The following is a 115,343-nucleotide window of genomic DNA, read 5'->3' as shown; positions in this document are numbered from 1 at the left end:
CGTTTGCATGAATTTTTGAACGAAGTGTTGCAACAAGTACAACAAGGAGAACGTCTACAACAATTCCGCAATGAACTAGAGCAAACGTTACTCAAAGACTTGCAATCTCAAGCAGACACACAAGAAAATCTATTCTTTTCAGAACAACGTCATTATGACTCATTAGAAGGTCAGATCAAAGACGGTCATCCGTACCATCCATGTTACAAGTCTCGAATCGGGTTTACGTTAGAAGATAATGCTCACTACGGCCCTGAATTTCAACAATCGCTATATCCGATCTGGTTAGCAGTATCCAAAGAATACAGTCGGGTGGCTTTTTCAACGAGCGTGAATGACTACAACGCCTTTATACAAGAATCATTAGGACAAGAGCAATGGGAACAGTTTGAACAGACATTACAGCAGCAACAGTTGAATATCAATGATTATGATGTAATTCCGGTTCATCCCTGGCAGTGGAAAAACAAAATTGTATCTGCTTTTTACCGCGAACTAGCCAGTCAACAGATAGTTCCGCTTGGACAAGGGCATGATGCTTATTATGCACAGCAATCTATTCGCACACTTGGCAATCAGACTAGACCGGAAGCCCCTTATCTCAAAATGGCACTGAGTATTACTAACACATCAACAGCACGTATTTTGGCAGGGCATACAGTGCTTAATGGTTCGCTTATCACCGATTGGTTAACCCAGTTGATTCAACAAAATGAAACAGCACGGCAACTTGGATTTGTAGTATTACGTGAACGAGCAGGAATCACTTTTAATTATGAGAAATTGCCAGAATATCGACAAGCACAGACGTATGGTTCTTTGGGAACGATCTGGCGTGAAAGTCTGCATACGTATTTGAAAGAAGGCGAAGATGGGGTTCCTTTTAACGGATTATGTTATGTGCAATCGAATGGAGTTCCTTTGATTGATCTCTGGATACAGCAATATGGTATAGAACAATGGACGTACGCCATGCTACAAGCAACAGTCACTCCGATTATTCATATGTTATATGCACATGGCATAGGGATGGAATCACACGGGCAAAATATTATTTTAATTCATCGACAAGGATTGCCTGTACGGATTGCACTCAAAGATTTTCATGATGGTGTGCGCTTTTCTATGGCTCATCTGACCGAGCCTGAATTATGCCCTGATCTGACACCAGAACCGGAGAGTCATGCGAAGATTAACCGTAATTCATTTATCAAAACAGATCGTCCTGAAGATGTACGTGATTTCTCTTATGATGCTTTCTTTTTTATTGCGGCAACAGAAATGTGTATGTTTTTGGAACAGCATTACCAATTACCAGAAGAATCATTCTGGAAAATGACAGCTGATATTATTCACGATTATCAGCGTAATCACCCACAACATCAAACGCGATTTGATTGTTTTGATTTGTTCGCTGAGACCGTACTGATTGAAGAGTTAACGAAACGTAGATTATTTGGAGATGGCGAGCTTCGTTTCAAAAATGGTCTCAATCCGTTATATGCTTACCGCTATTCAACATGTTAACTACCAATCGGTTACGTCAACAATTAGCGCAAAAGCAGACTGTATTTGGATTAATCGCTTCTGTTCCTGCACCGATCATGATAGAAGTGATTGCTTATGCCGGTTTTGACTTTGTGATTATCGATCTGGAGCATGTCATGATTAATCCTGAAACGGTGGAGCATATGATTCGAGCTGCAGAACAGTCAGGTATCACCCCTCTGGTACGTATTGCAGATATTAATGCCAAAGACATTCTGCGTGTATTAGATAGCGGAGCAATGGGAATTGTGATTCCGCAAGTGGAACATAAACAGCAGATTGAAGCTGTAATTCAAGCGGCGAAATATTTTCCTATCGGACAGCGCAGTATGAATAGTGGACGACCGGGCATTTTTGGTAGAGACAATCTAGTGGACTATATGGAACGTGCCAATCAAGAAATTATGATTATACCGATGATTGAGACAGTTCAAGGAGTGAAGCAGATTGATGACATTTTGAGTGTAGAAGGAATCGATATGATTCTTGAAGGAGCGGCTGATCTATCCCAATCGTATGGTGTACCCTGGCAGACAGAACACACCAGTGTTCGTCAAGCATTGGATCATGTTCAGCAAGTCGCGACTTCCAGACAGATTCCATATTGCGCTATTCCTCGTCAAAAAGACCAGTATGAGCACTGGCAGAATAAAGGTGTGCATGCTTTTGTTTTAGGAGATGAACGTGGGATTGCTTTTCGAGCATTACAGAGCAAGCTCACTCAATTCTCTGCTACGACTAGAGATAAATAACAATCTCATAAATAAGTAAACTTTTCCTGTCTATGTCTATGTCTATGTCTATGTCTATGTCTATGTCTATGTCTATGTCTATGTCTATGTCTATGTCTAATATCTAGTAAACGAAGGAGGGCTCATGTTGAATCCCAATGCTATCCCATCACTTTTTCCAACTAAAAAGCAAATATCGACTCCTATTATAGATCAAGTTCATCAGATAATCGAAGCTGAAAAAGTGAATCGCGCTCCGCATGTGATCTCGCGAAAACCTGTATGTGCTTTTATTTATGATCTGGATACATTACGTCAACGTACACAGAGTAAAGTAGAAGATATGCCAGCAAGGACTCATTTATTTTATGCAGTCAAAGCAAATCCTGATCCACGTATCATTACAGCCTTAGCACCAATTGTAGACGGTTTTGAAACAGCATCGATCGGTGAAGTGCAGACGATTCGGCTGATTGATCCTGATGTTAATATTATTTTCGGCGGCCCTGGTAAAAAAGATAGCGAAATTGAGCAAGCGATCGATCATCATGTGATGCTAATTCATGCAGAAAGTGTACATGAAATTCGTAGAATCGCATGGATTGCCGAGCAAAAAAACCAAACAGTGCGCATTTTACTACGTGTAAATGTAAGAAAAAATATTCCTACAGGAACAGTTACGATGGGTGGTAAGCCAACTCAATTCGGTATTGATGAAGCGCAGATAGAAGAAGCGATCCAATGCGTGCAGTCGTTGCCACAACTGACGTTAGCTGGATTTCATATGCACTCCGTATCCAATAATCTAGATGCACAGCACCATGTGGAATTGGTAAAAATGTATATTCAATTGGTCAGTCAATGGGTTAGTCAATACCAGCTATCGATTCAATATCTGAATGCAGGTGGAGGGTTTGGCATTTGTTATACAGAGCCAGAGATTCATTTTGAATGGGATATCTTTATCAAAGGGCTTAATAATATCTGGAATGAGCAGGTATTACCAGGGGTAGAACTTATTTTTGAACCGGGTCGGTATGTGGTTGCTCATGCAGGATATTACGCGTCAGAAGTGATAGATCTGAAATGTAATCATCACAAACATTATGCTATTTTGCGCGGAGGAACTCATCATTTTCGGTTGCCTGTCTCGTGGGGACATAACCAACCTTTTCAACTCATCGCTATCGAGCAGTGGGATTATCCTTTTGAACGTCCACGCCAAGAGCAGATCACAATCACACTAGCAGGAGAATTATGTACACCCAAAGATATACTTGCTCAAGATGTGCAAGTCGAGCAGATTGCTGTAGGAGATATTGTTTTATTTTCGATTGCAGGAGCGTACGCCTGGACGATCTCTCATCATGATTTTTTAAGTCATCCTCATCCAGATATGATCTATATCGATAACCATATAGGAGGTTACGAATCACTATGAATTGGAACGAAGTCTTAGAACCGTTAACTAACGACAATAATCAATCTATTGATCTACAGTCTTTATCTTCAACTCATAATCATACCTCTACCGAGCAGACAGAACGACAAGTGAAGCGAAGTGTAGCGTCAGAGCAGATTATGCAAGATTTGATTAATACATTACTTGCCGAAAAGATCTGGTCAGATGATCAATTACAATTGCTATCTACAGCAGAATTGAAGCGTCAAATTATTGCATTAGCGCCAGATCTATCTACAGTACAGCAAGCAGAAGCATTAACAGCAATCACTACGATCACAGATACCAAGCAATTGGCAAATTGCTCATGGTATTACTGGAATATTCAGTCGTCTTCAGATGATCTATCTGTATCGTCTGCTTCATCGCAGGTACTAGATACATCTTCATATATTGTTATATTTCCAGTAAAAGCAGCGATTGTTCAACCGTATCGTTATGTACCAGCTAATACGACTATGTATACGTATACTAACGCTATCGATTCATCTTCCAAGATGATCAATACAGATCAGGCTAACACTCATGTCTATGCAGTTCGTTATACAAATAAGCTCTCAGCAGATCATCAACCGTCAGTATTGCAGATCATCGCCTTAACACCGACCCAATTTATGAAGATTGTTAATGATCAATGCTTTACCGCTACGTATCGAGAGCAACCCGGTGTAGAGCGCTTTGTGCAGTTATTAGAAGAGACGATTCAACAGACTAGCTGGTCTTTAGAACATCCTTTATCGCAAACACAGGTATTGAATCTGTCAGCAAATGAATTTTTCCAGCATATGGAGCGCTATGCTTCGTTAAGAGATCGACCTTTTCATCCCGTATCCAAAGCCAAAGTGGGATTAAATGAACATGATTATCGTCAATATAGTGCAGAGTTCGCTCAACCGATTACGTTAAGTTGGGTGGCTATCAAGCGTCATGTTGTGATGGAAGGCGAAGCTCTGGTGGGTAGAACTGTTGTAGATTATCAACTGTATGATTATCGTCAAAATAGTTCATTATCTAATCATCTGTCTGAACCGATGACCGATCTATTATCAATCGATCAACAACAGCAAGTGATACAAGCGATGAATCAGCGAGGATTAGATCAAGCAGAATATATAGCAATGCCTGTTCATCCCTGGCAGTTGCAGTATAATTTACCTCAATATTTAGCAACAGCACAGCAACAAGGAGATTGGATCGATCTTCAGCTTTCAATGGGTCTATTTGAAGTGACTTCATCGGTACGTTCGTTATCACCTACAGATCATCGTCCGCATTATCTCAAATTACCGCTTAGTGTATTTTCATTAGGTGCTTCTCGTTATTTGCCGGCTGTCAAATTGATAAACGGACAGCGCGGACAATCAATGCTAGAACAAGCACTGGATCGTGATCCTATATTGAGAGAACAATTATTTCTCTGCGATGAAAATCGCTGGTGGGCATATATGCCTGAAGCAGGAAGTCTATTTGATGATGAACCCAGACATCTAGCAGCGATGGTACGTACTTATCCTGCTTCATTGATTACAGGAGAGCAAGGAGAGCGACTATTACCGATGTCAGCATTATCTGTAGTTATACCTGTATCGATCAATGCTCCGCGTGAAGGACACTTTTTCGATGAATGGATACGTGCACGTCATCTGCAAATGACACCAGAATCGGTATGTACATTATTTGGCGAAGTCTGCCAGACTTTTTTCCAGATCAATCTGCGTTTATTCCGTCTAGGATTAATGCCCGAGCTACATGGACAGAATAGCGTATTAGTCTGGCAAAATGGGTACATCAAGCAGATGCTTTTACGAGATCATGATTCGGTACGATTGCATCTACCCTGGCTTCACAAGCAAGGCATTGCTGATCCTCAGTATATGATTCGTCCGGGTTACTCTAATAGTCTGTATAATGATACACCAGCAGAATTATTATTTTATTTACAGACTTTGGGGATTCAAGTGAATTTGTATGCGATTATTGATGCGTTATGTACAGTGTATGATATAGAAGAGAGCGTTCTATGGACAGTGTTACGAGATCAATTGATCGAGCAGTTGAATGATATTCCTTTTGATGCAGAAGTAAGACAGGAAATCGATCGTGTATTGTTCCACAACAAAGAATGGCCTCTCAAATTGCTAGTCAAACCTTTATTAGAACAAGCAGGTGTACCCGGCAGTATGCCATCCGGTCAAAGTACAATCCAGAATCCATTTGCACAACTCTAATCCAAATACTCATTTGCTACAACAATTTACTTTTTCGTCCAAATCTATATAATGAGAATAGTTCTCAGAAATATGATAATTATTCTCAATCTATATAGAAAGGCGACGAGCAATGAGTAAGCTATTAGATCAGTATCGACAATTTCCTTCCTATATCTATAAATTACAGACTGTGCAATATGCGGATCAAGTGTTACCACGCTACGACGCTATATTGCATAGTCTTTTACTATTTAAAGAAGCCAAAGGGCAGATTATTATTAACGGTAATCGTTATGATCTCCATCAGCAAAAAGTATTTCTGGTACCTCCACATGCTTCGCTCAAAATCATGATCGAGAGCGATACTCGTACCGAATATTATATTCTTTCTTTTCATGTATTACAGCCTGATGTACAGGGTAGCTTCGTGCCAATTGAATTGCTTGGATTGTATGAACTTCATGTTGCTCACTTTCGCTGGTTTGTTGATCGAGTGCGTGAAATTCAAGAAAAGCATGATCAAGAGAATCTATGGGATCAGATGAAAGCGAATATTATTTTTCAAGAATTGTTAATTCATTTGTTCAAAGAAGATGCTCAAGAACAGAAGCCTGATATGAATCAAGCTATCGCCGCTACACTGGATCATATGGAACAGCATTATGCGACATCTATTACTCGCAATCAATTAGCCGAGATTGCAGGCATGAGTGCAGATTATTATTCGCGTGCCTTCAAAAAAGTAGTCGGTAAAAGCCCGATGGAGCATCTAACAGAACTTCGCATTAATCAATCGAAAGAAGTGCTATTGCTTTCAAATGATTCTTTTCGTTCGGTAGCTCAGCAAGTAGGGTTTAGTGATGAATTTTATTTTAGCCGCAAATTCAAAGCAGTAACCGGTCGTTCACCCAAATCGTATATTCATAATATTCGTTATTCCAATAAAATTGCTTCGCTCAAACACTTATTAACCGGTCATCTGGTAGCGCTTGGCATAGAGCCGTATGCAGCCGTAATCAATAATGCTTATCCTGTGACAACCCAATTCGAGCATACGATTCCGATCGGAGATAACAAGCCTGATCTAGAGAAGTTAATGAATGCTCAACCAGATCTGATAGTAACCTGTGAATTTCGAGATTTTGAAAAGTCGCAAAAAGAAAAAATGTATGAGCAGATTGCGCCTACGATCACGTTGCCTTTTTTTGAAGACTGGCGTGTTCATTTTCAGACGATTGCCCGCATTGTAGGTAAAGATCAAGAAGCTCAAGTCTGGTTAGAACAATATGCAGATATTGCTCAATTATTACGCCAACAATTGAAAAATACATTCGGTTCACGTTCATTGCTGATTCTTGGTGTAGGAGACAGCAAAATCTGTATCTATGGCAAGCGTAATCTAGGAGCTGTATTGTACAACGATTTAGGATTTACGATGCCTGCCGGAGTTGAAAATATCGCGCATTACTATGAAATTCAACCCGAGGAATTAATAAATTACGATGCAGATTGTATATTAATCACACCGTTTCAACATGACGGTACAGTAGGTATGCAGGCTGGCATAGAGCAGGGAATTTTCCGTTTGTGTGCTGATCCACTGTGGCAACAACTCAAAGCTGTACAGCAAGATTCGGTCTACGAAATGTATACTACTCAACATATGCATACCTGTTATAACTCTTTTTCACACTTGATGTTATTAGAGAAAGTACGTCAATTGTTTTTGGATAAAAACGACAAATGACGGATTATTCCAAGTACTAGACTGAATTGTCCATGTTAAAGGAAAAGACGTTCACTATAATTAATAATGAGAATCAATATCAATTGTAGTGAGCAGAAAGGGAGAATACAGACCATGTTGAAAAGGAAATCGTTTAAAAGTATACATATGTTGTGCATCATGATGACAATCGTAATTATTCTTGCAGGTTGTGGTGCGAATAACAATAAAAACGCAGTTGATCCAACAGCGCAAGCGGTAGGCGAAAATGCTAGCGCAGAATCAGGAGTGCGTACGATTCAGCATGAAATGGGAACGACAGAAATCAAAGGAACACCAAAACGGATTGTGACATTATATCAAGGAGCAACCGATGTGCTAGTGGCCTATGGTGTAAAACCTGTAGGTGTAGTCGAAGCGCATACAGGAGAACCTGCTTATGATTATTTGAAAAAAGATCTGGCAGGCGTACCTACAGTCGGACTTGAAACGCAGCCGAATCTGGAAGAAATTTATAATCTAAAGCCAGATCTTATTATCGGTTCCAAATTCCGTAACGAAGCTACGTATGCTCAGTTATCCGAAATTGCTCCAACCGTTATGGTAGATCAAGTCTATGATTGGAAAAAAACAGTTGATCTTGTCGGTCAAGTCTTAAATGAACAAGACAAAGGCAAACAACTACTGCAAGCATGGGAAGATCGTGTAGCTGATTTCAAAAAGCAAATGGGAGATCGGTTGCCTATTCAAGCTTCTATCGTGAATTTCCGCGCGGATCATGCTCGTATTTATTATATGGGTTATGCAGGGTTGATCTTAAAAGAACTTGGATTCACCCGTCCTGCATCACAAGAACAAGAAGAATGGGGTATCAAAGTCAACTCCAAAGAAAGTATTCCTGATATGGATGCAGATGTGATCTTTGTATTCGATTCGGGTACAGACAAAGCCGCTATCGAAAAAAACTATCAACAATGGACAAGTCATCCGTTATGGAAAAACTTAAAAGCTTACAAAAACAATCAAATCTATAAAGTAAATGAAGTCAATTGGAATCTAGCAGGTGGTTATATTTCAGCAGGCCTGATGTTAGACGAATTGTACGATATCTACAAACTAGACAAGCCTCAAACCAAGTGATTGTAATTTGCTAGGATATATATTCAATCATTCAATATGATGACTATGTATGGTCAGACGGATAAAGAATTTATTCATTTTTTATATGATAAAGGAGGAGAACAGGTATTTTTTATTACCTGCTCCTCCTTTTATCACATTTATTGTTATGAGTATATGTAGTCGTCTAACTATAATCATTTAACAAAATGGAATAACGAAAGAGTGAATGTCTATTGGTTTTATTCAAAAGTAATACAGCCAAATGGTGTGGCTTAATCATTACGTTACTATTATGTATGATTGTTCTGGCAATCAGTCCAATGCTAGGACGAACTTTTGTACCACTACACGAAGTGTTTGCGGCAATATTTCATTACAATCCTGACTCGATAGCAGATGTTGTCGTCTATACCGAGCGATTACCGCGTGCCATTATCGGAATTGTAGTAGGAGCCAGTCTAGCAGTTGCAGGTGCATTAATGCAAGCATTAACACGTAATCCATTAGCTTCACCTAGTACATTTGGGATTAACGCAGGAGCGATCTTTTTTGTCGTGATCGCTAGTCTATTATTTTCGATAACCGAAATGACGCAACTGATGTGGTTTGCTTTTGCAGGGGCATTGGTAGCGGCTGTGATCGTCTATGGATTGGGGTCGATAGGACGAGACGGATTAACACCGATTAAGATTGTGCTAGCAGGATCAGCGATTCTGGCTTTATTTACTTCATTTACACAGGCGATGCTTGTATTGAATGAAACAGGTATGCAAAATGTATTATTCTGGTTAGCTGGAGCGATTGGTGGACGTACATTGGCGATGTTACAACCTGTGCTTCCGTTACTTACAATTGCAGGTGTGACTGCATTAGGTATGGGACGAGCGATCAATTTATTTGTTACCGGTGAAGAGATTGCTAAAGGTATGGGTCAACGTGTGCTGTTACTCAAACTGGTGATTGGCTTGATCATTGTTATTCTTGCAGGTGGTTCGGTAGCTATAGTAGGTGCTGTAGGATTTGTAGGGTTATTTATTCCTCATATTGCACGTGCACTTGTCGGAGCCGATTACCGCTGGATTATTCCTTTTTCCGGTGCTTTGGGAGGTTTGTTGTTAATGACAGCCGATCTAATTGCACGATTAGTGATTATACCGGCAGAGATTCCATTAGGTGTAATGACAGCATTTATCGGCGTACCGTTCTTTATCTGTATCGCTCGCAAAGGAGTGACATGGAAATGAACAAACATAGATATTGGATATTACGCAGTCGTTCTGCGAGATTTCATATGCAATTAGAAAAAAGGTCAGTTCGTACTTTGGCGATATTAACAGCGTTTGTTATTATTATTGGCATTATAGGTGTAGGGATCGGAGAGACATGGATACATCCGTGGGAAGTGATCAGAGCGATATTTGGTCACAGTTCAGGTAACTATGATTTTGTATTGTATCGATTACGCTTACCGCGTGCTGTGGTAGGCTTGCTTGCAGGAGCAGCATTAGGCATGTCCGGTGCTATTTTACAAGGAATGATTCGTAATCCGTTAGCTTCACCGGATATTATCGGCATTACAGGCGGAGCATCGGTTGCGGCTGTTTTATTTCTTTCATATGGGAATAGTCTATTTCATTTAAGTATCGATTGGTTGCCGGTTGCGGCTATTGTAGGAGCACTACTTGTATCCGGGTTGATCTATCTGTTGTCCTGGAAAAATGGAGTCACACCGATGCGATTAGTATTGATCGGGATTGGTATATCGGCAGGAATGAGTGCAATGACGACTTTTATGTTAGTGGTCAGTTCTTCATTTACCGCAAGCAAAGTATATATCTGGTTAACAGGTAGTGTGTATGGCGCTACATGGAGTGGAGTCTATTCGATTTTGCCTGTATGTATAGTAGCGATTCCGCTACTTTTATACTTTGCTCGAAGTCTTAATTCGCAAGAATTGGGCGATGATGTAGCACTAGGTCTGGGTGTACAGGTACAGAAGCATCGCTTGATGTTGTTACTGCTAAGCGTTATTTTGGCGGGAAGTGCTGTTGCTGTTGTCGGAGCGGTCGGCTTTGTCGGCTTAATCGCACCACATATTGCGCGCAGATGGGTAGGTCGTACTTTTGGTAGTGTTGCACTTGCCTCGGGCTTGCTTGGAGCCTTACTTGTATTTGTAGCCGATGTGATCGCTCGAACAGCTTTTTATCCTATCGATATTCCAGCAGGTATATTTACAGCGGCGATTGGAGCTCCTTTTTTTATCTATTTGTTGTATCAACATCGGAATCGGTTTTGAAAAAAAATCTTATATACTGACATGTATATATTGAGCATATAAGGAGGAACAGATGATAGATCAAATCGAAGCGCACAATCTAACGATCACGTATGGAGCAGATCCTATTATCCAAAATCTGAATTTGCATATTCCTAAAGGTGAAATTACTGTTTTGATCGGAAGCAATGGTTGTGGCAAATCGACCATTTTGCGTACATTAGCCCGTTTACTCAAACCGAGCAATGGATCGATACTGCTAGCGGGAGAAGAGATTGCTCATATTTCTACCAAAGAAATCGCCCGCCGGATGTCTATTTTACCGCAAGGCCCGAATGCTCCTGAAGGATTAACCGTAGAACAATTAGTGAAGCAAGGACGATATCCACATCAGAGCTGGCTCAAACAATGGTCTATTCAAGATGAACAAGCTGTTCAACGAGCATTGGAATTAACACATATGGTAGAGCTAGCAGATCGAGCAGTGGATTCATTATCGGGTGGACAACGTCAACGTGCATGGATAGCGATGACACTAGCACAAGGAACAGATACTTTATTGTTAGATGAACCAACAACGTATCTTGATATGACCCACCAAGTTGAAATTTTGGATTTGTTATTTGATTTGAATGAGCGTGAAGGGCGCACGATCGTAATGGTACTACATGATCTCAATCTGGCTTGCAGGTATGCTCATCATATGATTGCTGTACACAATCGAGGGATTTACGCACAAGGAACACCGGAAGAGATTATGACTGTAGACAATGTACAATCGGTTTTTGAAATGCGTTGTCAGATTGCGCGCGATCCTTTATTTGGGACACCTATGCTTATACCTTACGGAAAGGGGAGAGTTCTGCATGAATCGCTCTCTGTCTAATCTTACTACCTGGGAATCACATGAATGGGAGTATCTGAATCAAGAATTAAGATTAACCAATCAGATAGCAGAAGATAATGAGTACAATGTCACTTCTTCTGTATTGTTAGACCCTCGGCAATGTGCCGCCTATTTGGATCGGTTACAACCGTTGTATCGTTCATCTTCACGAGCACTCACAGCGTCGATGTTTTCTAAGCGATATGCTTTTATGATGGTATGCCCTATATTGTATGCAATGAGTATGTATCGCAAAACATTTTCACTGACTATCGATAACTGTCAGCTCGAATCTGCTTATTTCCAATTACCTACTCGCAAAACATGGATGCCTAATCTATTGTTACGTGATCCAAGTGTCTATCAACTTCAATCTGCTGATGTAACCAATAATGAAGTGTACGCACAACAGCGAGAAGAGATTGTACGTCGTGTATTTGCACAACATCTGCAACCTATTTTACAAAATATATCGCAAGTATCTTCACTTTCTCGAACAATTCTGTGGGAAAATATAGCGATCTATGTATATGTACTATACGAAAATCGGTTATTGAAAGAAGCAAATGAAGAACAGCGTCAACACATACAACAGGATCTTCATTATCTGACTCAACAAGCACCGAATGATTGCTTTGGAGAAAGACGCAATCCACTGGCACAATTTTATACGAAAAAGCGTGCAGTTCCTCGTTCAGAGCAACCGCAACGTGTACGCAAAACGTGCTGTGCTCATTACGAGTTGCCGGCTCCATCTGATTATTGTCCAACCTGTCCCAAAATTTGCAAATATGAAAATGTATAGATGTAATGGCGAAAGGAGTACAGCAGATGTTGCGTATTGAACCACGCGTCCAGGGGGTTACAGCAGAGTTAATCACACTCTACAGTCAGCTTCAGCCTTCTACATTAGGTCATCTAACAGACTTTGGGTTTTTACGAGGAATACAGCCTCTTTTTCGTCCGATTCGACTGCTCGGCAATGCGGTGACTGTACGTATTCCTCATCTTGATTCCACAGCGATTCGACATGCGTTACAACAGGTGATGCCTGGCGATGTGATTGTAGTAGATATGTCAGGGGATGATTTTCGAGCATGTTGGGGAGAATTTCGTACCTATGTAGCGATGAAAAAAGAAGTAGCAGGTGTAGTCATCTCTGGTTGTGCCACCGATGTAAAAGTCATTCGAGCATTGAATTTTCCGGTATTTGCGACAGGAACCAGTGCATTAACTACTCGAAGCTTGGATATGGAAGGGGAAGTAAATACACCGATTAGTGTATGTGGTGTAACGGTGCAACCAGGAGACTTGATTATTGGCGATGATGACGGAGTATTTGCTATTCATCCTGATCATGCACAGATACTAGGGGAAAAAGCTTTGGCAAAGCAACAACAAGAAGAGCTCAATCGCATCAAATACGGATATGATCTTATACAGCCATACCCATTACCCGAAATATAATAACTTTATATAAAAAGACATAAACAAATATAAAAAGATGATGAAAATCTTTATTTATGTTTATTTATGTCTTTTTTTGTTGACTTATACTTTAAGTAGAGGTAATATAATATTATAAATAAAGTGATTATTTTCACAAAGTATAATATATATGATTGTGTACGTATCATCCTAACCCATATTGAATAGGAGAGATGTAACATGGATAGCTTAACAGCAACTCAACCCGTCAAAGCAGGGATGCATATTCCTTTTGTACGCGAAATGGCAGAAACGACCTATAATATGTGGAAATTCGGTTGGGATGAACGTAATGGTGGAAATGTAAGCTGTATACTTGATGAAGAACAAGTCTCGCCCTATATAGATATTCAGCATGTACATTATACGATTCAGCCTGCATTTCCTGTACATGAATTAGCAGGTAAATATTTTATCGTTACAGGATCAGGCAAATATTTTAAAAATGTAATAGATGATCCTGAAGCAAATTTAGGTCTTTTGCGTGTAGCTGACAGTGGAGAACAGTTAGAAGTATTATGGGGCTTCAAAAATGGTGCTGTACCGACAAGTGAACTGGCTTCTCATTTTATGAGTCATATCGAACGGTTAAAAGTCGATCCTCTGCACCGGGTGGTGATACACAATCACGCAACAAATGTAATAGCAATGAGTTTTGTACATGATCTTGACGAAAATCAATTTACCAAAGCATTATGGGGAATGTGTACCGAATGTATTGTAGTTTTTCCAGATGGAATTGGAGTCATTCCCTGGATGGTACCAGGGTCTAACGAAATCGGTCAAGCAACTGCGCAGAAGATGATAGATCATCATGCAGTATTATGGCCTCATCATGGTATATTTGGAACAGGGCACTCAATAGATGAAGCTTTTGGACTTATCGAAACGATCGAAAAAGCAGCACAAATTTATATGTTGACTGCTCATCATTGTATTCGTCAGAAAATAACAGATCAACAATTAGCCGAGCTGGCAACAGCTTTTGGCGTGACTCCGCGTACAGGAATTTTACAAATTCAAACATCATAATAAATCGCTATAATTCTTTTTACAAAAGTAGATCATTAATATAATGTTCTACTTTTTTTATATTTAAATTAGGACTTTAGATTCATAAAAAGGCTTCAAAATAGAAAAAAATGAATAAATTTTGAATTTTTTTACGAAAAATAGCGAAAAATAAAAAATAATCATACTTTATTAACAATTATTATGTAAAATAGGTTTAAAATCATTACTTTTAGTTTATATTTATATGATAAAAGACTCATTTTATTTTAGTCTAAAGAACTAATGAAGAACGAATATAGAAACGTGGCGAAAGAGGCAGAAAAATGAATACGATTTTGGAAACAACGATACCCGTCCACTGGCTATATGTTTTTATAGCCGCCTTAGCTTCTATGGTAGGTTGTGCTGTCATAGTTATTGGTTCTGCGTGGTCTAGCCCTTCGTTGCGTAATCAATATATGAAAAAAAGACAGCGTATGATAGCTCTTGTTGGTGCTTTGGCTTTTAGTACTTCTCATATTTTAATCCCTATATCAATGAATGTTCCGATCACTATGAAATATTATGGATTTCATCTTGTCTTTACGATTATTGGTTGTTATGGAGCTGTATTTGCAGCTTCGCGGTATGCTTTTTCTTCATGGCGTGGATCAATGCAATTTTTTATGACCAGTCTTACGGTAGCAGTTATGATTTTAGTGTTTGATTATGCAAATACATTATATCTATTTCGAGGATTTTTGATCTGGCAACCTGAACTTATTCTGATGACAGTTCCTATCGCTATTTCTATTTGTTTGGCAGTGATGCGCTTGTTTTCGCTATCCAGTCGTAACCAGCAACATGGTCTACGTTCGCCTACGCTGATTTTTGGCACGATCACTTCAGGAATAGGATTGTCAGGTATTCCTTTGCTTTGTGCGTATTCTGTACTATCTTTTGATCAAATGGGATTGACAGAGAAATCCTATCTTATTCCTTATATTTTTATGATTTTTGTAGCTACTTGTCTATATGCGATACCAGATAGTTTTATTTTTATACGTGAACAAAAAGAAAATCGGGAAATGATTCAGCGAGAACAGTATTATAGTTCTTTATATGAGCAGAATCCAGATAGTGTGATTGAGTTTGATATCAATGGTGTGATTACCGGGATTAATCGCCGCGCACAGAAAATGTCGAGTGAACTAGGCAAGACGTTGATTGGAGTGCGTGCTACAGACTTGCTAGAAGGAGAGCAGAAGATTCTTGCTCAAGAGCATCTTGAATTGGTATTAAGCGGTCACTCAAGTACGATCGATCTGGAATTAAGCTATCAAAAAAATCGCACACTATCGATAGCGTTAACGTCTATTCCTATTTTTGTACATGGCAAAATCGAAGGTGCTTATACAATCGTCAAAAATATTACCAAACGCAAAAGAGATCAAGAAACGATCCGTCATCTAGCATATCATGACGAATTGACAGGACTGGCTAATCGCCGTTCTTTTGAAACTAGACTATCTATGTATACGATGGTAGATAATCATCATTCACCTTTTACGTTATTCTTTATCGATCTGGATCGGTTCAAACGGATTAACGACTTATTCGGACATGCGTTTGGAGATGCTGTTATTCGTCATTCTGGTCTTGTGCTGAAAAGTTGCTTGCCTAAAGACAGCTTTGTCGCTCGTATGGGTGGAGACGAATTTACAGTGATTATCCCGGGCTTATCCGATATTGAAGAGATCAAAAAAATAGCTACCAAAGTCGTCGAAAGATTTGTACAACCTTTTCATATTGAAAAACATGCAGTAAAACTATCTGCTTCTATCGGTATTGCTCGTTTCCCGGAAGATGGAGCATCCGCAGGTGTATTGACTCAGCGTGCAGATACAGCGATGTATACAGCCAAAGAAAATGGTAGTTCTCAGTATCAGTTCTATGACGCTGTATCCGATCAAAGCAGTCTAGAACAGATTATGCTTGAGAATGATCTAGAACAAGCAATCGATAATAACCAGTTGAAATTAGTCTATCAACCCAAATTCGATATTCGTACAGGTCTTATTATTGGATATGAAGCTCTTGTTCGCTGGTATCATCCGATTTTGGGAGAGATTCCACCGCTTTCGTTTATCCCGTTAGCAGAAAAGTCAGGAATGATTATTGCTTTAGAACAATGGGTGTTACGTACCGCTTGTTTGCAAAGTAAAAAATGGCAGTGTGAAGGTTATGATGCAGTTCCCATTGCTGTTAACGTGTCTCCGATTCACTTAATGAAACCTGATATTTACGAGACTATTATCAAAACGTTAAAAGAACTAGATTTCGATCCAACCTTATTAGAAATTGAGATTACAGAAAGTGCGATGATGCATAATGAAGAGCATGTAATCGATATTCTTAGTAAATTAAAACAATCCGGTATTTCGGTATCAATGGATGATTTTGGTACAGGATATAGCTCACTTAGTTATTTGCATAATTTGCCAATCGGCTGTCTCAAAATCGACCGATCTTTTATACGCAAAATTACAGTAGATAAAGACAGTCGCGCGATTGCTGAAATGATTATCTCGATGGCGAAGCAATTAGGATTGAAGATTATTGCTGAAGGTGTAGAGACAGAAGAACAAGTAGCTTTACTGAAAGAGTGGAAATGTTACAACGTACAAGGATTCTATTATAGTCGTCCTCTTGCGCCAGAAAATGCAATTCATAGTCGTGTGTCGTAACTGAAAGCATGAGCAGGGATTGACACCGTTTTCAGATCATGATAACGTAAAGGCAAGGCTTGTTACCGGTAATGCGGGCAAAACCACATTAGGATACAGTATTGTATTCCTTTTGTTGTTTTGCCCTTTTTCGTGTTCTCACATGAAAGATAGTCGAAGAAGTAGGTGACTGAATATGATTATTAAGCAAATTTTTAATAACAATATTGTAAGTACACTTGATGATAATCATCAAGAATTATTAGTCCTCGGCCGGGGTATTGGCTTTAACTCTCATGTAGGTGATCCGATCCATCAGAATCAGATTGAGAAGATTTTTCGCTTACAAGATGCAACTATCTATGAGAAATTCAAAGCAACTGTAATGCAGGTTCCGATTGAAATTTTGCAAGTGACTGATGATATTGTCAGTCTGGCACGCACACAATTAAATAAAAAGATCAGCGATGGTATTTACGTTTCATTATCCGATCATATTCATTTTGCCACAGAACGTATTCAGAAAAATATGATTGTTCGTAATCCGCTATCATGGGAAGTACAACATTTCTACAAAGCAGAATATGATGTAGCCAAAGAAGCTTTGACACTGCTTAAAGAACGATTAAATATAGAATTTCCCAAAGAAGAAATTTGCAATATTGCTTTGCACTTTATCAATGCTGAAGTGAATGATTCGATGAATGATGTTACTCACTTGATGCAATTGCTTCAGGAAATTATGAATATTATTAAGTACCATTTCAGTATCGAATATGATGAAGATAGTATCAGTTATTTCCGCTTTATTACGCATCTCAAATACTTCTGTCAGCGCGTTATCACTCATGCTAGTTATGATGATGCAGAAGAGTATCTGTATGAGGTCGTGAAAAAGAATTATCAGGAAAGCTTTAACTGTATTCGCAAAATCAAAACATTTATTCTTAAAAACTACGGTTATACGATGACCCACTCTGAGCAATTGTATCTTACATTGCATGTAGAGCGTTTGGTCAAAAATAAACCAGTACAATAAAATAACCAAGGCTTGTTACTGCTCTGGCAGGCAATACCTGAATGATTAGACCTATCTACGATAAGTCTGTTCGTTCAGGTTTTTTTATTGGCAAAATCACACCCGTACAAGGGTATAGGAGAAGATGAGCTTATGAGCAATCTAGAAACTGCCAAACAAATCGTCGAAGCGGTAGGAGGAACAGACAATATTAATTCGGTATTTCATTGTATTACACGCCTGCGGTTCGATCTGAAAGACAACAGTAAAGTGAATCAAACGGCTTTGAAATCGATCGACAAAGTGATGGGCACCAATATATCAGGTGATCAATTTCAAGTGATTGTCGGTAACGATGTTCCTAAAGTATTCGATAGCCTGGTACAACAATATCCCACTTTGCAAAATAGCGAGAATACGACTCAAAGTGAAGAAAGCAAAGATTCTTCAAGGAAAAAGAAAAATGTGATTTCCAGTATTTTTGATGTGATTTCAGGTGTATTTGCACCGATTTTACCAGCGATTGCAGGAGCAGGTTTACTTAAAGGATTGATCGCTTTACTGGTATCCTTAGGATGGATGTCCGCAGGTACAGATACGTATCGTATTATTTCAGCTATCGGCGATGGAGTGTTTTACTTCTTGCCGATCTTGTTAGCGGTCAGTGCTGCTCGTAAATTTGGAGCGAATCCTTATGTTGCTGTCGCTGTAGGAGCATCGTTGTTATATCCAGATATGGGAGCGTTATTATCGTCTGGTAATGGAGTGAACTTTATCGGTATTCCTGTTACAGCCGTAAGTTATGCTTCGTCTGTTATTCCTATTTTATTATCGATCTGGTTGATGTCGTATGTAGAAAAGTATGTAGATCGTTATATGCCTTCTTCTCTTAAATTGTTATTTGTACCGCTGATTACATTGTTGGTGGTTGTACCGATTACTCTTATTTTGATTGGCCCTTTAGGTACGTTTATCGGCGATGGATTGTCCGGTGTGATCAACTGGTTGATTGCTAAAGGTGGAATTTTTGCAGGTATACTTATCGGTGGAACGATGTCGCTATTAGTGATGACCGGTATGCATTACGCGCTTGTACCTGTTATTATTAGCAATCTGGCGAAGTTCGGTGTCGATAAATTTTTGCCGATTACCTATATCGCTAATATGGGACAAGCAGGAGCTACCTTCGGTGTATTTTTCCGGGCAAAAGATAAAAAGTTGAAATCATTAGCATTGTCTACAGGATTAACCGCGCTGATGGGTGTAACCGAACCTGCGATTTACGGTGTCAATATTACGTATAAAAAGCCATTTCTTGCAGGATTGATCGGTAGTGCAGCAGGGGGAGCAATTGCTTTAGGATTTGGAGCGAACGCTTATGTACTGGCTGGTAATGGTGGTATTCCTGGATTACCTGCATTGGTTGGCCCTACATTTGTATACTCTTTACTCAGTATGGTAGTTGCTTTTATCGTAGCAGTCATTGTCTCTTATATTCTAGGAATCAAAGAAAATGTAGTGAATCCAGCACAGCAAGAAGTAATACCTTCTACACCTGTAGAATCGGAAAGTATAGCTACTCCTGCACCAGTTACTTTAGCATCTGAGCAGATTATGTCTCCGATGAATGGACAAGCGATTGCATTGCAAGAGGTCAACGATCCTACATTTGCAGATGAAATGATGGGTAAAGGAATTGCTTTTGTACCATCTGAAGGTATTTTGGCATCGCCGGTGACTGGTACAGTGCTTAACGTATTCAAAACCAAACATGCAATGGTGATACGTAGCGAGCATGGAGCAGAGATTCTGATTCATGTAGGTATCAATACCGTCAAACTGCGTGGAGAGTATTTTGAAACTCATGTCAAAACAGGCGATCAAGTGAATGTAGGCGATCTATTGCTTACATTTGAACTGGATAAAATTGCTGAACAATATGATATTACAACAGCGATGGTTGTGACCAATACTACTGATTATCAACAGATCGAACCGATTCAGACAGGCGATATTCAGATCAATCAAGCGGTTTTACAACTAAAACTATAATTCATCATGATGTAATATTTCATTCTAAAATCATAAACATTTTAATATAAAGGAGCTACTTATATGACAACAGAACACATTTTTCCAAAAGATTTTCTATGGGGCGGAGCGATTGCAGCCAATCAAGCAGAAGGAGCTTTTAATGTGGATGGCAAAGGATTATCTACCGCAGATATGGTCTCGTACACCAAAACGAAAAATTACAGCGATATTGCTTCATTAATGCATCGTTCTAGTGAATCGATAGACCAAGCGTTGCAACATCGAACAGCCGAAGGATACCCGAAGCGTTACGGGATCGACTTTTATCATCATTATAAAGAAGATATTGCCCTATTTGCTGAAATGGGTTTTAAAGTATTTCGTTTATCGATTGCATGGACACGTATTTTCCCGAATGGTGATGATGCACAGCCTAATGAAAAAGGGCTACAGCATTATGAAGATTTGTTCAAAGAATTACGCAAATACAATATTGAACCTCTAGTGACTCTTTCTCATTATGAAATGCCGATGAATTTGGTATTAAAATACGGTAGTTGGAAAAATCGTGCGGTAATTGGATTTTTTGAAAAATACGCAGAAACAGTGATGACCCGCTACAAAGATTTAGTCAAATACTGGCTTACATTTAACGAGATTAATACGACGATTATTGAACCTTTTACCGGAGCAGGCATTATTACAGACCGAGAAGAGAACCCGCAACAAGCGGCATATCAAGCATTGCATCACCAATTTGTAGCGAGTAGTCTAGTGACCAAGCGTGCTAAAGAAATCAATCCTGACTTTCAGATTGGCTGTATGTTAGCCCGGATGTTACATTATCCTGCGACTTCCAAGCCAGCCGATATGATTCAGTGTCAATTCGATAATCAAATGAATCTCATGTATACCGATGTGCAGGTACGAGGAAGCTATCCACCGATCACCAAGCGCTTTTTCGCTGAAAATGAGATTGAGATTCAGATGGAAGCGGAAGACGAAGCTATTTTGAAAAAGTACACTGTCGATTTTATCTCATTCAGTTATTATATGACACTGATCTCTACCGTTACACCAGAAGACTATGGAGTAACTGGAGGAAATCTATTCAGTACTGTCAAAAACCCATATCTAGAAGTAACCGAATGGGGATGGCAACTCGATCCTGAAGGTCTGCGTTATGCGCTCAAAGAAATGTATGATCGTTATCAAGTGCCTTTATTTGTAGTGGAAAATGGACTGGGCGCATCGGATGTACTGGAAGCAGATGGGAGCATTATAGACGATTACCGGATTGAATATTTTAGACAACATCTTGGTCAATTGAGAGAAGCGATTAAAGATGGAGTAGATGTGATGGGTTATACTAGCTGGGGCGCTATCGATATTATTAGTGCTTCTACCTCTGAAATGTCTAAACGTTATGGATTTATCTATGTCGATCAAGACAATGAAGGTCAGGGAACACTGCAACGTTTTAAAAAGAAAAGTTTTGATTGGTACAAAAAAGTGATTGCTAGTAATGGTGAAGATTTGAGCTAATAGGTTGATGCTAACAATCTCTACATGATGTATTTGCTAGACTGTGTATTTCAATAAAAAAAGCTAAGTTCTGTATATCATAGAACTTAGCTTTTTTAGGTTAGATATTATATAAAAGTACAGATTATATGATAGAGCAGAATAAACGGTATAAAGTTTGTTCACAAGTAAGAGTAGCTATCTTATTGTGAAGCTGTTTTGGTAGCTGTTTTCTCGCGGAAAACAAAAAACAAAGCGACAAACATTAAGATCACTCCGATAAGACGCTTGATTCCAAAATGGATCGTTGCACTTTCAAACCAACCAAAGTGATCAATAGCCATACTTGCTACCAATTGACCAACAATCACAGAAATAACCGCAGCCGTTACACCAATCTTAGGAACAGCTAATACCATTAATGAAAGATAGACAACACCGAAAATCGCACAAAGCAATTGCCATTTAGGAACTTCATGGATATTCAAAATATTACCTTGTCCAAAGAAATTAACAATAATGGTCAAGAAAATAGCACCTGTAAAAAAGGTGAAAAAAGCACTCTCTATCGTTCCGATCTTATTACCAAGTGTACCATTGATCGCAGATTGGATACCTAATCCGATACCTGCTAGTAAAGGAATAATTAACATAGCTATATTCATAATATTGACCTCCTACAAGACTAAGAAAAACGATACAGTAAGCAACACAACAGCTACCAATCGATTGACATTAAATTTGATTTTGGGTGAGCCTAGAAGTCCGAAATGTTCGATAATAATACTAATCACAATTTGTCCAATAATAACAGCGGTAATCGATATACCTACACCGATCAAAGTTACACTTATTACAAGTAAAGCAAGATAAACAACGCCTAACAGACCACCAAGCAGATTCCATTTGGGAACGGTAAATATCGCTCCCAAGTTTCCTTTACCGAAGAATAAAGTAACCAAAAAGGTAGCCATAGCCCCGATAATAAAAATGTAATACGTACTTTCTAATTCTCCAACGTGTTCACCTAGCGCACCACCGATAGCAGCCTCTATACTTAGCGACATACCGGCAACAATAGCAGCTAGATAAATCAATATTTTACGCACATGATTCACTCCTTTTATATAAATATCTCGAATAATCGATATATCTTCAAAAAAAGAAACTAGCTTTGTTCAAATTTCTTCGTTTAAGAACTTAGCTATTTTCTTAATTGTATCTTCATTACGACGATAATACGTCCATTGTCCATAACGTACAGCTTCAAGAAGACCCGCTTTTTGCATAATAGATAAATAATGTGAAACTGTTGACTGAGATAAATTCACCTTATCGTGGATATCGCCTACGCATACGCCACCTTTGATACTTACCTCCTTAGGCAGATGCGCTTGTTGCTGGGGAAAGTTTTTCTCAGGTTCTCTCAACCATTTCAAAATATTTAAACGCGTCTCATTAGAAAGAGCTTTAAAAATATCGATTTCTGTCATACAGGCTATTATATCGAATAATAGCGATATGTCAAATTAGATCTTTTCTGTTAGGATAAATAGAATTATGACTTTTGATATTAGAACCTGGTCTTAAGACGTGGTATACTATGCAGAAGTGGAAACACTTATATTATGATTGAATAAAGGAGATTACTCATTTGGATTATCAAAAATGGATTGCACCCGAACAATATAATCTGACGTCAGAAATGGAACGTCATGATGCTGATAAGATTGCTTTAAAATGGTTAAACGAACATGATGATTATGCAGAGATCACTTACGGAGATTTGTTGAAAAAGGCAAATCGTCTGGCAAATGGATTGGTGAAGCTAGGGCTTCAAAAAGGGGATCGCGTGTTGGTCATGGTACCAAGACAGATTATTGCTTATGTGATCTATCTGGCTTGTCTAAAAAGTGGGCTGGTCATTATACCGTCTTCAGAAATGTTGCGTGCAAAAGACTTGGCATATCGTCTGGATCATTCTCAAGCCAAAGCGGTTATTGCTTGGTCTGATGTAATGGGCGAAGTAGACAAAATTCAAGATGAATTGCCATCATGGAAGTATCGTATCGCTGTTTCTAATGAAGCAGTTACTTTATCCGAGAACTGGATTGGATTAGATTCACTATTAGATGGACAAGCAGAGGAATTTGCAGCAGTCGATACCCGTCGAGATGATATGGCGATTCTAGCCTATACTTCAGGAACAACAGGCAACCCTAAAGGTGTAGTCCATACGCATGGCTGGGCATACGCTCACCTTCGTATTACTTCACCCTGGCTTGATATCCGCGATAGTGATACAGTGTGGGCAACCGCAGCACCTGGCTGGCAGAAGTGGATCTGGAGTCCTTTCTTATCTGTTTTAGGAAATGGGGCAACAGGCTTCGTCTATAACGGATCATTCCATCCTAAGCGTTATTTGCATTTGCTACATGATTACAATGTCCAAGTACTTTGCTGTACACCAACAGAATATCGGATTATGGCGAAAATCGAAGGATTAGATGAATATCAATTGCCTAACTTGCGTAGTGCTGTTTCGGCGGGTGAGCCATTGAATCAAGAAGTAATTCATACCTTTAAGCGTCATTTCGATATTACTATTCGTGATGGTTATGGACAGACAGAAAGTACACTATTGATCGGTAATCTGATTGATACCGAAATTCGTTTAGGTTCTATGGGGAAATCAATGTCTCCTGGATTAGTCGAAGTGGTAAATGAAGAAGGTATTCCTGTACCGGCAGGACAGGTAGGAGATATTGCTGTTCGACTGGATATGCCTGCTTTATTCCAGACGTACTATCTGAATCCAGAACGCAAGCAGGTTAACGTTCATGGCGATTACTTTGTGACTGGAGATCGTGCATGGAAAGATGAAGATGGCTATTTCTGGTTTGAAGGACGGGGCGACGATATTATTATTAGCTCTGGATATACGATAGGGCCTTTTGAAGTAGAAGAAGCATTAATGAAGCATGCAGCAGTCAAAGAATGTGCAGCCGTAGCCAGTCCTGATGAAGTTCGCGGTCATGTGGTTAAAGCATTTATTGTGTTACAAGATGGGGTAGAAGGCACTCCAGAATTAATAAAAGAATTACAAACTCATGTGAAAGAGTGGACAGCACCATACAAATATCCACGCAAAATAGAGTTTGTGACCGATCTTCCAAAAACCAATTCTGGCAAAATTCGCAGAATAGAATTAAGAGAACAAGAGAAAAAGAACAACAGTCTTTAAAAAATAGAGAAAAAGAAATAAATATACGCAAAAGCAACGAAAATGGCTGAATATGAGCTATTTTTGTTGCTTTTTCTTTTTTTGTGAATGAATGAGCAATAAGAATTAATTTATTCTTTTCTAAAAATAACCGCTTCAAAAAATGACTTTAATAAATATTTCAACATATGAAAAATTCACAATAATAAAATCAAAAGTGGGATCGCATCATACTCAAGTATGCATACATCAGGTGCTCAGTCGAAAAAAAGAAAAACACACTCAGATCACATATACAACAACAAAATAGTCAACTATAAACCAGATCAGAAGCAGACTGACACTACTTCTGATCTATAAGAATAGCTAGTTTACGAGCAGTATCAAATTCAGGTAAAGCTATATTAACAAGAATTTGCATATCAGGAGAATCTAATGATTGAAAAGAAATATGTTCAAAAGCAAGTTCTTTCACAAGAGGATGAAGAATAATTTTACGACCTTCTGGAGCATCTAATACTTCATGCAATTCCCATAATTCTCGAAAAGGTTCACTTACTTTTTTTAAATTTATAACAAAGTCCGTGTACCACGGATCTTCAATAAAGCGAGCGTATTTTGCACGAAATTGAGCGACAAGACGAAGCGCATGTTCTTTCCATTGTGATCCTTTCAGAGCAATGAATTCACTAGAAGTAAAGGTGCGCCAAACCAGATTTCGATCCTGTTCGTTCAAATAGCTATAGTCTCCATACACCACTGAAAAAGCTTTATTCCAAGATAAAACATTTAACTTTGCATCAATAGCGCAAGCAGGGGCATGACCTAGTTGATCTAAAAAACGTTGTACAGTATCGCTAACTTGAAATTGAGGTGGATGTATATGAGGCGGTAATTGACAATGCGCTAACAAAAAAAGATGTTTACGTTCAAAATCATCTAGTTGTAAAGCACGAGCTATACTTTCTAGCACTTGAATAGAGACTTGTATATCTCGACCCTGTTCTAAATACGTATACCAATCTACACTTACTCCAGCGAGCATAGCAACTTCAGCACGACGTAACCCTGGAGTTCGTCTACGTCCATTTTCTGGTAGTCCAACATGTGCAGGTAATATTCGAGCACGACGATTTTTTAGAAAATCTCCTAATTCCGATTGACGATCGACTTCTAACATAGCGACCTCCTACAAAGCTTATTTATAAATCTATGTATAGATTAGACAGGGACAATTAATCCTAGGATAAACGCCTATCTATATCATAGAATTCTTTCATTATACACTAGGAGCAAGCAAAGGAGAGGATTACAACATGGATATGATTTTAAATAAAGTGGTATTAATTACTGGAGCAAGTAGTGGAATTGGAGAAGAGACAGCACGTGTATTATGTAAAGCTGGAGCGTGTGTGGTTCTCGGAGCAAGACGAACAGAACGTTTACAAAAGGTAGTACAAGAGTTAAAAGAAGCAGGTGGACAAGCAGAATATTGTACGTTAGATGTCACCAACCTAAAGCAGATGCATGAATTTGTAGCTTTTGCCCAGCAAAAATTCGGACGTGTAGATGTGTTAATCAATAATGCTGGAGTGATGCCATTATCTCCGCTTCATAGTTACAAGGTTGAAGAATGGAATCAAATGATTGATGTTAATATCCGGGGTGTTCTACATGGAATTGCCTCAGGATTACCTGTTATGGAAAAGCAACAGACAGGGCATTTTATTAATATCGCTTCTGTAGGAGCATATCAAGTAAGTCCAACAGCAGCAGTATATTGCGCTACCAAGTTTGCAGTACGAGCAATCACAGAAGGATTACGTCAGGAATCAAGTGGACATATTCAAGTAACTCTTATATCTCCCGGTGTTACTGAATCTGAATTAGCTGATCATATATCGGATGAGCAAGCTCGCGCTGAAATGAAGGAATATCGCCGTATTTCTATACCAGCTAGCGCTATTGCTAATGCTATCTTATATGCAGTTCAACAACCGCAAGAAGTTGATATCAATGAAATCATTATCAGACCCACTGCGACTTCATAACCTGGACTAAATAAAGGTAGTACAATCTTATACATTCAAATATTTAAAAAGCCACTTCAAAATAGGAGGTGGCTTTTATTTAAATGTATGATACAAAACGCATGATTATTATACATATTTTTACTTATTTAGAAAATAAAATTATGAATCCGTACTATTATCATAAAAGTTATTCAAAGATCACTTTTATCACTAATCTTTTTGTCTAAAATGTTCGATATTTAAGATATAACGTTATCGTGCGTTAAGTTGGAGGATAAGACTATGTTTATTTTTTTGATTAGTGTCATTAGTTTATTTATACCTTTTTTATTTCTTACTACTTTAGCGATCAATGTAATTTTAAGAAACCCTAACCATCCTTTGCATCGATTAACGATGATGGTTATGTTTACATTGGGATTGATATTTTTAAGCGATTTTCTTATGCATACATTAGAATTCCGATACGGACAATTAGCCTTTTATTTTCTAGGATATAATCTTTCATTTTTGGCGATGACCTTGCTTATTTATTTTTTTGCACATTTAAGTCACTTGCGTATTCCTAGATATCGGGTTCATATAATGGCTTGTATTCCGCTAGTGGGTATTCCTTTACTTAATGTGTATCCGTATCTTTTTAATATTATGATTACCCAGAGTAAATATTGGAGAGTAGAAGATCGTTCGCTTTCGTTTGATATAATGTTTATTATTATTGCTCTTTATAGTTTGACAACTCTTATTACATTTGTCGTACTTACTTATCGAAAAATGAATGGTTCTTTATTATATCAGCGTGAGAAACGTATGATGGGTACTATTATGAAAGGTAGTATTATAGCGTCTATATGGTTGGTAATAACTTTTGTGTATACTTCTTTTTACAGAGAAATACCATATTTCCCGATTGCAAGTCTACCCGCATATTCAGGGTTAATCTTAGCAGTTACGCTTCATATTGCGATGCGCAAGTATAACTTTTTGGCAGCAGCAGAACGTCGATACAAACTTTTATTTACATTATCTAGTAGCGGTATCGCTTTGATGAATCGAAATGGAATTGCGGTTGAAGCCAATCCTGCTTTTCGCTTATTAGCTGCTGTCGATGAATCCGAAGGTGAAATCGATATTTTTACCCTTATTCAACATGAAGATAAACATAATTGTCGGGAACGATTGAAAAAGGCATTTGAGAATCGTACGATCTTGCAGAGCCATCAAGTACAAATACGTAACTTAACAGGCATGACCTACATTGTTGAAGTGAATAATGATTTTTTAGAGATTGATGGAGAGTTATATTGTTATCTATTGGTGCGTGATATTACAGCGCAACAATTGAATGAAGCACAATTGATCGAATTGGCTTATAATGATCCGTTGACTGGGCTTTCTAATCGGTTTCAATTTAATCGCAAATTGTGGATGGCTGTTGATAAAGCAAATGAATACGGCACTAAAGTAGTTGTCATGCAAATTGATCTGGATCATTTCAAATGGATCAATGATACGATGGGTCACTCTGCTGGAGATATTTTGTTACGGCATGTCGCTCAGCTTTTACAAGAAAATGTACCTCCTCATGCTGTAGTAGCTCGTATGGGTGGGGATGAATTCTCTATTATGATTGAACTCGCTTCAGGAGAAGGGGAGCAATTAGCAATCGATATTGCGAACCAGATTATACATGCTTTTGAACAACAGGTGGTTATCGTAGGTAAATATTATAGAGTTTCTTGTAGTATCGGTATTAGTATCTCTCCTGATGATGGAGAAGATTCTGAAACGTTGCTACGACATGCAGATACAGCGATGTATGTCGCCAAACGTTCCGGTCGAAATCAATATCATATATTTACTAAACAGCTCAAAAGATTAGCTGAAAAGCATCTACTACTACAACAAGGATTAGAAAATGCACTGAGTCTTGGAGAATTTTCTCTAGTGTACCAACCTCAAGTTGATAGTCGTACTCAACAAGTATTTGGAGTAGAAGCGTTGTTGCGATGGAGTTCGCCCGATCTGGGAATTGTCTCACCGGTAGATTTTATTCCGATTGCAGAACAAAATGGAACTATTCGTCAAATTGGAGAATGGGTGATGAAAGAGGCTGCTTATCAAGCCGCAGCATGGATCAAAGCAGGGCATACCGATTTACAAATATCTGTTAATGTGTCTGCTAGTCAATTAAGTGATCCTAACTTTGCGAAAAAAGTAGAGTCTATTCTTAAAGAAACAGGATTACCGCCTCATCTGCTTTGTCTGGAGTTTACAGAAAGTGAAGCTATTCGAGAAGAAGAACAAATCTTAAAAGTATGCAAATCGATTGTAGATATGGGTGTTGTTTTGGCGGTCGATGATTTTGGTACAGGATATTCTTCATTACGAACGATTACACGCTTTCCTTTCCAATTTATCAAAATTGATCGTTCATTGATCTATGATATTGGAACCAATCCACGAAATGTGGCAGTCGTGCGCTCTGTTATCGAATTAGCTCAGCAATTAAATATGAATGTGATTGCCGAAGGAGCAGAGATGGGAGAGCAAGTAGAAATGTTATCTCAATTGGGGTGTTTTCAAATTCAAGGATATTATTATGGCAAACCAATGAAAGCTAGAGATATCGAACGTAAGTTATATCTTGATTTGGAAGAAAATACTCGTATCGATCAAGCATTATAAGTATAGCAAAGCAGTTCTCCTGTAATAAGGATGAACTGCTTTTTAGCTTATTTTGATATACATAGATATCTACTAACCAAAAGGTTTTGATTTTTTGGAGTTGAACATATATGCTACGATTAGACTGAAATATAACATCTCAAGCAACATCTCATATCATACTATTGAAAAAGGATGGATAAGGAGGAATACGGTTGACATTGCAGCAGCTACGGTATGCTATCGAAATTGCTAACTGCGGTTCGATGAATGAAGCAGCCAAACGTCTTTTTATTTCTCAACCGAGCCTTTCCAACGCGATTAAAGAACTTGAAAATGAGTTAGGGATTACTATCTTTGATCGTACCAATCGAGGAATCAGTATTTCTATCGATGGAATGGAGTTTCTCGGTTATGCACGTCAGATCATAGAACAAACAGAACTGATCGAAAACCGCTATCATGGTAAAAATCGTACCCAAATTCACTTTTCGGTATCTACACAGCATTATGCGTTTGTTGTAGATGCGTTTGTCAAATTGATGAAGCAAAGTGATGTGAATGAATACAGTTTTCATTTACGAGAAACACAGACGTATCCGATTATTGAAGATGTGCGTTCTCTGCGTAGTGATATCGGTATTCTGTATATTAATGAGCGTAACTTCAAAGTGATGAATAAGCTTTTTAGTGATGGCAATCTCAAATTCACGCCTTTATTTAATACGAGTCCACATGTTCTGATTCGTAGCAGGCATCCCTTAGCAAATAAAGAAACAGTCAAGATGGAGGAATTGCTTGGTTTTCCATATATTACGTTTGAACAAGGAGTTAACAATTCATTACACTTCTCTGAAGAAATGTTAAGTATTCGAAGCAATGAAAAAAGTATTAAAGTGAGTGACCGGGCGACATTGTCTAATTTATTATTGGGAACAGACGGATATACGATAGGGACAGGTATTCTCGTATCTGAACTCAATGGACACCAGTTAATCTCTGTACCTGTCGAAACCAATGAGACAGTAACGATTGGTTGGATTGCTCATAAAGATCGACAACCTAGTGAAATCACAGCTCAATATATCGAACTACTTAACGATATGATTTCTCAGAACTTGCTTGATCTGAATCAGTTCTTATTATGATTACACTTATACAGGAGGATTCTATGCTTAATCCAGTCAGCGGTACCAAACGAAACAAGCCTCCTTTTCGCTATGATATTGTTGGAAGCTTTCTAAGACCGGACGATCTGAAAGATGCTCGTCTCCAATATGAACAAGGTGAAATAACTACCGAGCAATTATCAGTGATTGAATATGAAGAGATTGCTCAATTGGTCGAAAAACAAAAAGCTTTGGGGTTACAGGTGATTACAGATGGAGAATTTCATCGTTCCTGGTGGCATTTAGACTTTTTTCTAGGTATTCAAGGAACTCAGAAAATTTATCTCAATCAGGGCACAGGCGGACAAGATAGCAAAACACGTACAGAAAGTTTCCAGATCGTAGATAAAATTGCTTTTGCTGATCATCCTATGCTAGCGCATTTTCGTGAATTACAACAATTAGCTGGAGATCATATTGCTAAAATGACGATTCCTTCGCCGGCGTTATTTCATTTTGTAGAGCATTATAATGGTAATGATGTGTATTCGGATCAAGAAGAGTTATTTGCTGATATTATCAGTGTATATCAACAAGCGATTCAAGCTTTTTATGATGCAGGTTGTCGTTATTTACAATTAGATGACACCACATGGGGAACGCTGTGTAGTGGCAGACATCGGGTACATTTGCGTAGTCGAGGACTCGATCCTGATCAATTAGCAGAAGATTATGTACGCTTAATCAACGAAAGTATAGCTCATCGCCCGGACGATATGGTAATTGCACTTCATGTATGTCGGGGTAATCTTCGTTCTACCTGGTTTGCGGCAGGGGGATATGAACCGATCGCCGAGACTCTTTTTGCACATGCGCAAGTAGATGCATTTTTTCTAGAATACGATAATGAACGTTCTGGAGGATTTGAACCTTTACGCTTTATCCAAGATCAGTTCGTTGTACTCGGTCTGGTCACAACAAAGCATGGAGGACTAGAAAGCAAAGAAATGCTCAAAACACGAATAGCTGAAGCCGCTCAAGTGGTCAATCTTAACCAGCTTTGTCTAAGTACCCAGTGTGGATTCGCTTCGACAGAAGAAGGCAATATGTTAACAGAAGAAGAACAGTGGGATAAGATTCGTCTGGTGATCGAGACAGCCAATGAAGTATGGACACAGCCCGAATCTTAATCCAATTGGAAAGAAAATAATCGTTTTAGAAAATCGTAGGATACGGATACTATGATCAGCTATTTAGCTATAACGAAAAAGGACTTGCTCTGATCAACCGAGCAAGTCCTTTTTTTATAGATATCGTGCTTTTATTCATCTTCTATAATATATCCCTGTCCAAGTGATTTACTTTCAAAACCAGCCATATGACGACCTTGATATCGAATCGGCTGATGTCCGGCGATTATAATCATATTTTGTGTATCAGACATTCTTTCAGCAGGTAGAGCAAAACATTCTATATAAGTATACACTTCATACAGTGTAGTCGATATCGAATTGATGATCATATCATGATTAGCTTTACCAATCAGATTAATAATCAAATATCCTTTATCATGTAACTTGGTAGCAGTTAACTGAAAAAACGTTCTAGATATTAAATGTTGAGGAGTCCCTTCTGTCGTAAAAGCGTCTAAAATAATATAGTCATACTGGTGATTATTTTCGGCAGACAACAATAGTCTTCCGTCTCCGATCTGGACATTATCGAGTGTATAATGAAAATAAGTCTGGCTTAACTCAAGTACCAACGGATCAATCTCTGCAATACGAAAAGACTTATTCGGATAGTGGCTAGCAATCGTTCCTATTCCATGTCCAATAACGAATACATCTTGAAACTCTGAATTGTTAAGCTCCATTAGATGAATCATAGCACGCGGATATTCAAATAGTATCCGTTCAGGATGATGAAGATCGATTGCACCTTGTATATCTTCGTTAGCAAATTGAAGAATCCGAAACGATCCTTTTTCATTATAAAATTCATTCGTTTCATATACAGAAAGTTGTGCTTGATTATGAAATAATAGATGCAAAATACCATACCCCTTACTGAATTAAGTGATCCAATCTGTTGTGGAAAAAGGATAAATAACCATTACATTATTATAACAAATGAAGCGTTATGGTTCATTATACATATAGTTGGTGAATCATAGAATAGAACATTATCATATTATAAAAAATACACTTTTGGAGGATTACCATCATGGCTAAAATTGCTGTAGAAAAACCATTTGACGATATTAAAGAAGTATTGGAAGGAAAAGGGCATCAAGTTGATCTAGTAAATAGTGATCAAGAATTAAAAGGATATGACGTTGGTGTTGTTCGTGTACAAAATGACGGCGATACAGGATTGTATGATTTCCCGATCGTTAGTGTAGAAGGTTCATCTATCGATGAAGTAGTTGCACAAGTAGAGCGTTATATTGAATTATCTAAATAATTGCTACATTTGATAGATTTTATAACTAACTGATCCTTGTTTAAAGGGTCAGTTTTTTTGTTCGCTTTTACGTAATATTGACACGTACAATCGTTTGTCTTATATTGTTAACTAACGCATTAAACTCATCTTTTTTTCATAATATACAAATAAATGGATATATAAAATAATGAATTTGATGTATCAATTATTAAGTTTACATCAAATGTTAAATCGCTTTAAGTTACCCATTTTACACAAAAAGACATTTACTTAACAGGCGAATTATTTTATCTTTAATTATAGCCAATCTTTTGATGATATCTAATCGTTGTTTCGGCACGTTACATAAAATCAAAAGAAAATATGTAAAAAATTTCGTAGTGTACATAACAGTAGGCGACCTGGGAGAGCTATGTCTTCGAGGCCATTTTTGTCTCAAAATCAACCCAATCAACCAGTATAGACGGGAGGTAGCAGATGGATAAAAAAAATGTATTGATGTTTTCCGGTCAAGGTTCTCAATATTATCAAATGGGAAAAAAGTTATTTGACCAAGATCAGCAGTATCGTCAGATTATGCTTGATTTGGACAAAATAGCGATAGATATGATTGGTATTTCGATTGTACATACGATTTACAATAATGAATTTCGGAATAGTCATCAATTCACACGCACTTTGCTATCGCATCCCGCTATTTTTATGGTTGAATATGCACTAGCACAAGTATTAATCACACGCGGTATCAAAGTAGATTATGTATTGGGTAGTAGTCTTGGTGAATTTGCAGCAGCTACGGTTGCAGGTGTATTCGATGCTCAGACCGCTCTCACATGTGTGATTCAGCAAGCCAAATGTTTTGAAAAATATAGTGAGACTGGATCTATGTTAACTATTTTGTCTTCTGTTTCTATCTATGATCAATTACCACAAATACAATATTGTACACTGGTGTCCGTCAGCTATGATGGGCATTTTGTTATTTCTGGGTCTGTAGAGAAGCTAGCAGCTATTCAGACATATCTTGCTGAACATTCGATTGCTTGCCAGTTACTTCCTGTATCGTTTGCTTTTCATTCTTCTGCTATTGATGCAGCGGAGCAAGCTTATACAACTTTTCTGAAAAATATATCGTTTCAAAAGCCTATATTGCCTTATTTATCGTGTATGCAGGGAGGTCTGGTAAACGTTATTCAACCAGATCACTTTTGGCAAGTAGCAAGAAAACCTATTTTATTTCAACAAACTGTTCAACAGATTGAATCTTTGGGTTCGCATCACTATATCGACAACAGTCCAGGTGGAACATTATCCGCTCTGGTAAAACGAAATCTAAATACGAATTCGATCTCCTCTACATCGGCTATACTGGGGCCTGCTGTGAATGAGATCGTAAATATAGAGCGTTTATTACATCAAGTGAAGCCAGAGCAACATTCAATATCTTATTCATCTATCCCATCTCAAGCACAACAATCTGTACCTTTTCAATCACAAGGAGGAGAACAGCGTATGAGAGCATATGTATTTCCAGGGCAGGGTTCACAGTTTAAAGGTATGGGCAAAGAATATTTTGCTGAATTTCCCGATTTGGTTGCTCAAGCTAATCAAATCCTTGGCTATTCGATTGAAGAACTTTGTCTGATCGATGCTCACAAACAACTCGGAGAGACAGCTTTTACTCAACCTGCACTATATGTTGTCAATGCACTTATGTATTACAGCATAATCAAAAACAATAACATTCCTGATTACGTAGCTGGACATAGTCTAGGGGAATTCAATGCTTTATTGGCAGCAGGTGTATTTGATTTTGCAACAGGATTAAAAATCGTACAATATCGCGGCGCACTGATGGGAGAAGCAAGCGGTGGCGCTATGGCAGCTATTGTCGGCTTAGATCAACGTACGATCGAACAAATTTTGAAAGAGCATAGGCTCCATACTATTGATATAGCAAATCTGAATACTCCATCACAGATTGTTATCTCGGGCCCCAAAGATGATCTAATACAAGCACAAACTATATTTGAACAACAAGGTGCTACCAATTATGTGATGCTCAAAGTCAGTGCAGCGTTTCACTCCAGATACATGGAAAATGTAAAACAGAAATTTGCGGAATATCTGAATCGATTTGATTTCAATACACCTGCTATTCCTGTGATTTCAAATGTACATGCTAGACCATATTTATCCCATAATCTACATGAATGTATGGTTCAACAAATCACTTCATCGGTACAGTGGACAGATAGTATACGTTATCTGATGGGAAAAGAAGTGAAAGACATTATCCAAGTAGGACCCGGAAAAGCAGTGACTAATATGGTAGCAGCTATTCAGCGTGATGCCAGCCCATTAGTGATCGAAGAAGCAACAGTAGAGCAACCACAACCAGTGCCTGTATCCGTACCAAAATTACCAACAGCACATCGTTACGATGCTTCTACGCTAGGTTGCAATGAATTTAAAAAAGAATACAATCTCAAACTTGCTTATATTGCCGGTGGAATGTATGGCGGAATCGCATCTGTGCCTCTAGTGAGTAAATTGGCTAGCTTTGGTTGCCTTGCTTTTTTAGGAACCGGTGGGTTATCACTAGCGCGGATTGAAGCTGACATTGTTGCTATGCGCCAAACTCTTCAGCATGGAGAGTCGTATGGAGTTAACTTTTTACATAATCAAGTTCAACCCGATCTGGAACAGCAATTGGTTGAACTTTTGTTAAAACATCAAGTCAATATCATAGAAGCCAAAGGATTTTTAACGATCACACCAGCGCTTGTGTACTACCGAGTATCTGGTTTATCACTTGATGCTAATGGCGAAATAAAAACAGCGCATCGTATCATTGCCAAATGTTCACGTCCAGAAATTGCGACTTTGTTTATGAGTCCACCACCTCAACACCTATTAGATCAATTGATACAAAGTGGACAAATTACAACAGAACAAGCCCATTTCGCCAAACACATTCCGATGGCAGACGATATCTGTGCAGAAGCAGATTCAGGTGGTTATACCGATAGTGCGGTCATGATGACGTTATTACCATCATTGTTAAGTCTTAGAGCAGCTATCATGAAGCAATACTCTTATCGTCGAAAAATAAGAATAGGTGCTGCGGGAGGGATCGGTACACCAGAAGCAGCGGCAGCGGTATTCGTGATGGGAGCCGATTTTATTTTGACAGGATCTATTAATCAGTGCACTGTCGAAGCGGGAACCAGTACAGCGGTCAAAGAATTGCTTCAGCATATCAATGTTCAAGATACAGAATATGCACCTGCTGGAGATATGTTTGAATTAGGAGCTAAAGTACAGGTACTCAAAAAAGGATTGTACTTCCCGGCACGTGCAAATAAATTATACGAATTGTATCGCCAGTATAACGCGATCGAAGAAATAGATGATAAAACGAAAACAAGGTTGCAAGAACAATATTTCAAAAAGAGCTTTACTGCGATTTATGCTGATGTGCAACAAACGTATAGTACACAAGAGATTGAACGTGCTGAACGTAATCCCAAAGCCAAAATGGCTTTGTTATTTAAATGGTACTTTACGTATTCTACAGAATTGGCTTTACGTGGTGATCGTGAATCGAAAGTCGATTATCAAGTATATTGCGGGCCAGCATTAGGTGCTTTTAATCAGTGGGTACAAGGTACTCTGCTTGAGCACTGGCAACAAAGGCATGTAGACCAAATAGCAGATAAGTTAATGAACGAGACTGCCGATTTATTAAATCATCGCTTGCTTCATAGCTTTTAAATACAACCTATTCTAGCGCGAAGGAGCCAAATGAATGCAGATAAATACAGATGTATTGATTGTCGGTGGTGGAATTGCAGGTGTATCGTTAGCTCTAGCTATGGGCAAAAAAGGTCATGATGTCACTCTAGTGGAACGGTTAAAACAATTTAAGCCTATTCCTAAAGGCGACTTTCTACAGCCGGTGACGATAGAGTTATTAAAAGGATTGGATGTTCTTCCTGAAATTCGTAAACATTGTGCGTTGGTAACCAAAGTTCATTATGGAACGGTAGGGGGAATACGCTGCTTTTCAGGGGATTACAGCACAATGGATATTCCTATACAATATGCTCTCAATGGAGACCATCATAATATTCATGAAGCTATATTTAATGCTGCAACCGCTCTTCCTAATGTTCATTTCTATGCTGGAGTCAATGCTCAACAGCTATTGTACGATAATGGCAAAGTAATTGGGCTAGAAGCAACAACCGACGGAGAAACAATGCGTATTCATAGCAAAGTGGTCGTAGGATCAGATGGAATTAAGTCGAAGATTCGAGAACAATTAGGGCTCAAACATCATCTATACCCTTACGAAGAGAAAAAGGCTAAAATGTTTGCTTTTACTTTTCATATGGATGAAGAGCCACCAGCAGAAGCAAGCTTCTTTTTTGGAAGTGGTGTAAGCTGTGGAGTATTTCCATTACCTCATAAGCGTACTCGTGTGTACCTCGCGCTTCGTAAAGAGCTGTGGCAAAGTATCAAAGATGATGGAATCGATGCGCTACGTCAATTGCTGTTATCGCTTTGTCCGCATCTTGAGCAAGAATTAACACAGATCGCCGATTTCAAGCAAGTACAGTCGATACCGGCGTTTTACTTGGATACAGATAAATGGGCTGTAGATGGCGCTGTGCTTTTGGGCGATGCTTGTCACGCATTAAGTCCTGCACTTGGACAAGGAATGAATCTAGCGATTCAAGGTGCTATGGAACTTAGTGAAACGTTGACTCAAGCATTAGCAACAGCAAATTATTCTGAATCGATGTTGCGTTCTTATGAAAAGAAAAGACGTAAATATGTAAAATTAATTCAGCAAAATAGTACAGCTCATACCTTCTGCTGGTTTGTTAAAAATAGTTCTTTTATCAAATTACGTAATGCTGCTTTTCGCCGTATGGGTCACTGTCCTAATCTTCTAGAAGCCCAAATGCTAACCACATCGGGCTATAGTGATAAGTCGCCATCGTTTTCCTATTTGCTTCGTTTTGCAGGTATTATGAAACCTTAATTTGACGGAGGTGAAGAGTAATGGAATCGAAAAGAGTCGATATCGCTATTGTAGGAATATCTTGTCGTTTTCCCGGTGCGAATGGATATGAGGAATTTTGGAACAATCTTGAAGCAGGTGTAAATTCGATTCAAGAAATCCCTGCGGATCGTTGGAATATTCAAGACTATTACTCTGCCGATGTACTAAAAGCAGGCAAAACCAATAGTAAATGGTGCGGAGCGATAGATGATGTGTATGATTTTGATCATCGCTTCTTCAATATTTCACCACGTGAAGCCAACAATATGGATCCACAACAGCGATTATTGTTAGAAGAAACATGGCATTGTATCGAAGACTCAGGGATTCCGTTATCTCTTTTGCAACAACAAGTCACTTCTGTCTATGCAGGTATTATGGCGGCTGATTATTTACAAGAAATGAGCAGTCTTGATCAGCAAGATATAGATAGTTATGCCTGCTTGGGTACATACGAAAATCTGTTAACCAACCGAATATCATACATTTTGAATTTAAAAGGGATCAGTATGCCCATTAATGCGGCTTGTGCTTCATCACTGGTGGCTGTCCATGAAGCTAGACGTGCATTGATTCATCATGATTGTGATTATGCTGTCGCTTCGGCTGTTAATTTGAATTTACATCCTATGAAATACGTTTCTTTTGCTCAATCTCGAATGCTCAGTTCGGATGGACAATGCAAAACATTTGATCAACAAGCGAATGGATATGTGCCTGGCGATGGGGTAGCTGTATTGTTGTTACAACGACTAGATCAAGCGATCGAAGACGGGAATCATATTTACGGAGTGATCCGGGGATCGGCTGTGAATCATGTCGGTAAAAGTGTTTCTTTGACAGCTCCCAAAATGGAAGCACAACAACAAGTGATTGAAGCAGCTTATCAATCTGCCGGTGTAAAAGCATCAACTATCAATTATATCGAAGCGCATGGTACAGGGACATCATTAGGCGATCCTATTGAAATTGAAGCATTGACTCAAGCTTTTCGCACAGACACTTCCAATAATACATTTTGCCAGATTGGTTCGGTCAAAACGAATATTGGACATTTGGAAAGTGCAGCCGGAATGGCTGGAATGATTAAAGTGTTAATGATGATGAAGCACCAAAAGATACCACCTTCTCTAAATATCCAAACACTGAATCCTATTATCGATTTTGACTCTACTCCATTTCAAGTCACTACAAAATGTAGTGTATGGGAGCGAATGAATCCAGATCAACCTTTACGCGCAGGCATAAGTTCGTTTGGCTTCGGCGGGGTTAATTCTCATATTTTGTTAGAAGAATATATACCTGTTGTGAAGGATGGAGTCGTAGAACTATCACCTGATACACCGATTACTCAATATATTGTATTATCTGCCAAAACTATTCAAAGCCTTGAGCAATCTATTGAACAATGGAAAAAGTGGATCGAGAATATAGCAGGAAATGAGTATTCGTTCCAAGATATATGTAGAACACTTTTACATGGTAGAGAATCTTTTACTTATCGAGTAGGTAGTATTGTATCTTCTATCAGTGATATCAAAAAATGGTTACAAACTGCATCTGCTCATATCATCAAAGCTGATATACCACATTGGAGCTTAGATACAACAGGTCTATCGTGGAGAGGTTATGCTGATATTAGATCAAGTTCGATCTATGGTTCTCTCTATAAGCAAAAACAAGAAGAAATAGTAAGCCTTCTTCAACAGGTCACCAAAGACCATAATAAAATCGAAGGCTATTATCAAGATATATGGCTGGATAAAGATATCGAATTGTATACATTTATAAGCGGATATAGTTATGCTTGTACGTTAATCGAATTAAGTACATTACCAGAAACAGTGACAGCATGTGGAAAAGGAACATGGATTGGTCTGGCAATAAGTCAAGTTTTACCTATTACAACGATTATAAATCTGTTACTTCACCAAGAAAATAAAGAAGAAATGGTGCTTCAAAGACCATCTATTCCTTTATATACAGGCAATCATACTTATATCGCGCCTTTGGTATGGGATGCTTCATATATTCAAGATTTATCGAATCAATTATCAGAGCTGGCACAACATGAACAGATGGCACTTGTTCAACAGACACATATCACCAAAGCTAAAATGTTATACGGCCATCAGTATACTTTCAAATCATTAATAGATGAATGGAACAAGATTACACAAGAAAAATATAAAATCGATATTGTGAAATGGATGACTCAAAATGAGCAGAGCACATGTGATTATCCTATCTCTCATATCAATATAATGATGTTATTTGTTATTGTCTATTCTTTACGCAAGTTGAAACAAAAATGGAATTTATCCGAACACTATATAGTTGATTATACAGCATGGCAAGAATTAATAGATTTACTAGACGATGAGATGATTAGCAAACAAGATTCACTGGAACTTATCCTTGATTCTAATCTGAACGCTGAACGTATAGCTTATTCATTGTCTAAACAAACAAATCAAATCAATAAACAAAATCTATACTCTATACTGTATGCACATAATCGTACTCTTGCAGAAATAGATCATCCTTCTGACTGGTTGTCACACTTATTGTCTACAGAGCATGATTCATCTGTAGCAGTAGAAGAAATGATGGCAGAACGATTATTACAATTGTGGCTACATGGCGTTGATATTCACTGGGATTTATTTTATAACAATCAATCGTATACAAAGGTGAGTTTGCCGTTATATCAATTTCAACGCACGACATTTCGCTTGAAATCGACTGCAACATCGAAGCAAACATCGATACCAAACGATATAGATATACATCCAATGGTACAGCAACATCGATCAACAGCAGATCATATTTCTTTTCAATCTACATTTACAGGAGAAGAATTCTTTCTGCGGGATCATCGGGTACAAGGGGTTGCTGTTCTACCTGGTGTAGCTTACTTGGAAATGGCTATTGCAGCACTTCAAGCAGCAAGCGGAATGTTAACCAAAGTTCATAGTGGATTCGTATTGCATCATGTGACATGGACTCAACCAATCTATGTTATAGACAATCCGATTAATGTACACATCTATCTATATTCAGAAAAACAAGCACAATTACGTTACGAGATTGCTGTAGAACAGCAGGATTCTAGTCTTTCTGTATGTGGTCATGGCGAAGTTATGCTGAAGAACAATTCTGTCTCTAATGTATTCACTATTGAACCTGAAGAACTGCAACAACTAGCTACAGAGCAACACTGGGATGCTACAACCTGCTATCATCAACTGGATCAATGGGGTCTAAATTATGGTGATCGTCATCAAGGGATAGATCAGGTATGGATCGATCCCAATCAAGCAATAGCCAAAATTAAGCTTCCAGCGACAATAGAAAATACGCTATCTGATTATATATTGCATCCGACCATGCTTGATTCAGCACTACAGGTCGCTATGTTGTTTACGATGTCTCAACAAGATACCCATGTAAAAGAAAAACCTCAATTACCTTTTGCTTTGGAAAAGTTAGAGTATATCCAAGCTTGTACAACTACGATGTGGGTATGTATTCGCTGGAGTGAAGGCAGTACTGCTCAAGATAAAGTGCAAAAATTAGATATCGATCTCTATAACGATTCGGGTCAACTTTGTATACGTATTTCAAAATATACAGCTAGAACATTAGAAGGGCAGTTATTAGAAACGGCTAATGTAGCAGAATCTAGTGTACCCGTACTGACTGAATTACCGGAACAGGTAACGATGGTTGCACCTGTCTGGGATACATTTGCAATAGATGAAGTTATAAGCTTGGATCATACTAAAATCAATCAACAAACCATACTGGTGATAGGAAGTTCTGATATACAGTGGACTGCTATTTCTTCTTATTATCCAAAAGCTATACACTGGGAAGCTAAAGCAGAACAGACGATTGATGCTATTTATCAATCGTTACTTCGTGTTGGCGAGATTCATCATATCGTATGGATCGCTTCTGACGTATCACTTGATACGGTTCATTATAAAGATATTATAGCCGGACAAGAACAAGGCGTGATTCAACTGTTTCGACTGATCAAAAGTCTATTCCAACATCATTATGATCGTTATACATTGGAATGGACTATAGTTACTATGAATACGCAATTGGTCATTCCTGTGCAAAAAGTTAAACCTATTTATAGCAGTATTTATGGTCTAATCGGTTCAATGGCTAAAGAAATCAAAAATTGGCATTTTCGAGTAGTCGATCTGGAGCAGACAGAGACAATAGACTGGCAACTTCTTTTTTCATTACCTACCCATCCTGATGGTGATGTGATCAGTTATCGTAGATCGCAATGGTATCAACAACAACTTATTCCTGTACAGTATACCTCTATTCAACAAACTGCTTATCGTCAAAATGGTGTGTATCTAGTGATTGGTGGTGCAGGAGGGATCGGCGAAGTATGGAGCGAATACATGATACGCCATTATCAGGCAAAAATAATTTGGATCGGTAGACGTGATATCAATGAACAGATTGAAGTAAGCTTGTATCGTTTGGCACAGTATGGCACAGCACCTGAATATATAAGTGCAGATGCTGCTGATCCAGATGATCTAGAACGTGTCTATCAAAAGATGATCAAGCGTTATTCTCAGATTAACGGTGTTATTCATGCGGCAATTGCGTTATTGGATAATACAATGATGCAGATGGATGAAGAGCGCTTCCGCGGAGCATTAACAGCTAAAGTGAATGTATGTGCTAGTATCGAACACGTATTTCAAAAAGCGAATCTTGATTTTGTACTGTTTTTTTCTTCGATCAATGCATTTGCCAAGCCAGCAGGACAAAGTAATTATGCCGCAGGATGTACGTTTAAAGATACATTTGCACAATATTTAGCCACTCGTTGGACATGTGCTGTCAAAGTAATGAATTGGGGATATTGGGGAAGTGTAGGCACTGTCGCATCAAGAAATTATCGTGAACGTATGCTCAAACAGGGCATCGGTTCGATTGAACCTCAAGAAGCTATGCAAGCATTAGAATGGTTGCTTGTTTCTCCATGTCAACAAATAGGGCTGATCAAACAAGTAGATGAACGCAATGTATATCATATCAATGAACAGGAATTAATGATTGTACAATGATACGAAAAGGGAGATCTTTATGTCTGATAATGAACAACTATATGATCAACAACAGCAGTTGGACGAACTAAATCGATGGCTTGTTCAATTATTGTATGTGCAGATGCAAAAGATAGGTTATACAGCAGGTATGCCTGTATCTGAGCTATTAGACTTACTTCCCAAAACTAATCAAATGTATATGAAATGGCTACAACAAACAGTCACTGTTTTTGATCAGAATTCGTTCTCTTTGATCCATGCGGATGAAGTATGGCATCAATGGACAGAGCATAAAGAAAAATGGTTAGAAGATGCTAATATGCGTGCCAAAGTTATTTTAGCTGAAACGATGCTACTTGCTTTGCCTGATATTTTACATGGTCATAAGCCAGCAACTGACTTGATGTTTTCACATGCTTCGATGGATTTGGTAGAAGGAATCTATAAGCATAACAAGATAGCAGATCATTTTAATCATGTGGTTGCAGATCAAGTGATAGCCCAAATTCAGAGCACAAATGATAAGAATAAGCCTCAATCATTGCGAATTTTGGAAATTGGAGCAGGTACAGGTGGAACAAGCGCGTTATTATTTTCCAGATTGGAGCCTTATAGAGAACATATAGCAGAGTATGCGTATACTGATATTTCCAAATCATTTCTAAATCATGCTCGTAAACATTATGGGATGCACTACGATTATTTAACCTATCATATTCTTAATATTGAAGAATCTATGCTGCATCAGCAGATTGATATAGGTGGTTATGATATTGTGTTAGCTACCAATGTGTTACACGCTACACGCGATATTCGTTTAACATTACGCAATGCCAAAGCTTTATTGAAAAAAGATGGCACAATGATTATTAATGAAATTATCGAATATTCTTTATTTAATCATGTTACTTTTGGTCTGCTTCAGGGATGGTGGTTGTATGAAGATCCTGTATTGCGTATTCCTGGTTGTCCATTGCTGACCCCTGCACAATGGAGCAATGTACTGGAACAAGAAGGATATCAACAGATTACTTACCCAACGGTAGAGACTGAATTTCTGGGACAACAGGTCATTACTGCTGTAAGTGATGGCATTATCCGTCAGAAAAAACAGATTACTATTCCTACCAATAATGATACAGATACAATCATTCAAAAACCTACAACAACAGAACCTGTACCAAGAACACAACCTGTATCAAGCAAAGTGACTGCAACCGTAACAACATCCCAACCGTCAGAAGCGTTAATCAAGCAGAAAAGTATGGATCACTTCAAAGTCATTATCGGACAGATTTTGGAAGTGGAACCACATAGTATAGATGTCAGTGAAGAACTTGAAATGTATGGTATGGATTCTATTTTGATTATTCAATTAACGGATGAACTTAATAAAGTAATGGAAGAGCATGTGAGTAGCGTGCTCTTTTTTGAATACTCTACTATATCTTCATTAGTAGATCATTTTATAACTAATCGCTATCAAGCATTAATCACAATGTTAGGTGAAATAGTAGATTCTGACTCCGAAGAATATACTGATCCTATTGAAACTGCACATGTTATAGAACCAGTTACTCCACATGCGTCTACAGTAACGGCAGAGCCAGTGACTGAACCTGAACCGATAACATTGTCTCCATCGAAAGATTCACGCAAGCCGGATATTGCTATTATTGGATTAGCCGGCAGGTATGCACAAGCCGATGATATGGAGGAATTCTGGAATCAATTACAACAAGGCAAAAGTGCGATTACTGAAATACCTGCTGACCGCTGGCAATGGCAAAATCATTACCGACCTGACAAAGGGCACACAGGATTTTCGTATAGCAAATGGGGAGGATTTATCAAAGGAATCGATACGTTTGATCCTTTGTTCTTTTATATTTCTCCCAAAGAAGCAGAGCAAATAGACCCTCAAGAACGACAATTTTTACAAATTGCTTATTCTTGTATAGAAGACGCAGGCTACATTCCGCAACAATTAAGTGATTCGCAAAAAGTAGGTGTATTTGTAGGTGTAATGAATGGGAACTATCCTACAGGATCATCTTACTGGTCTATAGCTAATCGAGTCTCGTATAGTTTTAATTTTGTTGGGCCTAGTCTTGCTGTCGATACAGCATGTTCTTCATCCCTAACAGCTATTCATTTAGCATTGGATAGTTTGTACAGTGGAACCAGTGAATGTGCTATTGCTGGTGGAGTCAATCTGATTGTTGACCCTGTACATTATGAACGATTATGCAATAAAAATATGCTTTCTTCTGGAGATCAATGTCGTTCTTTTGGCGAATCTGCGGATGGATTTGTAGATGGAGAAGGGGTAGGCGCTATTGTCTTAAAGCCTCTTCAGCAAGCGATACAAGATGGTGATCATATCTATGGTGTTATCAAAGGCAGTATGATCAATGCAGGCGGGAAAACGAAAGGGTATACAGTTCCTAATCCGGCGCTTCAATCGAAAGTTGTTGCCGATGCTATTCAAACATCGGGGATAGATGCACGTATGATTAGTTATATCGAAGCTCATGGTACAGGGACAGCTCTGGGCGATCCGATAGAAATCGAAGGATTACGAAGAGCATTTGCGCAGGATACTACAGATACACAATTTTGTGCTATTGGTTCTATCAAGTCTAATATCGGTCATTGCGAGAGTGCGGCAGGGATAGCCGGATTAAGTAAAATCTTATTACAATTTCAACATCAGCAATTAGTACCGTCACTTCATTCTAATCGCTTGAATTCTAATATTCAGTTTGAACAGACGCCTTTTCATGTTCAACAACAGCTATCAGCATGGAACAGACCACAAATAGAATCGAATAGATATCAGGAAGAAATACCGAGAATAGCAGGTATTTCTTCTTTTGGTGCAGGCGGAGCAAATGCCCATCTGATTGTGGCGGAATATATGCCTGCATCTGTAGATCAACTTATATATGGTCAACCAGATCATAATAGTCCTGTAGCTATTGTATTATCTGCTCTTACAGAAGAACGATTACAGGTAGTAACCGAGCGCTTACTTCAATACTTGGAACGTTCGTCTATAGATGAGAAGCAATTACCTAATATAGCCTATACGTTACAGGTTGGGCGCGAAGCGATGGACGTGCGTCTAGCTATTATTGTCTCATCTATAGACGAATTGAAGCATGAATTGAAACAAAGTATTCATTCTATTGATAAATCCATAAATATGTATAAAGGGGATACTACAAATAGCAAACAAATCCAAGCCCAATGGTCAGATGAGGATATGCAAGCGACGATCACAACATGGATTCGGAAAAGAAAATATCCTCAATTGTTAGAGTTATGGGTGCAAGGTATAGATATCCAGTGGTCGTTAGCTTATAACGATGGAGAGGTATTGCCTCAACGAATTTCGTTACCAGTCTATCCATTTGCCAAAGAAAAATATTGGTATACGCCGGTAACAATAGATGCTAAGGTCAATACAGAATTACAATCTCAAGCTAGTTCAATATCAGACTATATTCATCCATTATTACACCTTAATAATTCAAGATTACAAGAGCAAAAGTTTACTTCTGTATTTAGCGGAAGTGAATTTTTTCTAGAACATCATCAAGTGCAAGGTGTACGAATATTACCCGGAGCCGCTCATTTGGAAATGGCTTTGCAAGCAATAAGACATTCTATCCCTTTGCCGAAAGATTCAGCTACAGAACTGCCTTTGTCTTTTGCATTAACTCATATCGTATGGGCAAATCCTGTGGCTATCGAACATTCTGCTAAATCAGTGCATATTCATCTGCAATTAGAACATGCACAAGATATTAGTTATGAGATTTACAGTGAACAAGATCAGCAAGAGTTGCTTTTGTGTAGTCAGGGTAGAGCAATATTCGATATTGCATTACATCAAGAAGTGATCGATATTCAGTCTATTCAACAAGATTGTCAACTGAAAAAATGGTCTACTGATGAATGTTACAAAGCTTTTACAGCGATGGGTTTATCTTATGGCGTAGCTCACCAAACGATAGAGTATGTATCTTTAGGCACCGATCAATTGATCGCCAAATTACGTTTACCAGATATATTTGAAGCTACAATTCAACCGTATCTTCTTCATCCTGCTCTGCTTGATGGAGCGTTACAAGCTTCTATAGGGCTAACTACTGGATTTGATACATCTGTCAATTCTCCTTCACTTCCGTTTGCTCTACAACGGCTTGAAGTGTTGAGAGATTGTGATACAGAAATGTGGGCGCATATTCAATACAGTGCAGGTAGTCATCCTAATGATGCTATGCCTAGATTAGATATTGATATTTGTAATCGGCAAGGAATAGTCTGTATACGCTTAAAAGAATTTGTGATACGTCGGATGCCATCTAATCATGCTACGATTCAACCTATTACTACTACAGACATGTTGTCGACTACAAATACAGAAACAATGATGTTTACTCCGGTATGGGAGATGATCGATAGTATTCCTGCAATAGATATATCTGAATCTATAGAAACAGTTGTGTACATTCTTCCTACTCAAGCTAGCGTGCCAGAAGTCTGGTCAGACTCTATTCCACATCTAAATATAGTCAATATCGATGCGGATCAATCGATTAATCAGATAACAGATCGCTTATCGATATATAACAAAATCGATCATGTCATCTGGTCTGCTTCATCTGAATCAATATTCTATGCTAACGAGCAACCAAGTATTGCTTCGCAAGAAAAAGAAGTTCTTTTATTTTTCCGTTTCGTCAAAAGTTTATTAGCTCTTGGTTATGGAAGCCGATCCTTACATGTAACAGTAATCACCTATCAAGCACAACAACTTCATTCATTTGATGCTATTCATCCTGCACAAGCCGCTTTACATGGATATATTGGATCGCTTGCCAAAGAGTATAGTCACTGGCAGATTCGTCTGGCGGATATAGAGAACGAAGTAGATATTCCAGTTGCAGATATTTTAACTATGGCTCCTGATCCACAAGGGAACGCTTATCTGTTTCGTGAACAAGAATGGTATCGTCAGGAATTACTTGCTGTAGAGTACGAGCAAAACCAGACATCTACGATCTATCGTCAAGACGGAGTCTATGTGGTTATCGGTGGCGCAGGCGGAATAGGCGAAGTATGGAGCGAGTATATGATTCGTCAATACAAGGCAAATATTATATGGATTGGTCGCAAAGAGCTAGATCAACAGATTCAAGCTCAGCTAGATCGACTGGCTCGATTAGGGCGACAGCCTTTATATATTTCGGCAGACGCTACCGATCTGAATCAATTGCAACGTGCATATCAACAGATCAAGCAACAGTATCATCATATTGATGGAGTGATTCATTCTGCGCTAGTCTTAGCTGATCGTAGTCTAGCGAATATGGATGAATACCAATTTGGCAAAGGTCTTGCGCCTAAATTAAATATTAGTGTAAATATGGCACAGGTATTTACTCAAGAATCATTAGATTTTATTTTATTCTTTTCTTCTTTGAATTCATTTATGAAATTACCGGGACAAAGTAATTATGTTGCTGGTTGCATGTATATTGATTCGTTTGCCCGTCAGTTAGCACAGTCTTGTTCATGTGCGGTTAAAGTGATGAACTGGGGATATTGGGGAAATGTTGGGTCGGTTGTGTCTCCAGAAGTGCAGCAAAGTATGGCAAACAAAGGCATCGGGTCTATTGAGCCACCAGCAGCGAATCAAGCGCTTGAATTGCTGTTGACCAATACATTAGATCAACTTGTAATGATTGAGACGATAGGACAACCCGAGTTGCCATTATGGAACAACAACAAAACGATTATGGTATATCCATAATCGTTTTGTTTGGGTTGCAATAAAAAGGAGTGCTCAGACATGAAAAACTTCAAGATGATGGAATCAGCAAATCAACAAATGGAAGCTGTCAATGAGCTTTTAATCCAGTTATTATGGTGTCAATTGCATGCTGTAGGCTGTTTGGATAAAGATTTTGTATGGAAAAAAGGAACATTGTCGTTTTATCCTAAATGGTTAATCGAAAGTATTGCTATGCTTCAAGCCCAAGCTCAATGTTTACCTGTTCCTACGGATCGCTTGATAGATACCAACTTATATAAACAGATGGTAAATACGTATTGGGAAAAATGGGATCAACAACTTTCGAGCTGGTTACAAAATCCTGATCTTCACGCTCAAGTCCAGTTAGTGGATCGGATGTTACGCAGTTTACCATTGATTTTGCAAGGAGAAAAATTAGCAACAGAAATTATGTTTCCTGAATCGTCTATGCATCTGGTAGAAGGCATTTACAAATATCATTCTACTGCGGATTATTTTAATACTGTACTTGCAGAGTCTGTATCTACCTATGTCGAAAAGTGTGCACAAGCAGGTAAAAAAGTCCGCATTTTAGAAATCGGAGCGGGAACAGGCGGAACAAGTGAAGTCGTTTTTGAACATTTGAAAGTATGGGAACGTCATATACAAGAATATGTATACAGTGATATTTCTAAAGCATTTTTGATGCATGCAGAACAAAAGTATGGCCCATCTGTTCCTTATTTGAACTATCAAATTATCGATTTGAAAAAGCCTTTTGCTAGTCAGGACGTTGATCTAGGTGCATATGATCTCATTATTGCTAGCAATGTTCTGCATACGACTAAAAATATTCGTCATACATTACAAACAGTTAAAACAGCATTAAAGAAAAACGGGATGTTAATTGTGAATGAAATCACAGATAAATCACTGATCAATCATCTTACATTTGGTCTGCTTGAAGGCTGGTGGGCTTATGAAGATGAGGCGTTGCGTATCAGCGGCTCACCTGCATTATCCGCAGATTCCTGGAAAAAAATATTAAAACGTGAAGGTTTTCATTCGATTACATATCCTGCTTCAGAAGCGCTTATGTTCAAGCAACAGGTAATTGCTTCTCAAAGCGACGGAATTGTTATTCATGCCAAGCATATAATAACAGAGGTGGATGTACCTGTAACTCCACCAAAACATAATATGACGACACAACAACCTGCAAAAAATGCTGATAGGGTTGTTGCAACCGATCAAGCTATCACTGATCAAGCTATATTGGATTTTGTTAGCGATATTGTTCGTGAAAGTATAGCAGAAGATCTCAAAATAAGTACCGATCGAATTCAAAATAATCGTAGTTTTGCTGAATATGGTGTTGATTCTATTATTGCGGTGCATTTGGTCAATGTAATCAATAAGCGTGGTCAACTATCGCTACAGACTACGGTATTGTTTGACTATAACAATGTGGATTTGTTAGTAGAGCATTTACTAGAAGAATATTCTGCTCATTTCATACAACTGCTACAGGCTACTAAAGATTCGTCTACAAATAATGAACAGGTTTCAACGATTCCGGAGAATATAACAGCTACGAATAGAAATACACCTGTTGAACGTCTGAAAGATAACAATACTGATCATTTTTTATCTGAGAATCTTTCATCTAACAATTCTGTATTTTCTGAAAAGTATACTAAACCTTCTAATGTTTCTGCTGCTACTTTTTATCGAGTTGTACTGCATCGTCCGTCCGATATTCAAGAGTTATCTATTCAAGCACAGGAAGTACCAGCACTTAAAGAAGATGAAGTTCGTATCGCTGTACGCGCGTTTTCTTTAAATTTTGGTGATTTATTAAGTGTAAAAGGGATGTATCCTACTATGCCTCCTTATCCATTTACGCCTGGCTTTGAAGCTTCTGGAATCGTTGTTGAGGTCGGTCATCAAGTTACACATATTCGTGCTGGAGAAGAAGTGGTCTTTTTTGCGAGTGAACATATGGGAGCTCATGCAACAGCTATTACATGTAAAGCCTCTCAAGTATTTGCCAAACCATCTGCACTTTCTTTTGCCGAGGCTTGTTCTTTACCAGTTGTCGCTATGACTGTTATTGCTGCTTTTCGCAAAGTCCAAATCAAGCCCAAGCAGCGGATATTAATTCAGACTGCTACCGGAGGAGTCGGACTTATTGCTATTCAGTTGGCTAAACACTATGGAGCTGAAATCTACGCCACAGCAGGCTCACAACACAAGCTGGACTATTTATTATCGCTCGGTGTAGATCATGTAATCAATTACAGAGAAGTCGATTTTGAACAACAGATTAGACAGCTTACAAATAGTCAAGGTGTAGATATGATTTTGAACACGTTATCAGGAGATGCTTTGCAAAAAGGATTAAATAGTCTAGCTTCCAATGGAAGTTATATCGAAATTGCTATGACTGCTCTGAAAAGTGCCAAAGCGATCGATCTTTCTCAGATGGGATCGAATCAATCTTTTTATAGCCTTGACTTGAGAAAATTAAGCTTGGAACAACCTGAACAATTAGCAGATTATTATTATGACATGTTAGATTGGGTTGAAAAAGGAGTAATAGTTCCTCATATCGGTCAACAATTCACATTTGATCAATTACAAGAAGCTTATCGGAATATCGAAAATCGCGAGAATATCGGAAAAATCGTTGTGACCATTCCAGAAGAATGGCAATACCAAGCGTCAGCACAGCCTCAACCTATTCCAGCTTCCAATCTGAATATCCATGCGCGTGAACCGATAGCGATCATAGGGATCAGCGGACGTTTTGCAGGTTCCAATACGCCTGATGAATTATGGGAGCATTTACGACAAGGAACCGATCTGATTCAAGATGTATCTCGTTGGGATCTATCTCAATATTATGATGCAGAGAAAGAATATTGTGATCAAGGTAGCTTTTTGGATGATATCAGCACATTTGATCCGTTATTTTTTAATATTTCAGGACAAGAAGCTATCTATATGGACCCGCAACAACGTATTTTTTTAGAAGAATCATGGAAAGCCTTAGAAGATTCAGGGTATGCAGGTCATTTGATTAAAGGGCAAAAATGTGGTGTGTATGTCGGTTGTACGAGCAGTGATTATCAGACATTGGTCGGTGAGAATCCACCACCACAATCATTTTGGGGCAAAGCAGGGTCTATTATTCCTGCACGTATTGCTTATTATTTGGATTTGCAAGGGCCTGCTATTGCTGTAGATACCGCTTGCTCCAGCTCATTGGTTGCGATTCATTTGGCTTGTCAGGCACTATGGGCACAGGAAATTAATATGGCATTAGCAGGTGGTGTGTTTCTTCAATCTACACCTCAATTTTATCTTGATTCTAATCGTGCAGGTATGCTATCTCTACAAGGAAAATGTCATACGTTTGATGAGCGAGCAGACGGATTTGTTCCCGGAGAAGGCGCAGGAACCATAGTGTTAAAACGTTTGCAAGAAGCGATAGATGATGGAGATCATATCTATGGTGTTATACGGGGAAGCGGAATCAATCAAGATGGTACAACCAATGGAATTACAGCACCAAGTGCCAAATCTCAGACTAGATTAGAACAACAAGTATATGATGATTTCAATATCAATCCAGCTCATATTCAAATGGTAGAAGCGCATGGTACTGGAACCAAATTAGGCGATCCGATCGAATATCAAGCATTAACCAAAGCTTTTAGTGCCTATACAAACGAACAACAATATTGCGCGATAGGTTCAATCAAAACAAATATCGGACATTTGGCGACAGCAGCAGGAATTGCCGGTATTCTTAAAATAGTGCTATCCCTACAAAATAAACAAATTCCGGCTTCGCTACATTTGGAACAGGGCAATCCCGGTATATCGTTTGAAGATAGTCCTTTTTATGTGAATACCACTACCAAAGATTGGGAAGTTCCAAGCGGTCAAGTACGACGTGCAGCGATTAGTTCATTTGGATTTAGTGGAACGAATGCTCATATGGTGATAGAAGAAGCGCCAAAGGCTGAGCAAACCTCTTATGTATCCAAAGCTGGATATTTGATCGTGTTATCTGCGCGTACAGATTCACAATTACGCCAACAAGCACAACAATTACTGGTTTGGAATATAAATCATACAGCAGATTGTGCTGCAATCAGTTACACGCTGTTGAGTGGTAGACAGCATTTGAACCACCGACTGGCTTGTATAGTACACAATCAGCAAGAATTAACTACGTATCTACAGCAATGGTTAGATCAAGGTGTATCTCCTGGCGTAACTGTAGGTCAAGTGAATCGAAGCGAACAACGTGAACAATTATCATTCAAAAAGTATGCAGAAGACTGTATTCAAAAATGTCAGCAAGCCAAACAAGATAGTTCTTATCTAGAATATCTATCCGCAGTAAAAGAAGTGTTTATTCAAGGATATGAAGGGGATTTTGGCAATATATTTGTAAAAGAAGAACAAAAACGAATCCCGCTCCCAACGTATCCGTTTGCCAAAAATCAATATTGGGTTCCGGCTATCCCTGTACAACAAGCAGGAATTGCTTCTTCTCAAGTAATGGCTATTGAATCTATTCATCCATTGTTGCACAAAAATACATCAGACTTGCAACAGCAAAAATATAGTTCTGTGTTTACCGGCAACGAGTTCTTTTTCCGGGATCATATTGTGCAAGGTGATAAAGTATTACCCGGTGTTGCCCATCTGGAATGGATACGAGTAGCTGTTACCGAAGCGATAGGTGGCATTGCTGATCATCAAATGATTCAACTTAAAAATATCGTATGGACAAGTCCTTTGCGTCTGGAAGTTAATCCATTTACAGTTCATATTGATCTATATGTAGAATCCAATAACGAATTGTCATTTGAGATTTATCGATATTCGACAGAACATACAGAGCGCCTTGTATACAGTCAAGGATCAGCATCTGTTATAGAGAATACACAGCCAGTCGCCATCGATATTGTAAATCTGCAACATCAATATTCAATCAGTCCTATCAGCGCTAATCAATTTTATGAGCAATCACAGAAAAATGGCATAGCCTTAGGAGAAAGCTTAAAAGGAATAGAAGTGGTCTATACCCGAGCGACAAATGATCATGAAGTACTAGCACGTCTCACAATGCCTGTCGGTCAGTTACCTGATCGAGAATTATATCAATTGCATCCTAGTATGATGGATTCAGCTCTACAGGTAGCCATAGGATATACGATAGGAACTGTAAGCAACCCGTTATATCAAGGAAAATCGACACTTCCATTTACATTACAGCAGTTGGAAATATTTCAGCCTTGTCTTCCAGAAATGTGGGTACATGCAAGATATAGTGCTGGAAGTACAGCCAATGATAAAGTTCATAAGTTGGATATTGATCTTTGCGATGATCAAGGTAATATCTGCGTTCGTTTTCGTGGATTTACTGCTAGAACATTAGAACATACAGTCACAGTATCTTCAGATCATTATGATTCTGTACTATTAACGCCAACTTGGACAGAATATCCATTAGGAGTAGATGCACAACATTCTGTTGAGCCTAATAAAAATATTCATCATATCGTGGTATTGTCACCAAATTTTGCTTCTAGCTATGAGGATATTCGTACAAACATGCCACATGTTCACTGTATTCTTTTACAAGAAGAAATCTCTTATCTTATAGAAGAAGAACAAAATGCTCATGTATTCACAAGTTGTACCGTACAATTAATTAATCTGTTAAAACAAACGATGTCTACTTCTTCTGAAAAGATCATGCTTCAACTAATTGTGCCTGATCAAGGAAAATATCAGGTATTACTTGGATTAACAGCAATATTGCAGACGGCTCAACAAGAATACAGTAAATTGCAAGCACAATGTATTCAAGTCAATCTGTACGAAACAGCTATCCATATGATCAACAAAATCAAAGAAAATCAGCATGAGTCGGTTGAGATTGTCCGTTATGATAATCAGATTCGTTATATACGAGATTGGAAGAAGTGGGAGTCTACATTATCTACATCTTTACAGCTTCCATGGAAAGATCAAGGTCATTATTTGATTACAGGAGGCCTTGGAGGTCTTGGATTTATTTTTGCACAGGAGATTATTCAACAAACGCATCAAGCGACGATTATTATTGTAGGGCGCTCACCACTGGATCATGTGATGCAAGAAAAGTTAGATCAATTAAAAGACCATCAAGCTCAAATTCACTATATTGTAGCAGATATTACTATAGCAGAAGATGTGAATACGATGATGTATCAGATTCGTTCGATCTGCGGAGAACTTCATGGCATTATTCATAGTGCAGGTGTACATCGTGATCATTATATTCAGCACAAAATGAATGAAGAAATCGAAGAAGTGCTGGCTCCTAAAGTCAAAGGAACATTATTACTGGATCAAGTCAGCGCAGAGATGCCACTTGATTTTTTTGTGCTGTTCTCTTCTTTGGCTTCAGTGATAGGCAATACAGGTCAAGCCGATTATGCCGCCGCCAATGCTTTTATAGATATTTTCGCTTCTGAACGCAATCGCAAAGTAAATCATCAACAGCGTTCAGGTCAAACATTATCGCTTAATTTTCCGCTTTGGGAAGATGGAGGGATGCAGTTAAATGCGGTCGAGCGTACACGAGTTCAACAACAGCTAGGTATCATCCCTATGGATACAGCTACAGGCATACAGTTATTTTATAAAGCAATTCAAAGTAAGCAAGATCAGGTTGTAGTCATGCATGGGGATATCAACAAACTGCAATCACTTTTACAGCCTGTTACATCAAAAAGGTTAACAGCACAGGATACAGCTACTATTCTGCATAATGAACAAAAACAATCTACATTAGACCTATCTATCGATACACAAACTGTTAGTAACCAGACGACATTGATCGAGAAAATGCAGTCTGCTTTGATTCAAATCGTTTCTCAGATGCTGAAAGTAAGTCCGAAAGATATCTATGCTGATGTAGAGTTAAATGAATATGGATTTGATTCGATCTCATTTACAGACTTCTCTAATCAGCTAAATGATAACTATCAATTGGACTTAACGCCAACAGTGTTTTTTGAATATTCTACTATTCATACGTTAGCTCAACATTTGATAACGACTTATTCAGCACAACTAACATCTATATTAATTCCACATGTTCAAAAGAAAACGTCTGTTGCTTCGGATTCAATAAAAGTAGTAGATACCGGACTGAAACAAACAGTGAAATCGACAAAAAGTCATGTCATTTCTGAAACACGCTCGCGCTTCCAGAAGCCAGCAGAACCAGAGCCATCGTATCAACCTAATTCTTCTACAGATCAAAGTCCAGACCCTGTAGCTATTATAGGGATGAGCGGTAAATTTCCGATGGCAGACGATATTCATGAACTCTGGGAAAATTTAAAAGAAGGTAAAGATTGTATTTCTGAGATTCCTGCGGATCGTTGGGATTGGAAAGCTTATTATGGTGATCCTTATCAAGAAAAAAACAAAACGAATATTAAATGGGGAAGCTTTATCGATGGAGTAGCTGATTTTGATCCGATGTTTTTTGGCATTTCTCCTCGTGAAGCTGAATTGATGGACCCGCAACAACGTCTGATGATGATGTATATTTGGAAAGCGATAGAAGATGCAGGTTATGCCCCTTCTAGTCTGTCAGGTAGCAAGATGGGTATTTTCGTAGGTACTGCTAATAGTGGATATGGTCATCTTCTGTCTCAAGCAAATACCGAGATTGAAGGATATTCATCGACAGGTAGCGTGTCATCTGTAGGGCCGAATCGAATGAGCTTTTTCCTAAATGTAAATGGCCCGAGTGAACCTATCGAAACAGCATGTTCCAGCTCTCTTGTAGCTCTGCATCGAGCTGTACAAGCGATTCATCATGGAGATTGCGATACAGCGATAGTAGGTGGAGTGAATACGATTCTTGATCCTGATTATCATATTAGCTTTAACAAAGCAGGGATGCTCAGTCAGGATGGTCGTTGCAAAACATTTTCTGATCAAGTAAATGGTTATGTTCGCGGAGAAGGCGTAGGCATGATTTTTATCAAACGCTTAAAAGATGCCGAGCAAGCAGGCGATCATATCTATGGATTGATTCGTGGTACAAATGAAAATCATGGCGGCAGAGCTACCTCATTGACTGCACCTAATCCAAGAGCTCAAGCCGATTTGATCAAATCGGTCTATAGTCGTGCTCATATTGATCCGGCAACAATCAGTTATATTGAAGCTCATGGTACAGGTACTCCACTAGGTGATCCGATTGAGATCAATGGGTTGAAAATGGCATTTAATGAATTAGGTTATGACGTTGATTCTCATACAGCAACATGCGGATTGGGCTCTATCAAAACCAATATTGGACATTTGGAATTAGCAGCCGGTATTGCAGGAATCATTAAAGTGTTATTACAAATGAAACATAAAACACTTGTGAAAACAGTCCATTTTGAACAACTGAATCCATATATCCAATTAGATCAGAGTCCATTTTACGTTGTCGATTCTAATCGACCTTGGACACCGTTACAAGACCAAGCAGGCAATATATTGCCTCGTAGAGCAGGAGTCAGCTCATTTGGATTTGGCGGTGTGAATACGCATGTATTAGTGGAAGAGTATATAGCGTCTTCTACCGATCAAGCTAAATCTATACAGCCAGAACCGGTATGTATTGTATTATCTGCACGAAATCAACAACGTTTACAAGAACAAGCCAAGCAGTTAAGAACAGCGATGCAATCGAATCGATATACGGATCATGAGTTAGAGCGCATTGCATACACATTACAAGTCGGTAGAGAGCCGATGGAAGAAAGATTAGCAATGCGTGTGTCTTCGATCGATGAACTTGTGACTCAATTAAATCACTATATTGAACAAGATGAGTCTGTATGGAACGAAAATATATATACTGGACAAGTGAAGCGGGATCAAGAAGTGCTTGAATTTTTGACAGCAGATGAAGATATGCAAGAAACGGTACAACGTTGGTTAGAAAAAGGAAAATATCACAAGTTATTAAAACTATGGGTGAAAGGAATGGATATTGATTGGTCGACTTTGTATATCCATCGATCATTACAGCGAATCAGTTTGCCGACGTATGCTTTTGAAGCTAAACGGTACTGGATTCCTAACCAATCAACTATAGACTCTAATCTATATGCTATATCCAGTTCAGCCCATATCATCCATCCATTACTGCATCATAATACATCTACACTGGCTCAGCAGAGATTCACATCTACATTTACAGGAGACGAATTTTTCCTGAAAGATCATGTGATTAAAGGTCAGAAGATATTACCGGGTGTTGCTTATTTGGAAATGGTACGTGCTTCAGTGGTACAAGCGATGGAACTTCACAAGCAAGACCACTCAATGATCGTATTTGACAATGTCACCTGGGTACGTCCGATAGCTGTCGATAAGCAACCTGTCCAGATTCATATTCAGCTTATCCCGCAAGAGAATCAGTCACTGAATTATGAAGTCTATAGTCAGCAAGATGATGCACTCACTACCCATTATAATCAAGGAACAGTAACAGTTGTTCCAACTGAAAATGAACGCAAAGCAATCGATATCGCTTCTCTTATTCAAAAGTGTGATCAACAGATGATTACAGGAGAAGAATGTTATACGTCTTTTAGACAAGTGGGACTAGATTATGGACCTGCCCAACAGGCAATACAACAAATCTATATCGGGCATCAGCAAGCAATCGCTCACTTATTATTGCCATCAACAGTATCACATACAGCACAACAATATATATTACATCCAAGTATGATGGATGCGGCTATTCAAGCTTGTATAGGACTGCCTTCACTAGGGTATGAATCAGTAACTCCATTTGGATTGGATCAAATGAAAATATACCAACCTTGCACATCTACGATGTGGGTCTGGGTACGTTATCAAGATACGGTAGAACATCAGGACTCTTTGGACAAAGTCGATATCGATATCTACAACGAACAAGGAGAACTCTGTATTGAGATTAAAGGTCTGAATATTATCCATTCGAGCCATAATCAAGGCAAATTACAGCATAACGATATCGTTCCACCTGTCGGTGCATTGATGCAGTATCCGGTCTGGGATAGTGTTATGCCTGAATTTACAACATCTCATATCGAACCTTCAACGCATATTCTGTGCATAGGAGAGACTCCAGCATTGTGGTTGAATCTGATTCAGGATTATCCACATGTACGATATGCACAATTAGCGATAGATGCCAGTATAGAGCAGATTTTTGCGCTGTTAGAAAAAGAACCTGTAATCGATCACATTGTGTGGTCTGTATCGAATAATACTTCCCTTGATCTTTTACATGTGCCTGTACAGCAACCTGCTAAAGGAATATTACAAGTGTTCCGCATATTGAAATCATTATTGCAGTTAGGATATGCAGAAAAAGAGCTGACATGGACTATTGTTACTGTACAGACACAAGCCCTATCTTTAGAAGAAAAGGTATATGCGGAACATGCAGGTATCGCTGGTCTGGTGGGTTCTATGGCCAAAGAATATTCTAACTGGAATATTCATCATGTGGATATGGAAGAGGGCATGGATGTAGTTGCCAATGAGTTATTGACTTTACCTGTTGATCTGGAAGGCAATACATGGATGTATCGTGAGCAACTGTGGTATCGTCAACAGCTAATGGTCGTGGATGCCAACGAAGAATCATCCACTTCTTTTCAGCAGTATGGAGTCTATGTAGTGATTGGTGGAGCAGGCGGAATAGGTGAAGTATGGAGTCAATATATGATTCAGACCTACGATGCAAGAATCGTCTGGATAGGTAGACGATCACTAGATTCACAAATTCAAAATAAAATCGATCGCTTAGGTCAGTACGGGGTAGCACCTCTTTATATAACTGCCGATGCATCTGATCTACAAAGTCTAACAGCAGCTTATCAGATGATAAAACAATCGTATTCATCGATTAATGGGGTTATTCATTCGGCAGTAGGAACGATGGATGCCAGTCTCAATCATATGCAAGAAGATCATTTTCAAGCTGGTTTATCTGCCAAAATCGATATCAGTCTTGCGATGATGCAAGTTTTTGCACAAGAACCGTTAGACATTGTATTGTTCTTTTCTTCGATGAGTTCATTTAGCAAGCCAATCGGTCAGAGTAGTTATGCAGCAGGTTGTACTTTTACAGATACATTTGCATATGAGATGAGAAAACAATTTGAATTTCCGATCAAAGTGATAAGTTGGGGATACTGGGGTGATATCGGAATTGCTGCAAAAGTACCTTCAGCTTTCAAACAACGGTTGATCCAATCAGGCGTAGGGTTTATAGAACCTGCTGAAGCTATGCAAGCTATAGAATATCTAGTTGGTCACGCTATCGATCAGATGGCTTTTATCCATACGACTCAACCTGACGCAGTGCTCAATACACATGTAGTCGAGAAATTATGGATAGCACCGGAAGTAGAAGGTATAGATATAGAGTCATTACAACACGCTCCTATCGATCATTCTAAAGTGAAACCTTTGATTCAAAAGATGCAAATATTTGATCAAGAATTAGAAACGTTGTTAGCCCATCTATTGCATTATCAGTTACAACAGGCACAGTGCTTAGAGCATAATCATCATATTATTCCACTCTATGAACGCTGGTTAGAGAGCAGTCGATCAATATTGAAACAAAAAAATATAGAGAATTTATATGGATCAACAGCACAGATGTGGGATCAATGGGAGCAGAGAAAAGAAGTCTGGAGTCAGCATCCTGATCTACAAGCACAAGTCGTATTAGTAGATACTATGTTGAAGCATCTTCCAGATATTATTCAGGGTAACGTGCTAGCTACTGATATTATGTTCCCGGATGCATCTATGTCTTTGCTTGAGAATTTGTATAAGAACAATGCGGTAGCTGATTATTTCAATGAAAAGCTAGCTGATACGATTGTGTCTTATATTCAAGCAAGATTGCAACGAGATCCATCTGCATCGATTCGTATCTTGGAAGCAGGAGCAGGTACCGGCGGAACAAGTGCTATCGTATTGCAAAAATTAAAGCCTTATACAGATGCTATTGCAGAATATGCATATACTGATCTGTCGAAGGCTTTTTTGAATCGAGCAGAAAAGCTATTTGGTCAACAGTATTCGTATCTTACCTATTCATTATTCAATGTTGAAAAGCCGGTACAAGAACAATCATTAGCAATAGGTAGCTATGATATTGTGATTGCTGCAAATGTACTACATGCTACACAAAATATTAAGCAGACATCAAAGCATATCCATTCTCTTTTAAAACATAATGGATTGTTATTGTTGAATGAATTGAATCGTAGCACGTTGTTTAGCCATCTTACTTTTGGATTGTTAGAAGGTTGGTGGATGTATGAAGATGCTTCGATACGTATTCCGGGATCGCCTATATTGGATGAACATCATTGGCGTAGCATACTTGAATACACAGGCTTTCATACCGTTACGTTCCCTGCACAATCTGCTGAACAGTTAGGGCAACAAATTGTGGTGGCGGCAAGTCATGGATTGGTTCGATTACCACGTTCTCAATCGAGTGATCTTACACATGCCAACAAAACTAATAAGGTAGTAGAACCAGTACAGACAATAGATGCTATATCTGTAGTTAAAAATAACTATGATCTACAGGAACAAACTTCAGAAAAAATTCAGACAAGTTCTGATCTAGCTGTACCCGAACCGATTACCGAAGAAATGCTGTTACAACACAGTAAGCCTTATTTTCAGCAATTAATCGGAGATCTAGTCAAGCTACCTTATGAACAGATTGATATCTCAGAACCGCTAGAGAAATACGGGATTGATTCTATATTAATCGTACAGTTAACAAATAAGCTACGCAAACACTTTGATCCGATTAGCAGCACTTTGTTTTTTGAACATCAGTCGTTACTAGCTCTTATACAGTATTTTATAAAAGAGCATCAGCAACAACTTATTGAATTGTTGGAGATTAAGCCGTCTGTATCAACAACAGCATCTTCAACTTCATCAATACCTAATAATCACTCTCAAGTGATCCAAGATAAACAATATCGTCCATTAAAAATGCCTGTACAAGAAGTAAAAGTACCAGAATCAATAGAAACAGAACCAACAGTATTGGAATCAATAGCAGCACCTATCACTCAATCAGCGGTTTCAGTTCAACCAACTTCATCGGCATCGCAACAAGAGCCTATAGCGATTATTGGTATGAGTGGACGTTATCCGCAAGCCGATAATTTGGAACAATACTGGTATAACCTTGAACATGGAATAGATTGTATTAGCGAAATACCGGAAGAACGCTGGTCTATCGAAGGATTTTATAATGCTGATCGTAAAAATGCAGCAGCTCAAGGACAAAGTTATAGCAAATGGGGCGGATTTATCAATGGATTTGCTGATTTTGATCCTTTGTTTTTTAAGCTATCGCCACGAGAAGCAATCAATATGGATCCACAGGAACGTATATTTTTACAATCGGTATGGGAATCGTTAGAAGATGCCGGACATACCCGACAAAAGCTAGCAGAACATTATAACAGCCGAGTCGGTGTATTTGCCGGGATTACCAAAACAGGTTACAACTTGTATGGGCCAGAGCTGTGGAAGCAAGGAAGTGACTTGTTTCCAATAACTTCATTTAGTTCGGTAGCGAATCGGGTGTCTTACTTACTGGATTTGCATGGGCCTAGTAAGCCTGTCGATACGATGTGTTCTTCTTCGTTAACAGCGATTCATGAGGCATGCGAAAGTATACGTAGTGGAGCATGTGACTTAGCGATTGCTGGAGGAGTCAATCTATATTTACATCCGTCTAATTATATTGGTCTATGTGCTCAACAGATGCTAGCAGCAGATCATAAATGTAAAAGCTTTGCAGAGCAAGCAGATGGATTCGTACCGGGGGAAGGGGTAGGTGTATTACTACTCAAACCACTTTCAAAAGCGATCACAGATGGAGATGCTATTCATGCTATTATTCGCGGAACAGGTATTAATCATGGTGGCAAAACCAATGGATATATGGTTCCTAACCCGACAGCTCAGGCAAATCTGATTCGCGATACGATGGATCAAGCAGGTATTCGTGCAGAGGAAATCAGTTATATTGAAGCTCATGGTACAGGTACATCGTTAGGTGATCCTATTGAAGTATCTGGCTTAACCAAAGCATTCCGTATAGACACTCAAAAACAACAATATTGTGCGATTGGTTCGGTCAAAAGTAATATGGGACATCTTGAATCAGCAGCAGGTATCGCAGGAGTCACCAAAATTATTTTGCAAATGAAGCATCAAAAAATTGTGCCTACATTACATGCTCATACACTTAATCCAGAGATTCCTTTTGAGCAGACTCCTTTTGTGGTTCAGCAACAGTTGTCAGATTGGAAAAGACCGCATATTCATATTGAAGGTCAATTCAAAGAAGTTCCACGTATTGCTGGAATTTCTTCTTTTGGTGCCGGCGGCTCTAATGCGCATGTTATTTTAGAAGAATATATAGCGCAAGAGGTTGAACAACAATCACAGTCTGAACCTATTGATCTTCAGCCAACAATGATTATATTGTCTGCCCGTCAACCAGAGCAATTGATCGAACGTGCTCGTCAATTACTTTCTTTTGTCGAAAATAGCGTATCATCAGCGCATTCATTAGCAGATATTGCTTACACTTTGCAAGTGGGTAGAGAAGCGATGGAAGAGCGCGTTGCCTGGATTGTACAATCGATAACGGATATGAAAGAAAAATTATTATCTTTTATTCAACAATCGGAACCGTCTAGTCCAGATTATTACAAAGGAACAGTAAAACGGTTATTTGATATTACATCTATTTTTAATTCGGAAAAGCAGATGCAACAGGCTATCAATGATTATTATGTACAAACCAAATACGATGTTCTGCTAGAACTATGGATACAAGGTGCACCGATTGAATGGAGCAAGTTAGATCGCTCTGTTGCAAGCAATATAATTCATTTGCCTGTATATCCTTTTGCCAAAGAAAAATATTGGGTAGCATCTGTACAGACCAATTCATCGATAACCAATCAAGAGGTGCAGTCAAATGAAGTGAAAGTAATGCATCATGCTGTTCTACATCCGTTGGTACATCGTAATACTTCTCAATTGTCCGAGCAACGCTTTACGTCTGTTTTTAGTGGTCAGGAGTTCTTCTTTGCAGATCATGTAGTAAATAAAGCTAACATTTTGCCAGGCGTTGCTTATGTGGAAATGGTTCGTGAAGCGATAGCACAATCGACAAGTGCATCGTTCAATCACTATATATGGTCGTTAGAAAATATAATTTGGGCAACTCCAATTCGTATAGAAGACACAGAATTAGCGGTACATGTTGCATTGTATGCAGAAGATGAAAATCATATTCAATATGAAGTGTATACAGAACAAGACAATCATCACACCACGACAAGAACTGTCCATAGTCAAGGTAGAGCTGTCAAATCATCTTTAACAGAAATACCTGTAATCAATCTATCTAACATTCAACAATCTATAACAAAAGAGATTATACCGTCTACATGTTACAAGCAGTTTGAACAGATGGGCTTGTATTATGGAGAGCGATTGCAAAGTATTACTTCTTTACAATTAGGTGCAAAAGAAGTGCTGGCTAAGTTAGATCTACCTGCAACACTGGGAGATTCTTTTTCTTCCTATATTCTTCATCCGAGTATGATGGATGGGGCGTTGCAAGCTTCTATTGGTCTGATCTTTAGTTCTGATACGTCAGCAGATAATCTCAATGCTCCACTATTACCATTTGCATTAGAACAGATTCGGATATTTAGTGCATGTTCGGCATCGATGTGGTCTTATATTCGTTATAGCGAAGGAAGTGATCCGATGGATAAAGTACAGAAATTAGATATTGATATTTGCCATGAAAATGGTGAAGTATGTGCAAGTCTCAAAGGATTTACGAGCAAACGTTTAGAATCGCCACCAGCATCATTGTATCCTAAAGAAACGGTGATGTTAGTACCGGAATGGTTGGAACAAGATACCGTAACAGTACCTGAAATTTCATTTCATCAGCATATCATTATGATCTGTAGTCCTTCTACACAGATTGCTGAACAGGTTCAACAAGAACTTCCTGAAGCAGTATGTATACAGCTTAACTGTGATAAACATCTACCATTAGAACAGCGATTTGGAAAAACAGCTTTAGAAGCATTTACTCAAGTGCAACAATTACTACAGTCTAAGCCGGAAGGTTCTATTTTGGTTCAAATGGTGGTAGTGAATGATCAGGACTATCAATTGTATACTGCGCTCTCAGCTATGTTAAAAACAGCAGAATTAGAAAAGCCGAATTTGATCGTACAAATGATTGAATTAGATGCTTTTGCTGCTGCTTTTCATCCAGTAGATAAATTATGTGAATGTAGAGATAGTGCAGGAGATACGCATATTTCTTATCATGATCATCAAAGATATATTTCGACATGGCAAGAGTTTGTACCTCATGCGACTTCTGCAAAACAGGCATGGAAAGATAAACATGTCTACTTAATTACAGGAGGAATGGGAGGAATCGGTTATCTGATTGCGCAAGATATAGCACAAACAGTGACAGAGCCGATTTTGATCATGACAGGACGTTCGATATTAGATGAAGATACTCGGATTAAATTAAATACATTGCAAGAGTATGGAGCTCAAGCTTTTTATTATGTATCTGATATTGCTAATCCAGAAGACGTATCTACATTGATGGAAAATATTCAAATGAAATTTGGTCAATTAAATGGAATTATACACAGTGCAGGCGTGTTAAAAGACAGCTTTATGATTAGAAAAACACCAGCAGAATGGAACCATGTATTAGCCGCGAAAGTAAATGGAACTCTATATTTAGATCAATATAGTCAATCATTTGAGCTAGATTTCTTTGTTCTTTTTTCCTCTCTGGCAGGCGTACTCGGTAATATAGGTCAGAGCGATTATGCAACAGCAAATGCTTTTATGGATCAGTATGCTCACTATCGGAATAAGTTAGTAGATACCGCTAAGCGAACAGGTCATACATTATCTATAAATTGGCCTCTTTGGGAAAATGGGGGGATGCAGATGGATACACAAAGTACTTCTGCGATGAAGCAAATTTCGGGAATGCTTCCTATCGATTATTCCACTGCTATCCATGCCCTACATCAAGCGTTAGCACATAAACAATCGCAAATGGTAGTTATGTATGGCAATGGTGCTCAAATTCGCAGTTTTATGGATGTGGATAAAGGAAGAGCGCTAGATATACAAGATCAATATTTTTTAGACATGTTTGATCATATTCAAAGCGGGCAGTATTCGCTAGAGCAATTAGTAGAACAGCATAATCAGACCAAGCCATTTTAAAAACAATAACGAAATGAGGTGTTAACATTGAATGATGCATTATCACAACTATACAAGCAGATTGAACAAGGAAAGATCGATAAGGTAGAAGGTGCTAGACAATTACAGCAATTACTTTCTACCACTATTGAACCTTCTACGTCACCTAGCGAACAGACTAACTATGAACATGTGATAAACGATAATGAACTTCAAGATCAAGCTGTTCAGTACCTCAAAAAATTATTGTCTTCAGTGTTAATGATGCCTGAACGACAGATTGAAGCAGATGCACCGCTCGAAAAATATGGAATAGACTCAATTATGGTTATGAAATTAACAGATCAGTTAGAAACGGTGTTTGGCTCATTGTCCAAAACATTGTTTTTTGAATATCATAATCTACAAGAATTAACAGAATACTTTTTAAAGTCACATCGCAAGTCATTAATTCAACTTTTGAATATCGGAAAAGAACATCATTCCAAAACAAAAGCTGAACCGAATCAAGTACCTATTGTTTCAACAACACTGCAAAATCCAAAGAATACAAGAAATACAAAAGCTTCAAAAGATGCTACTTATTCTTATCCTAATCGCGTTGCCGAGCCTGCTGATGATGCTATCACTGCCACAGAGCAGTCCTCTTCAACAGCACTGGATATTGCTATTATTGGGTTAGCAGGTCGTTATCCTGAAGCAGAAAATATCTCGCAGTATTGGGAAAATCTTAAAAACGGTAAAGACTGCATTACAGAGATTCCTCAAGAACGTTGGGATTACAAAGTGCATACCGATATGCAACGCTCTAGTCAAGATACTAAAGCGTCTGGAAAATGGGGTGGATTTATAGAAGGAGTGGATCGTTTTGATGCACTCTTTTTTAATATTTCACCGAGAGAAGCCGAACGTATTGATCCGCAAGAACGACTGTTTTTGGAAAGTGTATATGCTGCTATAGAAGATGCTGGATATACTCGTAACAATCTAGTTCCATCAACAAATCAGTCCAAATTAAATAAAGTAGGCGTATATGTAGGGGTTATGTATCAAGAATATCAATTGTACGGGGTAGAATCGCAAAAAAGTTATCAAGAACCATTTGCTTTAAATGGTAACCCTGCATCAATTGCCAATCGGGTATCGTATTATTTTAATTTTCATGGACCAAGTATGGTTGTGGATACGATGTGTTCTTCTTCATTAACAGCGATTCATCTTGCTTGCCAGAGTCTACAAAAGCAAGAGTGTGAAGTAGCGATAGCAGGCGGAGTTAACGTCTCTGTCCATCCTAATAAATATGTGATGCTAACACAGGGACACTTTTTGTCCAGTAAAGGTAGATGTGAAAGTTTTGGCGAAGGTGGAGATGGATATGTTCCTGGTGAAGGCGTAGGCACAGCTATCCTCAAGCCATTAGCTAAAGCGATAGCAGATGGAGATCATATTTATGGAGTGATTAAAGGAACAGCGATTAATCATGGCGGCAAAACGAATGGTTATACCGTTCCTAATCCTCATCAACAAGCAGAAGTGATTGACAAAGCGATACAAGAATCAGATATCGATCCTAGAAGTATTAGTTATATTGAAGCTCATGGTACAGGTACATCGTTAGGCGATCCGATTGAGATTGCTGGTCTTACTAAAATGTTTGATCGGTATACATCGGATCGGTCATTTTGCGCAATCGGTTCTGCCAAATCCAATATCGGTCATTGTGAAAGTGCAGCAGGCATAGCAGGGGTAACCAAAGTATTACTGCAAATGAAGCATCAGAAACTTGCTCCTTCGATTCATTCACAACCGGCGAATCCTAATATCGACTTTGGCAAAACACCTTTTGTAGTACAACATCAATTGGATGAATGGAAACGTCCTGTGATCGCAATAGATCATGTGATGACAGAAGTTCCTTTGACTGCGGGTGTATCCTCATTTGGCGCAGGTGGATCGAATGCTCATATTGTGATCCAAGAATATATGTCTGCAACAATAGCAAAACCATTAGCTACACCTGTACAACCTGTGATGATTATATTATCTGCCAAAAATGAAGAACGATTAAAACAAATCGTTCTTCATCTACATCATTATTTAACAGCACAAACGTATACCGATCAGCAGTTGGCTGATATTGCCTATACGTTATGTACAGGTAGAGAAGCGATGGATGTCCGCTTAGGCATCGTAGCTTCTTCGATAACTAATCTAATCAGTCAACTTCAAGAGTACATCGAATCTGATCAGATACCTTCATCTATGTACTATGGCAAAGTTCAAAATGATCTGCCTGCGTTACCTTTTTTATCTACAGATGAAGATATGACTGCTACTATTCAGCGATGGATAGAGAAAAGAAAATATTCCAAATTGCTGGAATTATGGGTTAATGGGATAGACTTGAATTGGGATATCGTATATGCGACAGGTACATTTCAAAAAATCAGCTTACCTACGTATCCTTTTGCTCGTGATCGTTACTGGGTTCCCGAAGTTGAAGCGACACATATATCAGAAAAAGAACCGATGTTTCGTTCCCAATCTATGCTTCATCCTTTGGTTCATACCAATACTTCAAATATGAAGGTACAGCAATATACAACGGTATTTGAAGGGAACGAATTTTTTATAGCAGATCATCGCATAGGAGATGAACACCTTTTACCAGCAGTAACCTATTTAGAAATGGCAAGAGCGGCTGTTGAGCAGGCGATTAGTGGAACAGAAGCGCAAGGGTTGTCGATATCTTTGCAACAAACAGTCTGGAAACATCCACTTGTGATTCAACAAGTATCGACTTTTGTACACATTGCTTTATTTCCAGAACAAGAAAATTCTATTCGGTATCAAATATACACTCACTCTGACGATCAAGCTGAACTTACAATTCATTGCGAAGGAATCGCTATTATTGAAGATGTACAGATAGAGCAACCTTTGTCAGATGTCGAGCAGATCAGAGCAAAATGTGCTATTAAAGAGTTTAGCGCAGATACATGTTATACAGCTTATGGTCAATTGAATATGCATTATGGAGAACGTCATCAAACGATCAATTATCTATATACAGGCTCAAATGAATGTTTAGCTCATCTCCAGTTGTCCGAAGAATTACAAATCAATAGTCAAGATTATGTACTTCATCCTGCGATAGTAGATGGAGCTTTGCAAGCTTCAATAGGAATATGGTTAGGTAAAGACGATGTAAATCAAGAGCAAAAGACTTCTTTGCCTTTTGCTTTAGAACAGATCGATATTTATCATCCTACAACATCAGCTATATGGGCACATGTGTATCAAGCTGAAGTAACACAATCTGCGATATCGAAATTAAATATAGATCTTATAGATCAGACAGGTGTTCTTTGCGTAAGATTACAAGGCTTAACAAGCAAAGCCATTCGCTATGAAACAGCGATGTTACTTTCTCCTAATTGGAACAAACAAGCAGTAACCAATCAAGTAGATACTCAACAACATCAATATGATCAGCATATTATTATGCTTTGTGAATCCGATTCAGCCTTGGAACAACAAGTAGCGATACATTTTCCTGATGCCAAGTGCATTTCGTTATTACCAGCTCATCTAGCAACGATAGATGAATCAAGACTTTCTATCGATCAACGATTCAATCAATTAGCGACAAACGCATTCAAAGAAATAAAGCATCTGTTGCAAAGCTACAAAGAAGATCGTGTGTTGATTCAAATGGTTACTGTTCGTCAAGTGTCTCCATCATCGAATACAGCTCTTATCGCATTACTCAAAACAGCTACACTAGAAAATCCAAATATAACTACTCAAATGATAGAAATGCAACCTGATATACCAACTGCTCAGATCATGGCACAATTGCAAGAAAATCAGTATAGTACAGCTCAACAGATTCGCTACGAATCTCAACAACGCTATATCCAGTCTGATTACGAACAGATTATGATACCGACAAACCATTCTCACTCCCTATGGAAACATAGAGGAGTTTATTTGATTACAGGCGGTACAGGTGGATTAGGTATGATTTTTGCAAAGGAGATCATAGAGCAAGTTGAGCAACCAATTATTATTTTAACAGGGCGAGCAGCAAGTATAGATGAATCTATCCTTTATTCGTTACAGTCTAAAGAAGCCACTGTGATCTACAAACAGCTTGATCTAACACAACAGGAAGATGTAACACGATTAATCGCATCGATTACTCAACAATATGGAGTATTGAACGGAATTATCCATAGTGCTGGTATGACACAAGATAATTTTATAATTAAGAAAACAACAGAAGAATTCAATCAAGTGCTAGCTCCAAAAGTAACAGGTACGGTCAACCTGGACTTAGCTACTCGGTTGATACCGTTAGACTTTTTTATCCTATTTTCATCTGTTGCTAGTGCATTTGGTAATGCAGGTCAAGCTGATTATGCAACAGCAAATGCTTTTATGGATCAATACGCTATCGATCGTCACCAGCAAGTAGTAGCAAGGCAACGTTCCGGTCAGACAGTGAGCTTTAATTGGGGTCTATGGGTAGAAGGTGGCATGCATATTGATAAAGAAACAGCTCAATTTCTGTATCGTACAACAGGTATGAGACCGCTACCTACAGAGATCGGATTACAACTCTTTTATGCGGGGATGGCTTCAAATCAATTTCAAATTATTACTTTATATGGTGATCAAGCTCAGTTATCATCGACATTATTATCGAGAACAAATGCAGTCTATACAGTTCCAACCCTAACCAATCAGAAAGTAGAACAAGAAATACTACACATTATTTCTACTATTCTCAAAGTAGATTCTTCTGAATTGGATATAGAAACAGAATGGTCAGAATACGGATTTGATCAGACCATGCTGGCAGATTTATCGTATCAATTGAATCATAATTTTCAATTACAATTAACTGCATTGACATTTGTGGAATATACGACTATTCGGCAATTAATCAATTGGATTGAATCTACAATTGCTATCTCACCACCAATAAACACAGATAATATAGCAGAGCAAAAAGTAGTTCATCTGCCTCAAGCAGAATCTGCTCACGTTCAAGAACAATCGAATAGTCTAGAATTAGCAACATTACTATACTTGAAGCAAATACTATCTTCTATTCTCAAGTTGCCTGTAGAACAGATTGAAGCACATGCTCCAATGGAGAAGTATGGAATAGACTCAATCACAACACTGCAATTTACAGAGCAATTAGAGCAGACATTCGGACGATTATCCAAAACACTATTATTCGAATATCAGACATTATCAGCACTAGCAACTTATTTTATCAAAGCGCATTTTGCTATTTTAGAAAAACAATTCAATACCGGTACCGCTCAAAAATCTTCGCCTTCTGTTGCACAAGTAGAACATCGATCTACTAATCAACGCAAGGGTACCATGCAACAACAGTTACCGGGTATTCATTCTCGCTTCAAATTTGCTTATCATACCCAGCAACCTGTAGATAAACGTGAAACAGATATTGCTATTATCGGATTATCGGGTCGTTATCCTCAAGCAGATCATTTGGATCAATACTGGGAAAATTTAAAACAAGGAATAGACTGTATTACAGATATTCCTCAAAACCGTTGGCGCGATTATTCGATAGATGGCACATCATCGGAGAGTGTAACTCAGGGCGGATTTATCGATGGAGTCGATCAATTTGATCCGTTATTTTTTAATATTTCTCCAAAAGAAGCCGAAATGATGGATCCGCAAGAACGATTATTTTTGCAAACCGTCTATCAGGCGATTGAAGATGCGGGTTATACGCGGCAAACACTTGGTGCTTCTACAGACTCTAATGAAAATAATCAAGTAGGTGTCTATGTAGGGGTGATGTATGAAGAGTATCAATTGTACGGAGCACAAGCGCAAGCATTAAGCCAGAGTACAGTGGCACTTAGTGGAAATCCAGCATCGATTGCGAATCGCATTTCTTATTTCTGTAACTTTAATGGGCCGAGCATCGCTATAGATACCATGTGTTCTTCTTCACTAACAGCGATTCATTTGGCTTGTCAAAGTCTGATCACTCAAGAATGTTCGACTGCAATTGCAGGGGGAGTGAATATCTCGGTTCACCCTAATAAATATCTGATGCTCCATCAGGGTGGATTTCTATCAAGTAAAGGAAGATGCGAAAGCTTTGGAGCAAATGGCGATGGTTATGTGCCTGGCGAAGGGGTAGGAGCAGTCATACTCAAACCACTTTCTGCTGCTCAAGCAGATGGGGATCATATTTATGGAGTTATTAAAGGTTCAGCGATTAATCATGGCGGGAAAACTAACGGGTATACCGTTCCTAATCCTGTTGCTCAGTCTCAAGTGATTCAGAAAGCATTTGACCGGGCAGGGGTAGAGCCGAGAACTATTAGCTATGTCGAAGCACATGGTACCGGAACATCGTTAGGTGATCCTATCGAGATTGCTGGATTGAATGCAGTGTATCAGCAAAATACAGAAGATAAGCATTTCTGTGCTATCGGTTCAGTGAAGTCTAATATTGGACATTGCGAAAGTGCTGCTGGTATCGCAGGATTAACTAAAATTTTATTGCAAATGAAGTATCAACAGCTTTTACCTTCTTTGCATGCTGATCCATTGAATCCGAATATCGATTTTGATCATATTCCATTTGTGGTACAAAAAGAATTAACAGAATGGCAACGCCCTCTACTTGAGAAAGATGGTAAACAGCAAGAAATACCTAGAAGAGCAGGTCTTTCTTCTTTTGGAGCAGGTGGTTCAAATGCTCATCTTATTATAGAAGAATATACAGTAGAACCAGCAATCACAGCATCTACTGAATTATCTGAAGATGATCCAGTGCTGATTGTATTATCTTCCAAAACAGAGTCACAATTGCGCATACAAGTACAACAATTGTTGGAAATGTTAGAGACTGATCTGTCAGCTTATCATTTACAGCATATTGCCTATACTTTACAGGTGGGTAGAGAAGCGATGGAAGAACGGCTAGCCTTTGTCACGCACTCGCTATCTGATATGAAAATGAAGTTAACATCGTATCTGCAACCAGCAACACCATCTCATTCCTATCCGTTATATCGAGGACATACGAAATGGCATAAAGAAATGTTATCGATGTTATCTTCGGATAGTGGATTTGAGAATATGATTGCTTCGTGGCTTAACCATAGTCAATATAACCAACTATTAGAATTATGGGTAAAAGGCTTAACAATCAATTGGCAGTTACTTTATAGTGATAGCCAGCCACAGCGTATTTCTTTACCAGTCTATCCTTTTGCGAAAGAAAGATATTGGGCTCCAGATCATCTGCTGTCTCAACGTTCCAACCTATCAACATCATTGCCCGAAGCACAAGAAGAATCTGAACGAACATCGATTTTATACAAAAAGCATTGGCAAACAAGCCCTATAGCTGACTTATTACATCCCGAGCTTATCTTACCTTCTGATAGAAAAGTAGTGATTTTAACGAATGATCAAACGGGAAATTTAGGAAAGCATGTAGCTTCTAGTATCCCAAATTCATTGATCTGGCATGAAAACGGTCTGGAATATCAATTGGAGAGCACAGATGAACAGGTGAGAGCAGTTGCAAGCTTGATTGATCTGACTGGATGGACAAACGATTTTGATAATAGCAACGTGCGTTACACCTTACACAAAGGCTGGTTACAATGGTTACAACGTTGGATTGAGATTAATCAAAAAACACCTATCACGTTATTGCAGGTGACTAAAGGATTAGAATCTTTTCAGAATACAGCGATACATCTTCAAGGTGCAGAACGTGTAGGGCTGTATCGGATGTTACAACATGAATATGCTCATGTGCGTTCAAGACATATTGATTTTGATCAGCATGCAACAGAAGAAAGTACAGCTTTGACGATTGCTCAAGAGCTGTTTTTGGATTCACCAGATGTTGAAGTATGCTATCGATCAGATCAACGTTGGGTCGCTTATCTCAAGGCAGTAGAGAATATGCCAGATTTTGCTGCTGTTCCCGCTCAAAAACGTTCTTTACATCAAGAGCAAGTACTTTGGATCACTGGAGGAACAAGAGGTCTGGGCATGTTATGTGCTCAACATTTTGTAACGCAGTATGGAGTGAAGAAGCTTGTATTAAGCGGTCAAGAAGCACTACCGCCCAAAGAAGAATGGCATCTATATAATCATCAACATTCAAGACTTGCTGAAAAAATAAGATCGATTGTCCAACTGGAACAACAAGGGGTACAGGTCTATGTGACTTCTGTAGATCTGACATCTATACAAGAAGTACAGAAAGTGATCGCTGAAGTCCATTCACAATTAGGATCGATAGGCGGTGTTATTCATTGTGCAGGTACAGCCGATCAGATCAATCCAGCTTTTATTCGTAAAAATGTAGAATCTGTAGAATCGGTGCTGAATCCCAAAATACAAGGATTGCATACTTTGTATCAGTGCTTGCAACAAGAGCCTTTACAATTCTGGGTATTATTCTCGTCTGTAGCTGCGATCATTCCATCACTGTCTGTAGGGCAAAGTGATTATGCTATAGCAAATGCGTATATGGATTATTTTGCAGAAGCTTATTCAGATTCGTATCCGATATACAGTATTCAGTGGCCTAGCTGGAAAGAAACAGGATTTGGTGAAGTGAAAAGTAAACGTTACGAGCAAACTGGATTACTCAGTATGACGAACAAAGAAGGATTACAGTTACTTGACTACATTCTGAGTACATCACAAGATAACGTAATATTGCCTGCTGTTATGAATAAAGAGATCGCTCAACCATCAGTATGGATGAAATACCAACAACCTGTACGCTCTGACCAGTTGATATCAGAGCCAACAATCCAATCTGCTGATATGTCAGCGTCATCTATCGCTATACCAGAGTCTGATGAATTGCACGAGATGACGTTGAATTGGTTAACCGAGCTGATTGCAAAAGAATTGAAAGTAGATGTTGCACGATTAGATGATCGTACGCCATTTGCTGAATACGGAATCGATTCTATTTTATTAGCGCAAATTATTACAACATTAGATCGAACTCTACAAGGAACTGCTGTAGATCCAACAATGATGTTAGAGTATCCTACGATTCAACAATTAGCAGAGCAATTGGTATACACGTATCCTTTAGAATTAGTTACATTATTCACAAATGATAGAACGGTAGAGCCAATCGTGAATTCATCACCACCTATTGTTGAAAAGGCTCAGGATGTGTATAAGCCTGCTTTGGAGAAACAACAAAAGCGTAAGCAGAAGATTGCTGTTATTGGTATAGGATGTCATTTTCCTGATGCAGATGATCCTTTGCAATTCTGGCATAATTTGAAATCAGGCAAAGATAGTATTCAAAAAGCACCTGCTTCACGTCAGAATCATCAATCCGATGGTGCATATAACTCTATAGATACTGTTCGTTATGGAGCTTTTTTAGCAAATATTGAAGAATTTGATCCTGCTTATTTCGGTATAAGCGAATCACTGGCGATGCAGATTGATCCGTTACAACGACAACTGTTAGAAGTAAGTGTCGAAGCGGCTACTGATGCAGGATATACCAAAAAGCAGTTATCCAATACACAAACAGGTGTATTTGTAGGATCACGTACGAGCAATTATTCTTCTAAAGTTAATCGTACAGCAAAAGACACAATTGTCGGGATTGGGCAAAATTTTATTGCCGCTCATTTAGCTCATTTTTATAATTTAAAAGGGCCTAATCTAGTGGTAGATACTGCTTGCTCTAGTTCACTTACAGCAATTCATCTAGCTGTACAAAGTATTCAAAATGGAGAGTGTGAACTGGCTTTTGCCGGTGGTGTAGATATTTTGCTAGATGAAGTTCCTTTTGAAACGTTAGGATCAGCCAATGTATTATCAACGGATTCACGCTGTAAAACATTTAGTGCAGATGCAGACGGAATAGGATTGGGAGAAGGTTGCGGAGTCGTTATACTCAAACCGCTGGATCAAGCGATTGCAGATCAAGATCGTATCTACGGTGTAATTGATGGAAGTGCTCTAAATAATGACGGGAATACGATGGGAATCACAACCCCTAATCCAGAAGCACAGAAAGAACTGGTATACAAAGCAGTCCAGAATGCAGATATCGATCCTTCGACTATTAGTTATATAGAAACACATGGTACAGGAACATTAATTGGTGATCCAATTGAATTAAAAGCATTAACGAGCGTTTTTTCAGATGTAACAGATCGTCAGCAATTTTGCGGAGTGGGTAGTGTAAAAAGCAATATTGGTCATTTATTAAGTGCGGCTGGAGTCGCCAGCTTTATCAAAGTATTGCTGTCTCTGGTGCATGAAGAGTTACCGCCTACGATTCATTGTGACGTGCCTAATCCAAGATTTCGATTTGAACAATCACCATTTTATATTGTGCAACAACATCAGAAGTGGAGTCATAAACAAGGGATTTTGCGTGCCGGTATTAGCGCATTTGGATTAGGTGGTAATAATGCTCATATTCTTGTAAGTAATGAAGGGATTCCTACTGCGTATCGTCGTTCATTACCTTTATCTTATACAAATATTGGATTTGATCGTCAACGATACTGGCCTACAGATTCCAAAGAATATGCGAAATCAGAAGTCCTATCTTCAGTAGTGACATCTGATTTTTTTGATGTGATTAAAGTTGGCGAAGGGAGTGAATAGGGATGACGATAGCGTCTCATACCGAAACTTTTTTGCAGAAGCTCAAACATACCGATTATTTTGTACAAGATCATAGAGTGCATCAAATATGTACACTTCCTGGTGTAGTGTTGCTTGATATGATTTATCGTCTTAGCTCTCATGCATTAGGAACGCAAGCTATTGAATTGCATCATGTACTATTCAAGCAACCTATTGTCACGTCAGAACAGTTCGATATCGACATTTTGGTAACTTTGACGACTCGTGATCACTATACAGATGTAGTGGTATCGAGTCGCAAAGTCTATCATGCTACCCCGGGTATCAAAGAGAACGATACAGTGATCAATATGGAATGTTCTCTTCATTCCATAGATACTGATAGTACCTCTAGGACATCTTTATCTATGCCTTCTCTAGACAAACAGGTAGCTAGTCAATGGGATATAGACAAAGTATATGGGTTAGCAAGAGATTCAGATATTCATCATTATGATTTTATGAAAAATTCGGGCACTGTATATCGGCAACATGCTAATGAATGGATGCATTTACACATCAGCTCTGTGGCAACTCCATATATGAATAAATTTTATGCTCATGTAGCTTTGCTCGATGGAGCTACTTTTGCCGGTACATCGTTCCGCTGGGATGAACAGGGGAATGAAAAGTCAATGGAAGGATTCAAACCGTATATTCCATTTATGATTGAGCGATTTGCGATTTATCGTTCTTTTCCAGCACAAATCTATACTCACACTGTCCGAACAACAGAGGACCTTATTGCAGATGCAGATATTATTAAGCGCGATATTGTGATATATGATGAGGAAGGTCATCTTCTTGCATCATTCAAAAATCTTACTGCCAAACGTATTCGAGAAGCTCAATTAATTACAGGATTAGTGAATGAATCATCCAGTGCTACTACTATTCATTCCAAAGTAGAACATGTAACCTCATTGGATAGCTATACATCAGCATTACCATTAACACAAATACAAGAATTTTTGCAATTGCAATTAGCGGATATTTTGATGATTGATCCCAAACAGATTGATCCTGAAACGGGTTTTTATGAATTGGGATTAGATTCGATCAAGTTGCTAGAACTGGTTACTTTTTTGGAACAGTATCTTCAAATCGAATTATATCCTACATTATTATTTGAATACTCTACTGTTGCTACATTAGCGGCGTATTTAAATGAGCACTGGCAGGATACTTTTTTACAAGCCTATTCTCAGTCTCAATCGCTATCAAGCCGTCCATTGACACCAAATCCTGTAGATACAGTTGAAAGCACAGCCGTTATTTATCAACCTGTATGGGAAACAGCTCCAATCTCAACATCGCTTTCTACTGAAACAAACTCTGTAGAGCGAATGATCATTTTATATACTCCATCTTCAGAGTGGAAAAAGCGATTATCAGCTTATTCTCAAATAAAGCATATCGTGGAACTTCAACATAATGTGCAGAATATAGTAGACTATTTACCTTCTCTGATCGAACAGGTATTTACATGCATGCAACAATATGTACAGACCAACGGACATACGCCTACTGTCGTTCAGATTATTGCTGACAATCGAGATACTACCGGAACGATTTGGGGACTCGAAGGATTGTTCAAAACGATTGCTCAAGAATATCCTTTTATTCAAAGTCAATTGATCTTATTCGATGTAGAAAGTGTAGCTTATGCCAATCAAATAGGAGAACGATTAGATCAGGAATTTCAGCAGTCTGGTGTAGTTCCATCTATAAGTATTCATTATCAAGGTCGTAGGCTAGAGCGGCATATCAAAAAGTTAAAAGAAGTGACATTGTTACATGCTCATTCTAATATGACTACTCAGCATGCTGTCCGAAATGGCGGTGTCTATCTGATCATCGGAGGGATGGGTGGTCTGGGATATGAGTTAGCGCAACATATAGCAGATCGTGCAGATACTGTGCTTATTCTGACAGGCAGATCAGCATTAAGCGATTCATTATCTTTGCAATTAGAATCACTACGTTCTAAAGGATCTGAAGCAATATATATACAGACAGATATCACCAATTACGAACAAGTCGAAAAAATGGTTCATCTGGTTCTAGCAGAGTACGCTACTATTAATGGTGTATTCTATTGTGCAGGTGTGATTCAAGATAAGTTATTTATTCAGAAATCGACTACTGAATTGCATCAGACACTACAACCCAAAATTCAAGGATTTACTTATTTAGATCAAGTGCTATCTCAACAAGCTCTTGATTTTTTTGTTGTTTTTTCTTCGCTCTCTGCTGTAGTAGGCAATATCGGACAATCCGATTATGCAGTAGCGAATGGTTATTTAGACCAACTTGTATTAGAGCGAGCAACCAAAGTAAAACAAGGACAACGTTCTGGACGCACATATACAATCAATTGGCAGTTATGGGAACAAGGCGGGATGCAAGTCAGTGATAGCCATCGCCAACTTATGTATAAGTCTGGAGGGATGATTCCTTTACCAACAGATGCAGGGATGAATGTGCTTGATCTAATTATGAAGGGAGATTTCCCTCAATTAACTGTATTGTATGGCGATTCTCAGCAAATTCGTTATCATATGCAAAACAGTCTACCTCGGTCTTCTGTAAGCTCGGAAAAGCAAGATAATGCTACAAAAGATAATCAGAAAGACGATCTAACAGATATCGCTATTATTGGTGTAGCCGGGCGTTATCCAGATGCTAACAATATCGAACAATTATATGAAAATTTAAAAGCAGGCAAAGATTCGATTACTACCATTCCAGAACACCGTTGGGCGGCTAATCATACTGCATATGCTGTAGAAGACTATTATCGTTATGGTAGTTTTGTCGATCGTATAGATGATTTTGATCCTTTGTTTTTTAATATTTCGCCTTATCAAGCAGAACGGATGGATCCGCAAGCTAGGTTATTTTTGCAGACCGTATGGGAAGCATGTGAAGATGCAGGATTTGCTGTACATCGGAACCAACATGATTATTCAGCTTCTAGTAGCCGGAGTGTAGGGGTATTTGCAGGTGTATTCTGGAATCATTATGAGTTGTATAGTGCAGAAATGTCACAACAAGGTCAGCCTTCTGCTTTTGGAACCAATTCAGCTTCTATTGCCAATATGGTATCGTATCATTTGAATTTTCATGGGCCTTCTATGGCTCTAGATAGTATGTGTTCATCATCACTTACTGCTGTTCATCTTGCTTGTGAAAGTATCAAACGTGGTGAATGTCATTACGCTGTAGCAGGCGGAGTTAATTTAGTCACACATCCGCATAAGTATGTATTTTTGAAAGAAGCACAATTTCTATCTTCAGAAGGAAAATGCCGAAGTTTTGGGAAAGATGGAGATGGATACGTTCCCGGGGAAGGCGTAGGCGCTGTCCTGATGACTTCTGTCGCTGAAGCCCGCAAGCAAGGTTATCCTATCTATGCTGTTATCAAAGGTTCGGCTCTTAATCATTCAGGGAGAACATCCGGTGCTACGGTTCCTGATCCGGTGGCGCAATCAGAAGTGATCTTAAATGCTCTGGCAAGCGCCCATATCGATCCTGCTACATTAAGCTATATCGAGACTCATGGTACAGGAACTTCTTTAGGAGATCCGATAGAATTACAAGCGTTAGAACGCGCTTTTCGCAAAGCAGGCAGTACTGAACAGCAATTTTGCGCTATTGGTTCACTCAAGTCCAATATAGGACATTTAGAAGCTGCCGCAGGTATCGCAGGATTAACGAAATTATTACTGCAATTGAAGCATCAAGAGATTTTCCCTTCTCTTCATGCCGAACCGTTGAATCCACTTATTCCTTTTGGATCAACTTCTTTTTATGTACAACATCAAGGAAAAGTATGGGAGCGACCTGTAATTACGAATAATAATATCGCAACTGAAATTCCTTTACGCGCGGGGATCAGTTCATTTGGAGCGAATGGAAGTAACGCTCATGTCATAGTAGAAGAGTACGTTCCTGTACCTGCACTTATAGAACAGCAACGCAACAATAATCATCAACGACCAGTTATTATTCCTTTATCTGCTCAGACTGAAGAACGGCTTCAAGTCTATGCGCAAAAATTACTAGATTTTGTACACACTGCGGATACATCGTTAAACTTGTATAACCTGGCTTATACATTGCAATTGGGGCGCACAGAGATGAAAGCGCGTGTTGCATTTCATATTGTAGATATAGCTGATCTCAAGCAACAATTGAACGCATTTATACAAAAAACGACTATAGATAATGCCCCGCAGGTATTAACTATACCTGATGATCAAGCAGAGCGTGCTTTCTTTATATCACAACTGGTAGCAAAGCAAGAATGGCATACACTAGCTAATGTATGGACGCAGGGAGTTAAGATCGATTGGACAGTATTGTATCCAGATCAAGAGTGTCAATTTATTCATGCGCCTACGTATCCATTTAGAAGAAATCGGTATTGGGTTCCAGACATTGATTCTTCTAATTTATCGACCAAGCAACAAGTATCTACTGCACCACAGTCATCGTTAGCAGAGGAAGATATAGAAGAAGTAACTGTATCTTCGTTACACGAACAGTCTATCGAAGAACACGGTTCAACAGATTCTTCGTCTATAGTCGAAGGGCATGTAAGTATGTTAATCAAGGCGACTGCTGCTAAAATACTCAAAGTACAACTAATAGATATAGATAATGATGTCGAGTTGAATGAGTATGGATTTGATTCGATTTTATTTACACAGTTAGCAGATCAATTAAATCATCAATTACAAACTGATCTAACACCAGCTCACTTTTTTGAACAAACAACAATTCAACAAATTACAGCATTTTTGATCGAGCATTACAGTACAGCAATAAAGCATTTCTTTGGTGATCCTGTAGAACAACGTACTCAGCCAACGAAGCCCACTAATTCTAATGTATCGACATCATCCAAATCAAAAGGGAGTCCAATACAAAAATCAGCCTTTCCTGCTGTATCTTCTTTATCTGTAGATCAGCAAGAACCTATTGCAATTATCGGAATGAGTGCTAAATTTCCACAAGCCGAAGATATCCATCAGTTTTGGGATAATCTGGTGTCCGGCAAAGATTGTATTAGTGAGATTCCTTCTAATCGTTGGGACTGGAAACAACACTTTGGTGATCCTAATCAAAATAATCATAAAACCAATATTAAATGGGGTGGATTTATCGAAGGGATTGATGAATTTGATCCTTTATTTTTTGGTATTTCTCCGCGTGAAGCCGTGCATATGGATCCACAGCAACGTCTACTAATGATGTATGTTTGGAAAGCGATTGAGGATGCAGGTTATGCCGCTTCGAGCTTAGCAGGTACACAGTTAGGCATATTCGTCGGAACAGGTAGCAGTGGCTATAACGTTATGATGGCGCAAGCTAATGAAAATGTAGAAGCTTACTCCATTACAGCCAATGTACCGTCAGTCGGGCCGAATCGAATGAGTCATTTTTTAAATGTGCATGGGCCGAGTCAACCGATTGAGACCGCTTGTTCAAGTTCATTAGTCGCTATTCACCGAGCCGTAAATGCTATCCGTAGCGGTGATTGTGATACAGCAGTAACAGGTGGTGTGAACACGATTCTGTCACTGGATGCCCATATTAGTCTGAATAAAGCAGGAATGCTTAGTGCAGATGGACGTTGCAAAACATTTTCCGCCCAAGCAGATGGGTATGCACGCGGAGAAGGTGTAGGGATGATCTTTTTGAAAAAGTTAACAGATGCCGAAGCAGATGGAGATCATATTTACGGTGTAATTCGGGGCAGTTATGAAAATCATGGGGGCAAAGCAGGTTCTCTCACAGCACCTAATCCCAAAGCACAGACCGCTTTGTTACAAACAGCCTTTTCAAGATCAGGTATTTTGCCGGATACAATCAGCTTTATTGAAACTCATGGGACAGGAACACCACTAGGAGATCCGATAGAAATCAATACTTTGAAATCAGCTTTTCAATCTTCATCCGGTGAACCTACAGTACCTGATCATTCTATCGGTTATTGTGGTATCGGTTCTGTCAAAACGAATATTGGTCATTTGGAAATGGCAGCAGGTATCGCTGGAGTGATCAAAGTGTTATTGCAAATGAAGCATCAGACGCTGGTCAAAAGTCTACATGCTGAAACTGTAAATCCCTATATCCATTTAGAAAACAGTCCTTTTTATATTGTTAAATCAACTCGGGATTGGCACAGACTTCAAAATGAGAACGGACAAGAGATACCACGCAGGGCAGGAATAAGCTCTTTTGGTTTTGGAGGTTCCAATGCGCATGTCGTACTCGAAGAATATATTCCTGCAACGTCTCAACATGATAACCGAAAAGAATTTCCACATCAGCCTGTAGTGTTCTTATTGTCTGCCGTTACCAAAGAACGGTTGCAAGAACAGGTTCAGCAGTGGATACAAGTACTTCAACAAAATTACTATACAGACGATCAGCTTTCTGATATTGCGTATACACTTCAAGTCGGAAGAGAATCATTTGAGATACGATTCGGATGTGTAGTGACTTCGATTCAAGAATTAAAAGAAAAGCTTCACGCTTATTCTGTATCTGAACAGCCTATAGAAAATGTGTACGAGGGCGATGCTTCAGCGCACAAATCATTTATTTCGTTATTCAAAGCAGATGAAGAATTGTCTGAAGCTGTGCATAAATGGATGCAACGTTCTAAATATCACAAATTGCTTGAAGTATGGGTGAAAGGAATTGATATCCATTGGAGCGCCTGGTACGAAGATTCTCAGCCACAACGGCTAAGCTTACCGACGTATCCGTTTGCCAAAGAAAAATATTGGGTGAATGTTGTATCATCTCGTGCCAAAGAAGTGGAGTTACAAGAAGAGCATAAAGATACATTACAACATCAACAAAATCCAGAAAATGTACAAACTGATGCGAATATAGAATCAATCTCGCCAAACGTCGAAGTCGCTTCTGCTGTTTCTATACAAAAGCAAATTACTACTATTTTAGCTGATTTGCTAGGCGTACAAGATACATCTATACAACCAGATGTACCGTTAGAGCGTTATGGGATGAACTCTATTCTTATTTTACAAATGCTACAACAATTTCAGAGTCATATTTATCCATCAATTCAGTTAGACGATATTGTGGAGTGCAGTACGATTGAAGAGTTAGTAGCTGCTATTCCTGCTGATGCTAACGATGGAAAGACTAATTCAGATTTGGAATCTATTTCTTATTCGGAATTGATTCATTTAAATGCAGTAACAACAGGAAGACCTATTTTTTGGATTCATGGTGGAACAGGTGGAGTTGAATCTTATATAGATCTAGCCCATCAATTGAACAGACCTTTTTATGGTATTCAGGCTAAAGGCTATTTCAATGAGGAACCACCTTTGCAAAGTATGTATGCTATGGCTGCGTATTACACACGTATGATTCGTGATATCCAACCAGAAGGTCCATACGATATAGGAGGCTATTCACTAGGGGGCGTATTAACATATGAGATCGCTCGTATATTGCAGACTATGGAGCAAGAAGTATCTTCAATAGTTATGATTGATTCTTTTTATCCAGAAGATTCTCATTTTGGGTTAACTACTGATCATCCACATCTATGGCACATGCTTTATCCAAACGGTTCAACTGTTTCCAAAGAAACATTTATAAATACCTGTTATCGTTTAGAACAAGCTTATGAGTTAGATCAATATAAGCCATTACCTTTGTTAGATTCACAATCGATTCGTAGTTACTATTTCCGTAATCAGAAGGGTATCTTTGTCGACGAGAACAGTCATAGTCCTACAGACTACTGGCAGAAATGGAAAACAGTTTTACCACATCTTCATATCGTTGATATTGATGCTTCTAATCACTTTGTGATGTTGTCTGAGTCTCAATCGTTGCAACAAATCGTAACATCGATTCGATCGATCTATACGCCATCCGATATTGCTAAAGAAGTATCATCTACAACTTTATAAATTAGTAAACAGCCTACGGTACCCTGTAAAGGAGGTGATGCAGAGAACCGGGGTATTTGTTGATTTTTCTTTTGGATGTAATCGTAGTGTTTGTTTTACAGAGAGTAACCCCATACGAAAATAAGAGGAGATGTTTGTAATGATGATCGGTATTATTTTAATTTTGCTATGTATGGTTCGTGTTCCGTCTGCAATGATATCTGCACGTAATGAGAAACAAATCAAAGCCAATGGTGGAGTAGAATACGGGATGAACAACAGCAAACTACTGATTGCGGTACAAGGATTAATCTATTTAGGATGTATTGTCTATGCTTTTGTATATGATGTGCAGTTTAGCTGGCTTACGATTGTTGGATTGCTGGTGTATTTATTTTCTTTGGTTACACTGATGTATGTTATTCGGACACTTAGCCCTTTTTGGACATTCAAATTGTATATTGCTAAAGATCACAAATTAGTGGAAAGCCCATTATTCAAACATGTACGTCATCCTAATTACTATATGAACATTATTCCAGAATTAATTGGTTTTGCACTGATTTCTCAAGCATGGGTAGTCTTTATTCCATTATTTATTTTGCATCTTATTACCTTAATTAATCGAATTTCGTTGGAAGAAAAAGTAATGAAGCAGACGTTCCAACAATATTAAAAAATAGTAAGTATGCATCACAATAAATAATTTTAGGAGGAACCATAATGGAGAACAAAACAAGAGAGTACTTTCCCGATCTAACTCAAGTGTCTGGCTTTACAACCAATGAAGAGAAGTATGAACCTTTTGCATGGTATCAACATATGCGACAAAATGCACCTGTGTACTATGATGAAGGACAAGACGTATGGAATGTATTTAAGTATGATGATGTGAAAAGAGTAGCTGAAGACAAAGATTATTTCTCAAATGCTGTTTTGTTGCCTGATATTATCAAAGATTCATTAATGGGACTCGATCAACCCAAGCATACTCTTAATCGAGCATTGATCAATCGAGCATTTACACCCAAAGCTGTAATGTCTTGGATTCCCAAAATCGATCAAATTGTAGCTGATTTAATGGATGCTATTAATGGAAAGCCGCAGATAGATATTGTGCAGGATTTTGCTTTTCCACTTCCAATGATTATTATTTCAGAGTTACTGGGTATTCCTACAGAAGATTCGGAGAAATTTCGAGCATGGGTAAGTACACTGACTGTAGCTCCGCAAGACAATACGATAGAAGAGTATATGCGTATTGCTCAGATTCAAGCAGAAGCAAGTCAACAGTTAATCGTTTATTTCCAACATATTATAGAGGTTAAGCGTGCTCGACCAGAACAGGATATTATTTCAGACCTTATTCAAGCAGAAGAAAATGGCTATAGGCTGTCTCCTGAAGAACTGATGGGAAGTTGTGTTTTTCTGCTGATTGCAGGTAATGAAACGACAACCAGCCTGATTACTAACTCTATTTACTCTCTCAATCAAAACCATTTGTTCAGAACATTGCATACACAACCAGAACTTATTCCCACGACAGTGGAAGAGGTGTTACGATATCGTGCGCCTGTTCAACGTACTATTCGTAAAGTATCCCAAAATACAGTGATCGGTGGCAAATCATTAAAAGCAGGCGATTATATCGCGAATTGGATCGGATCAGCGAACCGGGATGAAGATCATTTTGAACAAGCAGAATTATTTATTCCTAATCGTCGCAACAACAAGCATCTTTCGTTCGGTAAAGGAATCCACGTTTGTCTGGGATCTCAATTAGCTCGTATTGAGGTAAAAGCAGCGCTGACCGCTCTGTTGCAAAAGTATCCTAACATGAGAGTAAGCCCTAATTATCAAATAGATATTGCCTATAGCAATATTTATAGCCTCAAAAGCTTACCTGTGGAACTTGGACAAAGTACATAGGTACTTTTTTTTGCATAAAAGAGTACTGACAACAATGTAAAGGAAATACTTTCCTATTTTAATTTACTTTTGTATAATAAAAATGGTTTAATATGTAATTAATGTTCTGATCTAAAATTCATTTTATTGAGGAGGCATTATGAGTTGGTATACATTTTTCGTCCAAACCGGTAAAGAAGACCATATTAAACAGCATATCGACCGACATTATGACGACAAGCAACTCAAATGCATGATACCCAAAAAGATAATACCGGAGAAACGTCAAGGTATTGTCCAAGATGAAGTGAAAGTATTATTTCCTGGTTATATTTTTGTGAAAACGAATAGGATTCAAGATGTCTATCATTCGATCAAAACAACGCCTCATGTTTACTATTTGGTAGGGAGCTCTTCTTGTACTACAGGTCATACGAAAGAATATTTTACTAAAATTCCTGAAAATCAAATGGAGTGGTTACTTCAACTATTTGGACACAATCATATTATTGGCTATTCTGATATTATGGTATTGGATAAAAATGTTCATGTGATTTCAGGGCCTTTAATGGGCAAAGAAGCTATTATACGTAAAATTGATAAACGCAAAGGTAGAGCCAAAATTGAAGTACAGTTACTTAATGATATTCGACTGATTGATGTTGGAATTGAAATACTGTCGCCATTGTCGTAAACTAACAAATATTTTGGCTATGAGCCAGATCGCTAACCAAAGTGATCTGGCTTTTTTTACATAGAATACAGTCTCGAAATAAAGGTTTCATTATACCTGTAGTTGGGGAATCAATTCTTGAGTATAGGTCTACTATAATAAGTAAAAGAAAGGATGTATTTTATTATGCCTGTCGATCCGCAACTTCAACAATTATTGAATATGATTAATCAATTCCCTATGCCTCCATTTGAGACGATTTCTCCATCGGACTATCGGGGTATGGAAAAGATGATGACTTTACCATTTGCGACAAATAAAACGGAACTGTTTGAAGTAAAAGATCAAACGATTCCTTTGAAAGACCGTGATATAGCTATTCGTATCTATCGACCAACGGCAGAGCAAGGCCCTCGTCCAGCACTTGTGTTTTATCATGGGGGTGGATGGGTTGTAGGAAGCTTGGATTCTCATGACGAACTGTGTCGCCAACTTGCTCACGAATCTAGTTGCACTGTTATTTCTATCGATTACCGCTTAGCCCCTGAATACAAATTTCCTACGGCTGTCTGGGATGCTTATGATGCCTTAGTATATCTAACAGAACATGCAGCAGAATTTGAGATTGATCCTATGCAGATTGCAGTAGGTGGAGATAGTGCAGGAGGGAATCTGGCTACAGTCGCTTGTATTATTGCCAACCAAAAAGGCGGAGTACCTGCTATTCAATACCAGTTATTATACTATCCATCTGTTGGTAATGAGAAAGAAACCGATTCTTATCGTGAAAATCAAACAGGGTATTTGTTAACAGCAGAGATGATGGAGTGGTTCCGCAAGCATTACTTCAATACAGATGAAGAAAGCCAGCATGTATATGCAGCGCCATTATTATATGAAGACTTGAGTGGATTACCACCCGCAATGATTATTACAGCCGAGTACGATCCGTTGCGAGATGGCGGAGCCGCTTATGCCAAAAAATTGCAAGAACAAGGTGTAGCTGTAGAGTATATGTGTTACGAAGGAATGATTCATGGATTTATGAGTATGCCTCAGATCGATAAAGCCAAAGCAGGCGTGTTACAAGGGGCAGAAGCGCTCAAACGTATATTTAATCTATAAAAAATTAATCTACAAAACACATAAAACCCCGCATCCTTGATTATCAAGAGTGTGGGGTTTTACGTGTTATTTTGAATATACAATTAACTTTTTCCTCCTGAAACAATCCTCCTGCGTGACATGGCACATACTTTCATATTTTCCATGTTGCCGATTATCAGGTCTTCACCATTTCAATAATCGTTTGTACTAATTGTTATACTTATTTGATAGTTAAATATGATGCTTTGTTCGCCTTACCTCCAAACTTTACGTAAAGGAGATAGCGATATCCGTTCCTCCAATCTTCAAGTTTTGGAGAACTTCATCAAATCAATCCGGCTTCCATCCATACTCATGTCGCTAATGATTTCCCGTATACCCACGATCTCACGAAAAACGTTTTCACTGACGCTTTTCTTGCGTGTTATCGATTCTAGTATACTTCGCTAACATTTTCCAACGGAATCCTGCTCCCTTCCTGTAGATCTTAACTACTAATACGGAAATGAGACTATCACCTGTTGGTGCTTGTTTGTTGCTTATGTGGTTCAGCACCTCTTGGTGATGTCTATATAATAAACCTATATTTTCAAAAGTTAAAGGGGAGTAAAGTTTGTTTTCGGACTGTAAAATGGGGTTTGGATAACTCAGGTCACATATGCTTGATTTCGCTTACATTTACTGTTTATTTTTAGCTTTTTTATCGATTTTATATACCGTAAAGTTGAATTTAAAATGGATTAAAGTTAGACTTTAAAAGGTCGCTTTTATTTCACATTAAATCGGACGATTATTTCATTAGATTTTATTAGGAGGAGCAACATGTCAGACTTATTTATATTTGGATTATTTGAAAGAACACGTAAAAGCATTCTTGGCTATACGGCGGAGTTGACTCCAGAACAACGTTCGATCGTTCCTACAGGATTCAACAACAATATTCACTGGCAATTGGGTCATATCATTTTTATTGCTGATGTAATTGTGCTTGGATTTGCTGGTCATGCTTCTCAAGTGCCGGCGGAGTATAGAACCTTTTTTGGACCGGGAACCAAACCGGCAGACTGGACAACTGAAGCACCAGCATGGGAAGAATTACTTGATGTATTTACAAAACAAACCCAAGTGTTACGCGAGACATTTGCAGGACAGATAAATGAGCCTATCGCGAATAAAGATAACTTTGCCAAAGCAGAAACTATTGGAAATGTACTAGAACTGAACACGATGCATGAAAGTTCACATTCTGGGATGATCAACGCTATGTCTCGGCTTGTTAAACAATCTTAATTTGTTCTACATCACGATAAAAAAGGAGTATAGCCGAAGATGCTATACTCCTTTTTTTGATGCTCTGAATAGAATCAAACGATGTGATAGCGATAAGATTGACTAACGTTCTAAAATAACGTAATATTCGAATTAATTGGAATATAATTACATAAAATAAAATATTATAGAGGTGATTTTGTTGGAAAAGTATTACCCATTACCTTTATCTACTTATTACAATAACAACGGATTTAGTTATGAATTAGAACAACGAATCGGTAATTTTACTACATTCGGTTCAGCATATCCCGGGGATGAAATCCCTGATCAAACAGATGTAATTATCGAAGATATTCCATTTTTATTTCCAGATGCTCAGGCTACTTTTAATAATATAGAATTAGAAAATCAACAATTGGATATTCCTGCGGATCATTATACAGCGATGTTTATTTTGGGAGCAGCCGATAATGGTTCGTATGAAGAACAAATGGAGTACTATTTTGACGATACGCTCGTAGACCAGACACCGCTAGCTTTGACCAACTGGACAGATCATATGCCCAAATATCAGGAAAAAGTTGTCTATCGCTGTAGTGGTATTTATACACAAAAAGGAGCGCTGTTAACAAGCAAACAGACAACGATCTGGTTGCAAACGTTATGGTTTGAGCATCCTATCTATATGAACACTATTGTCTTGCCGGATAATCCTTGTATGCATATATTCTCAATGACTTTAAAAAAGGGGAATACCAATGAACATGCAGCCACGACCTGAACCCAAAGACGGAGAAGATTGTTTTACATTATGTGTGAGTAGTATTCTGGCATATCACAATGTGCCTGAGTTTTGTAGTGTCTGGAAACAAAGTGGAATCGTTTACACTGAACAAGGAACAGTCGGGCAAGGTCGGTTATCTCCTATCTATATGGCTACTGAAAATGATCTACAATGGATTCACCGGATTAAGCTACAGATTTATCGCGAAAATGATCAAACAACAGTCGTAGAACATATTAAAACGCTCCTGATGCAAGGAGAGCCTGTCATTGTCTGGCTAGATGTGTTTGATATGAAATATAATTCGTTGTATCAACTGCATCACTTTGCCCATTGTTTATTACTTGTAGGGTATGCGGATCAGCAATTTGAATTTATCGATGAATTTTATCATCTCAAAGAAAGTATTGATGAACAGACATTAATCGATGCGCTGGATCTTAAACAAACAGAAATGATTGAAGAAGGAACCCATTATGTCTATAATGTGGTGGATAGTAGTCAAGTAACAACAGCAGTAACAGAAAAAGACATTTATGATGTGATCCAAATGAATCTTAGTGTTATGCAAAGTCAATATTCGCAAACGATTACAACAGATCATGGTCAACCTTTAACTGATGCTTATACCGGCTTACAAGCACTGGATCAGTATCTGAATCATATTAGAGAATGTCTGTCAGATATCTTGATGCTGACAGATGAATATGTAGAGCGGATGTATCAAGATTTATCTCGAATAAGCAATAATCGCTATTTGTTTACTTATTTTCTAGAGCAAGGTGTGTCTTATCATTCATCATTAGAACAATTAATTCAAATGTACCAATATGTAGCACAACGCTGGAAATTAGTCTCTAACATGGCACTAAAAAGCCAATATGCCGAAGGCGAAAAGCGCCAACAGATGGTAGAGCGAATCTGGCACAAATTACAAAATATTCGTCAGCTAGAGCAAGAAATAGTCGAATATAATCAATTAATTATAGAGAAAAAGGATCAAAAGATAGAAATGGAGTATTGATGAATGGCGTATAGAGTGGCGATCTGCGATGATGATCAGCAACAAAGAGAACTTGTCCAACATATGTTGATGACATTATCTATGAAAACCAGTATCGATTTTGAGATCGAATCTTTTGAATCTGGTGAATCATTAGTCTCTTATTATCAAAATAAACAACAACCTTTTCATATTTTGATTTTGGATATTGAAATGGGCGGTATTAATGGTATTCAGACAGCGCAACAGATTAGAGACCTCAAACATCTGGATGAACAAATAATATTTCTTACCAGTTATCCAGATTATATGATCGAAAGCTTTGATGTAGTGACTTTTCAGTATTTACTCAAACCGATTGCTCTAGCTACTTTTGAAGAAAAAATCCTTAAAGTATGCCAGTATTTTCAGTCGTTAGATAAACGAATTTTAATTATCAAATCGGATTATGAAGAAGTGGTATTGAAATATGATGATATTATTTCGATTGAAGCTATCAAAAGCCTGACCATGAAAAATAAACTGCATGTAGTCACTCTTCAGCAGACTCATATTACTAAAGGCACTATTTCTAACTATGCTACCGCATTAAAACAATATCATTTTTTGCAAATTCATCGATCGATCATTATCAACTTGCTTCATGTTAAAAAGTTTGCAGGGGGTATGGTTTTAATGTCCAATAGCGTAGAGTTACCGATCGGACGTTCTAAAGTAAAAGAAGTGAAAGACGTGTATACCAAATTTATGATCACAGGAATGTATGAATAGATGCAGACTCAACTATTGTTGCTGAATGCTTGTATTGTACTGGTGATGGGATTTCAAATTAATTTTTATTTTAATGCCGTTTTTGGCAAATCAAATCGGGCACCTAACCAATGGGTGTATTTTGTTTTGTTTGGTGTGCTCGATTTCTTTTATTTAAATGCATATACATCTTCTGTATTTTCTTCGGTATTGGCTTTGATCGTTATCTTTATTTTGTCGATCCCGTATCAGACTGAACTCAAAATGAAGATTGTGTTTTCGATTTTGTACGCGGTGTTACTGACCTTAGTCAATTTTATTTCGCTGTACATCTTATATCCTTTTAATGCGACAGAGCTAGGAACTTCCAATCCGGTTCAGATTGAAGAGTATGTGATTTTATCTAAAAGTGTACTGCTGAGTTGCTTAATGATGTTTGTGATCATTCTGGTTATTCGATTTATAGTTAAGCGTAGAAGCTTTCCGTTACATTATCGATACTATCTGCTTTTTCTTACGATACCAGCGATTAGTATTTATCAAGTCAATGTATTATCGATGTATAGTGAAAAGAATGTGTATTACTTTATTTCGATTTTTAGCTTTCTGTTTTTGAATGTATTTATTATTTATATATTAGATAATATGATCGAGAAGTTTCAATTGATCCATGAGAATATACAATTGCAAGATCAGATGGATTATCAAGATGCCAATTACGAGAAAACAGTGCATAGTTTTAAGCAGATCAAGCGAATTATTCATGATACCCATCAACAATTTCTGTATATTGAACAATGTATAGAAAAAAATGAATTGGACGAAGCTAAAAAACATATTCAAACGACATTAAATAAAGTCGAAGATGCCTACCAGCGAGTCAATACCGGTAATCTGGTTGTAGACGCGCTAGTGACTAATGCGCTTAATATCGGTCAAGCGAATGGGATTCAGATTGATACTCAACTGCAACTGTACTCTCAACATATTCAGATTGAGCGTTATGATCTCTGTGTAGTACTCGGTAATATGTTAGATAATGCTATCGAAGCTTCCAAAAAGATTAATATTGCAGAAGATCGTTACATATTGATCAGAATCCAATCTACTGATTCTCATCTATCGATTCATATTTTGAATCATACGATACAAGGCGCGGGGCAAATGCAAACTCAAAAATCGAATCCAGAGTTTCATGGAATTGGGTTGACCAATATTGATCGAATCTGCAACAAATACGGTGGGAATATGACAATAGAGCAAAAACATCACGTTTTTAATAATATGGTTATTCTTCCTTTTCAATAAAAAATATACACAGCCAACAATCTCTCATGTCGTTGAGGGATTGTTTTTTTCGTTTCAGCCCTTTTTGGAGATGATGCTACCTTTTGCATGTAAGATACAGATAGTGCTTATATTTGAACATGCTCAAGGGAGGAATAATATAATGAAAAAGATAGGAAGTTTACTATTAGCTGCTGTATTAACTGTTGTACCGATGACTTCATCTTTTGCACAAGGAAGTCAGTCTGATCTATCTCCAGAAGAAAAAGCGAAGCAATGGGCAACGACAGTGGTTAAAGATTACGGAGCAAGTGCTGTTCAATATGCTATTGTGGATCATGGTAAAGTGATTCTATCCGGTCATGCAGGTATCAAAAATCAAGCAACTCAAGAACAAATTACGCCAGATACGATGTTTGGTATAGGTTCTGTAAGTAAAATGTACGTTTCTTCAGCAGTCATGATGCTGGTGGATGCAGGTAAAATCAATATTGATCAACCCTTAACGACGTATATTCCTGATTTTAAAATGGCAGACGAGCGCTACAAAAAAATAACACCTCGTACATTGCTAAATCATTCTTCAGGACTATATGGATCGCATTATCATAACAGTATTTTGTTTGACGATAATGATACTCAGAACTACGATAACTTATTAAAAGAGCTACAAACAGAACGTCTCAAAGCTGATCCGGGCGCATTTTCTGTCTATAGTAACGATAGCTTTCAGTTACTAGAAGTGTTAGTCGAGCGAGTTAGCGGAATGAGCTATTCTGAATTTGTCAAAACTCGTATTAGCAATCCGATGAAATTCAAGTCTACTCATACTCCATTAGACCAATTTGATCGTAATCAACTATCCAAAACGTACTTTCCAGGGATCGAAAGTGCATTGCCTGTAGAAAATGCCAATATACTCGGTACAGGTGGTATTTATTCTACAGCCGAAGAACTAGCGACATTTGGCGATGTATTGATGGGCAATAAGCCGGAACTTTTATCTGCACAATCAGCTCAAGATATGCAAAAAGATGAATATCGTAATGGAATCTGGGTTCCTGAAGAAAGAAACACAACCAATTATGGTTTGGGTTGGGATGCTGTTGAGTTAGCGCCTTTCAGCGACTACGGTATCAAAGCATTGTCTAAAGGTGGAGATACGATCATGTATCATGCCGATCTGATTTCTTTGCCAGGCTATGATATGTCTGTTGCAGTGCTTTCCGCAGGTGGATCTTCTATATACAATACGCAATTAGCGACACAGCTATTATTAGAAGAACTGAAAGATCAAGGTAAAATCAAAAAGATTATACCTGATCCATCATTCAAACCTGTTGTTCCAGTAAAAATGCCTGCTGACTTAAAACAATACAATGGGTTGTATGGTACGCTAGATAATACGATACAATTAGAGATCAAAGATGGACAATTCACATTGCCAGATATTTTAGGAGGTATTATTCCTTCACAGACTTATGTATATACAGGCAAAAAACAATTTACAAGCAAGGATGGTAGTGCAGCAGTAAGCTTTGATAAACAAACTAATGGCAAAACTTATATCAAAGTGAATGCAAATGTCGATTCTCCAGGGCTAGGTCAAACGGTTATGGTCTTTTATGAATATCAAAAGTTAAATAAAAATAAAGTTTCTAGTGCTGTACAAAAAGCATGGGAATCCCGAAATGGCAAAAGTTATTTAGCTGTAGATGAAAAAATCAATTCTTCTTTTTATCTAGCTCCTTCTATTTTAACAAAAACAATCAAATTAGATGCTGCTAATGGCTATGTCAATGGAGATCAAATCATTGATCAAAATCATGCGGTCAATGTAGTACAAATTCCTGTTATGACGGGAAGAGACACGTTTGATCTTGAATTTGTCAAACAAAATAACATCGAATATTTAAAATCAGTCAAACAATTATATATCCCGGAAGATGCGATCCAACCTTTACCAAAACAAAATGCTTCTAACATCACGATCGCTTCCAATGGACATGTAAAATGGTTCAAAATAGATAAAAATACAGCAGGTAAAACGATAAACGTAGATTATGCAAACAATGCAGGCTTTGTTGTATATGATGCCAAAAGAAGTGTTGTACAATCTTCAATCGTCAACCCTAAAAAATCTGCTGTTCTTCCTGAAAATGGATTGATTGTGTTTGGCGGACAAGCAGGAGATGTTTTGAAAGTGTCATTGAGTAACAAGTAAAGTGATACGATTAAAATAGATAATTAAAATCATAAATCAATAGAAAAAAGTACGCATAAACATAAATAATGTTTGTGCGTACTTTTTTTGTATTATAATAGTCTGGTAAATACATAAGGACGTGGGAGTGGTATAGGAGACGATGAATAAATTAGAGATTCACTCTACAGAACAAAGTCGAAACGCACTGGAAGCTGAAACGGCTCGATTAGCAGATTTAATCTCAATCCATACTACGAAAGATGGAAGTTATGGTTCTGAGCAGATTTCAGGATTGTACTTTAATCGTTTCTCGCAAATAGAAAAAGCAGAATATACTCATACTATGTACTGGCCTACAGTAGGCATAGCAGCTCAAGGTAAAAAAGTCATTCAAGCAGGAAATGAGCATTACGAATATGGTGGTTCTACAATCTTCGTCGCCCCTGTAGCTATACCTGTTATGATGAAAACGATCGTAGCCAGTCCGACTGATCCTTTTTTAGGAGTAGGGATATACCTTAATCCGCAACGAATCGCTGAATTAGTACCCAAAGTATATCCTCAAGGATTACCCAAAGTGACAGAGCGAAGACCTGGATATATGATGCCTGGTGATCTGGCATTTGTACATGCAGTTGCCCGTTTGGTAGAGTGCCTTGCTAGTCCTAACGATAGTGAATTGCTTGCACCACTGATCGTTGACGAAATTTTTATACGCCTTCTTCGCAGTCCGATCGGTGTATTTGTAGCTGAGACTGTTTTTGTAGAATCCAATGTACAACGGGTCTCCAAAGCTATTCACTGGCTTCAAGAACATTTTGCCGAGCCTTTAAAAATTCCTGAGTTAGCAGATATGGTGCATTTGAGTCAATCTTCTTTCCGCGAGCATTTCAAAGCGATTACATCTATGAGTCCGTTGCAATACCAAAAAGCATTGCGTCTACAAGAAGCAAGACGACTTATGTTATCCGATCGTATGGATGCTATCACTGCTTGCCGAATGGTTGGATATATCAGCGATTCGCAATTTAGTCGAGATTATAGCCGCTTTTTTGGCAGTCCTCCTAGTAGAGATATGAACAGATGGCGCCAACATATGAATAGCTAATATTTAGAATACACTTTAAATACAAATATCGAAAAAGAACCTGCGGCTACTAGCTTTGCAGGTTCTTTTTCGATATACATAGATCTTCTGGCAAAATAGGCAAGAATTCACGCAGAATAAGCAAATGTGATCGTGCCATACATTCTATACTATAAGTAACTTAAAACGTAGTACAACTTAAAAGTAGCTACATTATATTGTTGTAGCACACTAGAAAATAAATGAAGATTTTAGGAGGATAAATAATGCGTGTATTTGTCACAGGAGCAACTGGTTTTATAGGAACAGCAGTTATTCAGGAGTTAATTCAAGCAGGGCATGAAGTAACAGGGCTTGTGCGTTCCACAGAAGGAGCTCGCAAGCTGACCACTCTTGGAGCAAAAGCACAGCAGGGAACTGTTGAAAATGTAGAAGATTTACGTAGAGGAGTTGCCGGAGCAGATGGAGTAATCCATACCGCTTTTTTTCATAAATTTTCGCATGCTAGCTTGTCTACACGTGTAAAGATTGTATTAGGTGGTAACCCGCGTCATGCGGCATCTCGATTTATGGCAATAGCTACCGAGACAGATCGACGTGCGATTGAAACGCTTGGTAAAGCCCTCTCAGGCGAAGATCGATCACTTGTGATGGCATTTCCAACAATGGCACTACGAGCCGGTTCGTTAGCCACTGAAAATGATCCTTCTGATCCTCAATCAGTAGGAGGTGGACGGACGATTTCAGAGACAACAACGCTGACACTCGCAAATCACGGGATTCGTTCTTCTGTGATTCGTATAGCCCCACTTGTACATGGTATGGGCGATAAAAGCGGTCTACTACCGACTTTGATTAGCATTGCTCGTAAAAAGGGCGTATCGGCTTATGTAGAAGACGGTGTAAATCGATGGCCAGCCGTACACCGATTAGATACAGCCCGTCTTTTTAGACTTGCTTTGGAACAAGCTTCCGCTGGTTCTATATTCCATGCAGTAGGAGAAGAAGGAGTGCCTTTTCGTGATATTGCTCATGCCATCGGTCGTTATCTAAATGTACCTGTATCAAGTATAAAGAAAGAACAAGCCAGTGCTCATTTTGGTTGGCTAGGTGCTTTTGTATCTGTAGACAATTACGTTTCCAGTACATTTACTCAAGAGCGGTTAGGCTGGAACATACAACAGCCTGATTTATTTACAGATATGGAGCAGGGGCATTACTTTTAACGTTAAATGTATAGATAACAATAGTCCCATGTAGATTACTATCCATTTATAATTGTTTGTTTTCCAGATATGCATCGATGCGATCTAATGCTTCTTGCGGGCCGCCTGTGTGTTGGAAGCTTTCATTAATTGCCTGTATCCCTTTTTTGTATAGTGGATTAGACAACACTTCTTGCACAGCTTCTTTGAGGGATTGTACATTAATCTGATCTTTGGTAATACGATAGCCTGCTTGTAGTTCAGTTAAGCGCTGAGCTACCATCGGCTGATCTTTGTCCTGTGGTAAAACAACTAAAGGCACATTAAAATGAATACCTTCATTAACGCTATTCATACCACCATGAGTAATAAATACATCGGTATGCTGTAACACTTCTAACTGAGGAACATAAGGTAAAATCATGATATGTTCAGGAGCCGAATTGATCTTCGTAGCGTCAACTTTTTCCCCTGTAGCAATGATTACAATACCGTTGAAGTCTGTAAAAGCTTCGATACAAGTATTAAAGAATTGTTCGGTGTGATCGAGAACGGTTCCCATTGAAATGTATAGTACTTTTTGATCTTTAAGAAGATGGATAGGAAATGAACTATTTGCGGTACGTTTTGGAAAGCTAGGCCCAATAAAAAGATGTTTATTGCCGAACTGATCGCCATTGGGTTGAAAGTATTTACTTGTATAAACAATATTTAGATCACCGTTATTGTTCATAAATTGGCTCAGTTCTTTAGGCGTAACATTGTATTCTTTTTTCAGTAGTGATAGTCCAGCTTGAACTTTCTCGGCAATTGGAGAAGTAGTATCCATATGACTTGGAAAAATTCGTTTAGTCATCTGATCATTCGATATCAAAAAAGATGGAGACGAGGAAATACCCGGAATATTCAGAAAATCTCGAACTAATTCACCGGCTCCAAATTTATCATAAAATACAAAATCAAACTGCATGGTCTGCGATAGCTGCTTGGTTAATGCTAAAATGTGTAACGACGTTTGAATATGAATATTTAAAAATTCATTTATCCCGTCGGGGCTACCTATACGGATAATAGCATTTTTAAGCAGATCAGTATGAACATGAACAATCGCTCCAACAGCTTCTAATCTATCTCTGAACTTCTCTGTTGTAATATAATGAACTTCATCGCCACGTGATGTAAACGCATGAGTGATCCCAAGTGTTGGATTTACATGTCCTTCTGCTGGAAAATTAACGATTAGAATACGTAACATTCGATATCACTCCTATTGGATAGTATAAGAAATAAAGACGTTGCTTATTAATGATAACAATAATCTATTTCTTTTCCAATTTTACCGATGTTTCACAACAATAGATCAGTAAGTAGGAGTGATATCGTAATCGTTTTGCTAGAAATAGTTATTCTAGCGCTGTATCTGATTTCTCGCCAAATACTTTGCCGAAATTCTCCATCGCATCCAGTACAGGAATAAGCGCTGTTCCTTTTTCAGTCAATGAATATTCTACTTTCGGTGGAACTACAGGGTATACTTTGCGTTCAATAACACCGTCTTTTTCTAATTCACGAAGTTGTTTACTGAGAGATCCTTGTGAAAGATCACCTAAAAACTGTTTGATATCTGAATATCTGCGTGTATGATCTTTCAGATACCATAAGATAAAGTATTTCCAGCGTCCTGATAAAATATTTTGAGTGAAAGCGATAGTATACATATCTGTTAGATCATTAACAAATTCTCTTTGAAATCCATCTTTACAAACCCTCATATTTTTAATCTCCTTTTCTAAGTACATATTCTAAGTACATAAATGTGTACCATGTACATCTAAATTGCCCTCTATGCAACTTTATAGTATCCCTTTATGATTATTTTATGACGCAAATTGTTCTAGATCAAACGATCAGATAGCAGGTTGTATCACAAATATATATTTAGCAAGCTAAGTAATATTGTAACATATCTATAACTATTAGAGGAGAGAATATACTTGAATAAAACATTAGAATTACTTCATAACCATTCATCTGTACGTTCGTACACCAATCAACCATTAACCGAAGAGCAGATAGACGCTATTTTTCAAGCAGCTATTCAAACATCATCGTTTAGTCTTTTACAAGCAGTATCTATTATTCGCGTTACAGAGCCTGAGCTTCGTAAAGAAGTGATGGAACTTTGTGGTCATCAACCTTATATCGGTGAAGCAGCAGAATTTTGGGTGTTCTGTTCAGACTTTAATCGGAATCATGAAATTGCTCCTGAAGTAGATATAGAATATATCGAATTTCTAACGATAGGTTTAGTAGATGCTGGACTTATGGCACAAAATGCTTTGACAGCAGCAGAATCGATGGGGCTTGGTGGCGTGTACATCGGTGGAGTCAAGCTAAATATTGAGAAACTATCGCAAGTGTTGCAGTTGCCTAAATACGTTATTCCAGCAGTAGGATTATGTATTGGTGTTCCAGCCGAAGAGAAAGCAGAACTCAAACCGCGCTTACCCAAATCGATGGTACTGTTTGAAAATAAATACCAACCGTTAGACAAAGAAAAATTGTCTATTTATGATAACACAATGAAAAAATACTATGCTGATCGTCCAATTAGAGCGCCATTCACTGCGAAAACAGTCAAAGGATGGAGCGATCATATTCATGATCATCTACAAAGAAGTATCCTGCCAGATATGTTGAATTATATGAACAAAATGGGATACGCTAAAAAATAAATGTCGCTCTTGAAGTCAATTGACACATTAATTTCTTCATGCTATATTTAGCCCGCTAATGACTATTGAAGAAATAAGGAATGATGAATAGATGAACGAACCGGTCAAAAATCAAGTAGATTGTGATATTCGTGAATCGTTAGATCGTGTCTCTTCCCAAATGCGTCGAGACTACAATGAGTCTTTAAGACAAATTAATCTTTATGCGGGTCAAGATAAATTGCTACATCGATTATGGCTAGGGGATGGTATTACACAGATGCAATTATGTGAGCATTTAAAATGCGAGCCACCTACTGTAACCAATATGGTCAAATCTCTTGAACAAAATGGATTTATATATCGTAAACGTGATGAACATGATGCTCGCGTGATGCGAATTTTTCTAACAGATGAAGGAAAATTGTTGCAAAAACCAGTAGATCAGAAATGGAAAGAACAACAAGAAAAATTGCTAGACTCTATTTTTCCAGAAGAACGTGTGTTTTTGAGAAGGATTTTAAGACAAATGGAGAGCAACTTATCATAAGTTGTTCTTCCTTCATACATTTTACATTCATCTTTTTATTTCAAAATATAATTAGCCTGCTAAGTAAAAGGAAGATAAATATGGAACAGAAAAAACAAATGCAGTTATCTTTACAAATGGTTTCAGGATATGGGGCTGAATTTAACGCATGGAGAATGCCAGGTGCTGATCCAGCCGCTTATACAAATATAGATAGTTATGTAGAACGTGCGAAATTAGCCGAGCAAGGCAAGTTTCAAATGATTTTTATTGCAGATACACCAGCATTAACAAGTAGCTTGAGTACTAAGACACCTATGTTTCCGATGGACCCGATGTTAGCCTTAATGGCTGTTGCTAGAGAAACGAAGCATATTGGGCTTGTGGCTACCTTATCGACCACTTTTAATTATCCGTATAATCTAGCACGTCAATTCAAAGCATTAGATGTGATCAGTCATGGTCGGGTAGGATGGAATGCGGTGACAACATCCGATCCAAATGTTGCAGCTAACTTTGGAAGCAAGCCTGTTAATCGTCAAGAACGATACGAAAAAGCTCATGAGGCGATAGAAATAGTACAAGCTTTATGGGGAAGCTGGCAAGAAGATGCTTGGACATTGGATGTAGAGACAGGTCAATTTGCAGATATGGATAAAATTCAACCCGTTCATTTGCAAGGGGAATATTATGCGACTCGTGGGCCATTGCCTATTCCTCCATCCGAACAAGGACAGCCGGTTATTTTTCAAGCAGGAGGGGGACAAGAAGGATTAGAACTGGCAGGTAGATTCGCTTCTGGTGTATATGCTAATCCTTATGATATCGAATCTGCACAAGAATATAGACAGACTATTCGGCAAAGTGCTGCACAATTCGGTCGCAACCCTGATGATATTAAAATGTTTGCAGGGTTTATGTTCTCACTAGGAGCTACAGAAGAAGAAGCGCTGATGCGTCGCAAACAGCTTATGGATTTTAATCCTGAAGAGATTCCAGGCCGAGTTAGTTATCTGGGATCGATGATCAATCTACCGCTATCTGTACATTCGATAGATATCGATCAGCCGTTAGCACCGCAATTGCTTCAACGTGCTTATGCTAGCCCAATGGATCCGCGTTCGCCCAAAGCATTACAATTGCTACAACAAGGTTTGTCTGTTCGAGATGTACTTGCTCATGGAGTTATCAATTACCATCCTGTAGTTGCTGGTACACCTGTACAAGTAGCTGACTTTTTAGAAGAATGGTTTCTGGCGGGTGCATGTGATGGATTTTCGATTGTACCTGATGCTTCATTTGATGGAGTAGCTGATTTTGTACATCTAGTTATCCCTATTTTACAAGAACGTGGTATATTTCATAATGAATACGAAGGCAATACATTGCGTGAAAATATGGCAGTTCCTTATCAATATGGAGTGCAAAAGTAAGATTAACGTGTAATAGGTAGATGTAGGAATGTATATATTTAATCATGGAACACAAAGGAGATCGCAGATATGACTAAAAAAATAAGAGTAGGTATTATTGGCGGATCGGTGAATAATGGATGGGCAAATAGTACACATATTCCCGCAGTTCAGCATCTTGAAGAATATGAGTTAACCGCAGTAGCTACAAGTAACAAAGAAAGTGCTGCAAAAAGTGCTGAAGCTTTTAAAGCTACTCATGGTTTTGATCAAATTGAAGAGTTGGCTCAACATCCTGATGTAGATATGGTCGTCGTGAGTATCAATGTGAAAGAGCATTATCATGCCGTCAAAACGGTTATTCCTGCTGGAAAGCCGATTTATAGCGAATGGCCGCTAGGATCTACAACAGAAGAAGCTATTGAAATGCAACAATGGGTAGAAGAGCATCAGATTCCAACTGCGATAGGATTACAAGCAAGACAAGCTCCAGCCATTAAGTATGTAAAAGAGTTGTTGAAAGAAGGATATGTAGGAAAAGTATTGTCTGCTCAACTAAAAGTCTCTATGCAAGGTATGGGGGGCAAAGCTGATAAATCGACAGCCTATTTGTTTGATCACACATATGGAGGGAATTTGTTGACAATCGTAGGTGGACATAATATAGATGCATTCACTTATATGGTTGGAGACTTTGCAGAACTTTCAGCGACAACAGCGCAACAGTATGCAGAAGTAGAATTAGAAGATATCCAAAAAGTAATCGAAAAAACAACAGATGATCAAATTCTAGTCACAGGCAAATTAACAAATGGAGCAGCAGCAAGTATTCATATTCAAGGAGGAGTCAAACATCAAACAGGAGTGACTATTGAAATCTTTGGTGATCAGGGTACGATTGTTTTGCATGCACCAATGACTATTCAATTTGGATCACATGATTTATTAGGAGCAAGTTCTGCTGACGCCGAGCTACAAGAGCTAACGATCCCTGATACCTATTATTCTGCACCGGATTCTCTGCAAGATGACTCTGGCATGGTATTAAATATCGCTCAAGTGTATCGCGCATTTGCGCAAGATATTCAAGAAGGAACATCGTTGGTATCGAATTTTGCAGATGCAGTCAAAGTGCACAAGCTAATTGATGCTATCCAAAAATCTGCGCAAACAGGTGAACGTCAGTATCTTTAAATAAGAGTTGATTTTCAGCTTTATACCAGACTGATCAGTAAATCATAGTGCAACAAAATGATAGACGGTACAAGCTTGAATAGCAGCATAACATTCAAAAGGGAGAAGCCATCTTATATGATGGCTTCTCCCTTTTTGTGCTAACTATAATAGATTTGATCTGTTGTACTCAAGGTTGAAAGCGATAGCCTACACCCCATACTGTCTGAATATAGCGAGGATTACCAGGATCTTCTTCTGTTTTTTCGCGTAGTCGATTGATATGAACAGCTACAGTAGCGTTATCACCAACCGATTCAAATCCCCATATACGCTCATAAAGCGTTTCTTTACTAAATACATTGTTAGCATGTACGATCAGAAAGTGGAGCAGATCAAATTCTTTTTTCTTCAACTCTAGTTCTTTGCCATGTAGATATGCCCGATGAGCCTGTGTATTAATAACAAAAGAACCAATTTCGATATGACTATTTCTATGATGATCCGGTTTTCCTTTGATTCGATCATATTGAGCCAGATTCGACTTTACTCTCGCTACTAATTCATTCGGAGAAAATGGTTTGACAATATAGTCATCTGCCCCTAATCCTAATCCGCGAATCTTATCGATATCTTCTTGCTTGGCTGTGACCATTAGAATAGGTATATCCAGCTTTTCACGCAAGCGACGACATACTGAAAATCCATCTTCACCCGGTAGCATAAGATCAAGCAAAATCAGATCGTAAGGTTCAGACAAAGCTTTTTCTGCACCGGTCAGTCCATTGTCTGCAATCTCAACTGCAAAATGATTGATTTCAAGATAGTCCCGTTCAATCGATGCTATCGCTTCATCGTCTTCTATAATTAGTATTTTTCTCATTGTACTTCCTCCTGATTAATCAATGGAAGTTGAATTTTAATCTGTAGACCACCTGATGACGCATGCATTGCCCGAATCGTTCCACCCATGCGTTCCACTGCTTTGGCAGTAATAGCTAAGCCAAGCCCGCTACCTTTATTAGGATTATTACGCGAAGGATCACTCCGATAAAATAAATCAAATAGTTGCGGCAATGACTCATCAGGAACACCCGGGCCATCGTCGGTAATACAAATAGTGAGCTGATCATCATCTACATTAGTCTCGATATGCACCCATCCACGTTCTTTATACTTGTACTTTAAGCTATTTTCTACAATATTCGTGAAAATGCTATCCAATTGCAACTGATCTGCAAAAATTATAGCAGTCTGTTGTGAAAATGAAGTAGTGATATACAGACCTTTACTGCGATATTCTTCCGCAGTTGCTTTTACAAGCGATTCTAATTCATAATTCACATCTAACCATTCAGGATCATGCGGATCATGACCTAGATCCATTTTGGAAAATAGAAAGATTTTGGCAACCATCCGATCAATATCTCTTGCTTTGGTCTGAATCATAGTAATGTACTTATGCTGAGCTTCCGGGGTGTTAGCTACTCCATCTAACAGCCCTTCTGAATACGCACGAATCGAAGTGAGTGGAGAACGCAGATCATGTGAGATACTAGCAAGTAGTTCTTTACGACTTTCTTCCTGACGCTGAATCAATTGCATCGACTGCTTCAATTGCAATGCCATATCATTAAAATCATGACAGACTGCTGCAAATTCATCTTTGCTCTCATATTGAATACGTGTATCTAGATTACCATCTCTAATCTGCTGAACGCCTGCTACCAATGTATTCAGTGGTTGACTAATCCGCTTGAACACAAAATAAGTTAGAAACCGATTGGTAAAAAAGATAGTTACAATAATGCCGACTCCAAATAAAATCATAAACAGTGTGATTAACATCTGATACCGACTATAGTAACTATCATCATTTGTACCATTCTCATGAAACGAATCAAATGTGGAAATCACATAGGTTTTATTATCGACGGTTACTTTTTTGCTATACACATCTTCTTCGGCAAGATAAATACTACCTTCTCCGTTCAAAGACCAGATCGCTGTCATCATTTTATCATTAGCATCGATCGTCAGTTTTCCCATATTTAATAGGGGAACACGAGTGTTATAATCGTGCACTGTCAGCCTCATCGAATGCTTTTGTAAATAATCTTCTAATTGCTGCTTTTCAGCCATTTTCTGGTTTTGTGGATTTTGGATTAGTTCGGTAGCGACAGAAGTGATTTTCTCCGGTACATCATAGATAGAGCTTTCATTATCGTATTTCATTTTCCAATATTGGTAAGATACATATTGTCCGGCTCCGATAATAATGGCTGAAATCAGTACAGGTATGACAATCATCAAAATATTAGAAATGATCAAGCGTTGTTTAATAGTCATACCGCGTACTCCTTCGATAATAGATAAGTAATAACGAATGTGTTGTAGCATTTAGTCTGTACGAAGCGCATAAATAGGGCGTAAACGTGCAGCTTTATTAGCAGGAATAATGCCAAATAGAACACCAATCACAAATGAAAATGCGAATGAGATCGTAACCATATTCCATGCATATTGAATCGGAAATGGTGTGAATTTACCCGCCACCCACACGAGCCCTATACCGACCCCGATACCAAGCAATCCGCCAAGCGTACTAAGAAATATCGATTCGATCATAAATTGGATCAAAATATTACTCTTTTTAGCACCAATCGCTTTGCGAATACCGATCTCACGAGTCCGTTCATTTACAGATACAATCATAATATTCATAATTCCGATGCCACCTACAATCAGTGAAATACCTGCGATCCCTGCTAGAGATGCTGACATCAATGCATTGGTTTTTTCCATAGATTTGATCATTTCTTGAGCATCAAATATATCGTAGGCTGAAGGATCTTTAAATTTCTGTTCAAGACTAGCAGCAATTTGTTCTTTGACTGTAGGAATATCCTGTTCGGTTACCGTTTTGACTTCAAAAGTCTGAATACCTTTAGTCTGTAAAAAGCGCTCTGCTGTAGCAAGTGGAATTAGAATTTTCTCATCATTGGAACCCATTAAGCTTGTACCTTTACTTTGCAACAAACCTACGATTTTGAATGTTTCACCATTAAGGCGGATATCATGTCCGACAGGATTTTCAGTGCCAAATAAAGTCGTTGCCGTAGAGGAGCCGATCACAGCTATTTTTTGTCGGTACTGACTATCGATATTAAGAACAAATCGTCCTGATTGTACATGAAAATCTTTAACATGCTCATATGCAGGCGTTACACCTTCTAATGAAACATTGACATTATTGTTGCGATTTTTGGCAGTGACATTGCCAGAAAGGATAGGGGATACACCGGATACACCTTTCAATTGGTTATAAGCACTTACTTCCTCGTAAGTCAGCGAGCTGGTCACTCCACGTCCCATCACAGTAACCGAAAGTAGATTTGTTCCCATATCCCCAAATTGATCGCTAATCTGACTGTTAAAACTCATGCCTACAGAGACTACTAGAATCACTGAAGATACACCTATAATAATCCCTAACATTGTCAAAAAAGAACGGATTTTATTGCCGATTACACTAAGCAATGCCATACGTATACTTTGAAAAAAGATCATTGATCATTCCTCCGATCTTCTGTCAAAATGCCATTCTGAATACGAATTACACGTTTGGCTTGATCAGCGATATCCAGATCATGTGTAATCAAAATGATCGTATGTCCTTGTTGATTCAGACTTTTGATCATCTGCATTACTTCTTTACCTGTGTTGGTATCCAAAGCACCTGTCGGTTCATCTGCCAGTAATAAAGGAGGATCACCAGCAAGCGCACGAGCTATGGCTACACGTTGCTGTTGTCCGCCGGATAACTGATTAGGACGATGATACATGCGTTCATACAAACCTACTTGTTCCAAAGCCTGACTCGCTCTTTGTTTACGTTCTCGATAAGACAATCCACGATAGATCAAAGGAAGCTCTACATTTTCGATAGCTGATAATTTAGGCAATAGATTAAAACTTTGAAAAATAAAACCGATTTTCTCATTGCGAATTTTGGCGAGTCGATTATCAGACGTTTTACGCACATTTTGACCATCTAGTATATACTCTCCGCTATTGGGCAGATCAAGACATCCAATCATATTCATTAAAGTAGACTTGCCTGATCCAGAAGGGCCAATAATCGCTACAAATTCACCATGATGCACAGACATCGAGATATCTTGCAAAATAGGCATCTGTTGTCCTGCCATCATATAACCATGATTCATATGACTAATCTGTATAAGTGGCTCCTTATTCATGGAGTGCCACCACCTGTAGAAGAGCTATCACTAGATGTACCCGTATTCGTATCGGTAGTATTATTATCGGTTGAGGTACTATTATTTGTTGAATTACTGTCAGTTGAACCACTATCTGAAGTTGTAGCCGAACTACTGTCATCGACACTGCCTCCACCAGACATACTGCTATCTGGTGAGGTCGTACCCAGTCCACTCATATCGCTGGAAGGAATAACGATAAGATCGCCTTCTTTTAGACCGCTTTTAATCTCAATTTGACTATCATCATGAATCCCGATAGTTACTTTCTGTTCAGTCGTAGCATCCGGTTGTGCATTTTGCGTACCCGCAGATACTTTTGCTTTTTGAACTACATATTGATCACCTTGTTGAATAACAGATTCGATCGGTAAAACAAGAATATTCTTTTTCTGTTCAACCAACAGAGTAGCCTGTGCTGACATACCTGCTTTAATCTCACCCGGTTGATCTAAATGAATCGTTACACCAAAAGTAGAAACACCATTTTTGATCGAACCTTCATTTGCGATCGTAGATACTTTACCAGTATAGGTTTTGCCCGGTAGCGCATCTAGCTGAAGTGTAGCCTTTAATCCTTCATGAATCTTAAGCACATCTAATTCATCCACCTGAATTGTAGCACTCAAATCTTGATAATCTACAATAGTAAATGCTTCTGCGCCACTACTAACTGCTCCACCTGGAGCGATATTCATTTTGGTAATCGTTCCACTAATCGGAGAAATCAGTGGAGCCGGAGCCGCTTGATCTTTTTGTAGACGAGTAATTTCTGTTTCAGTAACAGTAATATCGTCTTTCCCTTTTTCTATGCCTAGACGAGCGGTATCTAATTCGGTTGGTGTAGCGTTATTCATCACTAGCTGTTTGTATTGTTCTTGTTTGTCTTGAAGATCACTTTGTTGTTGCTTTAATGTATTGGTTTGTTGGGTGATATCTTTGGAATTGTCTTTATTTTTATAATTGAACAAGACCTGTCCTTTTTGAACACGTTCATTCAGCTTACCGTTCACCTGATTAACATTACCTTCATGATCAGCATAGACAATGGTTTGACTGGTTGCTTTGATCGATCCAGCACCTTTGATCAATACTGTGATTTCCCCTTTTTGTACAGGTATAGAAGGGGTAGGTTCTACAACCAATTCATCTTGTGCTTTAGGCCAGAGAACATAAGCAGTTACTCCGGCAGCCGCTAATACTACAATAATAGCTATAGTCATCCAAAGTCGTTTTTTACTTTTCATAGGTTCCTCCGTTAATTAGCAGATAGATCTGTTTTGCTATTTTTAGTAGTACGATCAGTTGAATCTGGTTTGTCCGGTTGATTTGTTGTCGGAGGTGTACCTGGATTTGTTGTTGGTGTATCAACAGGTGGTGTTATAGACGGTGTATTCACGATATTAGGGGTATAATCGATTCTGTAGCTTTGTGTACCCAGAAGGATTCGTTCTCCTTGAAATTCATCGTACACATTGATTAAGAAACGACCGCCTTTCATCGTTTTGTATACATTACTGTTTAAGGTTGTTGAATATGGAATCGATTTGCCGAGTGTTAAGTCAGTACCCGGAACCATTGTTTTTTCTTGTACTTGACCGGATGGATCTACCCATTGAATGACTAGATTATGTCCATATGTGCCCATATTGTAAGTGTTATCTTTGCTAAGGTTATACGTCATATTTAGAGCAATACTTTCCTGACCTTCTGACAATGAACCGGTAGCACTTGTAATCGCAAATTGGTACGGGAATAACTCCATATCGCTACTTACGCTGGCAACTACAGGAGGAGTCTGTTTGTTAAGTCCTAGTTCAACAGCATTGATATAACCTGTAGGTGTAGTCGTAGCGGTAGACATTTTGCCATCGTTAATCGCTTCACCGATATACAGAGTTAGCCCGGAAGTATTGATAGAAGCAGGAAGCTTACTCCAGACGGTAATTAGATTTTTGCCATCAGGGCCGACTGTTTTATCAGATTGATTAACAGTAGCTTCATAATATTCATTATTTGGTGTTTTGTAATAAGCGATAAGACGAGTAGGTGTAGAAGTACGTTTTTCTTCACTCTTCATTTCAAGTTCAGTATATGCAATTTTTTGACTTGCACCTTCGTACGTGATCGTGCGTCGTTCTTTAATTTCTGCTTTTTTGCCTATCGTCTGAATATGGAAAGAAGATCCTGGTGCGATTTTGGCAACTGTAGAATTGATCTGACCTACTTGTAGCGATAAGAACGGATTATCTTGATCTAATGTACTACCAGTAGAAGTCGTTGTGTTGGTTGTTGCACTGGCTGAATCATTAGTAGTTGTATCTACATTAGGATACAATTTGATTTTGAGTTGAGATAAATCTGCATCTGCATCAAAATGACTGACAATATAGTAGACACGACTTTGACCAGCATCCAGTGAAGTATCTGTCTGTTCAGCTACAATCTGTACAGGGCTACTGATGCGATTATTTTGTGCTTTGATCCATCCACCGAGTGCAGGTAAATTGACAGAAGATGTTCCAGCATTACGTAGGCGAATTTTGGTGACGACGATATCTTCAGCAGCCCATGGCATACGTTGGAAATTTTCAAGCGTAACGCCAAAGTTACCGTAATTATTATCAAAGGTGTACTCTGTTTGAGCAGATTGATTCTGTTCTTGCTGATAAGGAATCATATAAAAAGCAGTTGGTAAAATAATCGCACTTTTAACTGGTGTATTATCTGATGCTTGAGTATTCGCTGTTGCATTAGTTGTAGTTGCTGTTGGTGCTTCTAACAATTGCAATTGAAGTTGTTGCTGTTTTAATTGAGCTGGAATTTCAGCAGATAATTGAATCTGCTTTTCTTGCAATGGCTTGAGTGCCAGGTTTGCGAATGCTTTGGTATTGATCGGGAAGGTATAACCTTCTGATGTTTTGATAGATGTTTCATAAGTAGGTAACACTACTGTTTGATTACCGATATTTTTGATTCTAAATTGCATTGTCCATACTGCTTTATCACCACTGGTAGAAATCGTAGCAGTTTTTAATTGAGTCTCAATCGTTGTTCCATCCACAGCGATTTTTCGAGATGAAGATACAGGAACAGTAAGAGTAGACGGACTCACTTTAGGTAATTTGAATGCTACAACAGGTAATTCTAAATTAGTGACAGTACTGGCTGTAGAACTGTCTGTTTTACTATCTGTTGAAGTGGTATTGCTAGTAATCTGTAGGGTCATATTATTTGTATGAAGAGAAGCTGGTATAACTGCAATATAGCCAATACTTTTGGTATCTCCAGGAGAAATAGAGAACTCACGATTAGTATGATCTAGTTGTAATTCAAAAGTAGAACCGGTAGCAGACTGTAAGTAAGTATGGTAATTAGGAGAATCTAATACTTCGGTACTTAGATTGCTTACTTGTACAGCTAGACGAGCATATAATTTGTTATTAAAACGGATGATTTGTAACTGCTGTGGTTTGAAATTAAGAGTTGTGGTACCGATCGTTACTTTTTTGCTTTTGCCTTGAGTAACAGCAGGAGAATAATTGGCTGGAACAGTAAATGTACCTAGCTTTTTCTCATAGTTGGCAGCATTAAAATCCCAGCCAAACATCGTAATTTTGCTACTGGCTAGTTTATTTTCTTTTTTGACATCTACATAGTAAGTAATAGCTTGCGTAGACTGTGGGGAAATCGCAATCTGATCTTTATTATCAGGAACAGGGACTCCTTTGATCGGAGAAGTTCGTATCGTACTTACTTTGGAAAAGCTATTCATTAACTTGTAAGGGCTGGATGTTTTGTTGGTATACGTAAGGGTATATGTCAAAATGTTGCCTGTATTTTTGCTAGCCAATTGAATATTGGTTAATTTCACACTGACTCCAGCTTGAAGTGAAATCGAAGGGAGTGCTGTTAAAGAAGCACTTGTTGAGGGATTACTCTGAGTTGCAGCAAGATGTGTTGGAGCAGCAAATACGTGATTATTTGTGGTCTGACTTAAAGCGACCATTCCTGCCAATAGAGCAAGATATGCAGGGTAATTCTTCATTTATCGTTCCTCCTGATCTTCATTACCTGTATAGTAGGTTGAATTATAGATTGATCTTAGAGGAAAGACTTAAATCACACATAAACAAAAGCAAACTATTTCTGTACAGGATTTAAATTAAATATAAACTTTTTATAAACTGGGAGATTGATATACATACAATTCAAAATGATGCTCAAGTAATAATCCCAATCGATCAGCCATAAAAGAAGGAGGATGAGGTTTATCATTCTTGAGCCACCATTCCACGACACCTAAAATAGCTGCTCCTAAAAACTGAATATCTACATAATCGCCTTCCGTTAATTTGCGCCCTCCTTCATCAATTATTCCTTGTTCTAATTCTTGAAGAAAAAAATCTAGAAATCGAGTACGAAAAAAAGAACTTCCTTTACTGGCTAACATTGCAGAGAAGAAGGAATAATGACTTTCAAAATATTCGAACCATAACAATCCTGACTCTACATAAGTAGCATTCATCTCTTCTGCATTACAAATTTCGCGCATCTCTTCAATATGTTCTTGAATAAGCTTATCTAGCAAATCAAATTTATCTGTATAGTGAAGATAAATTGTTCTTCGGCTAACATCTGCCTCGTCAGCGATATCTTGTATCGTAATCTGGTCAAACTTTTTTGCAATCATGAGCTCGATAATAGCTGATTTGATTGCTTTTTGTGATTTTCGTACTCTTCGATCGATCTGTAACATGTCCTAAACACCATCTTTCTTCGATATAATGCACAGTTTTAAAAAGAATGTGAACTAATACACGAAAATTATATTTTTAATCATTGTATATGCTGTATTTCTGTTTACTATTATACATAGTTGTTTCTTAATACACGAGTGTGCATTTTTGAATATTATATGTTGATGTAATAACCTAAGGAGGAATATAGAAATGAAAGTTACCGTTATTGGAGCAACAGGAGCGACAGGTAAAAAAGTGGTGGAGCGTTTACTTGAATTAAATCATGAAGTTACCGCTATCGCTCGTCGACCAGAAGTGATTGCACCTACCGATCACCTCCATATTTATCAGGGAGATGTGTATAATACGTCTAGTATGATTACAGCTATGATAGGTGCAGACGTAGTGATTAGTTGCATCGGCCCAACGACCAACTTTTCATCACGTCATCTGCTGTCAAAAGGGTTTTTGAATGTTCTTGCAGCCAATTTTTCTCCAGGTACTGTGATGTCGGAAGGAATAATGAATATGTTATCTGCTTGTCAGCAAGCAGGAGTTCAACGTCTAGTGATGCAAAGTGGGATCAATTTGAGCAATGGAAAAGAGCTTTCGACTGTAAATCAGATTGCAGTACGTACTATGCGCTTTATTTTCTCAAAAGCAATCAAAGATAAAACGATCGCTGAGCATGCAGTAATCGAAAGTGACTTGGATTGGGTGATAGTACGTCCTTCCGTACTGAGTCATACAGCTAACTCTATAAAATATACAGCAGGTCCTTTAACACGTATTGCCCCACTTCGTCCTTTATCATTTGTAGACTGTGCAGACTGTCTTGTTCGAGCAGCGACAAGTGAGCCATCATGGATCAAAAAGATTATTAATGTCGGAAAATCATAACCTACTTATTTGTTTCATAGCTTGCCTGAATTTCTTTTAAAAACGCATCTGCCGCTGCTGAAAATATCTGATCTTTTTTCCAAACCATAACCAAACTCGTTTCAAGTCGGGGTTCAAGTGGTTTGAAGCAAAGAGGACTTTCAGCAGACGTATTCACGATCTTATCTAACATTAAAGCATAGCCTATTCCTTCTTCTACCATGATCGCAGCATTGTAAGCAAGATTATACGTAGTCACAATATTCAATGTATCAAATCGATCACCGAACCAATCGACAAATTCATTTCTAACAAACGATTGCTTGATCACTTGCCTTGAGCAGATCAGTGGTAAATCAATCAGATCATCTGCTTCAATCTTTTCTTTCTGAGCTAACACACTATCTTTGCGCATAATAACGCCCCAGACATCGGTAGCAGGGATATGGATATAATTGTATTTAGCTATATTCACCGGTTGAATCAAAATACCAAAATCGAGCAATCCTTTATCTAACCGTTGCGTTACATCTTCAGCATTTCCACTATATAGATGATACTTAATATCAGGGTAATTCAACTGTAATTGCTTAACTCCATGTGCAATGTGCTTCATGGCTTCTGTTTCTCCGCCACCAATATACACGTCACCACGTACCGTTTCTTCCATCGATTGAAATTCGGCTTCCAGTTTATCGACCATTTCGATGATTTCTTCTGCTCTTTTTCTAAGCAATATACCTTCATCTGTCAGAACTACATGATGGCTACTACGAACAAATAGTGCTTTCCCTAAGTGTTGTTCCAAATCTTTCAATTGTCTGGATAACGTGGGTTGTGTCATATGTAACGATGCGGCGGCTCCTGTAATACTTCCTTCTTTAGCAATAGCCAAAAAATAACGTAATACTCTAATTTCCATATGTATTCCTCCTTAAATATAATTTCACAGATAGAAATGCTTATAAAGCATATCTTAATATAAGATATGAGTATTTGCTATATACATAGAGATCGATACAATAAATAGCAGAGAAGGAACACAGAATATGT

At 38.3% G+C, this 115,343-nt stretch carries 61 protein-coding genes and 2 pseudogenes (1 of these 63 running past the window's edge); 48 read left to right on the top strand and 15 right to left on the bottom strand.

Features of this window, described 5'->3' with window-relative positions; genetic code table 11:
- The 16 genes from ACFSGI_RS11200 to ACFSGI_RS11125 all read left to right on the top strand — a co-directional run.
- A protein-coding gene (locus tag ACFSGI_RS11200) for an IucA/IucC family protein (RefSeq protein ID WP_204824210.1) crosses the window boundary here: on the top strand, nucleotides 1-1,527 show its 3' portion. It extends 363 nt beyond the left edge of the window; the window shows 1,527 of its 1,890 coding nt (coding positions 364-1,890); its start codon lies beyond the left edge, outside the window; the stop codon is at nucleotides 1,525-1,527.
- Nucleotides 1,521-2,300 carry an HpcH/HpaI aldolase family protein gene (locus ACFSGI_RS11195; protein WP_204824209.1) on the top strand — a complete coding sequence of 260 codons (780 nt, stop codon included), beginning with the start codon at nucleotides 1,521-1,523 and terminating at the stop codon, nucleotides 2,298-2,300. The genes ACFSGI_RS11200 and ACFSGI_RS11195 overlap by 7 nt, the downstream gene beginning before the upstream one ends.
- A 124-nt stretch (nucleotides 2,301-2,424) precedes the next feature.
- Complete coding sequence (locus tag ACFSGI_RS11190) at nucleotides 2,425-3,720, top strand: type III PLP-dependent enzyme (protein ID WP_204824208.1); 1,296 nt, start codon at nucleotides 2,425-2,427, stop codon at nucleotides 3,718-3,720.
- A complete protein-coding gene (locus ACFSGI_RS11185; protein ID WP_379283210.1) occupies nucleotides 3,717-5,969 on the top strand; it encodes an IucA/IucC family protein in 2,253 nt (750 codons plus the stop codon). Before ACFSGI_RS11190 ends, ACFSGI_RS11185 begins: the two co-directional genes overlap by 4 nt.
- A 112-nt stretch (nucleotides 5,970-6,081) precedes the next feature.
- Entirely contained in the window at nucleotides 6,082-7,698 is a 1,617-nt protein-coding gene (locus ACFSGI_RS11180) for an AraC family transcriptional regulator (protein WP_204824207.1), read from the top strand.
- 159 nt (nucleotides 7,699-7,857) lie between these two features.
- Entirely contained in the window at nucleotides 7,858-8,817 is a 960-nt protein-coding gene (locus tag ACFSGI_RS11175) for an ABC transporter substrate-binding protein (RefSeq protein WP_379283207.1), read from the top strand.
- Nucleotides 8,818-9,032: 215 nt separating this feature from the next.
- The gene (locus tag ACFSGI_RS11170) at nucleotides 9,033-10,043 is read left to right on the top strand and encodes a FecCD family ABC transporter permease (protein ID WP_379283205.1); all 1,011 of its coding nucleotides are present in this window, start codon (nucleotides 9,033-9,035) and stop codon (nucleotides 10,041-10,043) included.
- Nucleotides 10,040-11,095, top strand: coding sequence for a FecCD family ABC transporter permease (locus ACFSGI_RS11165; RefSeq protein ID WP_204824205.1), 1,056 nt, complete (start codon nucleotides 10,040-10,042; stop codon nucleotides 11,093-11,095). Before ACFSGI_RS11170 ends, ACFSGI_RS11165 begins: the two co-directional genes overlap by 4 nt.
- Nucleotides 11,096-11,150: 55 nt before the next feature.
- Complete coding sequence (locus ACFSGI_RS11160; RefSeq protein ID WP_204824993.1) at nucleotides 11,151-11,960, top strand: ABC transporter ATP-binding protein; 810 nt, start codon at nucleotides 11,151-11,153, stop codon at nucleotides 11,958-11,960.
- Nucleotides 11,941-12,765, top strand: a complete 825-nt coding sequence (locus ACFSGI_RS11155; RefSeq protein ID WP_204824204.1) for an IucA/IucC family C-terminal-domain containing protein — start codon at nucleotides 11,941-11,943, stop codon at nucleotides 12,763-12,765. Before ACFSGI_RS11160 ends, ACFSGI_RS11155 begins: the two co-directional genes overlap by 20 nt.
- Nucleotides 12,766-12,791: 26 nt before the next feature.
- Nucleotides 12,792-13,427, top strand: a complete 636-nt coding sequence (locus ACFSGI_RS11150) for an RraA family protein (RefSeq protein ID WP_204824203.1) — start codon at nucleotides 12,792-12,794, stop codon at nucleotides 13,425-13,427.
- 201 nt (nucleotides 13,428-13,628) lie between these two features.
- Nucleotides 13,629-14,480 (top strand): rhamnulose-1-phosphate aldolase, encoded by an 852-nt coding sequence (gene rhaD, locus ACFSGI_RS11145; protein WP_204824202.1) that lies wholly within the window; start codon nucleotides 13,629-13,631, stop codon nucleotides 14,478-14,480.
- Between the two features lie 305 nt (nucleotides 14,481-14,785).
- Nucleotides 14,786-17,188, top strand: a complete 2,403-nt coding sequence (locus ACFSGI_RS11140; protein WP_204824201.1) for a bifunctional diguanylate cyclase/phosphodiesterase — start codon at nucleotides 14,786-14,788, stop codon at nucleotides 17,186-17,188.
- A 175-nt stretch (nucleotides 17,189-17,363) separates the two neighbouring features.
- Entirely contained in the window at nucleotides 17,364-18,206 is an 843-nt protein-coding gene (gene licT / locus ACFSGI_RS11135) for a BglG family transcription antiterminator LicT (protein ID WP_204824200.1), read from the top strand.
- 132 nt (nucleotides 18,207-18,338) lie between these two features.
- Nucleotides 18,339-20,237, top strand: a complete 1,899-nt coding sequence (locus ACFSGI_RS11130; protein ID WP_204824199.1) for a beta-glucoside-specific PTS transporter subunit IIABC — start codon at nucleotides 18,339-18,341, stop codon at nucleotides 20,235-20,237.
- Between the two features lie 63 nt (nucleotides 20,238-20,300).
- A complete protein-coding gene (locus ACFSGI_RS11125) occupies nucleotides 20,301-21,764 on the top strand; it encodes a glycoside hydrolase family 1 protein (RefSeq protein ID WP_204824198.1) in 1,464 nt (487 codons plus the stop codon).
- A gap of 182 nt (nucleotides 21,765-21,946) precedes the next feature.
- On the opposite strand, the gene ACFSGI_RS11120 is transcribed toward ACFSGI_RS11125, so the two are convergent.
- The 3 genes from ACFSGI_RS11120 to ACFSGI_RS11110 form a co-directional block, all read right to left on the bottom strand.
- Nucleotides 21,947-22,408 carry a DMT family transporter gene (locus ACFSGI_RS11120; RefSeq protein WP_204824197.1) on the bottom strand — a complete coding sequence of 154 codons (462 nt, stop codon included), beginning with the start codon at nucleotides 22,406-22,408 and terminating at the stop codon, nucleotides 21,947-21,949.
- Between the two features lie 12 nt (nucleotides 22,409-22,420).
- Nucleotides 22,421-22,852 (bottom strand): DMT family transporter, encoded by a 432-nt coding sequence (locus ACFSGI_RS11115; protein WP_204824196.1) that lies wholly within the window; start codon nucleotides 22,850-22,852, stop codon nucleotides 22,421-22,423.
- Between the two features lie 69 nt (nucleotides 22,853-22,921).
- Nucleotides 22,922-23,236 (bottom strand): ArsR/SmtB family transcription factor, encoded by a 315-nt coding sequence (locus ACFSGI_RS11110; protein ID WP_204824195.1) that lies wholly within the window; start codon nucleotides 23,234-23,236, stop codon nucleotides 22,922-22,924.
- Between the two features lie 212 nt (nucleotides 23,237-23,448).
- On the opposite strand from ACFSGI_RS11110, the gene ACFSGI_RS11105 reads away from it, so the two are divergent.
- Entirely contained in the window at nucleotides 23,449-24,987 is a 1,539-nt protein-coding gene (locus tag ACFSGI_RS11105; protein ID WP_204824992.1) for an acyl-CoA synthetase, read from the top strand.
- 322 nt (nucleotides 24,988-25,309) lie between these two features.
- On the opposite strand, the gene ACFSGI_RS11100 is transcribed toward ACFSGI_RS11105, so the two are convergent.
- Complete coding sequence (locus ACFSGI_RS11100; protein WP_204824194.1) at nucleotides 25,310-26,146, bottom strand: helix-turn-helix transcriptional regulator; 837 nt, start codon at nucleotides 26,144-26,146, stop codon at nucleotides 25,310-25,312.
- 136 nt (nucleotides 26,147-26,282) lie between these two features.
- On the opposite strand from ACFSGI_RS11100, the gene ACFSGI_RS11095 reads away from it, so the two are divergent.
- The 4 genes from ACFSGI_RS11095 to ACFSGI_RS11080 all read left to right on the top strand — a co-directional run bounded on the left by ACFSGI_RS11095 (nucleotide 26,283) and on the right by ACFSGI_RS11080 (nucleotide 31,965).
- Complete coding sequence (locus tag ACFSGI_RS11095; protein WP_204824193.1) at nucleotides 26,283-27,017, top strand: SDR family oxidoreductase; 735 nt, start codon at nucleotides 26,283-26,285, stop codon at nucleotides 27,015-27,017.
- Nucleotides 27,018-27,281: 264 nt separating this feature from the next.
- Complete coding sequence (locus tag ACFSGI_RS11090) at nucleotides 27,282-29,687, top strand: putative bifunctional diguanylate cyclase/phosphodiesterase (protein ID WP_204824192.1); 2,406 nt, start codon at nucleotides 27,282-27,284, stop codon at nucleotides 29,685-29,687.
- A 194-nt stretch (nucleotides 29,688-29,881) separates the two neighbouring features.
- Entirely contained in the window at nucleotides 29,882-30,814 is a 933-nt protein-coding gene (locus ACFSGI_RS11085; RefSeq protein ID WP_204824191.1) for a LysR family transcriptional regulator, read from the top strand.
- A gap of 23 nt (nucleotides 30,815-30,837) precedes the next feature.
- Nucleotides 30,838-31,965: a 5-methyltetrahydropteroyltriglutamate--homocysteine S-methyltransferase gene (locus ACFSGI_RS11080; protein ID WP_204824190.1), complete on the top strand. Its 1,128-nt coding sequence runs from the start codon at nucleotides 30,838-30,840 to the stop codon at nucleotides 31,963-31,965.
- A gap of 131 nt (nucleotides 31,966-32,096) precedes the next feature.
- Here ACFSGI_RS11080 and ACFSGI_RS11075 read toward each other — a convergent pair whose 3' ends face one another.
- The gene (locus ACFSGI_RS11075; RefSeq protein WP_379283197.1) at nucleotides 32,097-32,828 is read right to left on the bottom strand and encodes a spermidine synthase; all 732 of its coding nucleotides are present in this window, start codon (nucleotides 32,826-32,828) and stop codon (nucleotides 32,097-32,099) included.
- Between the two features lie 173 nt (nucleotides 32,829-33,001).
- On the opposite strand from ACFSGI_RS11075, the gene ACFSGI_RS11070 reads away from it, so the two are divergent.
- From ACFSGI_RS11070 to ACFSGI_RS10975, 22 genes and pseudogenes are all read left to right on the top strand, one after another.
- Nucleotides 33,002-33,241, top strand: coding sequence for a YkuS family protein (locus ACFSGI_RS11070; RefSeq protein WP_204824189.1), 240 nt, complete (start codon nucleotides 33,002-33,004; stop codon nucleotides 33,239-33,241).
- Between the two features lie 459 nt (nucleotides 33,242-33,700).
- Nucleotides 33,701-37,000 carry an ACP S-malonyltransferase gene (gene fabD / locus ACFSGI_RS11065; protein ID WP_204824188.1) on the top strand — a complete coding sequence of 1,100 codons (3,300 nt, stop codon included), beginning with the start codon at nucleotides 33,701-33,703 and terminating at the stop codon, nucleotides 36,998-37,000.
- Nucleotides 37,001-37,034: 34 nt separating this feature from the next.
- Nucleotides 37,035-38,276: an FAD-dependent oxidoreductase gene (locus tag ACFSGI_RS11060; protein ID WP_204824187.1), complete on the top strand. Its 1,242-nt coding sequence runs from the start codon at nucleotides 37,035-37,037 to the stop codon at nucleotides 38,274-38,276.
- Nucleotides 38,277-38,296: 20 nt separating this feature from the next.
- On the top strand, nucleotides 38,297-43,405 hold the full coding sequence (locus ACFSGI_RS11055; protein ID WP_204824186.1) for an SDR family NAD(P)-dependent oxidoreductase: 5,109 nt from the start codon (nucleotides 38,297-38,299) through the stop codon (nucleotides 43,403-43,405).
- A 19-nt stretch (nucleotides 43,406-43,424) separates the two neighbouring features.
- Nucleotides 43,425-49,211, top strand: a complete 5,787-nt coding sequence (locus tag ACFSGI_RS11050; protein ID WP_204824185.1) for an SDR family NAD(P)-dependent oxidoreductase — start codon at nucleotides 43,425-43,427, stop codon at nucleotides 49,209-49,211.
- Nucleotides 49,212-49,250: 39 nt separating this feature from the next.
- On the top strand, nucleotides 49,251-66,638 hold the full coding sequence (locus ACFSGI_RS11045; RefSeq protein ID WP_379283193.1) for an SDR family NAD(P)-dependent oxidoreductase: 17,388 nt from the start codon (nucleotides 49,251-49,253) through the stop codon (nucleotides 66,636-66,638).
- A 27-nt stretch (nucleotides 66,639-66,665) separates the two neighbouring features.
- On the top strand, nucleotides 66,666-77,309 hold the full coding sequence (locus ACFSGI_RS11040) for an SDR family NAD(P)-dependent oxidoreductase (protein ID WP_204824184.1): 10,644 nt from the start codon (nucleotides 66,666-66,668) through the stop codon (nucleotides 77,307-77,309).
- 2 nt (nucleotides 77,310-77,311) lie between these two features.
- Nucleotides 77,312-82,126: pseudogene (locus tag ACFSGI_RS23260) on the top strand (SDR family NAD(P)-dependent oxidoreductase); the annotation flags it as partial.
- 183 nt (nucleotides 82,127-82,309) lie between these two features.
- Nucleotides 82,310-83,881, top strand: a pseudogene (locus tag ACFSGI_RS23255) (type I polyketide synthase); the annotation flags it as partial.
- 114 nt (nucleotides 83,882-83,995) lie between these two features.
- The gene (locus tag ACFSGI_RS23250; protein WP_417629449.1) at nucleotides 83,996-85,297 is read left to right on the top strand and encodes a non-ribosomal peptide synthetase; all 1,302 of its coding nucleotides are present in this window, start codon (nucleotides 83,996-83,998) and stop codon (nucleotides 85,295-85,297) included.
- A gap of 139 nt (nucleotides 85,298-85,436) precedes the next feature.
- Nucleotides 85,437-85,952, top strand: a complete 516-nt coding sequence (locus ACFSGI_RS11030; RefSeq protein WP_204824182.1) for an isoprenylcysteine carboxylmethyltransferase family protein — start codon at nucleotides 85,437-85,439, stop codon at nucleotides 85,950-85,952.
- A gap of 47 nt (nucleotides 85,953-85,999) precedes the next feature.
- Nucleotides 86,000-87,205, top strand: coding sequence for a cytochrome P450 (locus ACFSGI_RS11025; RefSeq protein ID WP_204824181.1), 1,206 nt, complete (start codon nucleotides 86,000-86,002; stop codon nucleotides 87,203-87,205).
- A 139-nt stretch (nucleotides 87,206-87,344) separates the two neighbouring features.
- Nucleotides 87,345-87,878 carry an antiterminator LoaP gene (loaP, locus tag ACFSGI_RS11020; RefSeq protein WP_204824180.1) on the top strand — a complete coding sequence of 178 codons (534 nt, stop codon included), beginning with the start codon at nucleotides 87,345-87,347 and terminating at the stop codon, nucleotides 87,876-87,878.
- A 165-nt stretch (nucleotides 87,879-88,043) separates the two neighbouring features.
- The gene (locus ACFSGI_RS11015) at nucleotides 88,044-88,982 is read left to right on the top strand and encodes an alpha/beta hydrolase (RefSeq protein WP_204824179.1); all 939 of its coding nucleotides are present in this window, start codon (nucleotides 88,044-88,046) and stop codon (nucleotides 88,980-88,982) included.
- Nucleotides 88,983-89,786: 804 nt separating this feature from the next.
- Complete coding sequence (locus ACFSGI_RS11010) at nucleotides 89,787-90,254, top strand: DinB family protein (RefSeq protein WP_204824178.1); 468 nt, start codon at nucleotides 89,787-89,789, stop codon at nucleotides 90,252-90,254.
- Nucleotides 90,255-90,435: 181 nt separating this feature from the next.
- Nucleotides 90,436-91,017, top strand: coding sequence for a hypothetical protein (locus tag ACFSGI_RS11005; RefSeq protein ID WP_204824177.1), 582 nt, complete (start codon nucleotides 90,436-90,438; stop codon nucleotides 91,015-91,017).
- Nucleotides 90,995-92,044: a BtrH N-terminal domain-containing protein gene (locus ACFSGI_RS11000; protein ID WP_204824176.1), complete on the top strand. Its 1,050-nt coding sequence runs from the start codon at nucleotides 90,995-90,997 to the stop codon at nucleotides 92,042-92,044. Before ACFSGI_RS11005 ends, ACFSGI_RS11000 begins: the two co-directional genes overlap by 23 nt.
- Before the next feature lie 3 nt (nucleotides 92,045-92,047).
- The gene (locus ACFSGI_RS10995) at nucleotides 92,048-92,794 is read left to right on the top strand and encodes a LytR/AlgR family response regulator transcription factor (protein WP_204824175.1); all 747 of its coding nucleotides are present in this window, start codon (nucleotides 92,048-92,050) and stop codon (nucleotides 92,792-92,794) included.
- Entirely contained in the window at nucleotides 92,795-94,081 is a 1,287-nt protein-coding gene (locus ACFSGI_RS10990) for a GHKL domain-containing protein (protein WP_204824174.1), read from the top strand.
- Between the two features lie 142 nt (nucleotides 94,082-94,223).
- Nucleotides 94,224-96,284, top strand: coding sequence for a serine hydrolase domain-containing protein (locus ACFSGI_RS10985; protein ID WP_204824173.1), 2,061 nt, complete (start codon nucleotides 94,224-94,226; stop codon nucleotides 96,282-96,284).
- A 142-nt stretch (nucleotides 96,285-96,426) separates the two neighbouring features.
- The gene (locus ACFSGI_RS10980; RefSeq protein ID WP_204824172.1) at nucleotides 96,427-97,374 is read left to right on the top strand and encodes an AraC family transcriptional regulator; all 948 of its coding nucleotides are present in this window, start codon (nucleotides 96,427-96,429) and stop codon (nucleotides 97,372-97,374) included.
- 245 nt (nucleotides 97,375-97,619) lie between these two features.
- Nucleotides 97,620-98,579, top strand: coding sequence for an SDR family oxidoreductase (locus ACFSGI_RS10975; RefSeq protein WP_204824171.1), 960 nt, complete (start codon nucleotides 97,620-97,622; stop codon nucleotides 98,577-98,579).
- Between the two features lie 46 nt (nucleotides 98,580-98,625).
- Here ACFSGI_RS10975 and ACFSGI_RS10970 read toward each other — a convergent pair whose 3' ends face one another.
- Nucleotides 98,626-99,813, bottom strand: coding sequence for a macrolide family glycosyltransferase (locus ACFSGI_RS10970; protein WP_204824170.1), 1,188 nt, complete (start codon nucleotides 99,811-99,813; stop codon nucleotides 98,626-98,628).
- Between the two features lie 148 nt (nucleotides 99,814-99,961).
- A complete protein-coding gene (locus tag ACFSGI_RS10965) occupies nucleotides 99,962-100,330 on the bottom strand; it encodes a winged helix-turn-helix transcriptional regulator (protein WP_204824169.1) in 369 nt (122 codons plus the stop codon).
- Between the two features lie 222 nt (nucleotides 100,331-100,552).
- Between ACFSGI_RS10965 and nfsA the strand changes: the two genes are divergently transcribed.
- The 4 genes from nfsA to ACFSGI_RS10945 all read left to right on the top strand — a co-directional run bounded on the left by nfsA (nucleotide 100,553) and on the right by ACFSGI_RS10945 (nucleotide 104,407).
- Nucleotides 100,553-101,293, top strand: a complete 741-nt coding sequence (gene nfsA / locus ACFSGI_RS10960) for an oxygen-insensitive NADPH nitroreductase (RefSeq protein ID WP_204824168.1) — start codon at nucleotides 100,553-100,555, stop codon at nucleotides 101,291-101,293.
- 91 nt (nucleotides 101,294-101,384) lie between these two features.
- Nucleotides 101,385-101,822 carry a MarR family winged helix-turn-helix transcriptional regulator gene (locus ACFSGI_RS10955; RefSeq protein ID WP_204824167.1) on the top strand — a complete coding sequence of 146 codons (438 nt, stop codon included), beginning with the start codon at nucleotides 101,385-101,387 and terminating at the stop codon, nucleotides 101,820-101,822.
- 80 nt (nucleotides 101,823-101,902) lie between these two features.
- On the top strand, nucleotides 101,903-103,234 hold the full coding sequence (locus ACFSGI_RS10950) for an NtaA/DmoA family FMN-dependent monooxygenase (RefSeq protein WP_379283184.1): 1,332 nt from the start codon (nucleotides 101,903-101,905) through the stop codon (nucleotides 103,232-103,234).
- Between the two features lie 69 nt (nucleotides 103,235-103,303).
- Nucleotides 103,304-104,407: a Gfo/Idh/MocA family protein gene (locus ACFSGI_RS10945; RefSeq protein WP_204824166.1), complete on the top strand. Its 1,104-nt coding sequence runs from the start codon at nucleotides 103,304-103,306 to the stop codon at nucleotides 104,405-104,407.
- Nucleotides 104,408-104,576: 169 nt separating this feature from the next.
- Here the strand turns inward: ACFSGI_RS10945 and ACFSGI_RS10940 are convergent, their stop codons facing one another.
- The 7 genes from ACFSGI_RS10940 to ACFSGI_RS10910 all read right to left on the bottom strand — a co-directional run bounded on the left by ACFSGI_RS10940 (nucleotide 104,577) and on the right by ACFSGI_RS10910 (nucleotide 113,428).
- On the bottom strand, nucleotides 104,577-105,269 hold the full coding sequence (locus ACFSGI_RS10940) for a response regulator transcription factor (RefSeq protein ID WP_204824165.1): 693 nt from the start codon (nucleotides 105,267-105,269) through the stop codon (nucleotides 104,577-104,579).
- Nucleotides 105,266-106,735 carry a sensor histidine kinase gene (locus ACFSGI_RS10935; RefSeq protein ID WP_204824164.1) on the bottom strand — a complete coding sequence of 490 codons (1,470 nt, stop codon included), beginning with the start codon at nucleotides 106,733-106,735 and terminating at the stop codon, nucleotides 105,266-105,268. Before ACFSGI_RS10935 ends, ACFSGI_RS10940 begins: the two co-directional genes overlap by 4 nt.
- A 51-nt stretch (nucleotides 106,736-106,786) precedes the next feature.
- On the bottom strand, nucleotides 106,787-107,956 hold the full coding sequence (locus tag ACFSGI_RS10930) for an ABC transporter permease (RefSeq protein WP_204824163.1): 1,170 nt from the start codon (nucleotides 107,954-107,956) through the stop codon (nucleotides 106,787-106,789).
- Nucleotides 107,953-108,648, bottom strand: coding sequence for an ABC transporter ATP-binding protein (locus ACFSGI_RS10925; protein WP_204824162.1), 696 nt, complete (start codon nucleotides 108,646-108,648; stop codon nucleotides 107,953-107,955). Before ACFSGI_RS10925 ends, ACFSGI_RS10930 begins: the two co-directional genes overlap by 4 nt.
- On the bottom strand, nucleotides 108,645-109,916 hold the full coding sequence (locus tag ACFSGI_RS10920; RefSeq protein ID WP_204824161.1) for an efflux RND transporter periplasmic adaptor subunit: 1,272 nt from the start codon (nucleotides 109,914-109,916) through the stop codon (nucleotides 108,645-108,647). The genes ACFSGI_RS10925 and ACFSGI_RS10920 overlap by 4 nt, the downstream gene beginning before the upstream one ends.
- A gap of 11 nt (nucleotides 109,917-109,927) precedes the next feature.
- Nucleotides 109,928-112,717 (bottom strand): hypothetical protein, encoded by a 2,790-nt coding sequence (locus ACFSGI_RS10915; RefSeq protein ID WP_204824160.1) that lies wholly within the window; start codon nucleotides 112,715-112,717, stop codon nucleotides 109,928-109,930.
- 132 nt (nucleotides 112,718-112,849) lie between these two features.
- Nucleotides 112,850-113,428: a TetR/AcrR family transcriptional regulator gene (locus tag ACFSGI_RS10910; RefSeq protein ID WP_204824159.1), complete on the bottom strand. Its 579-nt coding sequence runs from the start codon at nucleotides 113,426-113,428 to the stop codon at nucleotides 112,850-112,852.
- A 193-nt stretch (nucleotides 113,429-113,621) separates the two neighbouring features.
- Between ACFSGI_RS10910 and ACFSGI_RS10905 the strand changes: the two genes are divergently transcribed.
- The gene (locus tag ACFSGI_RS10905) at nucleotides 113,622-114,311 is read left to right on the top strand and encodes an NAD(P)-dependent oxidoreductase (protein ID WP_204824158.1); all 690 of its coding nucleotides are present in this window, start codon (nucleotides 113,622-113,624) and stop codon (nucleotides 114,309-114,311) included.
- Between the two features lies 1 nt (nucleotide 114,312).
- On the opposite strand, the gene ACFSGI_RS10900 is transcribed toward ACFSGI_RS10905, so the two are convergent.
- Nucleotides 114,313-115,212 carry a LysR family transcriptional regulator gene (locus ACFSGI_RS10900; RefSeq protein WP_204824157.1) on the bottom strand — a complete coding sequence of 300 codons (900 nt, stop codon included), beginning with the start codon at nucleotides 115,210-115,212 and terminating at the stop codon, nucleotides 114,313-114,315.
- Nucleotides 115,213-115,343: the final 131 nt, after the last annotated feature.

This window comes from Paenibacillus nicotianae (assembly GCF_042681745.1).
GTDB classification, from domain to species: Bacteria; Bacillota; Bacilli; order Paenibacillales; family Paenibacillaceae; genus Saccharibacillus; species Saccharibacillus nicotianae.
Note: the sequence above shows the minus strand (reverse complement) of the source record. Positions and strands in the feature narration are given on the sequence as shown.

Bases quoted from the DNA above. Each gene is read 5' to 3' on its own strand.
- ACFSGI_RS11195 (WP_204824209.1), top strand. From the start codon at position 1,521: ATGTTAACTACCAATCGGTTACGTCAACAATTAGCGCAAAAGCAGACT.
- ACFSGI_RS11190 (WP_204824208.1), top strand. From the start codon at position 2,425: ATGTTGAATCCCAATGCTATCCCATCACTTTTTCCAACTAAAAAGCAA.
- ACFSGI_RS11185 (WP_379283210.1), top strand. From the start codon at position 3,717: ATGAATTGGAACGAAGTCTTAGAACCGTTAACTAACGACAATAATCAA.
- ACFSGI_RS11180 (WP_204824207.1), top strand. From the start codon at position 6,082: ATGAGTAAGCTATTAGATCAGTATCGACAATTTCCTTCCTATATCTAT.
- ACFSGI_RS11175 (WP_379283207.1), top strand. From the start codon at position 7,858: ATGATGACAATCGTAATTATTCTTGCAGGTTGTGGTGCGAATAACAAT.
- ACFSGI_RS11165 (WP_204824205.1), top strand. From the start codon at position 10,040: ATGAACAAACATAGATATTGGATATTACGCAGTCGTTCTGCGAGATTT.
- ACFSGI_RS11155 (WP_204824204.1), top strand. From the start codon at position 11,941: ATGAATCGCTCTCTGTCTAATCTTACTACCTGGGAATCACATGAATGG.
- ACFSGI_RS11150 (WP_204824203.1), top strand. From the start codon at position 12,792: ATGTTGCGTATTGAACCACGCGTCCAGGGGGTTACAGCAGAGTTAATC.
- rhaD (WP_204824202.1), top strand. From the start codon at position 13,629: ATGGATAGCTTAACAGCAACTCAACCCGTCAAAGCAGGGATGCATATT.
- ACFSGI_RS11140 (WP_204824201.1), top strand. From the start codon at position 14,786: ATGAATACGATTTTGGAAACAACGATACCCGTCCACTGGCTATATGTT.
- licT (WP_204824200.1), top strand. From the start codon at position 17,364: ATGATTATTAAGCAAATTTTTAATAACAATATTGTAAGTACACTTGAT.
- ACFSGI_RS11130 (WP_204824199.1), top strand. From the start codon at position 18,339: ATGAGCAATCTAGAAACTGCCAAACAAATCGTCGAAGCGGTAGGAGGA.
- ACFSGI_RS11125 (WP_204824198.1), top strand. From the start codon at position 20,301: ATGACAACAGAACACATTTTTCCAAAAGATTTTCTATGGGGCGGAGCG.
- ACFSGI_RS11120 (WP_204824197.1), bottom strand. From the start codon at position 22,408: ATGAATATAGCTATGTTAATTATTCCTTTACTAGCAGGTATCGGATTA.
- ACFSGI_RS11110 (WP_204824195.1), bottom strand. From the start codon at position 23,236: ATGACAGAAATCGATATTTTTAAAGCTCTTTCTAATGAGACGCGTTTA.
- ACFSGI_RS11105 (WP_204824992.1), top strand. From the start codon at position 23,449: ATGGAACGTCATGATGCTGATAAGATTGCTTTAAAATGGTTAAACGAA.
- ACFSGI_RS11100 (WP_204824194.1), bottom strand. From the start codon at position 26,146: ATGTTAGAAGTCGATCGTCAATCGGAATTAGGAGATTTTCTAAAAAAT.
- ACFSGI_RS11095 (WP_204824193.1), top strand. From the start codon at position 26,283: ATGGATATGATTTTAAATAAAGTGGTATTAATTACTGGAGCAAGTAGT.
- ACFSGI_RS11090 (WP_204824192.1), top strand. From the start codon at position 27,282: ATGTTTATTTTTTTGATTAGTGTCATTAGTTTATTTATACCTTTTTTA.
- ACFSGI_RS11080 (WP_204824190.1), top strand. From the start codon at position 30,838: ATGCTTAATCCAGTCAGCGGTACCAAACGAAACAAGCCTCCTTTTCGC.
- ACFSGI_RS11070 (WP_204824189.1), top strand. From the start codon at position 33,002: ATGGCTAAAATTGCTGTAGAAAAACCATTTGACGATATTAAAGAAGTA.
- fabD (WP_204824188.1), top strand. From the start codon at position 33,701: ATGGATAAAAAAAATGTATTGATGTTTTCCGGTCAAGGTTCTCAATAT.
- ACFSGI_RS11060 (WP_204824187.1), top strand. From the start codon at position 37,035: ATGCAGATAAATACAGATGTATTGATTGTCGGTGGTGGAATTGCAGGT.
- ACFSGI_RS11055 (WP_204824186.1), top strand. From the start codon at position 38,297: ATGGAATCGAAAAGAGTCGATATCGCTATTGTAGGAATATCTTGTCGT.
- ACFSGI_RS11050 (WP_204824185.1), top strand. From the start codon at position 43,425: ATGTCTGATAATGAACAACTATATGATCAACAACAGCAGTTGGACGAA.
- ACFSGI_RS11045 (WP_379283193.1), top strand. From the start codon at position 49,251: ATGAAAAACTTCAAGATGATGGAATCAGCAAATCAACAAATGGAAGCT.
- ACFSGI_RS23250 (WP_417629449.1), top strand. From the start codon at position 83,996: ATGCAACGTTCTAAATATCACAAATTGCTTGAAGTATGGGTGAAAGGA.
- ACFSGI_RS11030 (WP_204824182.1), top strand. From the start codon at position 85,437: ATGATGATCGGTATTATTTTAATTTTGCTATGTATGGTTCGTGTTCCG.
- ACFSGI_RS11025 (WP_204824181.1), top strand. From the start codon at position 86,000: ATGGAGAACAAAACAAGAGAGTACTTTCCCGATCTAACTCAAGTGTCT.
- loaP (WP_204824180.1), top strand. From the start codon at position 87,345: ATGAGTTGGTATACATTTTTCGTCCAAACCGGTAAAGAAGACCATATT.
- ACFSGI_RS11015 (WP_204824179.1), top strand. From the start codon at position 88,044: ATGCCTGTCGATCCGCAACTTCAACAATTATTGAATATGATTAATCAA.
- ACFSGI_RS11010 (WP_204824178.1), top strand. From the start codon at position 89,787: ATGTCAGACTTATTTATATTTGGATTATTTGAAAGAACACGTAAAAGC.
- ACFSGI_RS11000 (WP_204824176.1), top strand. From the start codon at position 90,995: ATGAACATGCAGCCACGACCTGAACCCAAAGACGGAGAAGATTGTTTT.
- ACFSGI_RS10995 (WP_204824175.1), top strand. From the start codon at position 92,048: ATGGCGTATAGAGTGGCGATCTGCGATGATGATCAGCAACAAAGAGAA.
- ACFSGI_RS10990 (WP_204824174.1), top strand. From the start codon at position 92,795: ATGCAGACTCAACTATTGTTGCTGAATGCTTGTATTGTACTGGTGATG.
- ACFSGI_RS10985 (WP_204824173.1), top strand. From the start codon at position 94,224: ATGAAAAAGATAGGAAGTTTACTATTAGCTGCTGTATTAACTGTTGTA.
- ACFSGI_RS10980 (WP_204824172.1), top strand. From the start codon at position 96,427: ATGAATAAATTAGAGATTCACTCTACAGAACAAAGTCGAAACGCACTG.
- ACFSGI_RS10975 (WP_204824171.1), top strand. From the start codon at position 97,620: ATGCGTGTATTTGTCACAGGAGCAACTGGTTTTATAGGAACAGCAGTT.
- ACFSGI_RS10970 (WP_204824170.1), bottom strand. From the start codon at position 99,813: ATGTTACGTATTCTAATCGTTAATTTTCCAGCAGAAGGACATGTAAAT.
- ACFSGI_RS10965 (WP_204824169.1), bottom strand. From the start codon at position 100,330: ATGAGGGTTTGTAAAGATGGATTTCAAAGAGAATTTGTTAATGATCTA.
- ACFSGI_RS10955 (WP_204824167.1), top strand. From the start codon at position 101,385: ATGAACGAACCGGTCAAAAATCAAGTAGATTGTGATATTCGTGAATCG.
- ACFSGI_RS10950 (WP_379283184.1), top strand. From the start codon at position 101,903: ATGGAACAGAAAAAACAAATGCAGTTATCTTTACAAATGGTTTCAGGA.
- ACFSGI_RS10945 (WP_204824166.1), top strand. From the start codon at position 103,304: ATGACTAAAAAAATAAGAGTAGGTATTATTGGCGGATCGGTGAATAAT.
- ACFSGI_RS10940 (WP_204824165.1), bottom strand. From the start codon at position 105,269: ATGAGAAAAATACTAATTATAGAAGACGATGAAGCGATAGCATCGATT.
- ACFSGI_RS10935 (WP_204824164.1), bottom strand. From the start codon at position 106,735: ATGACTATTAAACAACGCTTGATCATTTCTAATATTTTGATGATTGTC.
- ACFSGI_RS10930 (WP_204824163.1), bottom strand. From the start codon at position 107,956: ATGATCTTTTTTCAAAGTATACGTATGGCATTGCTTAGTGTAATCGGC.
- ACFSGI_RS10925 (WP_204824162.1), bottom strand. From the start codon at position 108,648: ATGAATAAGGAGCCACTTATACAGATTAGTCATATGAATCATGGTTAT.
- ACFSGI_RS10920 (WP_204824161.1), bottom strand. From the start codon at position 109,916: ATGAAAAGTAAAAAACGACTTTGGATGACTATAGCTATTATTGTAGTA.
- ACFSGI_RS10915 (WP_204824160.1), bottom strand. From the start codon at position 112,717: ATGAAGAATTACCCTGCATATCTTGCTCTATTGGCAGGAATGGTCGCT.
- ACFSGI_RS10910 (WP_204824159.1), bottom strand. From the start codon at position 113,428: ATGTTACAGATCGATCGAAGAGTACGAAAATCACAAAAAGCAATCAAA.
- ACFSGI_RS10905 (WP_204824158.1), top strand. From the start codon at position 113,622: ATGAAAGTTACCGTTATTGGAGCAACAGGAGCGACAGGTAAAAAAGTG.
- ACFSGI_RS10900 (WP_204824157.1), bottom strand. From the start codon at position 115,212: ATGGAAATTAGAGTATTACGTTATTTTTTGGCTATTGCTAAAGAAGGA.